We start from the raw sequence: 115,343 nt of genomic DNA on the forward strand, positions 1-115,343 counted from the left end.
GGGTGGTGCGTATCATGCTACAGACATGGGACACTTGCTGATCAATGCCAATACACAATCGGGCGAGAATTGACACAGGTTCTGAAACAAAGCGGGCTTACGTGAGTGGTGGCTCTTGCGTGGAGGACGCTCGCGCCACATGTTGGAAAGAACAGAAGTCAGCAGACGAAGGGGCCATCGGTGCAGGACGAAACAGAAACCACAGACAGTCTTGATCTGACCGGACGCTTGTTGATCGCGATGCCGGGAATGGGTGACCCGCGATTTGCCCATTCGGTGGTGTTTCTCTGTGCCCACTCAAAAGACGGCGCCATGGGGTTGATCGTGAACAAGGCGATTGATGGCATGCGCTTGTCTGCGTTGCTGGATCAGCTGTCGATCACGCTTGCGCGCCCCGAGTTGGACAGCGATCTCTACTTTGGCGGACCCGTGGAAACTGGCCGTGGTTTTGTGTTGCATACACCGGACTATGTGTCCGATCTCAACACTCTGATGGTCAGTGACGACTTTTCAATGACCGCAACGCAGGATGTGCTGGAAGCGATTTCCGTCGGCGCAGGACCAACGCGTTCGTTTATGGCGCTTGGATATGCCGGTTGGGGGGCAGGCCAGCTCGAGCGAGAAATCGCGGACAATGGCTGGCTGACGTGTGATGCGCCGGTGGATCTGGTGTTTGACATGCCAAATGGTGACAAATGGGCGGCGGCTCTCAAGACGCTGGGAGTGGATCCGGTGAGCCTTTCGGCCGCCGCAGGCCGGGCCTGAGCAACAGCGCCGCACCGGATCAGCGCCATGCCCGGAACGCTCGGCGCAAGCCGCGGCTTCTTTCTGGCCAAAAATACCCAAAATCCAACAGGTGCAGGGTTTCGCATCGGCAGACATGGGGTATTATACAGCTGCTGCAAATGCGGCTTCGCTTTTTTGCCGAAACCCTCATTGGGTTCGGGTGAATCACTTGACGCTCCCCGCAAACAGGCCTAAAGACGCGAAACGAAATTCCGGGCGCGGCCTTGGCGGCGCCCATTTGCTTTGACGGGGTCGTTATCCCCGTAGACCGTAAAACGAGGATGAGCCCATGTCGCGCCGCTGCGAATTGACCGGAAAAGGCCCGATGACGGGCAACAATGTTAGCCACGCCAAAAACCGCACCCGTCGCCGGTTTTTGCCAAACCTGAACGACGTGACCCTGCAGTCCGAGACCCTCGGCCGTGGCGTAAAACTGCGCATTTCTGCTGCAGCGCTGCGCACAGTGGATCACCGTGGCGGTCTGGACGCGTTTCTGGCAAAAGCCAAAGACAGCGAGCTGTCCGACACCGCGCTGAAAGTCAAAAAAGACATCGTCAAAGCCCAGGCCGCAAACGCCTAATCCCTTTGAACGTCTAAAGTTTTAGCGGCCTCGCCATATTTGGTGGGGCCGCTTTCTTTTGTCACGTTGCTCCCGACATCAGCGCGTGTATACCAGACGGATGACTGATCGCTTACGCATGATGCTTTCGTGGCTCACCGTGCTGGCCCTCGTGTTGACGGGCCATGCCATGGCGGTCGCACGGGGTATGCCGGGCGCTGCGGGCTATGCGGAATATTGCATAAACGACATGGCCGTTATGGTTGCCGTGGATGCCGACGGCAATCCAACAGGCGAGAGCCATATCTGTCCCGATGTCAGCCTGTCTTTGTTGAATATGGTGTGGCCGGAGGAGCCGATTGTTTTGGTGCCGGCGCAACAGATGCGCAAAGCCACTGCAGCCGACCCTGCGTTTGTTGAAGTGATTCGACATATAAAGGCCACGGCGCGTGCCCCGCCTGTCCGGACTTAAGACCCATCGTTTTTCTTAAGACCCACAAATTGGACAGGAGACACAAAGATGTCCTTGAAAGTAATCACCCGCGCGGCGCTTGCCGCAACCGTTATTGCAGCTGCTGGTCCTGCACTGGCTGAGATCAAAATCGAAGACGCTTACGCCCGCGTTTCGACCCCGATGTCGAAATCTGCTGCTGCCTTTATGATCATCGGCAATGATGGTGACACGGCGGACCGTTTGGTCGATGTCATCTCCGGCATCTCCAAGCGCACAGAACTGCACACCCATAAAGACGACGGTAACGGCAATATGTCGATGGTGCACGTCGAGGAGGGGTTTGAAGTCCCCGCGGGCGGCGAGCATGTGTTGATGCGTGGCGGAGATCACGTGATGTTCATGGGACTCGGCAATGGTCTCGCACATGGCGACGTGGTGCCGCTGACTCTGGTGTTTGAGAAGGCCGGTGAAATCTCGATCGAGGTGACCGTGGATCTTGAGCGCAAGCCAGAGCATGGCAAGATGATGAAACATGGCCACAAAGACCACTAGGGCTTCGTGACATGCCGTATGGGGGTCGTCCTTTCGGGGGCGGCCCTATTTTTGTGCGCGGGCCAATTCGTCGGCGACCCATTGCGGCACGACCTCTGTGGCGGGGCCAAAACGGGTCTCGGCAAAGCGGGATACGCCAGCAGAGGGGTCCAGATTAAGCTCAACAGTATGAGCGCCAAAGTGATCCGCTTCGGCCACGAAATTGGCGGCAGGATAGACCTCGCCGGAGGTGCCGATAGAAACAAAGACGTCGGCCTGCGACAGCGCCTCGCTGATGACATCCATGCCATAAGGAATTTCACCAAACCAGACGACATCCGGGCGTGTGGCCTGTTGCTTACAGCGCGGGCAGGGGTCGGTGACCGACATAACCGCAGGCGCCGGCCAGCGGTGTTCACACGCATTGCATAGCGCACTGTCCAAGGCGCCGTGCATGTGCAGCACATTGCGGTTCCCGGCCGCCTCATGCAGTCCGTCAACGTTCTGGGTCACAATGAGTACCTCCCCCTGCAAATCGACCTCAAGTCGGGCAAGGGCCGCGTGGGCCGCATTGGGGCTCGCCGCGGCGGCATTGGCGCGGCGGGCGTTGTAAAAGTCCATCACCAACTCGGGATTGCGGGCGAAGCCTTCGGGGGTTGCGACGTCGTTAAGGTCATATTTGGTCCAGAGGCCATCGACGTCGCGAAAGGTGCCAAGCCCGCTCTCGGCGCTGATGCCGGCTCCTGTGAGGATCACGATTTTTGGGGTCATTTACAGGCTCCGGGTTGGAAGGGTTTGAGCATTTGAAGACAGGCGCGTAGCATTCTGAAACAGCTTTTGAGCAGAATATGTGAGATTACAATGGTGCAAAAAATCCTGTTTGTCTGTCTTGGAAATATCTGCCGCTCGCCGGCCGCAGAGGGTGTGTTTCGGGCAATTGCGCCAGAGGTTGACACCGATAGCGCCGGTACGGGTGGCTGGCATGTCGGAGAGCCGCCCTATGGGCCGATGCAGACCGCTGCGCAGGCGCGGGGTGTTGATTTGTCGGACCTGCGTGCACGCCAGTTCAGTGCAGAGGATTTTACCCGGTTCGACCTGATCATCGGCATGGATGATGCCAACATCGCCGAAATTGAGCGTTTGCGCCCACGCGGCAATCAAACGCCGGTTCGATTGTTTACCGACTATGCGCCACAAAGCGGTGCCAGCGCGGTGCCGGATCCTTACTACACGCGGGATTTTGAAGGCACTCTTACGTTGATTGAAGAGTGCGCTAAGGGGTTGCGTGGGGTTCCGTAGGTCCGCGAGATTTTGGGTTTCTCGAATCTGAGCGCACAAGCGTCATTCTTCGAGGATGCGCAGACTGTCCTGTAGCCAAGGGAAGCGTTCGACGCCCGGTGTAATCAGGTGTTGCTGGATCAGACGGCGCATGGTTTGCGCGACGTCACGCGGCACAGTATCCGCCCAGTCCTCGCCAGCGAGCAATGAAATGCTGCGGGAGAAAGGCGCAAAGGGCAGGGGGTGCGCGTCGACTTTTTCATGAAACCGTGCCGCGCGCAGAAAGCCGAACGGCGTGGTTATCGCCCAGCCAATGCCGCGCGACACCATGGCAATGAGCGACGGGTTAGAGGCGATTTCAAACCGGTTGGGTGGATCAAATTGCGCCCGCTTGAGGTGGGCTTCGATCTGGCGGGAAATCAGCTGTTCGCGGCCATATCGCAGCATCGGAAGATCGCGAAGTGCGGGCATCGGATCGCTGCCCGGTGCCACCAGTCCAGCAGGTGTCACGAGGATAAACGGATCACGTGCGAGCGGATATTCGGAAACCCCGTCAATGACTTCTCCGGTTGAGGCCGTGACGCCGAGGTGCAGGTTGCGGCTTCGCAGGGCGTCGGCGATTTCATGGCTCGGTGCGGTGATCAATCGAAACTGACAGCGAGTCATCGATTCCGCCAGAGTGGTGACAAGTCGCGGGGTCAGATCGTTGTCGAAATCGTCGATGATGCCCATGGACAGTTGCGTCAGGTGGGTCAGGTCCATCACTGAAAGTTCAGATTGCGCCAGCCGAAGCTGGGCCAGAACCGTGGAGGCGCGGGCGAGATAAGCGCGCCCCGCAGGGGTGAGTTGCATCGGTCGTTTGCCGTGATCCAGCAAGTCGCTGCCAAGGGCGGTTTCAAGATTGCGTATTTGCTGGCTGACGGCGGGTTGCGACAAGCCGGTGGTGCGGGCAGCCTGCGCCACAGATCCGCTGGCGGCCAAGGCCTCAAACACCTCTAACCCGCGTAGGGTTACGCCTTTCATCAACATGTCACCTGCTCCGCTGGATTTGTCATTTGTGAATTCAGCGGGCGGGGTTGGTCAAGCTAAGAATTAGCGAAGATGCCCACAGGAGGCTGAAACCACGGACCCAAAATCTTTGTAGCGTAGCCAGAATTTCTCATGGCTGCCGTTGCTGGATTGGCGGATTTCCTGCGCTTTGTGCGGGTCACTGAAAAAGCTGGCCGCGAGTTTTTGATCAGAGCGCGACAGGCTTTGATTGGCGACTTGTTGAATGCAGCGACATACAGAGCGCGTCGCCCCACCTCGGTCGGACTTCAGGCAGGCGCGCGAGACGGTGCCCGCGTCGGACGCGGAAGGGATCGTCAGGAACAGGACTGCGCCCGCAATTGCGGCGCCTAGGAGCGATTTCATTTGTGCCTCTCATCCGGATCTATGGTGCCCGGTCTTTGCCTCAAGTCGGTCGCGGCGGTTGCCCGATTGTCGGTGTCGTTCCGGCCACGCTTGTCGTGCAGTATGCGCAAACTGGCTCACGGTTGCAATCGGGGCGGGACAGGTGTTGTCTAAAATGTCACCCATAGCCCGAGTTTGAGTTTTGTACGCTGATCCGGGGACAGAACCGCCGCGCCAACAAGGTGCATGTTCTCGCGGATCTGAAAGGCCATTGTCGGGGTCAGCATGGTGCGAACGGCCCTACCGGTTTCTTTCACGGCGGTGACTTGCACAAAGGTTTTCGTCTTTGGAGACCACGACAGGCCCAGCGTGGCTTCTGTTTTAATTACAGTGGCTTGAAGTGCCAGCACATGGGCGGCTGACGTATCGATTGTGAGCCATCCGGAGCGGCGCAACAGCGTAAGATCGCGCCCCCAACTGAGTTCTGGCCGTACCGCATACCCGACACCCTTTACCGTGCTTTGTTGCCCGAAACCCAACGAGAGTGCGACGCGAGATGACCGGCCTTTCCAAACCGGACGGCGCAGAAAAATGTAGGATTTTCTGTAGCCGAGCCCATCGGCACCTGTGTCAAAGCCCATGGTCCAGTCGCGTTTCAGGCCACGTTCATAATAGACAGAGGCAAAGGCCTGAGACAGATTTCCGGCGTCGCGCGGTGCCTCGACGCTGACGCTCATGAACTGCTCGCCCGGCGGCCTGGGCCAGGGACCAGCCTGAACCGCCGGAGCGAGCGCGAGGATTACCAATACCAATAACTTCATGAACACCTCGCGGTTCATGATTTGTTAAATAGGGTGAATATTTGGTTAATAACACCCGTTATGCGGGTATGGAATTCCTGTAGCCATCGAGGCAAGGGGTGGTCTAAGCTGGAGGAAGCAAGGGAGGAAGCCATGCCGAAAATCGCACAGGGTGCCGAGCTGCAAACCGTGATCACCACGTTTGAAATGACACCGGGCACGTGTCAGGATCTGATGGACGCGTTGACCGATGCTTATGACAGCTTTATCTCCAAACAGCCGGGATTTATTGCGGCAGGGCTGCATGTTAACGACGCGCAGACGCGTATCGCCAACTACTCGCAGTGGCGACGGCGCGAGGATTTTCAAGCGATGTTGCGGACGGAAGAGATGCGTGAGCGCAATCGCAAAATTAATCTGTTGTGCCGAAGTTTTGAGCCGGTCATGTACGAGGTGGCCGCCGCTTTTTAATGAGCCAAAGGAAGAGTTCCTATGTATCAGCATATCCTAGTGCCAGTGTCGTTTGATGAAGACCACAATACCACTGCAGCGCTTGCCGTTGCCGGACAGTTGGCAACAGAGGGTGTTCGGATGACGCTGCTGCATATCATGCAACAGGTGCCGAAATACGCTGTAAACTATATTCCGGCAGGGTTTCAGGACGAGGCGCAGCGCGCGATTGAGGCCAGTCTTGAGACGCTGGGTGCGGAATTGCCGCATGCGAATGGGGTCGTCATCGAAGGTCCGGTGGGCAAAAGTATTCTCAAATGGGCGGAAGCCAACGAAGTTGACTGCATCATCGTCGCGTCACATCGCCCAAGCGTGCAGGATTATATTTTGGGCAGCACCGCCACCCATGTGGCACGTCATGCGCGATGCGCGGTACATCTGGTGCGGTGATCCGGTGTATTTCGGTTTTCGGGGCGCCTGAGGCAAAGATTGAAATTGGAGGTAAGGGATTGCAAAGTTATACTAAATTGCTGTCCGTAGCGGTTTTGGCCGCAGGTATTTTGGGCGCGTCCAATACGGTGGCGGAAGAGGGAGACATGGGCTTCTCCAGAAGCCAGACAGACCGCGCAGTCGCTGCATTCAAGAAAGGCACGGAGGGCTGCATGCAAGCGCCGCCAGTGTTCCGGGTGGACTGTTTTCAGCACGCTTACGTCAGCACAGTGCGGGTGGTTGCCAACGCTTCGGCCTATTGGGAGGCAGAGGTGGCGCTGACGCGCGTGAACCGGACCCTCTATCAATTTGTGCGGGCCAATACTGATCGCTCTTTGGGCAAAGAGAAGTTTGGCTCGTTTAAGTCCCGTGCCATTAACGAGGCGGTTCTTGGGCAGGCGCAGGCGCTTTATGCGGATTCCGTGGACAAGGCTGTGGCGATCATGCGGGGCGGCAGTTCGAGCGAGTTAAAGTATTTTCAACCGCTTGCGGATGCCGTGGAAGCAACGCGCGACGGGCTGCGCTGACCCTGAGGGAAAGAGGGTTAATTATTGGATTCTCAGGACTTTCGGGCTGCGGTATCGCATCGGCAACACGTCGGTAATGCGTCGGTGGTGATTTTGGGTGGTCAGGGTCGTTAACGTTGTTGGAGGTGTCGACGCCACGGGCTTCATGTGCGCTTCGCAGCTGAGTCCTTTCACGTCGTCGCGCTTGCATTGACCGTGTGCGGAGCCAGGTCCAAAGCTGAGAACGCCGTGGTTGCCGTGATTGACGGGACGCGCCGGACGGTTGTTACTGTCGCCGCCGGATTGTCGATTTACTGAGCGATGCGGGAGGGCAGAAACATACTCAATCAGACAAAGCGAGTTGCAACCTCTTGATTAAAGACGCTTTTGGTTGCAAAAACTCTGGCAACGTACCGCAAATACTTTTTCGACCCATCCATTTTGGCGGTAAAACTCAGATAAGGTTTTTCATTGGAAAACTTGGTTAACCCGAACCCAAAGAAAATCTCCCAAACGAGAGCTGAGATTCAAATTAGGATTTTGGACTCGTTCAATCATTTGATCTTTGAATTTTTTCCGGAGCACTATGAGGTGCCTGTGTCAAAAGACGCCCTTGCCGGTCTTATATCGAGTGATGGAAAGTTCCCGTCACCTGCTGTTTTTGCTTTGCATGGCGCTTTGGTGAAAGCAGCGCTTGAAGACGATCTGTCAAATATCCCAGCGCTGTATCGCACCTTGACTGACATGGTTGACCGGGGGGCGTTTTCCAGACGGGACATTTGCGTCACCCCGCTGTCCGCCCCTCCCTTTCACAAGGACGATCTGAAGCTACTATCCGAGGCCTACTCCGATGACGTTGGTCTGACCACCGACCTACAGCCCCCTTCTTTGCTAGAAACGAAAACCGCAGTTCAGATGATTGAGCAGGCGGTCGAACTGCTGTCGTCCGCGGGCGCTGCGTGGGTGGAAGAAATGACTTTGCTTGCCAATGAGGTGGTGCTTGCCGTTCCGGGCCCCAAAGCGCTCTCTTCATTTGGTGGCGCCGCAGTTTTTGATGCCTTTGGGTCGGTCTTGATGAACCCGAGAATGCTGCACGACACACCATCAACCGCACTCTCGTTGGTCCACGAAACTTCGCATCAACAGATGTTTTTGTTTCACTTAGATGATCCCGTAATTCTGAATGACGAAAAAGCCGTCTATCAATCGCCTTTGAGAAAGCAGTCCAGACCAATGGAAGGCATTTTTCATGCGATGTGGGTTTCCGGCAGGATGGCGCAAGCTGCAAACGACATAATGGTTTCTGCTCCTCCAGAGGATGCGGTGCTTTCCCTGTCTCAACTCAAAGACACCGCGATCACCGGCTTTCGCGATTGCGCGGAAACGGTAGCCGAACACGGAGTGTTAAGCGAATTTGGCACCAAGCTGTTCACGGATGCCCGAGATGCCGTAGATGAGCTCTAGCGGTCTCAACATCGGTCAAAAGATACTGGATGTGGCGAGAACCCAACCGGACGCCGTAGCAGTGGAGTGGGAAGGCCAAACATATACGCGATCAGACGTTTTGGCCGCTGCTGCCAATCTGGGTGCCTTTTTCCAACAAGCAGACATTAACCCCAATCAGGCTGTGGCTGTGATCTCTGCAAATCCATTGCGCGGGATAGAGGCCATGATGGCTTTGTGGTCCCAAGGCTCGCCGACGTTGTTTCTGGACCCCCGCCAACCTCTGAAAGACATTTGTGGTTCTCTAGAGCGCGCTGAGGTAGACATCGCCTTTAGCGACATCAAGAGCCTGACAAGATCAGAGATAATTCACGCCCTACCTGACCGAAATTCGCGCTCTGCAGCGGAAAATCCGCTGGATTTCTCAAAGGTTCCGAGCGACGGCGACGCGCTGGTTCTGTCGACATCCGGAACAACTGATCTGCCTCGATTTAGACGCGTCACCCACGAAGCCTTTCTGGATGGTGTGGCCACTTCAGAACAAATTCTAAACCAACTCTCGCCGCGTCCTGCGGTGATCGTTGGCAGCCTCGCCTTTGGTGCAATTCTGATGCACTGGATAAGGATGATGATCCACGGCAAGTTCATTTTGGCTTTGCCGCTTTTTTTCCGCACCAAGGAATTGCACGAATCTCTGTCGCGCACCGATATTGCCGCTGTGGGATTGCCGCCAGTCTTGATACGGGATCTGCTGCAGTTTCATGAGGGCCGCGACGTGCAAAACAGCGGTCCGGCATATCCCCACATCGAACGTATGGCATCCGTAGGGGGGCCCATCCCATCAAGCGATTTGGTCAAAGCTTACCAGACGCTCACGCAAGGTGTTTCCAACCTTTATTCGTTGGCCGGCGTCGGGCCTGTATCTCGTTTGGCGCGGGATGAAATTCTGCATAAGCCCAATTCAGTTGGCAAACCGTTGGCCACTATGCAGGTGGACATCCGGACATCGGATGGTCAGCAGTGCGCGCCGGGACACACCGGAAACATTGTGGTCACACCTTTGTGGAAGGACAATCCGGCTCCTGTGGAAACGGGTGATATTGGTTGGCTTGACGAAGACGGCTATCTCTTTATTGCTGGCCGGTCACAGCAGGTCGCGACCCGTCAATCCGTCAACATTAACCTTCTGGAGCTCGAAAATGACGTGAAGGCTCTGGATGGCGTTCGCGATTGTATTGCCTTTGCAACCGTTGACCCCAAAAGCGCCGATGACGTTGTGTTTCTGGCTGTCGAAACCGCGCTGACCCTGCCGGAACTGTCCCAAGCGATCCGAAAGTCCGTTGCGTCTTACCGTCGCCCGGATAAAATCATGGTGAAAGAGATGCTGCCCCGAAACGCATCAAACAAAATCGCCTTGGGGAAGCTGCAAACCACCGCTTTACAGAAAGAGAGCCCCTTCGATGAGTTCCGTTGACTATCAAGCGATTGTATCGGCTGCTTACCGCCGCGCTTTTCCCGACGAAATTATTAGTGAGGACAGCGACTTTTTTGAATTGGGGGGAGACTCGCTCACGGTCGTCAGTATGTGCGCGCACATCGAAGAGCTTGTTGGCTTCACGCTGCCCCCTTCGATCTTAATGTACCAGCCCACTGTCGCAGAACTTGCAGACGCCCTGCCCACCCTTTCGCGGACCGCTCAGAACGAAAACTCTGAAACTGACTGAGTATATTCGCAAGGATTTCCTCTGAGTAGTAGCCTCCATGCTGCGCATCGAGAAGGATCCGTTCGTACTCAGAATAACAGACAGAGGCTTTTGCCGCCGCCTCTTCCATGTTTTCCCGAAAGGGATCGTGCCCAGGATCGCCGCTGCCGTAAATCAACAACGCAGGACACCCTGTCGCGATCTGCGGAAGCCGGCTGTTGATCAGGCACATACTGCCAATCTCAAAGGTTTTACGATCCGACTTGTCGGCAAGGTACATGACTAGCGACGCGCCTTGGCAGCTTGTTCCCGCATCAAATTTTTGCCCACCGAAGGATCTGGAGATTTCATCAAGTAAATAGTCGCCCAATAATTTCCGGATAAACAGCCTGTCATCTTCAGGAGACACAAGGAGATGCGCGGACCGCGAGAAAATCAGCGGTTGATCAGGGCCAAGGGCGTCCGCAAGTAATTGTGGCTCTTTTGCTGAATTAAAAATCCATAACAGAGGCGGCTTCGTTCCCTCAGTATTCAGTATCCGGACAATTCCCGCCCGATCCAGCGGTGTCCCGGGCCAGTTGGCCATCAGCTTTTCTTGGGTTTCCAGCACCCTTTTTGTCGACATCACAATGTCCCGGTCATAACCTAGGGGCGCGAAAGCAATTTAAACTATTAATGGAGGGACGAATGAAGCTAGACAAGTCCAAACTATTGCGCCTTCAGGGCTCAGCGGCTGCACAAACGGCCAAGGTCGGAGACCCACCCGAACCACCAGTTCAAAAGTAAATTCGTTTTAGACGACCAATGCTTCGGCTGAGTGGGCGAATAGCTTGGTCAGGTCGACATTGTGAGTTCAGGTATCGGTTGGCGGGCACCCAGGGTGTCCGCCAGGTTCGTTTTAATACCTAAGGCAGCCACGTGCACTTCAAGAAAGCGCAGGCCGCCAAGGACGATTTCTGAACCAAAAGCTGATGATACGCTTGTTTCCATCTTCGACCGGAGCGCCCTGATGCATACTCATCGGGTGTACTTTCAAAGACCCGATATTGGTATTTTGCCAAAACACCAATCGACCTCTCTTTGGTGTAATCGTGACATCCAAACGCGGGAACACGGTTTCACCTGCCGTGAAATCATCGTTGAGATACAACACGGCCGTAAAAACCCTTTGGCTCGGCTCAAACCGCTCGGGATCTGGATTTGGCATAACGCCTCCCAGACCGGCATCAAAGTGACGCTTAAACTCTCCGCCAGCTTGATAACTGATAAATTCGGGATGCTCACAGAGTTCGGGCTTCATCTGAAAAACCGCGGCCACCTGATTTAGAAGTTTGTCGATCTCGTCGCTTTGCGATGGCAAGATTTTGCGTGTCAGGGCGATCCTTTTGCTGTCCTGCACTGGCCCGGTGGCGCTTGCCACTTCCGCAGGGCCAAGGTCCATTTCTGAAAGATCTGCCTCAAGCCGGCTTATCGTCTCCGCGTCAACGAATGACTCTATGCATCCCAAAACCGGATTAACGCTGAGCAATTTTGCGGTTTCTAACATGGCAAGAGCATCCAGTTTGGCAAAAGAAAACAAGTCAATTTCGCCACAGCGACCAGACATGTCAATGAGCGGTAAAAAGGCGACTGTTGCGCTAATTTCTAAGACCTCAAAGTGCGACCTAAGTTGCACATTATTTTGCGCTTTTGCTTCCTGGATTTCGGCGCAGGCCCGTCGCGAAGTCCGCTTTCCACGTTGTGAACGCATTACCGACCTTTGCCGGTTCTCGTCCCAATGCCCGGTCGGGGTCGAAAGCTGCGGTCAAGTTTTTGCGTCGAAGCTCAAAACCGTTCCTTGATCCACGCCGCCGCCGCGTCACAAGCCTGCTCCAGCTGCGTTGCGTGGTCCAAACCTGTCACGCGCTTGCGTGGCTTAAGGTCATGATCACCGTCTTCGGCCCACGACAGAGCGATTTGCTCAGACAGTGTGTAGCTTGCCACATCCTCACGTGTCCCAAACGGATCGCGCGTGCCTTGGCATATCAACGTAGGCGTCTGCAGTTGCGCAAGATGCGCAGTGCGAAGCTTTTCCGGCTTGCCCTGCGGATGGAACGGATAGCCAAGGCACAAGAGCCCGCCGATACTGTCGGCCGCGAACAGATCGTCCGCGATAAGGCTGGCAACACGCCCGCCCATCGACTTGCCACCGATTACCATCGAACCGTCACACGCCAGCTTTGCGATCACGTTGTGGAATTCTTCCTGCAACATCTCGACCTTCGGCGGTGGCCGCTTTGGGCCCCCTGTCCGCCTTGCAGCCATATAGGCAAACTCAAACCGCACTACGCGGATACCGCGTCGCGACAAACCTTTGGCCACCGACGCCATAAACGGCGCGTCCATCGTGGCGCCTGCCCCATGAGCAAACAGAAAGGTCGGGGCCGCTGGCCCGCCGTCCTCAATCAGAAAATCAATCTCAGTCATGCCGCTCCTGACGCAGAAAAGGCGCCCTAGGGCGCCCATTTGATGCATTCGAATTGGGCAGGTTGGTACCTACAAGCTTAGTGGGTCCAAGGGCCGCGACGGTTGGTTGCGAAATTCTCGCCATAACCACCTGCGCGAATATTGGCTTTGCGTTTGTGCGGCTGGCTCACGTGTACTTCGATGCCGTGCTCATTGGCGTAGGCAAGAGCGGCGTCTTTGCTGTCAAACCGCAGGCGAACCTGACTTTGTGTGTCGCCAGAACCGGTCCAGCCCATCAGAGGGTCGATCTCACGCGATTCAGACGGACCGTATTCGAGAATCCAGTCCTTGGTCTGGGCGACGCCTGAAGACATTGCTGTTCGAGCGGGTTGATAGATACGCGCAATCATCGAAGACTCCTTGGTTGCCACGCTTATCTCGGATTCACTGCGATCCGGCAAGGGTCCAGATGCCGCAAGTGCCGACATTACACGTGCGTTTCATCATTTTTTGTAGTGGAAAGCTTGCAAGCAGCCCATTGCGCCGGACCAACCACGGGGAGCGAGGGGTGTAATGTGGCATACCAAAGCAAATTTGGTGGCTGCTTGCTAATATCAGTTTACGGTCCGACGCGGATATTTGGCAAGTGCAACATGTCAAATATTTCACAAAACTAGAGAATTATTTCCTGAAATTACCCATTGTCTCGTGAATTCCTACCATTCTGTCTTTGCATCATGCGCGGATGTCATTCTTTATTCCGGAAAGTCGCGACAACTGGCTTGTTGTTGCGACATGGCCTTTCTGCGGATGCAAAGGCGATCGTGCTGCGATGCAGTGCCAATCTGGAGGCAAAACCGCGCTGCAGCCGTTCAACATGTCAGTTCTCTCTTGCGAAAGAACAAAAAGAGATCAAACTGGCGCGTGAGCAAAAGGAATCTGCCAATGTCCCGATCCGTCGAGGCCCCGCTTTTGAGTGCCGCCCCAGTGGACCCCAAAACCCGACCAAAGCTGGAGGGGGGGCGCCGCATTGTGTTGCATACCGAATTTGAGCCTGCGGGGGACCAGCCGACAGCGATTGCGGAGCTGACATCTGGCGTGAACGAAGGCGAGCGCAATCAGGTGCTTTTGGGCGCAACAGGGACCGGTAAGACGTTCACGATGGCAAAAATCATCGAGGAAACGCAGCGGCCTGCGATTATTTTGGCACCCAACAAGACGCTCGCGGCGCAGCTTTACGGCGAGATGAAGGGGTTTTTTCCGGAAAACTCTGTCGAGTATTTCGTTAGTTTCTATGACTATTATCAGCCTGAGGCCTATGTGGCGCGCAGTGACACCTACATAGAAAAAGAAAGTCAGATCAACGAGCAAATAGACCGGATGCGCCACTCGGCGACACGGGCGCTTTTGGAGCGTGACGATGTGATCATCGTGGCATCGGTCAGCTGCATTTACGGTATCGGGTCGGTGGAAACCTACTCGGCGATGACGCTCGATCTGAAGGCCGGTGGCGACTATGATCAACGCGCCGTGATCGCGGATCTGGTTGCTTTGCAATACCGGCGCAACGATCAGGCGTTTCAGCGCGGATCATTCCGGGTGCGGGGCGATAGCCTGGAGATCTTTCCGGCCCACCTTGAGGACCGTGCCTGGAAGCTGTCCTTCTTTGGCGAAGAGTTGGAGGCCATCACCGAGTTTGATCCGCTGACAGGGGAAAGAACCGACACGTTTGAGCAAATTCGGGTTTACGCCAACAGCCACTACGTGACCCCAAAGCCGACGTTGCAACAAGCCATTATCGAGATCAAAAAGGAGTTGCGTCAGCGGCTTGATCAATTGGTTGACGAAGGCAAGCTGTTGGAAGCGCAGCGGTTGGAGCAGCGCACCACCTTTGACCTTGAGATGATGGAGGCGCAGGGGTTTTGCAACGGCATCGAGAACTATTCGCGCTATCTGACAGGGCGCGCACCGGGCGAGCCCCCCCCGACACTGTTTGAGTTCATCCCCGACAATGCCATTGTATTTGCCGATGAAAGCCACGTCTCGGTGCCGCAGATCGGTGGCATGTACCGGGGCGACTATCGGCGCAAGTTTACATTGGCGGAACATGGTTTCCGTTTGCCGTCTTGCATGGACAACCGGCCCCTTAAGTTTGAGGAATGGGACGCGATGCGTCCGCAATCGGTGTTTGTGTCCGCAACCCCGTCAGCATGGGAGTTGGAGCAGGCTGGAGGCGTCTTTGCCGAGCAGGTGATCCGCCCCACGGGACTTTTGGATCCGGAAGTTGAAATCCGTCCTGTCGAGATGCAAGTGGACGACCTGCTTGATGAAATTCGCAAGGTGTCAGCGGATGGGTTCAGAACGCTGGTGACCACGTTGACCAAGCGCATGGCGGAAGACCTGACGGAGTACCTGCACGAGCAGGGCATCAAGGTGCGCTATATGCACAGCGATATCGACACGTTGGAGCGCATTGAAATCCTGCGGGATTTGCGGCTTGGGGCGTTTGATGTGCTGATCGGTATCAACCTGTTGCGTGAAGGGCTTGATATTCCTGAGTGTGGATTGGTGGCCATTCTGGACGCGGACAAGGAGGGCTTTTTGCGCTCTGAGACGTCGCTGGTGCAGACCATCGGTCGGGCCGCGCGTAACGCCGAAGGCCGCGTGATTATGTATGCGGATCGAATGACCGGATCCATGGAGCGCGCTTTGGGGGAAACCAACCGGCGTCGCACCAAACAGATTGCCTATAACGAGAAGCATGGCATCACGCCCGCGACGGTGAAGAAGAACGTCGAGGACGTTTTGGCCGGATTGTACAAGGGCGATACGGATCAGTCTCGTGTCACCGCCAAGATCGAGAATCCGCTACATGGTGGCAATCTGGAAGCTGTGTTGGACGGATTGCGCGATGACATGCGCAAAGCGGCGGAGAACCTCGAGTTTGAAGAGGCGGCGCGGTTGCGCGATGAGGTCAAACGGCTGGAGGCCGTGGATCTGGCCGTGGCGGATGACCCGATGGCGCGGCAATATGCGGTGGAAGCCGCAGCCGAGAAGGCGGTCAACTCGCGCGGTCGTTCGACGGCAGGGCGTGCCGGCCAACGTGGTGGAAATGTGCAGCGGCGGGGGCGGTAGGCCCCGGCCAACGGACGACAATTTGCGCGCGGGAACCCGTTTTGACCCTGCGATCGCAAATCGCGCAGGTTTTTTGTGCAACGAGGCGGGGCGTGCCGCAAATTCAAGCGCATGGACCGAGCGCTCGCGGCGGGACAGAGGTTCGGCAGCCTTGTGGAGTGATGTGGATTTTGCATTTGGCTGCAGTGGCAAAATAGCTGCTTGAAGACAGACGGAGTTCGCCTGTACAGCAAAGTGGCACTTTTATTCCGGCAAAAACAATTTGTGTGTCCGAAAGGCGATGAAAAATGATTGATAAACATCTCATCCTTCATGTTGGCCCCCCAAAAACAGGCTCAAGCGCCATTCAGAGGGCCTTGTTCAATACCCAGCAGGCCGGAAAGGCAACATTTTGCTATCCTGAAGTCGGCCTTTCCAAGCGGTGGCATTCGCATGACGTTCTGATCCGGACCATCCGTGATAATGGCGGCGACAGCGAAGCGCGGGCCAAGATGTTTGGGGAAGTGGCGGAGATCGCATCACAAACGCCCCATGATCGTGTGATCCTGAGCGACGAGTATTTGGGGGGCAGCAATCTGTCTGCGGCCGAAATGCTCTCGACCTGCTTGCCTAAATTTCGCGAAGTCACAATTGTTTATGTGGTGCGTAGCATCTACGAAACGGGGTTTTCGGCGCTGAACCAGCGCATGCGAAGAAAGGTCACGTTATTTTTTACGCCTGACCCGTATTTGAGCCTCAAAAATCATAACAAGCGGGCGGCAACTTTGACCGCTTTGCGCGATGGTTTCGACAATGCCAATATAGCTTATTTGGTGTACAACAGGGATTTGGTGAGCACCTTTTTTGACCGGTTCGCCGGGATGGCGTATGCCGAGCAATCCAGCCGCAAGTCGGTCAACAAATCGCTGGATTTTGGGACTTTGTTGGCGCTTCAGTTGCCGCAAAAAACCAAACATGCCTTGCGCCCCTTGGAATTTGAAACGCTACTTCGGGAGCGCGATATTGAACCGCTCAATGTCGATTCCATGTTGCGAGACTACTATTTTAAGCAGATCGATTTTGTAGCGGCAAAGGTCCCGTCTATTTACGAGAACATTTTCTCGGAAGAGGCCGTCGAAGAGTTGATCCGTCGGCCCTCGGTCCCTGAGGCGAAAAACATTTCGAAGGGCGAACTCTCGGACTATCTGAAGGAGTTGGAAGCGACTGTTGCCGCCTACAGGAAGGCCGTTTGCGGGGATTAAGCTCCTGCTTTGCTTCGCTTTTTATGGGAAGATCGGCTTCGTCACATTTTCAGCGAGCGGCTGGCCCGTTCGTGAAAATGAGGCGGAGGGTATGGCGGATTGAGCAAAATAGCGTATTGAATTGTGAACGTCCGTTCCCGGGCAGAGGCAGCACAACGCGGACGGCATGACGCAGAAGACCAAAACATATCATCATGGCAATCTTTCTGCCGCTTTGGTTGCCGCCGGCATTGCGTTCTTGCAGGATCACAGTGCGGAAAAACTGTCGCTGCGCGCAGTGGCTGAGGTCGTTGGCGTCAGTCGGACAGCGCCATATGCGCATTTTCCGGACAAACGGTCTTTGTTGTTGGCGATCAGTTCGGCCGGATTTCGTCAGTTGGCGCAATCGATGGAAGTGCGGCGAAGTGCGGATCAATCCCACAACGGACAGATCCTTGCGTTTGGTGCGGCCTATGTGCAATTCGCATTGGACAATCCCAATCTGTATCGCCTGATGTTGTCGACAATGACGCCCGGTGGTGAAGATGGCGGTGGCGATGCTGCTTGGGTGGAGCTGAAATCAGAAGCCACGCGGCCCTACGCGATCCTGAAAGCAGAGTTTTCACAAATGGTGTCGGAACCCGCACGGGCCGAGGCCCTCTCGCAAGGTGCTTGGGGGATGGTTCACGGATTGGCGTCGCTGGTGGGGGAGGGGTTGATCGTTCCGGCAGAGGGCGGCGTCGAGGAGATTTTGCGTACGTTCATGCGAGCGCAGCAGCGTCGCTGACGGGTGTCGCCGCATTGCCCCGCCGCCTGTCGGTGACGGCGAGGCGATGTGCTTATAGCAAGATTTCTACATCCGATGTCGCATAAGCCACGCAGGAGTGAACCCAGCCGAAACGGCGATCTGACTGCCGCAGTTTGGCTTCGGACGGGTTGAACACGTCGCCGGACAAAACCTTGATGCGGCACAGGCTGCATTCCCCGGACCGACAGGCGTTTTCAACCTGATAGCCTGCTTTCTCCAAGGCATTGAGTAGTGGCTCTCCCGCCGTGGTTTCAAAGCTGCCTCTGCCGTTGACCGTCACCGTGATTTTTTGATCTGCGCCGATGCCCGTTGGCCACCCAGCGCGGGCAGTCGGATCGACAGGAGGGCCGTTGGCCTCAATGTGCAGGCGCTTGTCGGTGACGCCTATGTCTTTGAGCATTTTGGCGCAGACGGCGTTCATCGCAGGCGGGCCGCAGAGATAGACGGTTTTGCCCGTCATCTCGCCGCAGACCTCTGACATCAAGGCGGCGTCGATAAAACCGCTGCGACCCTGATAGGTGTCGTTGGGCTCGGAGATGACCTGCGTGAGCGTCAGGAAATCGCAGGCGGCGTCCAATTCAGAAAGCTCGCGCTGAAAAATGACGTCATCTGTTTGGCGGGAGCCGTAAATCAGGTGGAATTTCACTGGCAAGCGCCGCGCGGCGATGTCGCGGATCATGCTGATCGCAGGGGCAACGCCGGACCCGCCCGCCAGAAACACGAGATCGTCGCCATGGTGGATCGGGTTCACATAGAAGGACCCCATTGGGCCAGATGAGCTGACTTTGGCGCCGACTTGCAGACCTTCGACGAGCCAAGGGCTGACAAAGCCGCCGGGTATTTTGCGCACCGTCAGGTCATAGTGGCCGCACTCTTGAGGGGCGGAAGAAATCGCGAAGGGGCGTGCAGTTTCGACGCCGTCCACGGTGACGAACAGGTTTACATATTGTCCGGCAAGAAACGGGGGCAGGGTGCCAGCGTCACCCGTGAGGCGCAGCGTGCGGGTGGTCGCGGTTTCCTCGACCAGTTCTGACACGGTCAGCGCGAGGCGCTTGGGGTGCAGAGACGCGACGCGGGTTTGGAAACGGGCGCCTTCGTTGGCAAAGTCCTGACCGGTTTCGGCGAGGTCTTCCATCTGGGCGCGGGTTGCGTCAAAACCGTCGATGACGGAGCGGATGTCTTTGAGTGTCATGGGATTAACCCGCCTTCTTGTTTTGTTTGCGCAGGATGGATCCGCCAACAGAGGCGCCGGCCTGATAGGTGGGTTGGAAGCCGCCCATACCGGACCACGATCCGGCGAGATGCAGTCCGTGCACCGGCCGCACGCGATCGCGCACGGCGCCGTGTTCGGCGATGCCTTGGCTAAAGCCATAGATCGCGCCGCCCGGTGTGTTGAGATAGCGCATCATGGTCATCGGGGTTGCGACCTCGATTTCCTCGATGTGGGCGCGCACCGACGGAATGACGGTCTCGGCCAAATCAATCAGCTTTTCGGCGTATGCGAATTTGGTTGCAGCGTAGTCCTCGGGTTTCACATTGTCCCATGCTGAGCCGTATTGCAGGCACATCAGCGCCACCACGGATTTGCCTTTTGGCGCGAGGGTTTCGTCGCCCACGGTGTAGCATGTGAAGAGGCAGCCTTTGGGCGCACCGTCCAGAGTCAGAGCCTCGGCGTGCTGGGCTTCGTCGTCGATGGTGTTGGCAATAAAGTTGGTCGCGACCTCAATGCCAAGGTCTTCGGGCGTGCAATCCAGCCCGAGGTAGAGCACAAAGCCGGACACGCCCATGCGGCGGGACTTAAAGTCTTCGCGCACGTCGCCGGCAAGTTCCGGGCGGTCAAGAAGCTGATTGTAGGTCAGTATCGAACTGGCGTTTGAAACCACCTGATTGGTGGTGAAGATCTCTCCGTGTTCGGTGCGCACGGCGGCAACAGCACCGTTGTCGGTGGTGATCTGTTCGGCGCCACAGTTGAAACGAACGTCGCCGCCGGCCTCAAGAAAGCTGTCCAAAAGCGCGTTGGACAGCGCCTGTGATCCGCCGACAACGTGCCATGGTTTCATGGCGGCATAGGCGTAGAGCATCACACCGAGATCGGAGAACGGCAGCTCTTTGAGCGGTAGGCCCATGTAGCCCCAATAGCCGCCAAGAACGCCTTTGAGCACCGGATCATCGAAGAACTCGTCCAGCACATCTTTGGCGTTGCGCAGGCCGTATTTCACAAAATTGCGGCAGTTCTTTTTGATGACCTCGGGGTCCCCCGTTGCCTTGGCCCGGGGGTAGGCCATGTAGGCCTCAAGCGTCAGCACTTCGCAAAGGTCCAAGAAAGGCTTTAGCTTGTCGGCTTCTGCAGGAAACGCTTCGCTGAGAACCGAGATGATGCCTTTGACGCTGGCAGGCAGGGTGATGTCGATGACGCCCGGCACGGCATAACGATAGAGGTGATGTTCCTCGACGTAGTCGACCTTGTCGCTGATGCCCATGCTGTCAAATACGTGGCGCAGGATCGCGGGTTGGTCTTCGGTACCAAGCCCTGAGAGCTGGTGAAGCGCGACTTCAAACTCGTAGTCGCCGCGCACAAAAGATGTGGCGCAGCCCCCCGGAATGTTGTGCCGTTCCATCAGGAGCGTACGCATTCCGCCCCGTTGCAGCGTGGCCGCCGCCGACAGGCCCGCATTGCCCGCACCAATGACTATTGCATCGTAGTCTTTCAAAGCCCGCCCTCCATTGCGCAATCTTATCGACGCTAAGATCGGTTGGAAATCTTAGCGTTGTCAAGATAAGTTTGTTTGGGTCGCAGCGGTGCCTTGGAACCTAAATTTTATGGCTTCTAAGCGATGCTCGAGAAATGGCGTGCGGCAGGTTCCAGCCACGTCAAGCGCAAATATTTGTCGCCAAACGGTGAAAAATTGGATCAAGGTTGCGGCAAGAGCCCGAATGGGCAAGGGAGGAAAAATGACACAACCACAAACGGACGACGCGTTGTTTCGTCAGTTGCAAGATGCCTATGCCGCAAAGCAGGCGCTTGCACAGACCACGACTTGGGAAGAGACACAGCCTTATCACAGCATCCATGAGATGGTTGCCAGCATGGGCGAAAAGCATCCGGATCAGCCTGCGATCACGTTTCAGCTGACGTCGGATCCCGGCGATGCGGGGCGGACGTTGAGCTATGGCGATTTGCGGGCGCAGGTGACGCAATGCGCCAACATGCTGCGGGAGCTTGGCGTGGGTCCAACCGACGTGGTTGCGCTTGTTTTACCCAATTGCACAGAGACCGTCGTCGCTATGCTCGGGGCCATGTCGGTCGGGATTGTAAACCCGATCAACCCGTTGCTGGAAGCCGAGCAAATCAGCGGCATTTTGCGCGAAACCGACGCAAAGGTGGTGATCACGCTGCGCAGCATGCCCAAGACTAACATCGCACAGAAATGCGCTGAGGCCGTGGCACATGCTCCGGGCGTGCAGACAATTCTGGAGATCGATCTTGCCAGCTACTTGAGCCCAGTGAAGCGCGGTATTGTGGGCCTGATCCGTCCCAAGAACCCAAACCGGCACAAGGCGCGGGTTCTGCGCTTTGCCAAAGAGTTGGCACGCCAAGCGTCTGACGCCCTTGATTTTGAAGACGTCAAAGAGGACCGTTACGCCGCCTATTTTCATACCGGTGGCACCACAGGCACGCCGAAAGTGGCGCAGCATAAAGTGTCAGCAATCATCTATCAGGGCTGGATGTTCAGCGACGGAATGATCTCGACGGATGACGTTATCATGTGCCCGTTGCCTCTGTTTCATGTGATGGCGGGGCACGTGATTTTGGGTCAATCTGTGCAAGGTGGTGCGCATCTGATCCTGCCGACGCCACAGGGATTCCGCGGAGAGGGTGTATTTGACAACTACTGGAAGCTGGTCGCGCGCTATAAAGCGACAGCAGCTATCATCGTGCCGACGGCTGCAGCGGCGTTGATGCAGCGGCCTGTGGACGCGGATGTGTCCTCGTTGCGGCTAGCAACATCCGGTTCGGCACCAATGCCTATGGACCTGTTTCGCCAGTTCAACGAAGCGACGGGCCTGTCGGTGATGGAAGGCTACGGCATGACCGAGAACACCTGTATGGCGTCGATCACACCGCCTGGTGTCGCGGACAAGGTTGGCTCGGTCGGGGTTCCGGTGCCGTTTGCGGACGTGAAGGTTCTGGACGTCAAGGGTGACGGAACCGCAACCGAACGGGGTGTCGATGAGATTGGCGAAATTTGCGTGTATTCGCCGGGCGTGAATGTTGGGGCTACCTATATCGAAGCTGACAAAAACGTCGGGCTCTATGCGGCGGAGAAATACCTGCGGACCGGCGATCTGGGACGCAAGGATGCGGATGGCTATATCTGGATCACGGGACGCGCGAAGGATCTGATAATTCGTGGCGGTCACAACATCGATCCGGCCGTGATCGAAGAGGCTTTGATGGCGCATCACGACGTGTCCTTTGTGGCTGCTGTCGGCCAGCCGGACGAAAGCGCGGGCGAGCTGCCATGTGCTTATGTCGAGTTGGTTGAGGGCGCGAATTTGTCCTCGGAAGCGCTGCTGGATTTTGCCAAGCAACACATCTCGGAACGGGCGGCGACGCCGAAGCAACTTGAGATCGTGGACGAGATGCCGCTGACGCTGGTGGGCAAAGTGTTCAAGCCGGAGCTGCGCAAACGCGCAATCACGCGGGTGTTTGACGCGGCCTTGGCCAAGGTCGGAGCGGAGCAGCGCGTGTCGGCCGTGTTGGACGACAAAAAGCGTGGGCTCGTGGCGCAGATTGCACCCAAGGTTGAGGCAGATGCCGCCAAAGTCGAGGATGCCTTAAAGGGGTTTATTCCGGTTTGGGAATGGTCCGAGTAAGCCAATCTTTTGCTTTAAAAATCGGGCGTTGTGATCGAGGGATTACAGCGCCTTTTTTGTGCGATTGGGAGTACTCGCAAGGGATACGCGAAATAATGATGGGCAAGGTCCGTGGCCAAAGCTAGGCTGCGCTGAACGAAGACTTGGGAGCGATGCGTATCATGAAACTGTCGGAAAATCCGTACAAAGGACAAGGTAAAATTTGCGCGGGGTTCCCTTACCCGTCCGACGATGCAGAGCGCGTTGCCGCATTGTTGGGGCTTTGCCCCGTTGCGTCCGAAACGCCTTTGGTTGACGCAGGCGCAGCGGCCGCTGTGGGCGCGTTTTGGGTCAAAGATGAGCGCACCCGCATGGGGCTTGGATCGTTCAAGGCGCTGGGCGCAGCTTATGTGATTGCGCGGCAGGCATGGGACGCGAGTGAAGGTAATCCCGGGGCGCAAAGCCTTGTGGGGCGCACGTATGTGACGGCCAGTGCAGGCAACCACGGCATGAGCGTTGCGGCCGGAGCGCGGGTGTTTGGCGCACAATCGGTTGTGTATATTGCTGAAACAGTGCCGGAAAGTTTTGCGGTTCGGTTGGCGGATCGCGGCGCGCAGGTGGTGCGCGAAGGCGCGGATTATGCGGCGTCAATGGTTGCGGCGCAACATGCGGCGCAGGACAACGGCTGGATTCTTTTGTCAGACAGTTCGTGGGACGGCTATGCCGAGTTGCCGCACATCCTTATGGAAGGCTATTTGCAGATGGCGGCAGAGGTCGTGCGGCAATGTCCTGAGGTGCCGACGCATGTGATGCTGCAAGCTGGCGTCGGTGGATTGGCCGGAGCCGTGGCCGCTTATGTGCGCAAGGTCTGGGGCGAAGGTCCAAAGATCGTTGTGGTGGAACCTTCGGCGGCGCCCGCATTGCAAGCCAGCATCGAAGCGGGAGCGCCGGTGATTGCGGACGGGCCCGACAGCATAATGGGGCGACTGGATTGCAAGGAGCCGTCGCTGATTGCGCTGAACGGTTTGGCGCGGGATGCGGATGGGTTTCTTACGCTGGAAGATGATTTGGTGGCGGGCTATCTGCCTGATATGGCGGCGGCGGGACTTGAAACCACTGCTTCTGGCGGCGCCGGTTTGGCAGCGGTTCTGGACGCCGACGCACGGGCTTTGATCGGGCTGGATGAATCCAGCCGCGTGTTGTGTTTCCTCTCGGAGGTGCCGGATTGAGCGGGCGCGGATTTCCCGAAGCGGAGTTCGAGAGCCGCTGCTCCAAGGCGCAGGCCAAAATGGCCGAGGCCGGGCTTGCGGCGTTGTTGGTGACCAGCGAGCCTGAGGTGCGGTATTTCACCGGCTATCTCACGCGGTTTTGGGAGAGCCCGACGCGCCCTTGGTTTCTGATTGTGCCCGCGAGCGGTAAGCCGATTGCAGTGATCCCCTCGATCGGTTCGGCGTTGATGGGGCAGACGTGGATTGACGACATCCGCACGTGGTCCGCGCCGGATTTGCGCGATGATGGAGTGAGTTTGCTTGCGGAAACTTTGCGCGAAATGGTGCCGGAGGGCGGCCAAATTGGCGTGCCGGATGGACATGAAACCCATTTGCGTATGCCCTTGGCGGATCTGCATCGCGTGCAAGCCGACATTGGTGGGCGCGACGTCACTGGGGACGGTGGCATTCTGCGGGCTTTGCGGATGGTGAAATCTGATGCGGAGATCGCAAAGATTGAGACCGCTTGCGCGATTGCCGGGCGGGCATTTGGCCGCGTGCCGGAAATTGCGCGGGCAGGTGTGCCGCTAGAAGACGTTTACCGGCGGTTTCAAATGTTGTGTCTGGAGGAGGGCGCTGATTGGGTGTCGTATCTTGCGGGCGGGGCGGAGCAGGGCGGTTATGGCGATGTCATTTCACCGGCCACGGATGCGCCGTTGCAAACAGGCGATGTGTTGATGCTGGACACGGGCGTGGTCTGGGACGGGTATTTTTCAGACTTTGATCGCAACTGGTCGATTGGACCCGCATCGCCCGCTGTCAAAGACGCCCATGCCAGATTGATTGAGGCGTCGGATGCCGCGTTTGCGATGGCCAAGCCCGGCGTGACGGCGGCGGAGGTGTTTCACGCCATGAACGATGAGGTTGCGGCAGACGGCGGTACAGACGCGGGGCGATTGGGCCATGGTCTGGGTATGTCGCTGACGGAATGGCCGTCTTTGATCCCGTCAGACCACACTGTGCTGGAGGCAGGAATGGTGTTAACACTGGAGCCAGGCATTGCCGTGGGAGACAAGATCCTGGTGCATGAAGAAGACATAGTCATCACCACGACGGGTGCGCGGTTTCTGTCACCGCGGGCAGGACAGGAGTTGCCTGAATTATGAGCCATTTGCCATACACTTTGGATGTCGATGATCCCGCGGTTCCGCCAATGGGGCTGATTGTTTTGCAGACGGATGAAACCATTGAGCCGGAGTTTCGGCGCAGTTTTTCCGACCACGCCAACCCGCTCTATGTCTCTCGCATTCGCAGTGGCGTCGAGGTGACCACAGACAGCCTTTCATCGATGGCGGCGGATTTACGCCAAGCTGCTGATCTACTGCCCAAAGCGCGCCGATTTGGGGTCGTGGGCTATGGCTGTACGTCGGCGAGTTCGGTGATTGGATCAGACAAGGTCGAAGACTTGGTGCGCGCAGGGTGTGACACGGCAACGGTGACAAACCCACTTAGGGCTGCGGTGGCCTGTGCAAAGGATTTGGGCATTTCACGGCTCGCCCTTTTGTCGCCGTACATCGAAGAAGTGACTGTGCCGTTGCGTGCGGCGTTTGCCCGAGACGGGATCGAAATGGACGTTTTTGGCAGCTTTGGGGTGGCCGAAGAGGCCAAGGTGGTGCGCATTTCCAACGATTCTGTTGTTGAGGCCGCATGCGCCTTGGGGGCCGATTCGGCCGTTGAAGGCGTGTTCATAAGTTGTACAAATCTGCGAACTTTTGAGGCAGTGAAACGCGTTCAGAATCGGATCGAAAAGCCGGTTTTGTCCAGCAATCAAAGCCTTGCGTGGCATATGCGCAAATTGAGCGACGCCCAAAAATCGGGCGCTCAAACGTCGGTGCAGTAACGGAATTGTCGTTTTCGGTCTTGCTAAAGTCGCTCACAGCCCGTTGTAATGGGGGGGTCAAATGCGACGGCGGGATCAACCTGCTGCGACAACATTAGACAGGGAGATACCGTGGCCGATACGGCAATCGATAACGCGTTCGTCGAGTTCGCGCGCGTGCAAAAATCATACGACGGTGAAAACCTCGTCGTGAAAGACCTCAATCTTTCCATGCCGCAGGGCGAGTTCCTGACCATGCTTGGCCCCTCAGGGTCTGGCAAAACCACCTGCCTCATGATGTTGGCTGGATTTGAGACTGCGACCCACGGAGAAATCCTGTTGGGCGGCACATCGATCAACAACATCCCGCCGCACAAACGCGGTATTGGTATGGTTTTTCAGAACTATGCGCTGTTCCCGCACATGACTGTGGCCGAAAACCTGTCCTTCCCTTTGGAAGTGCGCAAGTTGGGCAAGTCGGAGCGGGAAGCCAAAGTGAAACGCGCCTTGGACATGGTCCAGATGGGTGAGTTTGGCGGGCGGCGTCCGGCACAGCTTTCGGGCGGTCAGCAGCAACGGATCGCGCTTGCGCGGGCCTTGGTGTTTGAACCTGAACTGGTGCTGATGGACGAGCCACTTGGCGCGCTGGACAAGCAGCTGCGCGAACACATGCAGTTCGAGATCACGCGTTTGGCGCATGAGTTGGGCATCACCACAGTTTATGTGACGCACGACCAAACCGAAGCTTTGACCATGTCTGACCGTGTGGCGGTATTTGACGATGGCCGCATTCAGCAACTCGCGCCGCCAGACCAGCTTTATGAAGAGCCGGAAAACAGCTTCGTGGCGCAGTTCATTGGCGAAAACAACACGCTTGAAGGTGTAGTGACTTCGATCAGCGGCGACGCCTGCGTGGTCACTCTGGACGATGGAGTGGAGATCGACGCAATGCCGGTCAACGTCACAAAGGTTGGTGAACGTACCAAGGTTTCGATCCGCCCTGAGCGCGTTGAATTCAACAAGGACCGCCTGAACCCCGAAGCGCATACGCTGAAGGCGAAGGTGCTGGAATTCATCTATATGGGCGACATTTTCCGCTTCCGTCTGTCGGTGGCCGGCAATGACGACTTTATCGTGAAAACGCGGAATGCGCCGGATGCGATCAAGCTTCAGGCTGGACAAGAAATCGAAATCGGCTGGTTGCCGCAGGATTGTCGAGCGCTGGACGCGTAAAGCTTTAGCAGTTGAAAGCCCGGACGCGAGATCCGGGGAAACTAACCAAATCAAAAAGTTCAATTAGGAGTGTATGAAATGAAAACCAAACTGACAGCTCTCGCCGTCACAACCGCACTGGTGGCCCCTGCCGCTATGGCTCAGGAAATGACCATCGTGTCTTGGGGCGGTGCCTATTCCAAATCGCAACTGCGGGCGTATCACGAGCCCTATACGGCAAAAACCGGCGTAAGCATCATCAACGATGACAGCTCTGCCGAAGCCGTAGCCAAGCTGCGTGCGATGGACGAAGCCGGCAACGTGACATGGGACGTTGTGGACGTTGTTGCAGCAGACGCGATCCGTCTGTGTGACGAAGGTCTGGCGATGGAAATCGATGCTGACACAATGCTGGCAGCGGCACCTGATGGCACGTCTGCATCTGAAGACTTTGGCGACCTGCTGGTATCCGACTGCTTTATCCCGCAGATCGTGTACTCGACCACATTCGGCTATCGCACCGATCTGGTGGGTGACACTGCGCCAACCGAGATCTGCGCTGTGTTTGACACCGACGCATATCCTGGCAAGCGTTCGCTGGAAAAGCGTCCGATCAACAACATGGAATGGGCTCTGCTGTGTGACGGCGTTGCCAAATCCGACGTCTATGACGTTCTGGCGACCCCAGAAGGTCAGGATCAGGCCCTTGCCAAGCTCGACACCATCAAAGACGACGTGATCTGGTGGTCTGCCGGTGCTGACACACCTCAACTGCTGGCTGACGGCGAAGTTATCATGGGTTCGACCTACAACGGTCGTCTGTTCTCGGTGATCGAAGAGCAGAAACAGCCGGTTGCCATGCTTTGGGACGCGCAGGTGTTTGACCTGGACGGTTGGATCATTCCTGCCGGTCTGTCTGATGAGCGTAAAGCGCAGGCTCTGGACTACATCATGTTCGCAACCGACACCCAGCGTCTGGCGGATCAGGCCAAGTACATCTCGTACGGTCCTGCACGTAAGTCGTCCGCTCCGCTGGTTGGCAAGCACGCCGACATGGGTATCGATATGGCACCACACATGCCAACAGATCCAGAAAACGCCAAGAACACGTTCCTCTACAACTACGAGTTCTGGGCTGACTACCGTGACGACATCGACGCCAAATTCCAGGCGTGGCTGGCGAAGTAATCGTCTGTCTATGACTTCCTGAGGGGGCGGGCTTCGCCCCCTCAGACCCTACTGACGGCGGACAAACCGCTGCGAAAACAACCGACGGGATCAGGAATATGAGCGACGCAACGCAGCCGGATACGGCGATAGCGGGTCCGGTGCTGGCCGCAGATGGCACACCGTTGAAACGCAGCCTGGCACGGTCTTTGCGGGTTCAAAAAATGCGCGCGATGGCCTTGATTGCGCCGCTTCTGATTTTCGTCCTCGTCTCCTTTATTATCCCGATTGGCTCGATGCTGTTTCGGTCTGTTGAAAACGGCATGGTTGAGCAAACGCTCCCATTGACGGTTGTCGAGCTGCAGAACTGGGACGCGTCGACCGGCGACCTGCCAGATGAGCAGCTTTACGCAGCCTTTGTGGCTGACATGGTTGTGGCTATCGATGCCAAACGACACACACGCCTTGGAACGCGCCTGAACTATGAACAAACCGGCATGTCGTCGCTGTTCCGCAAATCCGGGCGCAAGATTAAGAAACTTGATCCGGCGACGGACGGGCCTTTCAAAGAACAGCTGATCGATATTGATAAGAAATGGGGCGAGCATGAAACCTGGGCCGTGATCAAAACGCATTCGGTTGCGATCACCAACGGATACTTTCTAAACGCCATCGATATGCAGCGCACGCCGGATGGCGCGCAGGCGCAACCCGAAGACAAACGCATCCTGATCACGCTGTTTAAACGCACGTTGATCATGTCGATGATCATTACCTGTTCCTGCATTGCTCTGGCCTATCCCGTGGCGTGGTTGCTGGCCAACCTGCCAGCGCGCTCTGCCAATATGCTGATGATCCTTGTGCTTTTGCCATTCTGGACGTCTCTCTTGGTGCGGACCTCGGCGTGGAAAGTGATGTTGCAACAGCAAGGCGTGATCAACGACGTGCTTGTGTGGCTGGGTATGGTGTCTGACGCCTCTCGACTTGTGTTGATCAACAACCAGACAGGCACGATTATTGCGATGACGCACATCTTGCTGCCGTTCATGATCCTGCCGATGTATTCGGTGATGCGCACCATCCAGCCGACCTATTTGCGGGCGGCCAAGTCCATGGGTGCGACGAATTGGACGGCCTTCTGGCGGGTGTACTTCCCCTTGTCAGTTCCCGGCATTGGGGCGGGTTCGATCCTCGTCTTCATTCTCTCGATCGGCTACTACATCACGCCGGAAATCGTGGGCGGCACCAAAGGTGTCTTCATCTCGAACCGCATTGCCTATCACATTTCAAGTTCGCTGAACTGGGGTTTGGCTGCCGCGCTCGGCACGATCCTTCTGGCAGTCGTGCTGATACTCTACTGGGCCTATGACAAGATTGTCGGCATCGACAACGTGAAGTTGGGATAAGACAAATGGCATCACTCACTCCGATTTCACGCAAACCTCTGTCCTTTGTTTTGCCAACCACCGCCGCCTTTGGCGCGCTGTTGGGATTGTTTGTAGGCACGGCCAATGGCTCGGCGCTTCTTGGTGTGCTGATAGGTGCCGCCATCGTGGCGGCAATGGGCGCAGTGTTTATTCTGGTTCTCAAGAATGAGCAGATGGCCAAATGGATTTCCATTGTGGGCGTCGCAGCGCTTGGGTTCTTTTTTGCAGGCCTGCCCGGGGCGATTATCGGTGCCCTGTCGGGCTGGTTCTTTTACTGGATCACCTATTGGCTATACGAAGGACGGTACCGAGCAAAACTGCTGCCGTATCTCACGGGTCGGCAGGTGTTGTGGCACTACACGTTCCGTACCATTTGCGGCGCCATTTTTGTTTTCCTGATCACGCCGATCCTTGTGGTGATGCCGCTGTCGTTCAACGCCGAGGATTTCTTTACCTTCACGCCTGAGATGCTGCGGTTTGACCCTGAAGGCTATTCGCTCAAGCACTATCGTGACTTCTTCACCAACAACGAATGGCAACGCAGTTTCAAAAACTCGCTGATCATTGCGCCGATTGCGACGGTGATTTCGGTGAGCCTTGGGACCTTGGCCGCAATCGGTCTGAGCCAGAGCCATGTCCCCGGTCGTCGGGCGATTATGGCAATTCTGATTTCACCTATGATTGTGCCACTGATCATTTCGGCCACCGGTATGTTCTTTTTCTACAGCGACATCGGCAATTGGCTGGAAGGCACGCTTGGCTTGCCCAAAACCTTTGTCGGCTATGTCAAAGTGGTGTTGGCACACGCCGTGCTGGGCATTCCTTTTGTGATCATCACCGTGACGGCAACGCTTGTTGGGTTTGATCATTCGCTGACACGTGCGGCGGCCAATATGGGCGCCAATCCGGTAACGACATTTTTCCGCGTGCAGATGCCGCTGATCTTGCCCGGTGTGATCTCTGGGGGCTTGTTCGCCTTCATTACCTCGTTTGACGAAGTGGTTGTGGTGCTGTTTGTCGGATCAGCCAGCCAAAAGACGCTGCCGTGGCAGATGTTCACCGGTCTGCGCGAGCAAATCAGCCCGACCATTCTTGCGGTGGCAACGATCCTTGTGGGCATTTCGATCCTGCTGCTGGCGACGGTTGAAATTTTGCGGCGTCGGTCCGAGCGGTTGCGCGGTATGAGCCCGACTTGACCATCCGCGAGTGATGTTCTAGCCATTTTGACATGCAGTCCGCCCGCGATGGCGTCGCGGACCAACGGGCTGCAGGGTCCTCGCTTGCCGAGGCCGCCTTGTCCTGAACGCCGGGACTTTGTGGCCGGGTGACCTGTTCCGCCCGGACAGGAGAGACTGACATGACAGACCTTTCAAACCGACCTGAGTTTTTCAACCGTCCCAACGGGGACAAGGCGCCGCTGCCCTTTAGCCAAGGCGAATACGCTCGGCGGCTTGCTGCTTTGCGCGCCATCATGAAGGCGCGGGACATTCCCGCCGTTTTGCTGACGTCTATGCACAACATCGCTTATTACTCAGGCTTTTTGTACTGCTCGTTCGGGCGACCTTATGGTTGTGTTGTCACGATGGAGGACTGCACAACTGTGTCGGCCAACATTGATGCGGGTCAGCCGTGGCGGCGGTCGGTGGACGGCAATGTGATCTATACGGATTGGCAGCGGAACAATTACTGGCGCGCGGTCGCGTCGCTGATTGGTGGCGCGCGCCGCATTGGTGTGGAAAATGACCATCTGACTCTGGCGCAGCGGGATCTGGCACTTGATATGCTGGGCACACCTGAGTTGGTGGACATTGCGCCCGACACCATGCAGGCCCGCATGGTTAAATCCACCGAGGAAATCGCGTTGATCAAGGGTGGGGCACGGACGGCTGACGTCGGCGGTGCGGCCATCCATGATGCGATCCGCGAAGGCGCGACCGAAATCGAGATTGCGATGGCGGGGCGTGACGCGATGGAAGCGGAAATTGCGCGGGCCTATCCCGAGGCGGAGTACCGCGACACATGGGTGTGGTTTCAGTCGGGTATCAACACCGACGGTGCCCACAACCCGGTCACAAAACGCGCCGTTCAAAAGGGCGATATACTGTCGCTGAACACCTTTCCGATGATTTCGGGATATTACACAGCGCTTGAGCGGACCTTGTTCTGCGGCGAGCCGGACAAGGCGTCTCTGCGTCTGTGGGAAGCCAACGTGGCGGCGCATGAATTGGGGCTGAGCCTGATCAAACCCGGTGCAACCTGTTCGGGGATCACCGCGGAAATTAACCGCTTCTTTGAGAGCGAGGGTCTGCTGCAATACCGCTCGTTTGGCTATGGGCATTCGTTTGGTGTTCTCAGCCATTATTATGGCCGCGAAGCAGGTTTGGAACTGCGTGAAGACATCGACACTGCGCTGGAGCCGGGCATGGTCGTGTCGATTGAGCCGATGATTTGGGTGCCCGAAGGCACACCGGGGGCAGGCGGCTATCGTGAGCATGATATTCTTGTTGTGGGCGAGGCGGGTGCCGAGAATATCACCGGCTTCCCTTATGGTCCCGGCCACAACATTATCGACCGCTGAAGGAACGCTGCAAGCGCGCAGGGTAGTCTGCGCGCTTGCGATACTTGCCCTGCCCTGTGTCGCCACTTATCAAAAGAGATGCGAACAGGTTTTGTGGTGGGAAACATGAAACCGTAAAACGGGACCATTGGGTTGGTGCCGTTGGGACCAGTTGGGAGGTTTCATGGCCAAAGTCATCCACTACTACGCCCATCCTGGGCACAGATTTTCTCATGCAAACAAGGCGATGTGGCAGGCAGCGCAGGCCGTGGACGGCGTGACGCGTGTTGATCTTTATGGCGAGTATCCGCGCCACGATGTGAAGATCGACAAGGAGCAACAGCGGCTGCTTGATCATGATGTGATCGTGTTTCAGTTTCCGGTGTTCTGGTATTCCGCGCCTTCGCTTTTGAAAGAGTGGATTGATCTGACGCTGGAGCACGGGTTCGCTTACGGTAAGGATGGCGACAAGTTACGAGACAAGTGGATGATGTTGGCGGTGACTGCTGCTGGGCCTGAAGCGGCCTATTCAGAAGGCGGCTATCAGCATTTTCCCCTGCGGACGTTCCTGACGCCGTTTGAACAGACTGCGCGCCTGAGCAAGATGAGATTTGCCGCACCTTATGTGTTGCACGACGCCTTGAAGAGCGACCCGAGTGCCCATGCGGCGGGGTTTGTGGAGCTTTTGGAAGGGTTGCGGGACGACCGCATTGATCTGGAAAAAGCCGAAGCTGTGGAGTGTCTGTATCGCGACAGTATCGCGTCGGTATTGCATCGGTCCGAAGGGAGCCTCGCCCAATGACTGATTTTCTGGTTCTTGCGTTTGTCTTTCTTGCTGCCGGAGTGGTGGCTGTCCCCATCGCGTCGCGCTTGGGATTGGGATCCGTGCTTGGCTATCTGATCGCCGGCGTGGCCATCAGCCCGATCCTTTCGGCACTGAATGTGGATGTCGTCGCAATCCAGCATTTTGCCGAATTTGGCGTGGTGATGATGCTGTTTCTTGTCGGGTTGGAACTTGAGCCCAAGATGCTCTGGCACATGCGGCACCGGCTGTTGGGGCTGGGAGGCCTTCAGGTTGGGGCGACCACGGTTCTGGTGACGGGGGTGGCGATGGTCTTTGGCCTGACGTGGTCCGTCGCGCTGGCCTGTGGTCTGGTGCTGGCGCTGTCTTCGACGGCGATTGTGTTGCAGACGCTCAACGAAAAGGGCCTGATGAAATCCGACGGCGGGCAAGCGAGTTTCTCGGTGCTGCTGTTTCAGGACATCGCCGTTATTCCGATGCTGGCCTTGATCCCGCTTTTGGCATTGCCGGAATTGGCGGATGTCGCCAGCCACGCTGTCGGTCACGGCACCGAGGCAGTGGCCGAGGCCGCAACACATGATGATGCGCATCACGATGATGGTCATGGCATGAACATCAACCTAGTGGAGGGCTTGCCGGCCTGGCAGGCAGCGCTCGCGACGATTGCAGCCATCGCAGGGGTGATTGTTGGCGGGGCCTATCTGACGACGCCAGCGTTTCGGTTTGTGGCGATGGCCAACCTGCGGGAGTTGTTCGTTGCGACCGCGCTGCTGTTTGTGATCGGGATCGCCTTGTTGATGACGCTTGTAGGGTTGTCACCAGCACTGGGCACATTTTTTGCAGGCGTGGTGCTGGCCAACAGTGAATACAGGCACGAGTTGGAAAGCGACATTGACCCGTTCCGTGGGCTGCTGTTGGGCCTGTTTTTCATGACCGTCGGTGCGGCAGTGAATTTTGGCGTGTTGTTCTCCAGTTTTGGGCTGTTTATTGGCCTGACGCTTGGTTTGATGACGCTGAAGGCGGCAGTGCTGTTTGGCTTGGCGTGGATTTTCAAACTGCGTGGAGGCGACAAATATTTGTTTGGCCTCGGATTGGCGCAGGCGGGCGAATTCGGGTTTGTGTTGCTGTCCTTTACGGTGGCCAACAACGTCATACCGAAAGACATTGCCGACCAATTGCTGCTGGTCGTTGCGCTTTCGATGATGCTGACGCCGTTGCTGTTCATTCTTTATGAGAAGGTGATCCTGCCAAGGCTGGTGGAAGACAGTGACAGGGACGCCGACGAGATCGACGAAACGGGCCAGATCATCATCGCCGGACATGGGCGTTTCGGGGGGGTCATCAACCGGATGATGCGGGCCGCTGGGTATAGCACCACGGTTCTGGACTATTCTTCCAGTCAGCTGGATCGATTGCGTCGCTTTGGCGTGAAAGTGTTCTTTGGCGACGCCACGCGGGCTGATTTGTTGCATGCGGCGGGCATTCATGAGGCGCGGCTTTTGGTGGTGGCGATTGACCAGCGGGAAGCAGCGACAGAGCTTGTGCGCCATGTGCGTCATGAACATCCCAAGCTTGGCATCGTGGCACGGGCCGTTGACCGGCATCATGTCTACGAACTCTATGCCGCCGGGGCGACGCACATTGTGCGCGACACGTTTGACAGCGCGGTGCGGGCAGGGCGGTCCGCATATGAAGAGTTGGGCATGCACGCCTTTGATGCCGAGATGTTGGCGCGGGCCTTTGTGGATGACGACAAGGCGTCGCTGGTGGCGTTGGCGTCGGTGTATGATCCGAGCATCGCAGCCCATGAGAACGAAGAGTACCTGGCTAAGGTCAAGGAGTTGGTCAGCCAGCGAGACGATATCCTGTCGGGCAATGGCAAGGCGTTTCTTGTGAGGACCGATCGGGGCTGGACGCCGCCGTCGCGGGAAGATCTGGACGCCGAGCAGGAAGCGGAAAAAACGTGAGCACGAACAGCGGCAAACCGGCGGTTTTCCTTGAAGGCAGCCTGATGCGGCACGTCACGCGTATGTCGTTGACGACAAGCATCGGCTTGATGGCGATCTTTGCCGTCGATTTTGTCGACATGGCGTTCATTGCGATGTTGGGCAATGACGCTTTGGCCGCGGCGGTGGGGTATGCGGCGTCGCTATTGTTCTTTACCAACTCGATCAACGTGGGCCTGTCGATAGCCGCGGGTTCGTTGGTGGCGCGCGAAATCGGTGCGGGACGGGAAGGACAAGCGCGTCAGTATGCGACAAGCGTGGCCACTTTGGGGGTGCTTGTGGGGCTGTTGCTGCCCGGTCTGATCCTGTGGAACGTTGAGGCCATTCTGGAAGCGCTGGGCGCGCAAGGAGAAGTCCTGCGTCTGTCGGCGCGCTATGTTTGGTTCATACTGCCGACCATGTGGGTGATGGCGCTTGCGATGACCGGCATGGCGGTGTTGCGCGCCTATGGCGATGCCCGGCGCGCGATGCAGGCGACGCTGTATGGCGGTGTGGTCAATGCGGTGCTGGACCCCATCCTGATTTTCGCGGTTGGGCTGGGGCTGGACGGGGCGGCGATCGCGTCGATTGCGGCGCGTCTTTGCATGATGGCGTTCGCCGTGTGGCCCGCAGTGCGCAGCTATGGCGGGTTTGCGCGGCCGTCTGTGGTCAGCGTGCGGGAAGATTTCACCGCCGTGCGGGCAATCGCAGTTCCTGCGGTTTTGACCAATGTGGCAACGCCCGTCGGCAATGCCATTGTCGTGCGGGAGGTTGCGCAATTTGGCACCGATGCCGTGGCGGGAATGGCGATCATAGGTCGGCTGATGCCGGTGGCGTTTTCGGTGATTTTCGCCCTGTCGGGCGCGATCGGGCCGATCATCGGTCAAAACTTTGGAGCGGGAAAAACGGACCGCGTCCGCGGGGCCTATTTGGCGGGCCTGAAATTCACGGCGATCTATGTGCTGTTGATGACCGCTGTTTTGTTTGTGTTGCGTGCGCCGATTGGCGATTTGTTTTCCGCCCAAGGCGAGACCCGCGCGCTGATCTATCTGTTTTGCGGACCACTGGCGCTGGCGTCGGTATTTAACGGGCTGATCTTTGTGGGCAATGCGAGCTTCAACAACCTTGGGTATCCGATTTATTCAACTTGGGTGAACTGGGGGCGTCACACGTTGGGCACCTGGCCGTTCGCCATACTGGGCGCCCAGATGGCTGGTGCGTCGGGTGTGTTGTTGGGGCAGGCGGCAGGCGGCATGATCTTTGCCGGTGTCAGCTGGGTTTTTGTGAACCGCGTGTTCAAGAAGTTGCCTAAGCCTGCGGAAGTTGACCCGCATCACCCGAATTTGAGCGGGTCGATTGATGGCTCGTTTGGGGCGCGGGTGAAGAACCGTTAGACGGAGACGGCCTCGCGCAATGTGTCTTTGGCGATGGTTTGCGCGGTGCCACTCAGTTTGACTGCGCCGCGATCCATCACAACAAACCTGTCGCCCAGCTCGTATGCAAAATCAAAGAACTGTTCGACGAGAATGATGCACATCTCGCCTTGGCCGCGCAGGTGGCGGATCACGTCGCCGATTTGCTTGATGATATTGGGCTGGATGCCCTCGGTTGGTTCATCCAGCAGCAAGAGTTTGGGGCGGGTGATGAGCGCGCGGGCGATGGCAAGTTGCTGCTGCTGCCCGCCCGAAAGATCACCACCGCGGCGGGCGAGAAAATCCTTGAGGATCGGGAAGAGGTCAAAGATCTCGTCCGGAATCTTGTGCTCGGAGCGGGGCAGGCAGGCAAAACCGGTCTCCAAGTTTTCCTTCACGGTCAGAAACGGAAAGATTTCACGCCCCTGCGGCACGTATGCGACGCCGTTCTTGGCAAGTCCGTGGGCGGAGGCCTTGGCGATGGTTTCGCCGCCAAACTGGTAGCTACCGCCGCTATGGGCGTGAGTGCCTGAGAGCGCCTTGAGCAAGCTGGTTTTACCAACGCCATTGGTGCCCATGACGCAGACAACCTCGCCGATGTTGGCGTTAAGTGAGACACCGTTGAGGATTTGGCTGCCGCCGTAGTGCAGCGTCAAGTCGTTGATCTGAAGGAGATTATCGGCCAAGGTACACCTCGATTACGCGTTCATCGCTGGTCACGTGGTCAAGCGAGCCTTCGGCCAGCACAGAGCCTTCGTGCAGCACCGTCACCCGGCAATCCAGACGACGGACAAATTCCATATCATGTTCCACAACCACCACCGCGCGGGTCTTGGCGGCTTCGACAAGCAGCTCCGTGGTGTGTTCGCGCTCAGACGGGCTCATGCCTGCGGCGGGTTCGTCCACCAGCAGAAGTTTGGGGTCCTGCGAGAGCAGCATGCCAATTTCGAGCCACTGTTTTTGCCCGTGAGACAGCTCTCCGGATTTGCGGTAGAGCGCTGCGGAGAGGCCGATCTGATCCGCGATTTCGGCGACCTTGTCGTGATCGTGTTGTTTCGGGCGAAACCCCAGAACCGCAAACGGCGAACGGTCATTTTTCAGTGCGAGCATGAGGTTTTCAGCGACGGTCTGATCTTCAAACACAGTGGGGCGTTGAAATTTGCGCCCCACGCCTGCTTGCGCGATACGGCTTTCGGTCATGGACAGGAGGGAGACCGATTTTTCACCCCAAAGGACACGGCCTTCGTCCGGCTTTGTCTTGCCCGTGATGATGTCCATAAATGTGGTTTTGCCAGCCCCGTTGGGGCCGATCACGGCGCGCATTTCTGAAGGGCCGATCTGAAAGGCGAGGTTGTTGATGGCCTTGAACCCGTCAAAGGACACAGAAACACCGGAGACTTCGAGAAGCGTGCTCATTGGTCAGCCTCCTTTTCCTGCAGCGCGCCTGCGCCTGGCCCGAGAGCTGCGCCGTGGCGGTTGGGTGCACGACGCTCGGAGATCAGATCAAACAGTCCGCCAATGCCGCGCGGCGCAAAGATGGTGACGGCCACGAACGAGATGCCGAGAAGGATCGTCCACCAGTCGACCCACTGGATTGAATAGAACCCGAGGTTGATGTCCGGTGCTTGTCCGCCGGTGAACCATGTGGACAAGAGCGAGACAAAAGCCGCGCCAATCACGGCGCCATAAAGCTTGCCGCGTCCGCCGATGGCGACCCAAACCGCGAGGTAGATCGAGGCGATGGGGGCGATCTCGGCGGGGTTGATGATGCCCGCTTGTGGGTAATAAAGCGCGCCTGCGATGCCCGCGATGACCGCGGTGAAGGTGAAAATTAAGAGCTTGTAGGCCTCAACCGAATAGCCAAGGAAGCGAACACGCGCTTCGTCATCGCGGATGGCGCGGATCACCGAGCCGAATTTTCCGGAAATGACCCACGAGCACAGTGCGAAAGCCAACGCCAGTGCAAGGGCAGACGCCCATAAGAACACAATGGAAATCGTGGATTGCGGCACGTGATCGAGACCGGGCAGGTTTTGCAGGCCCGACAGACCGTTGTTGCCGCGCAATCCGCTGTCGTTTTGAAAAAGGAACAGCGAGAGGGCGAGCGTCATGGCTTGGGTCAGAATGGACAAGTAGACACCGGTGACACGGCTGCGGAAGGCGAGCCAGCCAAACACAAAGGCCAGAAGGCCGGGAACAATCAAGACGGCGGCGAGTTGCAGCGGGAAGGAATGGGCGAGGGCCCAGATGGGCGGAAATTCGGATGCGCCAACGACGCCAAAGATTTGGGTCGCAATACCGTCGGAAACTTCGCCCGGTGTGGGCGGCAAAGGGGCATTGGCGAGGGAAGCTGTGACAATGATTTCAGTACGCGCATACATCAGCCACATGCCGATGGCATAGCCACCGATGCCAAAGAACGCCATGTGCCCGAGAGACAGGATACCGCAGTAGCCCCAGACAAGATCCATTGCGAGTGCGACCATGCAAAGGCAGAGCGTCTTGCCCAAGGTTTTCACAAAAGACGTGGAGATGACGCCGATGCCGAAGCCTTCGGCCAGGACAGTCACACCAACCGTAAAGATCGCCAGTGTTGCGAGGAAAATCAGTACTGCCGGGTAGCGGGCCACAAAGGACTTGCGGGGCGGGGTGAGTGCAATATCAGACATTTAAGCCTCCGCCGCGCGGCCTTTGAGGGCGATGATACCTCGGGGCCGAAACTGAATGAAGAAGATGATGAAGAGGATCATGTAGGTCTGTGCCGCAAGTGTATTTGACGGGTTCAGCCACTCGATGCCCTTTTGCAGTGAGCCGACCATTGTGGCCCCCAAAAGCGTGCCCCAGATGTTGCCAACGCCACCAACAACCACTGTCATGAAGCTTTGCACAATATAGTCTGTGCCCATTTCCGAGGTGACCTTGGCATAAAGACCAATGGCGACGCCCGCGATTCCGGCAATGCCTGAGCCAAAGCCAAATGTCAGCATGTTGATGCGGTCAGGGTTGATGCCCATCGACGACGCCATGCGCGGGTTTTGGGTGACGGCGCGGACCTCTAGCCCCAAGCGGGTGCGGTTCATCACAAAGAGGAACATTCCGAGGAACAGAAGAGCCAACACAAAGATGGCGATGCGGATGTAGCTGATCGAAACGACGTCGTTGATGATCCACGATCCGTCGAGCCACCCCGGAGCGGTGAGCGGACGCGCCTGCGTGCCGAAGATGTTTTTCGCCAGTTGTTGCAGCGCGATGGAGACGCCGAAGGTCGCCAGCAAGGTTTCCAGCGGGCGATGGTAGAGCCAGCGGATCACCAGTCGCTCCATAGCGACACCGGCCGCGAAGGTCACAGCAAAGGCGGCGGGGATCGCGATGATAATGGACAGCGTGTAGTCGGGCACAAAAAGCTGCACGACGTAGCCAGTATAGGCGCCCATCATGATGAATTCGCCGTGCGCCATGTTGATCACGCCCATGACGCCAAAGGTGATGGCGAGGCCGATGGCGGCGAGAAAATAAATCGACGCCAGAGAAATCGCATCAAGCGCGAGGTCTGCGGTCTGGTTAATCGCCACGCTGGTTTCAATGCCGTCGAGCACAGCCTGTGCTGCCAGAGCCACGGCAATTGGCGCATTCGTGTAGGTCCGAAAAAACTGGAACTGGGCCAATGTGGCTGTGATGTCTGCATCGGTGACAGCAGGGGCAGCGTTGCCCTGATTTGCCAGCGTTGTGTATGCGGCGAGGCGGGCGGCGTCGGTGTCTAGCGAGGCCACCTGAACACCTGCGACCTCGGTGCCGTTGATGTTGGCGATCAGTGTGTCGTGGATTGTGTCGGTAGAGATTTGCGCAGGTGCGAGGCCTTTTTCGACGAGAAAGGCATAGGCGTCCTGTGGCGGCAGTTCGACGGGCATGGCGCCTTCGGGAAGGGTCGCGGCTGCGTCGAGATCCGTGGCAACCAACGGGTTCAGCGCGGCGCGGACGTCGACACCGAGGTCTCCGGCAAAGCCGTTGATTGCGACAATGCGGTCGACGTCGTCCTCAGAGAAGCGAATGGTCAGAAGCCGTTCGAGGCGTTGTTTCTGGCCTTTGAGATCCGCGTCGGTTTCGCCCTCGATCGAGCCGCGCAGGGCCAGCAAATGGGAGGCCTCGGCGTCGCGTTCGATCGCGGTGAGCGCGGTGGCGCGGGTGGCGATGTCGGGACTGTTAAGTTGGAACTGCACCAGAGCTGCGCCAATCAGGCCGCGGATGCCGGAATTGGGTTTAAGTTGTTTGTATTCTTTCTTGGGGGCGTCGCCGAGGGCGGCGTTGCCTGCGACGTCAAAAAGCGTGAGCGTCTTGCTGTCCGCCTTTTGTGCAAAGACGAAGAGGCCAGTCTCTTTGCTGAACCACATGTCCTTGGTTTGCCAGCGTTCCAGAACCACTTGTGCATCCTCAAGACCGCTGTCGGCAAGCGCGGTGATGGCGGGCCCGATAGTTTTGCGCGAGGACTTTTTGAGGATCTCGCCGTGCTCTTGCAAGAGCATCTGGATCGGGGCGTCGGCAGTCTGGGATGTTGCCGGGAGAGCGTGCAGGCAGAGCGCCATGCAAGCGACCAGAAGGCGGCATAGGGTCAGCATATTCTGATGTCCTGAGAGGGTCTTTGGCAGGGTCCGGGCGCACCGCAGTGATGCGCCCGGAAATGTTAGCTGGTCAGATCAGTAGTTGGATTTGATCTGAACGCAGGATTTGGTTTCGGTGTTGTACATGCCGCAACCCAGTTCTTTCCAATCCGAGACCAGAACCGCAGATTCCGGCAGGAAGTCTGTCCAAGCATCGCCTGGAACTTCGGTGGTTTGGGAGATGATGTCGAACTGACCGTCTTCCTGAATTTCACCGATCAAAACCGGCTTGGACAGGTGGTGGTTTGGCAGCATTGTCGCGGTGCCACCGGTCAGGTTCGGGTACTCTTGGCCGTACATCGCTGTGCGCACTGCATCAACGTCGGTGGAACCGGCTGCAGTCGCGGCGTTCACCCACATGTTAAAGCCGATGAAGTGGGCTTCCATTGGATCGTTGGTCACGCGCTCTTCGCCCATCTTGGCCTTCCAAGCGGCGATGAAGGCGTCGTTTGCATCAGATTCTGCAGACTGGAAGTAGTTCCATGCTGCGAGGTGACCCACGAGGTTGGAGGTGTCCAGACCGGAGAGTTCTTCTTCGCCAACCGAGAACGCAACAACTGGAATGTCGTCCGCAGAGATGCCGGCAGCAGCCAGCTCTTTGTAGAAGCCGACGTTTGCGTCGCCGTTGATGGTTGAGATCACACCGACCTTTTTGCCGTCTGCGCCAAGCGCCACAACGTCAGCAACGATCTTGGACCAGTCAGAGTGGCCAAACGGGGTGTAGTTCACGAAGATATCGTCAGCGGCGATGCCTTTTTGCTGCAGATAGCTTTCGAGAATGTTGTTTGTTGTCCGTGGGTACACATAGTCGGTGCCCAGCAGCGCAAATTTCTCAACTTCCAGCTCTTCAAGGAAGTAGTCGGTCGCCGGGATCGCCTGTTGGTTGGGAGCGGCACCGGTATAGAAGACGTTTTTGGAGCTTTCTTCGCCTTCATACTGCACAGGGTAGAACAGCAGGCCGTTGAGCTCTTCGATCACTGGCAGCACGGATTTGCGCGACACGGACGTCCAGTTGCCGAAGATCACGTCAACGTCGTGCACTGTCAGAAGCTCGCGCGCTTTTTCAGCGAACAGCGGCCAGTCTGAGGCCGGGTCGACAACAACAGCTTCGATCTCACAACCCAAAACGCCACCCTTGGCGTTCTGCTCTTCGATCAGCAGCTCCATGGTGTCTTTCAAAGTGGTTTCGGAGATGGCCATAGTGCCGGACAGAGAGTGCAAAACACCAACTTTTACTGGGCAATCAGCCAGTGCGGGCATGGCAGCGGTCATCATCAATGCAGTCGTTGCGCCAAGTAGTTTAAGTGACATCGTAGATCCCTTCTTACGACGCGCAGCGGTCTTGCGAAGCATTTCAAACTCCCCCATATTCCGCCCACGCAATTTATTGCGGCGTGCGATGGACCAATGGTTCCTAGGCCGGATCCGTCGCACGTTTTCTAAGTGGGTTTTCATCCCGTGCTCACCATAAGGGCAGAGGTGCACGCCGCGTAAACATCACCGCGAAAAGACTGGACAGAAAACGAAGAGGTCGCTCAAAATTTAGACGAGAGCGCAAAATTCGCCCAAAATTTAACAGATCGTGACTCTTGGGGTGGGTTAGCCGCCCAAAATCAAGCTGCGACAGCTGTCCAGATATCCGTCAGCCAGCAGCCGCGCGGCGCGCGCGCGGGACGTGTCTTTGCTAAAGCTCGCTACGGTGAGCAGCGATGCATGTGCGTGCTTCACATCAATTCGGTGGCCGAGGATGGCACGATGGTCGGTTTGCATCGCGGCGTCGAGTAGGGAGACAAATGTCTGGCGCTCGCCCTGAAAGGCATCGGCGCGGTCATCACTGATCAGCCAGGAATGTTCCATTTCAGCGGAGAAACGTCCCGTGCAGCCAGCAATGGTTCGGGTGATGTCCTGAGCGGCATGGGCCGGTCCCGTAAGGGGCAGGAGCATGAGCAGCGTTGTGATTATCGTTCTCAAACTGACCATAAAATGAGCGTTGCCCACAAAAAACTGTGCGTCAAGGAGGCAGTTTGAAAACTTTGGCGAGAACTGGTGAGGTTTTGGACGGGTTTGCGGCGGTTTGGCTCGGCATTCTATGGATAAGACACCGCTTGTTTTGGTGTCGGGACCGTGGGCCGGGAGCTGGCGAAGGGTCTTATGTCGTGTATTTCATATTGTGCCGATCGGGCGAGCCAGCAAACGATGGCATCGCGCGTTCACGGTATGGCAAAAGCCTCTGGGCAAAACTGACGGCTTGATTTAGGAACAGGCCAAGCGGTCCCTTAGCTCAACTGGATAGAGCAGCTGACTTCTAATCAGCAGGTTGAGGGTTCGAGTCCTTCAGGGATCGCCATTTTGTCAGATTGAATCGAATTTGACGAAGTATGCCCGGTGCAGCGCGGCTTCAGAGAGACTCTATTAAGGAGTGTTGCATTACCCCGACCCAAAAGGAGCGGGTATATTGGCAACACTTATTGGATACAGACTTTACTGGGACGACAGCGGCGACGGACTGGGGATTTCCGACGGCATTTCCGGCGGCACTGAGACCGCGACGATTTACTCGGACTCCGATCTTCCATTGGGCACGGGTTCGGTCGATTATCCGACAACGGTTGGTATCGTCACGGGCGTGTTTTATGAATACGCAGGTGATACGTACTTTGTGCCGGATGACTCTGCGGGCTTTCCGCCCATGGAAGCCGGTGTCATCACCAGTTTTACGGACGCGATTGACGGCACCACCGGCGGCGATGACCTGAATGGAGCGGCCGGAGATGACGTCCTCCATGACACGGATCAAAATCTTTACTCGGCAACGGGTAATGACCGGATAAACGCGGGGTCCGGTGACGATACCGTGGTGTTTGGCGACGGCAATGACACGATCCGAGGCGAAGATGGTAACGATCAGATTGGATCATGGTCTTTTGGCAGTGGCAACAACCTGATTGATGGCGGCTACGGTGATGACGCGATTATCGGAGGGTCCGGAGACGACCAAATCATCGGCGGCGAAGGCAACGACTGGATGGCGGGCGCCGGTGGGCGGGACACCATGGATGGCGGAGACGGTTACGACCAATTTTGGGTAACCGACGACCACGATCACGCCGACATTACCGGCGGTGAAGGTTATGTTGACTGGGACATTGTGGGGTTTGGCAATTGGGCCACGAACAGCGGTGTGAACGTCACCTTTTCTGGCGACGAAACCGGTAGTTTTGTCTTTCAGGACACGGCCACAAACGGCGTTTTTCGCGAGATCGAGCACATTATTGGCACGGACAACGGCGACAATATCGACGGCTCGGCCAACAGCCGCAGCATGACGCTCGAAGGACGTGGTGGAGACGACTTTATCTTCGGTGGATCTGGTGACAACTACATCAGCGGCGGATCGGGCGCGGACACGCTGAGTGGTGGGGCGGGTTCGGACACGCTGACTGGCGGGGACGGGAACGACCTGTTCATTGTGCATGAAACTGACGACACCACAGATGTGCATGGCGAGGGCTGGTGGGACACTATTCAGTTTCAGGATGAAGGCACCGGAGAAGGCGCGGTTGTTACCTATGAGGGTGACACATACGGCACCTATTCTATCGGCGGCGCGTCCGGCAACTTTTCAAGCATCGAGCAGACCGAAACTACAAACAACGACGATCTTGTAGATGCCAGCGCAAGTAACTGGACTGTCGTGACATCGATGCTGGACGGAAACGACACCTTTTTGGGGGGCAGCGGGGATGACCGTGTTTGGGCCGGCGATGGCGAAGACTCCATCGATGCGGGCGATGGAGATGACGAGGTTCACGGCGAAAGCGGCAATGACATCATTCACGCCGGGCACGGGCATGACACGATTTACGGCGGCGACGGGGCGGACCGCATTGATGCGGGTCAGGATAACGACTTGGTGGACGCTGGCGAAGGGAATGACATTGTTGACGGTGGCAGTGGTCAGGACCTGATTTTTGGCGGCGAAGGAGAGGATTATCTTGGTGGCGGAAGTGGCAACGACACTCTGATTGGAGACGATGGTCACGACACGTTGAGCGGCGGTACCGGCAACGACATCCTGAAAGGCGGCTCAGGGGACGATCTTTTTGTTATGGCCGACAACGGCGGGTATGACGTCATTGACGATTTCCGACTTGATGGCGTCGAGCATGACCAACTGGATGTCACCGGCTTGACCGATGCGTCGGGAAATCCTGTAACTGTGGGCGATGTGACCGTCAGTAGCGATGGCAGCGGCAACGCGGTTTTGACCTTCCCTGGTGGCGAAGGCATCCAGTTGAACGGGATTGATCCGGCGACGTTGACCATTCCCAAATTGGTGAGCATGGGCATTCCCTGCTTTGCGGCGGGCACGCGCATTCGCACGCCATCGGGGGATGTACCGATTGAGAGATTGAAAGTCGGGGATTTGGTGCAGACGCTGGACAATGGGATGCAGCCTGTACTTTGGGTCGGTCGACGGCATTTGACGCAGGCAGACTTGGCCGAAAACCCGAAGCTGCAACCGGTGCGTATTCGGGCGGGCAGTCTTGGCAACGAGCGTGATCTGATCGTGTCGCCACAGCACGGGATGGTGACGACACATTCCGGCGAAAGCCCAACTTTGGCGCGCGCAATCCATCTGGCACGAGATGGCGGGCCGGGGTTTCGGGTGGCGCGGGGCATCAAGTCGGTGACGTACTATCACCTGATGTTTGAGAGCCATGAAATCATCATTGCGGAAAATGCACCCAGCGAGAGCTTTTATCCCGGACCGATGGCTTTGAATGCGCTGGCACCGGCAGAAAGAGCAGAAGTAGCGGCCCTGTTTCCGGAGCTTTTGGCCAATCTTGGGGCGTTGGAAGTTTACGGCCCCACCGCGCGCCAGTTCTTGGTACGCAAAGAAATCACGCGCGATGTTGCGGAGAAGTTTAGTCCTGCCCGCGCGTTTGGGTAGGTGGCTGCGGGACTAGGGGCACAGGCACACTTTCGTGTCGCAAAGCGCACATTGGGTCGCGAGGGGTTCGGAGATGGCATCCGTATACAATCGGTCAAAGGCCTCGGGGCCTGCGATCCGGACCGGTGCGTGGCGCTGATATTTGGACTGATCCGCCAGCAACCAAACAGCGTTGGCGCGTGACATGGCCGCTTGGCTGACGGTGATTTCGTCAATGTCGAAGTCAAACGCCTCTGCTGTTTCGGTCAATGCGGAGCATCCGAGAATGGCGTAGTCAAACGCAAACCCGTTGACCATTTGTGCCGCGACCTGTCCGACAAGGCCGCCGTCCTCAGGGCGGGGGCGTCCACCGGTTAGCAGCACTTCGCAGCGCTCATTGGCGGACAGAATGCGGGCCACGTTGAGATTGTTCGTCACGACCAGAAGGCCATCATGGCCCAAGAGTGCCTGAGCGAGCGCCTCGGTGCTGGTGCCAATGTTCACAAAAAGCGAAGAGCCGTTTGGAATGTCTTTGGCGGCGGCGGCAGCCATAGCGTCTTTGGCTTCGGCATTGACGCGGCGGCGTTCCTCATAGGCGATGTTGCGCACGCCCGAGGGAAGCATTGCGCCGCCGTGCACCCGTTCCAGAAGCCCCGCATTGGCCAGTTGCGTCAGGTCGCGGCGGATGGTTTGCACAGTGACGTCAAAATGCAGGGCCAGGGCGTCAACGGTGACTTTGCCTTGGGTGCGGGCAATTTCGAGGATGTCGTGTTCGCGAAATGACGAGTGCATAGGCGCGGTCCTGTTGGGATGCGGAAATATTGCATGAGTGTTTGCCAGAGCATCTACGGTTTGCAAGGGAAATGCGTCAAAGCGATGGGGGCATTCCGCAACGAAAAACCTTGGCGACTTGCATATATCGCTCTGTCATCCGTTCAAAAGGCAGTCACGGGCGACGTATTGAAACCAAAAGCGGGCGGGCTCATTATTTTGGGCATGGGTCCTTTCGAAAGCGGTCGAAGCCGGTGATGAGACTGATCGCTGAATAAGGGCCTTTGGGCATTCTGCCCTTGACTGGCAGTGGAAAACGCTATTCGAGTGTGCTCGATAATGTTCGTGAGTGTTCGTATGGCTTCAGATAATCAACAAACAGTAGATATTTTTGTAATTGGTGGCGGCATCAACGGATGCGGTATCGCGCGGGATGCAGCGGGCCGTGGTTTGTCGGTGGAACTTGCGGAGATGCACGATCTGGCGTCAGCCACATCAAGTGCATCCACCAAATTGTTTCACGGTGGGCTGCGCTACCTAGAATACTTTGAGGTGCGCCTTGTGCGGGAGGCGTTGATCGAGCGCGAGACGCTGCTGCGGGCGATGCCGCATATTAGCTGGCCAATGCGGTTCGTGTTGCCGATGCACCGAGAGATGCGGTTTGACAACGAAACGCCGACCTCGCGGTTGCTGACCGTTGTGATGCCGTGGATGAAGGGGCGCAGGCCGGCATGGCTGATCCGGCTTGGGCTGTTCATGTACGACCACTTGGGCGGGCGTGAGATTTTGCCCGGTACACGGTCGGTGGATTTGTCTGACGATGAGGCCGGTGTGCCGTTGCAGGATAAGTTCAACCGCGCCTTTGAATACAGCGACTGTTGGGTCGAGGACAGCCGTCTTGTGGTCCTGAACGCACGGGACGCGGAGGCGCGCGGAGCCACCATTCGCACACGTACCAAGGTGGTTTCGGCGCGGCGGGAAGGCGATCTATGGCGGGTTGAGACAGAAAATATGGACACCGCCGAGCGGTCGACGCGACATGCGCGTGCGCTGGTGAATGCGGCTGGGCCGTGGGTGGCGGATGTGATCGAAGGCGTGATGGGCCAGAACGCCAGCGCCGGTGTTCGCCTTGTGCGCGGTAGCCACATTGTGACGAAACGCCTTTTTGATCATGACCGTTGCTATTTTTTCCAAGGCACGGATGGCCGGATTATTTTTGCCATTCCGTATCAGGAAGATTTCACGCTGATTGGCACCACCGACAAAGAGCACCTTGATGCTGATGTGCGTCCGGAATGCACAGATGAAGAGGCGCTCTATCTTTGCGAGTTTGCATCGCAATACTTCAAACGCCCTGTCACAATGGATGATGTGGTCTGGCGCTATAGCGGTGTGCGGCCACTTTATGATGACGGGGCGACGTCGGCGACGGCCGCGACGCGGGACTATGTGCTTAAGCTGGACGGCGACCACGCGCCGGTTCTGAACGTGTTTGGCGGCAAAATCACCACCTATCGAAAACTGGCTGAGGCAGCGATGGCCAAACTTACGCCGTTTTTTGCGCAGGCGTCGGGCGCTTGGACCGCCGGAGTTGCGATGCCCGGCGGCGATTTTGCGGTTGCGGACGTTGACCTGGTGATTGCGTCTTTACGAGCGGACTACGGGTTTCTGAGCGCGGCTTGGGCCAAACGGTTGGTTCGTGCCTACGGCATCGAGGCGCGCGAAATTTTGGGGGCGGCACAGAGCGAAAAAGATCTGGGCCTTGGTTTTGGCGCCACCCTGACGGAGGCCGAGGTCACTTGGCTGATAGAGCGGGAATACGCGGCCAGCGCCGAGGACATTGTCTGGCGGCGTTCCAAGCTCGGATTGCGCCTGTCGACGTCTCAAATCGAGACCTTGGAAAGCTTTGTTGCGGCGGCGCGGCAAAATGCGCTCCAAGAAGGCGACGCGAAGAATTGATCTTTGCCCTTTTGAGGCCTATAGGAACCCTGCACGTTGCTGCCGTGCAGGGTTTTCTGTTGCGGTGGCGGAGAAGGATTTGACGAGAATTCCGGCGGACATCGCCTGTGAACGACCCGATACCAGACACCCCGAACCCGAAAAAAGGTTGTGAGAAAATGGCAGAGAACAAGACCCCAGACATATTGTATACCATTGTAGACGAAGCGCCCGAGCTGGCCTCGGCGTCGTTTTTGCCGATCATTCGCAAGTTTGTGTCTGCTGCTGGTATCACTGTTGGAACCCCTGATATTTCGCTGGCCGGCCGCATCATCGCGACCTTCCCAGAAAACCTGACCGCAGAGCAGCGTCAGTCCGACGATCTGGCCGCGCTGGGTGAATTGGTAAAGACACCTGATGCCAACGTCATCAAGTTGCCCAACATCTCGGCATCGGTGCCGCAGTTGGTTGGCGCGGTCGAAGAGCTTCAGGCGCAGGGTTACGCCATTCCGTCCTATCCAGAAGAGCCCAAGACAGACGAAGAAAAGGCGATCCGCGCCCGTTTTGACGCCATCAAAGGGTCGGCCGTGAACCCGGTTTTGCGCGAAGGCAACTCTGATCGTCGTTCTGCCCGTGCCGTGAAAAACTTTGCCCAGAACAACCCGCATTCGATGGGCACATGGGACAGCGCGAGCAAAACCAAAGTGTCGTCCATGCCGGGCAATGATTTTTATGCCAACGAAGTGTCCGCCACCATTTCGGCAGATCAAGCTGGTGACGCGAAGATCGAATTTGTTGCCGCCGATGGTGCCGTGACGGTTCTGAAAGACAGCTACCCGCTGGAAGCTGGTACCATTGCTGACGCGACTTTCATGTCCGCCAAAGCGCTGGGCGCCTTTCTGGCAGACGCGATTGAAGACACCAAGGCCGACGGCACCATGTTCTCGCTGCACATGAAAGCCACGATGATGAAGGTCTCTGACCCGATCATCTTTGGTCACGCTGTCAAAGCATGGCTGGCGCCAGTGTTCGAAAAATTCGGCGCGGAAATGGCCGATCTGGGTGTGAACCCCAATTCCGGCATGGGTGACTTGTTGGACCGAGTCTCTGGCAACGCCGACATCATGGCTGCGATCGACGCCGTGACCGCGGACCGTCCGGGCATGTATATGGTCGACAGCGACAAAGGTATCACCAACCTGCACGTGCCATCCGATGTGATCATCGACGCCTCGATGCCAGCCGTGATCCGCGCAGGCGGCAAGGGCTGGGACGCGGCAGGCAACAAGGGTGACACCAACTGTGTGATCCCCGATCGCTGCTATGCCACCGTTTATGATGAATCCATCAACTTCTTCAAAGCCAACGGCGCACTTGACGTGACCACCGCAGGGTCGGTCGCCAACGTTGGCCTGATGGCGCAGAAAGCTGAGGAATACGGTTCTCACCCGACGACGTTTGAAGCGCCTGCCAACGGCACTATCCGCATCGTTCTGGCCAATGGTGAGACCCTACACAGCCACAGTGTTGAAACCGGCGACATCTGGCGGTCGTGCACCGTGAAACAGGCGCCGATCGAGAACTGGATCGAATTGGCGCTGGATCGTCAGCGTTTGACCGGTTCCGAGGCGATTTTCTGGCTGGACGCAAACCGCGCCCACGATGCGGAGCTGATCAAATACGTGACCCCTGCGCTTGAAGCGGCAGGCAAAGCGGATCTGTTCATGATCCTCGCACCACGTGAAGCGACAGCCCAGTCGCTGAAGACCATCACGGCAGGCAACGACAGCATCGCCATCACTGGCAACGTGCTGCGCGACTACCTGACCGATCTTTTCCCGATCCTTGAGCTTGGCACGTCGGCCAAAATGCTGTCGATCGTGAAGCTGATGAAAGGTGGCGGTCTGTTTGAAACCGGCGCTGGTGGGTCCGCACCAAAACACGTGCAGCAGTTGGTTGAAGAAAACCACCTGCGTTGGGACTCGATGGGTGAATTCTGCGCGTTGGGTGAAAGCCTGAACTTCCTTGCAGACGTCAAGGGCAACGCCAAAGCCGGTGTTCTGGGTGTGGCTGCCGAGGCCGCAACGCAGGGCATTCTGGACGACAACCGCAGCCCGTCGCGCAAAGTTGGCCAGCCTGACAACCGCGACAGCCACTATTGGTTCGCGCGCTACTGGGCCGAAGCCTTGGCAGCACAATCCGACGACGCTGCGCTTGCGGCAGAATTTGCCGGTGTGGCCAAAGCATTGGCCGATGGCGAAGCAACCATTCTGGCGGAGTTTGCTGCCGTGCAAGGTCCGGCTGCAGACATCGCGGGCTACTACCGTCCGTCGGTTGAGCTGAAGGCGAAAGTGATGCGCCCCTCTGCGACGCTGAACGCGATTATTGGCTAAAGCTGAGTAAGCGTTTGAGACATGGAAGCCGCCCTGAGAGGGGCGGCTTTTTTGGTTGGGAAGTTGCCAACATTGCCTAACGCAATGGTTGTGTTGCGGGCATCCGTTCGCCTATCTTTCGATTGGGCAGACTGAAAGTAACAAATGACGGAACTCCAAGACGCGGTGAGAGAAGCCGCTTTTTCAGAAGACGCAGACGCGTTTGAAGTCGCCTTGGCGGCTTGTGTTCAGGCCGATCAGTTGGATGGACTTTGTGACATTCTGACGGAGGCGTTGTCTCAGGACTGGCATTTTCGCCACGAGGATGTCGCGCGCGCGATTCAGCAATTGCGGTGTCCTTCAGCGGTAGCGGCACTTGAAGCGCGCGCTTTGAATTGCCCGAGCTATCTGGAGTGGGACGACGATTTCGCGCTTGCCCGCAAATGCAGCTGGGCGCTTGCCGACATCGGAACGCCAGAAGCGCGGGCTGCTTTGGAGCGGTTGTCGCGATGTGACATTCCGAAAGTGCGAGGCTTTGCGGCGAAACGCTTGGCGCCGACAAAGCAACAAGTTTGGCCAAAGTATGCAGAAAATAAAAGGCCCAAACGCAACAAACGCTCTGATAATCTCTTGATTTTTGGGGTGGCGGTGATCGCGTTGACCTGTTTTGAGTTCTTTCTTCAGGCCAAGCAATGGAGCGGCTGGAAGAACAGCTGCCCGCCGGACGGCCGCACGTTCAGCGACGCAGAAATTGTTGCGTCAGCGAAATCTTACATGGCGCGCGTAAACGACCAAGATGGGTTTGATTGGCAAACTGCCGAGTTGACGCGAGCTCCGATCAATCTTTTGAACGGTGACGAGGATGGCATTCAAATGGCAAAGTTTACTGTTCAACCATTTGAAAAAGTCGAGAGTGTTACAGTTACCTTGAAAGACAATTGCATCGTGGATTTTGCTTGGTGGGTACCGGAGCAATAGAGAGTGCGCTAGCAATTCGATTTGTCCAAATGCGGCGTTCATCGGGTCGCAGTATCGCGTGAAAACGGACCTTTGCATCCAGTTTGATCTCCAAGCAACCCAAAGGGAACGCCATGAGAATCCGCCGTATCCAGTTGGGCGATTTGGCAAGGAAGCTGAATGATCGCTTGTTGAGCTGTTGTGTGGTTTCGGGTTCCAGGTTTTTGCGGTCTGCAACGTCGCGGAACGCGAGATTGCTGGAGAAAGGCACGCTGTTCACATCCTCCGCTTTCCCCGCTATGAAACGCTATAACATTTCCAGAAGGACACTCGCGCAATGACCACGCTCAGCATCGACCCGCAACGTCTAAAAACCGTGCGCAAGGCGCGCAAATTGGGGCGTTCGAAGCTGGCCAAAATGGGTGGCATCACTGAGCGCCAGCTGACCAAGCTGGAAACCTCCAAAGCTGCGAGCCTGCCAGAGCCCGCTGCAAGCCGCCTTGCCGCTGCGCTGCAGATCCCGACGCAGGCGCTCACCGGCGAGTTGCCTTTGATCGAAGACGATTTGCAGCCCAAAAGCACCTGTACCAGCGGTTGCTGCGGATGAGATCGACCGCGGTCTAAACTCAAAGAAAAATTTCCGTTTTGCGACCTGCGCCATGTCGCGGGTTTGCATGACAAACCCAAAATGACACAGTCACCCTCTTTGTAATGAAAACAGGGAGTGGGTCATGAAGATCGGATTTATTGGGCTCGGCAATGTGGGCGGCAAGCTGAGTGGCAGTTTGCTGCGAAATGGGGTGGACCTGACGGTTTATGACCTGAATGCAGACCTTGTAGCGGCGAAGGTTGCGGCAGGCGCCACGGCGGGCGAGGGTCCGGCGCAGATGATGGGCGATTGCGATGCAGTGATCACTTGTTTGCCGTCCCCTGCGGCCTCCGATGCGGTCATGGCAGAGATGTTGCCAGCGGTCGGGCCGGGTAAGATCTGGATGGAGATGTCCACGACGGATGAGGCAGAGGTCAAGCGGCTGGGTGGCTTGGTCATCGCGGCGGGAGGCGCGGCGGTGGATTGCCCGGTTTCAGGCGGCTGTCATCGCGCGGACACCGGTAACATCGCGATTTTTGCCGGATGTGACCGCGATACGTTTGAACGTATCCTTCCCCTATTGACCACCATGGGGCGACGGATTTTGCACACTGGCGATCTTGGGTCGGCCTCTGTTCTTAAAGTGGTGACAAACTTCCTTGCGACGGCGCATCTTGTGGCGAGTGCAGAGGCGCTAACCACCTGTGCGGCGGCGGGCATGGACCTCAACACGGCCTATGAGGCGATCAAGATCAGCTCGGGAAATTCCTTCAGCCATATAACCGAAAGTCAGGTGATCCTGAATGGCAGCCGCGACATTTCTTTCACGATGGATCTGGTGAAAAAGGACATCGGCCTGTTTCAGGAGGTGGCCAATCGCGCTGGCGTGCCGTTGGAAATGAACCCTCTGATGATCAATATCTTCGACGACGGTATCGCGCGTTATGGGGAGCGGGAACTGAGCCCCAATATCATCAAGCGGTTGGAAGACGCAGCCGGTGTGGATGTGCTGGCGCCGGGCTTTCCTCCCGAGATGTTGGACGACGAGCCGGAAGAACCGGGTTACGAGGTGATCCCCCAGGGGCGCGGCTAGGCGTTCTTTAGGCTCTAACCCGAATGGGTTTGAGCCATGCGCAACCGCGAAAGCGGGCAGGCGTGGTTTGCTGGATCAGATGGTCTGGTCGTATTCGCCCACACTTGGTTCCGTGCGGATCACAGCATCGATTTCGGCAAAGATCGCGCGCATCTCGTCTTCGCTTTGGGCGCTTTCGATGACGACCACAAGGTTCGGCGTGTTCGAGCTTGCCCGCACCAATCCCCAGCTGCCGTTGTCCAGAATGACGCGGGCACCGTTTACGGTCACGACGTCTTTGATCGCGCGACCTGCCATTGTGTCGCCGGCCTCGTGTTTGGCGACCAGTTTTGCGACCAGACGGTCCAAAATGTCGTATTTTTCGGTGTCCGCCGCGTAGGGCGACATGGTTGGTGTCGACCATGTTTTTGGCAGTGCCTTGCGCATGTCCGACATTTTCATATCAGGGTTGCGATCCAGCATTTTGCAGACCTCAACAGCGACACGCATGCCGCAATCATAGCCACGGCCAATAGGTTCGGCGAGGAAGTAGTGGCCGGATTTTTCAAAGCCCGCCAATGCGCCCAGTGCATGCACACGACGTTTCATGTGGCTGTGGCCGGTTTTCCAATAATCGGTCTTGGCACCAGTGGCCAAGAGTTCGGGATCGGCGGCATAAAGTCCGGTGGATTTCACGTCGGCCACAAAGGTGGCGTTTGGATAGATCTTGCCCAGATCCTTGGCCATGATTACGCCAACCTTGTCGGCAAAAATCTCTTCGCCTTCGTCATCCACAACGCCGCAGCGATCGCCGTCACCGTCAAACCCCAACGCCAGATCGGCACCGGATGCTTTGACGCTGTCGGACATGTCATGCAGCATCAGCATGGCTTCGGGGTTCGGGTTGTAATGCGGGAAAGTGTAGTCGAGGTCACAATGGCTTGGCACCACTTCGACGCCGATGCGTTCCAGCACTTCGGGGCCGAATGCAGCGGCGGTGCCGTTGCCCGTGGCGCAGACAACCTTCAGTTTGCGGCTCATTTTGAAGTCACCAACAAGGTCGTCGATGTACGCCTCGCGGACACCGTCCACGATTTCGTGCTTGCCGCCATCATGGGCGTCAAAATCACCGTTCAGCACGATGTCGCGCAGTTCTGCCATTTCATCCGGGCCATGGGTCAGCGGGCGTTCAAAGCCCATTTTCACGCCGGTCCAGCCGTTGGGGTTATGGGAGGCAGTGACCATCGCCACGGCGGGCACATCTAGATGGAACTGTGCAAAATAGGCCATAGGCGATAGGGCCGGGCCGATGTCTTTGACGTGGATACCTGCCTTCATCAGGCCGACGATCAGCGCATATTTGATGGCCACGGAATAGTCGCGGTAATCGTTGCCGACCGCAATCACCGGGTCGATGCCTCGGCGGCGCATTTGTGTGCCCAACCCAAACCCAAGCGCGGTCATGCCGGGCAGATTGATCGCCTCAGGATACTGCCAGCGCGCGTCGTATTCGCGAAAGCCTGTAGGGGCAATCATCGGGTCACGGAGGAATTCCCAAGTGTTTGGGCGCACGTCAGGCAGGGGCTTTTTCATAAATCGTCTCTCGGTCACTGTTAAATGGCTTAAACGCGAATTGGATTGGCCTTGGCCAACTCATCAAAGCGCATCAATGTTTCGATCAGGCCACTCATTTGATCCAGCGGGATCATATTTGGCCCGTCTGACGGCGCAGTGTCGGGATCTTCGTGAGTTTCGATGAACACTGCAGCGATGCCCAGTGACACGGCTGCGCGCGCCATAACTGGCGCAAATTCGCGCTGCCCGCCGGAGCTTCCGCCTTTGCCACCGGGTTGTTGCACGGAATGCGTCGCGTCCATAACCACCGGATAGCCCGTTGCCGCCATCTGCGGCAGGCCACGCATGTCGGCCACAAGGGTGTTGTAGCCAAAGGACGTCCCGCGCTCGGTCAGCATGATGCGATCATTGCCGGTGCTTTCGATCTTTGTGACAATATTTCCCATTTCCCATGGCGCGAGGAATTGGCCTTTTTTGACGTTCACCACGGCGCCGGTTTTGCCGGCAGCCAGCAGCATATCGGTCTGGCGACAGAGAAAGGCAGGGATTTGCAGGATGTCCACGGCTTGCGCCGCAACCGCGCATTGCTCTTCGGTGTGAACGTCGGTCAATACCGGCACGCCGAAGTCCTTGCGGATTCCGTCCAGCACTGCCAGCCCGGCATCAATGCCCATTCCGCGAACGCCCGACAGCGAGGTGCGGTTGGCTTTGTCATAGCTGGCCTTGAACACATACTGCGCACCGACCGCTTCGCAGGCTTCTTTCATGGTGCCAGCAATCATTTGCGCGTGATCCGCGCTTTCAAGCTGGCAGGGGCCGGCAATAACGGTCAGCGGTTGATCGTTGCCGATCGAGAGGCCCGAAACCTCAACGGTTTTCATCACGAGGACACCTGTTCTCTGAGGATGGATGCTGTGAGCGATATCATCAGGTAAATGCCTGAAAAAATCAGGAAGGCCAAGACGGTGTTCTCAAAGCTGCGCGGGTAAGACGGGTCCTCAGACGCGACCGGTTCCACAGATGTTGTGAGATAGCGCACCTGACGGCTGGCTTCCAACTCGGTCTGTTTCAGGGTCTGAAGTGCTGACTGCATCATCAAGTCGGCCGTTGCAAGATCCGCCTGTGCGATCTGGATTTCCGCTGATTGCGCGGCCAGTGACGCCTCGCCTTCTGTGGCGTCGGTCATCTCTGTTTCCAGCTTATCCAGCAGGTTGTTCAAGCGCCGAACATCGCCGCGTACGCCTTCGACGCGGGCTTGGTTTGGGCGACTGTTGTCCAGAAGCGCGGCCAGCTGCAGCTCTTTTTCTTGTAGCTGAATTTGCACATTTGAAATCTGCTGGCGTAAGGCGGCGATCACGGCTTGTGGATCCACCACCGAATTTTGCTGCTTTTCGACGAGAGCCAGCTGCGCATCCCTGCGTTCGGCTTTGGCCTCTTCGAGGCTGGTGCGTGCGTCGCTCATTTGGTCTTTGCGTTTGCGTTGCGACAGCGTGTCCACGCGGGTTTCGGCGTAGGTGATCAAGGCTTTGGAATAGGCTGTGGCGACGGCAGGATCTGCGGCAATCACTTCCATGCGCACGGATCCTTCGGTCGGGTCGTATCCGATTTTCACGAACTTTTTGTAGAGCTTATAAGCTTCTTCATTGGATGGATCAGGATCAAGCCGTTGAATAGGATCGATGGACGGATCGGAGAAATGCGATTTAAAGCCAACATCGTTGTCGAGCCGGATCATCGCGTCTTTGGAAGTCAGGTAATCCTGCACCGCGATGGCATCCTGATTTGAATTCATCTGTGCGGGCAACAGGCCACCAAGCACGGAGCCTCCGGTGTTGTCGGCCTGCTGTACCAGAAACGCCGATTTTGTGGCGTACATGGGTGTTGAAACGCCATAGAAATACCACGCAGCAAAGATCGTTGGCAGAAACACAAACGCCGAAAGGCGGGCCAGCAGCAACACAAGGCGTTTGCGGCGACGGCGGGCAATGTCTTTCTGGATTTCGCCAATTTCCAATGCCCGCATCTCGGCCGGAGAGCGGGTTTCAGTGGAGGGCAAGTTGTCTTTGTCCACCGGCATGGTTTGCGGCAGCTGGATCCGCCCGATGGACATTTTGTTGGATTTTGCCTTGGGCTCAGCGTCCCCATTTTCGGCGGCTTGCTCGGTTGGCAGCAGGTCAAGCATGTTGGTGCGCTGGAACGGGTCAATGCCTGCATTGCGCAACAGGCGCACGGAATCATAATCCGACGTGGCGGCCAGTCCGTGTTTTTGTGCCATGCGCCGGGCCAGCCGCAGCTGTCGGCCGGTCAGGCCTTCGCGCTTGATGGCGTCGATTTCCGCATCAGGAGATCCGTCGGACTTCGGGGGCGGCGCTTTGGCAGGTGTCTTTGCGGGCAGGTCGACCTTTGCGGTCTTTTGCGCGGTGCTGGCGGCCTGCGGGGGTGCCTTGGCTTGAGGTTGAGGCGGAGCAACAGCCGGTGCTGGCGCAACAGCACGTGGCGTCGCGTCCTGCGCACCTGTGCCGGTCTCGGCTCCCGTTTGGGGAACGGACCGGCGGATGCGAAATTTTTTAGCCTTGGGTTTGGTAGTCATAGAGCTGCTTGGCCTCTTCCAAGGTGTCGAACATATAGAGCTTCCCGTTTAGCAGAACTGCGGCGGAACGGGCAAACTTCTCGAGCACCGAAGGTTGGTGCGACACAATAATAATGGTGGTGGTGCGCAGACGTTCGCGAAGCACTTCGCCTGCTTTTTTGTTGAAATCCACATCCGTGGAGGAGGGCATGCCTTCATCGATCAGATATACATCGAAATCCAGTGCCAACATGAGCGCAAAGGTAAACCGCGCGCGCATGCCCGAGGAATAGGTGCCGAGCGGTTGTTCGAAGTATTCGCCCAGATTGCAAAGCCAGCGGCAGAAGGCCTCCACATAGTCCGGGTCCAAGCCATAAAGCCGCGCGATATAACGGCTGTTTTCCACGGCGGTGTGTTTGTTGACCACGCCGCCCATGAAGCCCAGCGGGAAGGAGATGCGGCAGTCGCGTCGAATCACGCCTTCGTCAGGTTTTTCGAGGCCAGCCATCATGTTGATCAATGTGGTCTTGCCGGTGCCGTTTGGTGCCAATACGCCGAGCGAGTTACCCAGTTCCACGCGAAACGACACGCGGTCAAGGATCACCTTGCGCTGCGTGCCCGTCCAAAAGGACTTGCTCACGTTTTCGAACTCGAGCATCGGGTGCTCCTGTGGCTGCTCTTCCGACCTTTTTAACGGATCAAGGTTAACGCTCTGTCGGCGTTTTGCCCAATATGTCGGATTGTGACCACGTTTAGCAATGTCTTGAGGCACAAATTGGGCATCGTCACAGCTTTTTGGTCCTAAAATCCAAGAATTTGTGTCGATTTAGCGGGAAATGCACCGGTTCGCGCCCCAGTGGTTTTGTAAGTGTGGTGTTTTGACGAAGAAAGGGCGCTCGAAAGCGCCCTTTGGTTCGGCCTTACGGGCCATTTGATGTTTGGTACGTTACGCGATGGCTTGCCATGCGGTCCCGGCGAGCAACGCGCCGAGCAGGGCAAAGCCGATATAGGCGGCAAACACCCGTGGTTTTACCAGCGCCCAGACGGCGATGGCGGCTGGGATGCTGCTGACGCCGCCGGCGATGACAAAGCTCATGGCGGCCCCGTTTGCCATGCCCTGTTCCAGAAGACCGGCCACCAGCGCAGGTGCTGCGTAACCGTTGAGGTATGCGGGCATCCCGACCAGTGCGCCCAGGAAGATCGGCTGGAAACCGTCGCCGCCCAAGACGTTGGCGATCAGTTGCGCTGGCATGTAAGCGACCATCAGCGCTTCGATGACGTAGGCGAAGGACAGCCATTTGAGCAGGAAGACACCGTTTTCCATTGCGGCCTCACGGAAGGCATCGCGGCGTGCGGGTTCCTGCCAGAACTTCCAGTTTGGCTTGTCCGCAAAGGGTTTCTTGACGCCGCAGCACCCGCCAACCTGCGGTTTTTCCCGAAGAGGATTGTGAAACACGGCGGTCGACTTCATGAGCTTGGTGCCAAATCCACCCAGCAGTCCGAGGCTGACGGCGAAACCCAGTTTTGCGACAGCGAATTCAAAGCCCAATGCACCTGCGGTGATGCCGAACATCGCCGGATCCATCAAGGGTGACGCCAGCCAAAACGCCATGACTGCCGAAAGAGGTGCACCGATAGCCAACAGCGCTGCGATGAAGGGGATCACTTCGCATGAGCAGAATGGCGAAAGCCCTCCGAGCAAGGCAGCGAGAATGATCATGCGGGTTTCGCGGCCTTCAAACGCGTTAGACAACAGGTTTTCTGCGCCCGTAGCCTTGAGATAGCCAATGGCCAGCACGGCAAACAGAATGAAAGGCAACGTGCCAAGAAGCGCGTTGAGTGCGAAGTCAACGGTGGGCACAAATTCCGGTAGATCGAGAACGGCGACGGCGATCAGGATCGCCACAACGGCGGCCCAGACTTTGTCGATCCGCGCCAGACGCGCGCCCAGCGGGGACGGAGATTGTGTTGTATCAGCCATGATCGTGGTCCTTGTCTGGCGATGTGCTGTCAGCGCAGCATTCTTTGAGCAGGAAGTTCGACAGGTCGTGTACCGCATCAAACGCAACCGCGGCACAAATGATTGAGCGCCCTTGCTTTTTCTGGGTAACAAGCCCCGCCTGCGCGAGGATTTTCATGTGGTGTGTGAGGGTCGAGCCGGTCACGCCGCTACGCTGACCGAGTTCGCCGATCGAAAGCCCCTCGTTGCCTGCGCGCACAAGGCAGCGCAGAACGGACAGGCGTTGCTCGGAGCCGAGCGCTGCAAATGTCGAGGCGGCGATCTCAAGCGAGATATCTGTGGGATCTACATGTTTCATGTTTCTAGAAATATCGAAATAACGGGATTGTTCAAGTGTTATTTCGAGAATTGTCGAAATTAAATTGTCTCGCTATCACAAGGTATGGAATTATTTGAGGAAATTCAGACGTGTCGTTTGTGCCATGACCGGTTTGCTGCCACGGCGACTGCGCATGCGCCAAGGCCTGTCGTCTGGTTTCAGCCAGGAGCAAAAGTTTTGATCGTGGGACAAGCGCCGGGTGCCCGCGTTCACAAGAGCGGCCGCCCGTTCACCGACCCGTCCGGCGACCGTTTGCGGGACTGGATGGGGGTGGATGCGTCTGTTTTTTATGACAAATCAAAAGTCGCAATTGTTCCGATGGCTTTTTGCTTTCCGGGGTATGATGCCAAAGGCAGCGACCTGCCGCCTCCGCCGATTTGTGCCGCGACTTGGCGGGAACGCGTGATGAAGACCTTAGGAGAGGTCCCCCTGACATTGGTCGTTGGCGGCCATGCGCAAAAGTGGCATCTCGCCACCAAGGCGGGAGTCACCGACACTGTACAGTCGTGGCGCGACCATGCGCCCGCGGTCTTCCCCTTGCCACATCCGTCGTGGCGCAATACGGGATGGATCAAGAAACACCCGTGGTTTGAGGCGGAACTGCTGCCAACCCTGCGGGCGCGCATCAAGGAGACTTTGGCGTGACAGACGCAACACAGCCCACGACCCCGCTGGATCAGTATCATGCGGCCATGCACGCCGCGCCAGATGACGACGGCGCGCGATTGCGCTTTTTTGAGCGGTTGGCGGATGCGGAGCTTTTTCTGCTGCTGGAAAAGGAGCCGGAGGGTGATCGAATTTCGCCTGAGGTGTTTGAAACCTCGGATGCGTCGTTTGTGTTGGTGTTTGATACAGAGGAGCGGCTGAGCCAGTTTGTCGGACGGGTTGCGCCCTATGCCGCGCTGTCGGGGCGCATCATCGCGTCGATGTTGGCAGAGCAGGGCATCGGTCTGGCGCTAAACCCCGAGGTTGCACCGTCTTCGATGTTGGTGCCCGGGGATGCGCTGGGTTGGTTGGTGGACACGCTGACCCATGCGCCGGATGAGGTGGAGGCCAAGGTCGAAGCGTTTACGGCGCCCGCAGGTTTGCCGGAAGAATTAATCACGGCGCTGGACGCAAAGCTTTCGACAACAGCGGGGTTGGCCAAGACCGTCTATCTGGTTGGCGTGACCTATGACAGCGGCGCGCGGTCACATTTGTTGGGGTTCGTCGATGCGGTGGAAGCCGCGCAGAGCGCCTTGGCCAAAGCGGTGAACGAGGCGCTGACATTTTCAGGCATTGAGGCCGGCGCGTTGGACGTTGGGTTCTTTATGGCCAGTGACCCGGTTGCAGCGCAGCTTGCCCGTGTCGGGCTTCGATTTGATTTACCGGAACCCGCTCAGGTGCGTGATCATGTGCCAATGACGCCGGGCAGTGATCCGGATAAGCCACCGATCCTAAAGTAAGGCGCGAGGTGCACCCACCGGGTTTGATGCGCTAAGGCATCACACTCGGTTGGGCGTGGCTTAGTAACCGGCGGACCGGTCAACGAGGTGCAACAACGGGGCGCCGGCCTCGCATCTGTGTATGTTCTCAGCAATAACTTGAGACGCCGTGCGGGCGCGTGTTTCCGAGGCAATATGCGGCGTTACGGTCACCTGTGGGTGCGCCCAATATGGGTGGTCCGCGGGCAAAGGTTCCACGCGGAAAACATCGAGTGTGGCATGCGCGATTTGTCCGCTGTTTAGCGCGTTAAGCAGGGCGTCGTCATCAATCAGTTGGCCGCGCCCGGGGTTGACCACAAATGCACCTTTGGGCATGAGGTTGAGCCGGTCGGTGTCGAGCAGGTTTTCCGTTGCAGGCGTTTTGGGGAGCAAAAGCACCAGAATATCCGCAACCGACAGGGCCTCGCGCAGACCGTCATCGCCTGCAAGACAGGTGATGCAGTCTGCGGTTTTTTGACGACGGCTCCAGCCAGTCACTGCAAAGCCAAGTCCAGAGAGCGTTTCGGCGCAGGCCAAGCCCAGTTCACCAAGGCCGAGCACGGTGACACGCCGGTCCTGCGCCAGCGGCGGGACGTGGTCGCGCCATACCCCATCCTGTCCAGAAATATGCAGGTCCATGCCAAGATGGTGTCGCATCACATGTCCGGTCACATATTCCACCATGCCCTGCGTCATCCCCGGGTCGACCATACGGGCAAGAGGCTGGGTCAGTGTTTCGTTACCAACCACGTTTTCGACACCGGCCCACAAGTTCAGCACGGCTTTGCAGCGGGTGTAAGGCGTGAAGTCCTGAACAGGGCTGTTGGGCGCGTAGACGATATAGTCCACATCCTGCGGCGTAAATTCGGTACGCAGGTCAACAGGCAGATCGAGTTCCGCAAATGCAGTCTGCAATGTCTCTCGGTATTGTTCCCATCGTTCAGGCAGCGCAGCAAACAACACATTGATCATGATGCGAAAACCCCATCCATATTCGCAAATCCTTTGATCTCGATTGGGTTTCCGGAGGGGTCACGGAAAAACATGGTGCTTTGCTCGCCGGGCTCGCCCGCAAACCGGGTAAACGGTGCGAGGACGAAATCGACGGCGCTGTCCTGTAGGCGTTTCGCCAGTACGTCCCAGTCTTTTTTGGTGAGGATTACGCCGAGATGCGGCATGGGAACCAAGTGCTCTCCGACATGGCCGGTCGATGCGGTGGCAAACGGCGTGCCGAGGTGCAACGATATCTGATGTCCAAAGAAGTCGAAATCGATCCAGGTATCAGTGCTGCGCCCTTCGCGGCATCCAAGCAGGCCGCCATAAAAGGCGCGGGCCGCGTCCAGATCGGTGACGTTATACGCCAAGTGAAAAATGCTCATGTGCAGGTTTCCTTGTTTCGGTGTGTCGGACTTGCGCCAAGTGGTAGCGGCATCGCAAGGGGCAGGCCAGCCCGTTTCGTGATCCTAAAACCGAAGAAATCGTTGGGATTTGAGGTTTGTGGAACTGCTAATAGGGGCCGTGACGCAATTTGGCGTGCAACAGTCACTGTGTAGAGGCCGCAATTGGCGGGGGCAAAACGTCGCGAATTTAGCGTGGGCGATGGACGTGGGCGCTTTGTACGAGGCCAAACGCCAACATGAGGACCAGCATGGCGGAACCGCCGTAACTCACCAATGGCAACGGCACGCCAACAACGGGCGCCAATCCCATAACCATCGACATGTTGACCGCGAAGAACAAGAAAAATGCGCTGGCGATCCCAATGGTGAGAAGCGACGCATAGCGGTCGCGGTTGGAGATCGCGGAGGCCACGCAGAACAGGATGATCAAGGCATAAAGCGACAGCAGGGAAACAGCGCCGATATAGCCGAACTCCTCAGCCAAGGTCGTAAAGATGAAATCCGTGTGCTTTTCCGGCAAAAAGTTCAATCGGCTTTGGGTGCCTTGCATGAAGCCGCGCCCGGTCCAGCCGCCGGAACCCAGTGCGATTTTGGATTGGGTGATATGATAACCCGCACCCAGAGGATCAGATGCCGGATCAAGGAAGGTGTCGATGCGGCGGTATTGATAATTTTTGAGAAGCTGCCAAGAGGTTCCGCGAGATTGGAAAACCGCAAAAACAAGGCCCATGCCCATTCCGAATACAGCGGTGAAATATCCCCAGTGGACGCCAGCCGCAAACATCACAATGGCGCCGCCAGCCAACAATAGGATTGCGGTGCCAAGGTCCGGTTGGCGTAAAACAAGGGCGGTCGGTATGAGAATGAGTAAGACCGGGATCAGTACGTACTGAGGGCGGGACGTCTTTTTGGGTGGCAGCCAATCATAGTAAGCGGCCAAAGCCATTACGAGTGCGACTTTCATCAATTCGCTGGGTTGAAGACGCATGAATCCCAGATCGATCCAACGCTGTGCCCCCATTCCGACGCTGCCGATGACCTCTACCAGTATGAGAAGCAAGAGGGCGCCGAGGTAAACCGCCCCTGACACGGAGCGCCAGAACCATATCGGCACCATTGCCACGATGAATAAGAGTACCACGCCCATTGCGTAGCGCTTCATCTGAGGTTCGGCCCAAGGGGAAAATGAGCCACCTGCCACAGAATACAACATCAAAAACCCGACGCTCGCTACTGCTGTGACCAGCAGCAGCAAGGGCCAGTTCAGATGTAGGATCTTGCGTGGCCCAGTTGGCACATGTTTGACGGAATACTCGAGATAACTCATGACTCTATGCCCGATCCCTTCTGGTGACGCTTCGCCCGGGCTTCAAGGTGCGAATTTCTTCCTGCTGCTTTTTGATGCGCTGACGGTCTTTGGCAGGGTAGGCTTCTAGCGGCGGTGCGTCGCCGTAGAGCGCCTGCAGGGTGATATCGCGCGCGATCGGAGCCGCCGCTGTTGAGCCACCACCGCCGTGTTCAACGACCACGGCCACTGCGATTTCGGGCGCGTCATAGGGGGCAAAGTTTACAAACAGCGCGTGATCACGCCGGTTCCAAGGCAAATCTTCGTTGCGAGTCACACCGCGCGCCCGTTCCGCTGCGGTGATGTTGCGTACCTGAGACGTGCCGGTTTTGCCCGCCAGTCGGTATTTGTCCTCGATGATGCGGCTGCCATACGCCGTACCTCGCCGATGGTTGGAGACCGCGTACATGCCGCGCCGGACCTCGTCCAGATAAGCGGGGTCGATGCCCATGTCTGCGGAAGGCGCGACAGGGGTATCAATGCCATTGACGGATTTGACCAACCTGGGCATGACATTTAGCCCGGTCGCCAAACGCGCTGTCATGACAGCAAGTTGCAGCGGTGACGTAAGAACGAAGCCCTGTCCGATAGAGACGTTGACAGTGTCGCCCACAACCCAATCTGCGCCGCGGGCCTCCCGCTTCCAGTCCCGGCTTGGGTTCAATCCGCGCGCCACGCCGGACAGTGGCAAATCGAACCTTTCGCCTATGCCGAATTTGGCCGCCATGGCGGAAATATTGTCGATGCCGACTTCCAGCGCGAGTTCATAGAAGTAGACGTCGCAGCTTTCGCGCAGGGCCTGTGCAAGGTTCACATGCCCGTGTCCGGCGCGCTTCCAGCAGTGAAAACGACGGTTTGAAACTTCGAGATGTCCGGGACACCACACGGTTTGATCGGGACCGGCAATGCCGGCTTCAAGGGCAGCCAAAGCTGTGATCATTTTGAAGGTTGAACCGGGGGGATAGGTGCCCTGAACCGACTTGGCGGCAAGAGGGCGATGATCGTTTTCGGTCAGCTCGCGGTAGTCAGCCACTGAGATGCCTTGCACAAACAGGTTTGAATCAAAGGTCGGAGCAGAGGCAACGGCGAGCAAGTCGCCGCTTCGGCAATCCATAACGATCGCTGTTGCGCTTTCCTCACCAAGCCGGGCCTGTGCATAAGATTGCAGCCCCTGATCGATGGTCAATTGCACCGCGTCGCCTTGTTGACCTTCGCGGCGGTCGAGTTCTCGCATAACCCGGCCCACGGCATTGACTTCAACGCGTTTGGTACCGGCCTTGCCGCGCAGAGAGTCCTCCAGCTTGCCTTCAAGACCAACTTTGCCAATTTGAAACCGCGGGATGCGCAACAGTTGATCAGGGTTCTCGATCTTGGACAGGTCGTAGTCTGACACCGGGCCGACATAGCCCACCACGTGGGCAAAGTCGCCGCGCAACGGGTAAAAGCGGGACAGGCCGACTTCGGGTGTAATGCCGGGCAAGGCAGGCGCGTTCACAGCGACGCGGGACAGTTCTTCCCATGATATGCGGTCCGCGACGGTCACAGGTAAAAACGGTGGCGAGCGCCGCATTTCTGTCGCCGCCGCGTCAAGTTCACCGGGGTCGAGTTCGATGAGCGCGGCCAACTTTTCGATCACTGCATCAACGTCACCCGCATCTTCGGGAACAAGCGTGACGCGGTAGGCGGGCTCATTGCGCGCCAGCACCACCCCGTGACGATCAAATATCTCGCCCCGCGCAGGTGGAATTAGTCGGATGTTGATCCTGTTCTCTTCGGCCAAGAGCCGGAACTGATCAGCTTGGTTCAGTTGCAAATGGCGCATGCGCATACCGAGGCCACCCATAAACAATAACTGCGCGCCGCCCAAAAGCAGGGCGCGGCGGGATACTCGTGCATGGGTTTCTGCGTTTTCGGCGGGATTTTTGCGCATTACACCGCCCCCAGCGTGGCATCACGCGCGGCCTGACGCCGGACACCAAACAGCGTCTGAGACAGCAATACCACAAAAGGATAGATGGCGATGTTCATGATGACTTGAATCAAGGTCAAACCCAGCGATGGGCGGTCCAGGAAAAACAACATCAAGATCAGACGCGCAACGATCGGCATAAGGATCATCAACGCGGCAACAGTTGCCCATTCGGTGACAAATGTGGCGTCGCGCAGGGCTGGCGCACGACGGCGCAACAATTCCACACCGATCACCATCATAAAGGCGCCGAGCCCGGGAGGGCGCAGGAATAAAAAGTCCGCCAACAAAAACACCAGAGCCACGAGCAAAGGCGGCGTATAGTCCGGTTGACGTACTGCCCATGCTAAGCACAACACAACCATCAGATCGGGTCCCGACCACAATTGGGGCGCAGTGCTGAAGGGGGTAAGCTTTAGAAGAATAAAGATTACGCATAGCAGCGAAAAGACCAGCCGCATGCCCCATTTGCGCGAGAACACCCCCTCAGCCATCGTGATCACCATTGGTTAGCGGAGTGCCACTTGGCCGCACAATGGCGCCATGGGTGTCAATTCTGTCCTGCCCGTGGTGGCGCAGTACTCGAAGGAACTCGAGGCGTTCATAGTCTGCAGCAAGCCGCACGCGCAAACGGCCTGCCGGGTCTACGGCCACCTGACCGATCAGCAAACCGCCAGGGAATACGCCCCCGTCGCCGGACGTCACGACGCGATCGCCGGGACGTACCAGATCGGGTGTTTCGATAAAATCAATCAAAGGCGCAACCGAATTGTCGCCCGCGATCAGCACGGATTGGCCGGACTGCTGGATCACTGCGGGAATTCGGCTTGAGGTGTCCGTCAACAAAAGCACGCGTGCGGAATTGTTGCCGACCCCCGAAATCCGTCCCACAAGCCCCACGCCGTCCATCGCCGCCCAGCCATCCACAATGCCGTCACGCTGGCCAATATTGAGCAGCACGGATTGTCGGAACGGCGACCCGCTGTCGGTTAAGACCACGCCGGTGACAAATGTGAGGCGCGGGTCAAGTCGCACATTGTTGAGGTCCAACAGGCGGGCGTTTTCCTGCTCCAGCTGCAGCGCGGCCTCTTTCCAAACTTTCATTTGCTGCAATTCGCGGCGCAGTTCGCGGTTTTGCTCGACAATACGCTGATAGCTTTGAAAATCACGCAAGAGATTCACGGCACCCGTGACAGGCGACATGGCCCAATCGAAACTTGGGACAACCGCATCGGTGATCTGCGCGCGGAAGCGTTCCACACGCGGGCTGTCGATACGCCAGATGATGAAAATTCCGAACAGCGCGAGCAGAAGCACACCCAGAAGCAACCGCTTGAGCGGGCCGCCAAAATCTTCGCCCTGATTGCGTTCGCGTGCCAACGTGACCCCGTGTGTGAAACCTGCGTGTGCAGAAGCCGTCCCAAGGTTTAGCACGGCGACCCGCGCGTACCAAACTCACATATTGGTCAGGCCTTTAGCTGTCGTAATCGATCGCGTGACGCAGCTGTTTTTCGTATTCCAAGGCTTTGCCGGTGCCCATGGCCACACAGTTCAAGCTCTCGTCCGCGATGGACACGGCCAAACCGGTCTGCTCACGCAGCGCCAGATCCAACTCGCCCAACAGCGCGCCGCCACCCGTCAACATAACACCGCGGTCCACAATATCCGCGGCCAGATCCGGAGGTGTGGCCTCCAGCGCGGTCATAACAGCCTCGCAAATCTGCTGCACAGGTTCAGCAAGCGCTTCGGCAACTTGTGCCTGAGAAATCTCGGTCTCCTTTGGAACCCCATTCAGCAAATCGCGTCCGCGAATTTGCATAGATGCCCCACGCCCGTCGTCAGGCATGCGGGCTGTCCCGATGGAGGTTTTGATCCGCTCGGCAGTGCTTTCGCCAACGAGCAGGTTTTGCTGACGGCGCAGGTAGTTGATGATGCCTTCGTCCATGCGGTCGCCGCCAACGCGCACGGAACGCGCATAAACGATGTCGCCCAGCGAGAGAACTGCCACTTCGGTGGTGCCGCCGCCGATATCGACAACCATATTGCCTGTGGGGTCGGTGATCGGCATTCCAGCGCCAATCGCGGCGGCAATTGGTTCTGCGATCAGGCCGGCGCGACGGGCGCCTGCCGAGAGAACCGATTGACGGATCGCGCGTTTTTCAACGGGCGTTGCGCCATGCGGCACACAGACAATGATCTTGGGCTTTGAGAAAGTAGAGCGTTTGTGCACTTTGCGGATGAAGTGTTTGATCATCTCTTCGGCGGTGTCGAAGTCTGCAATCACGCCGTCACGCATCGGGCGGATGGCCTCAATGGAGCCGGGCGTGCGCCCCAGCATAAGCTTGGCGTCTTCGCCTACCGCGAGCACCTTTTTCACGCCGTCCTTGACATGATAAGCCACAACTGACGGTTCGCTGAGAATGACGCCTTTTCCTTTGACATAGACCAGTGTGTTTGCGGTCCCCAAATCAATGGCCATGTCAGAGGTGAACAGCCCGCCTAGATTTCCCAGCATGTGATTACTTTCCCTCAAATTCAGTCGGCCCGCGACTCTCCCAAGTCCGAGCGCTGCACTTATATGAAGCCTTTGGCAGATGTGAAAGACCCAGAAGGCCCGTTGGCGGGTTTTCGCCGCGTCGATATGTCAGAGTGGACCAGTCAAAACTAACAAACCGTGAACGGGGAACAAGCGTGGCCGCGGCTTTCCGCCCAAAGTCGTTGTGGCGCCCCGATGCTTCTGATTAATTGCCCGCCATGCTGTCGTACCAACATATCTATCACGCCGGAAATCTGGCGGACGTTCACAAACATGCTCTGCTAGCGTGTGCGCTGGACTATATGACCCGAAAGCCAAAGCCGCTGAGCTATCTGGAAACGCATTCCGGGCGGGGTCTGTATCACCTTGACGCCGCCGAGGCCGTGAAAACAGGCGAAGCCGAAGCGGGTATCGGTGCTGTCGTGGATTGGTTTGGGGCAGACCATCCTTATGCAAAAGCGCTGAGCAAGGTGCGAGACCAGCACGGGGCGGCGGCTTATCCCGGATCACCGGTTCTCGCGGCGTCGCTGTTGCGGCGGGAGGATCGTCTGCACCTTGCCGAGCTGCATCCGCGGGAATGTGAGGCACTACACGAGGCGATGTTTATGTCGGGTGCCAAAGTGTACCAGCAGGATGGGTTTGAGATGGCGCAGGCGGTATGCCCGCCCACGCCTAGACGAGGCCTGATGTTAATTGATCCAAGCTATGAGATCAAAACCGACTATGCGACCATTCCGGCCTGCATCGCCAAGTTGAACCGCAAATGGAATGTGGGTGTGATTGCGCTTTGGTATCCGATCCTGACAGAGGGCAGCCACGTGCCGATGATTGACGCCCTGTTGGCGCGCAACCTGCCTGACACATTGCGCCACGAGGTTCGGTTCCCGCCTGCAAGGGACGGTCACCGCATGGTCGGTTCCGGAATGTTCTTTGTGAATGCTCCCTTTGGCCTTGAGGACGAGTGCAAGCGCTTGGACCAGCTTTTTGCGGCACTTTAGAGCGGTGTCGATCACAAAGGCACATTCATTGGAGCTTAAGGTTTGCAAGTAGTGACTGCCGCGTCCGCAAGCACCAGAGCGCAATTGGGTGCCTTAATGCAAAGGACGCATTGTGCCTTGCAAATCGGCTCTGTATCTACCCAAATGTTACAAAATATATCGCAGACCCAAAAGGGGCTCCCGGGAGGCACTAAATGACGGACGGCACGAGTCTGCTGGCGATCATTGCACTATTACCATTTCTAGGGGCGCTGGTTCCCGGCGTGATGATCCGCGCAGGGCGCAACGCTTGCGCCAGCTTTACTGCGGTTCCTACGATCCTTGCTTTGATCCTGCTGGGCACACAAACGCCAGCGGTTCTGAGGGGCGAGGTCATTCAGACGTCGTTTGAATGGTTGCCGACGCTTGGCCTGTCCGTGAGTTTCTTTCTGGATGGTCTTGGGATGCTGTTTGCCTTCATGATCCTCGGAGTAGGTTTGTTGATCACGCTCTATGCGCGGTTTTATTTGTCTTCGGCCGATCCAATGGGGCAGTTCTATACCTATCTTTTGTTGTTTCAGGGGGCGATGCTAGGCATTGTTCTGTCTGATAACATCTTGTTGTTGCTAATTTTTTGGGAGCTAACCAGCCTGTCTTCGTTCTTGTTGATTGGTTTCTGGAAACACCTGCCGGAAGGTCGGCAAGGGGCCCGCATGGCGTTGACCGTTACCGGCGCAGGCGGGCTGGCGATGATTGCCGGGATGCTGATCCTTGGGAATATCGTGGGCAGTTACAACCTGACTGATATTCTCGCCGGTGGTGACGCGATCAAGGCCAGCGAATGGTACATGCCTGCATTGATCCTGATCCTGATCGGGGCCTTCACCAAATCGGCGCAGTTCCCCTTCCACTTCTGGCTGCCGCACGCCATGGCCGCGCCAACACCGGTGTCGGCCTATCTGCATTCTGCCACGATGGTGAAGGCAGGTGTGTTCCTGATGGCCCGTATGTGGCCTGCACTGGCGGGGACTGAGGCGTGGTTTTATATCGTGGCAACAACCGGCCTTGTGACGATGGTAATTGGCGCGTTAATTGCGCTTTTCAAGGACGACTTGAAGGCGCTTTTGGCTTTTTCCACGGTCAGCCATCTTGGCCTTTTGACGATGTTGCTTGGCTTTGGCACCAAGGCCGCTGCAATTGCCGCAGTGTTTCACATCATCAACCATCTGACGTTCAAAGCCGCGCTCTTTATGACCGCCGGCATTGTGGATCACGAAGCCCACACCCGCGACATCAAACGTTTGGGCGGCTTGGCAAAGCTCATGCCGATCACGGCGGTCATTGGCACCATCACCGCGCTCTCGATGGCGGGTACTATTCCGTTGAACGGGTTTATTTCCAAGGAAATGATGCTTGAAGAGGCAGCGCATACGACTTGGATGAACAATCCATGGCTTGTGCCGGTCCTGGCCACGTTCGGCGCGTGTTTGTCGGTCGCATATTCCTTCCGTTTCATTTTCCATGTCTTTGGCGGCAAGGTCCGCGATGACTACCCTTCAACACCGCATGATCCGCCGTTCGGCCTTTATGCAGCTCCTGCATTGCTGACCGTTTTTGTCGTGCTGCTCGGTGTTATGCCGCATCTGGCAGAGCCCATGGTCATGGCCGCCGCCAATGCGGTGACCGGACAAGAAACCCACCCGCATCTCGTGCTTTGGCACGGTGTTACCCCTGCGCTATGGATGTCGGTGATCGCATTTACTGTGGGGGGCGTGCTTTATGCGTTGCACGGCCAAGCCAACCGGATCTGGCTCGCTGTGCCGCGTCCCGAGGCGAAGGTGATTTTTGATTGGGTCATCGCGCAATGCGTCGGCTTTGCAAAATGGGCATCCGAAATCACCCACAATGGCGCCATCAGCCGCTATCTGGCCATTTTCGTGAGCGCCACGCTGGTATTGGGTTACATGGCATTTCGCAGTGGCCCTATCGCGCCACCTACACGAGAGATGTTGCCTGTGCCGTTCCCGGTCCTGATCGGCTGGGCAATTCTGGTGGTGGCGACGTTGCTTGTGGTCATGAACCACCATCGCCGTTTTCTTGCGCTGGTGTTTATCAGCATGATCGGTTTGGCAATCTCGGGTGGCTTTGTCTATCTCTCGGCACCGGACCTCGCGTTGACGCAGATTTCGGTCGAGACCGTCACCATTATGCTGTTGCTGCTGGCACTGCACTTCATGCCCAAGACCAGCCCGCGTGAAAGTTCCATGGCGCTGAGATCCCGCGATGCAGGCATAGCCATTGCCGCAGGCGTGGGGGTGGCTGCGCTGACAATGGCCTTCCTGATGCGGGATTTTGACTCGATCTCGGCGTTCCATTTGGCCAACTCCTACACGGGGGGGGGCGGCACAAATGTGGTCAACGTGATCCTCGTCGATTTCCGTGGCTATGACACCTATGGCGAGATCATCGTCCTGGGGATTGCGGGGCTTACAATCTATGCGCTGATGGATGCGCTTTTGAGAGGACCAGCAGCCAAAAGGCTGCGCGCGCGCGACTACTCGCAAGACCGCTCGAGGGACCGTCACCCGCTGATGATGGTGGTCGCGACGCGGGCGATGTTGCCGATTGCGATGCTGGTCGGGGTTTACATTTTTCTGCGCGGACACAACCAGCCGGGAGGCGGCTTTATCGCGGGGTTGGTGATTTCGATTGCCTTCCTGATGCAATACATGGCGTCCGGGTTCGCTTGGGCGCAATTGCGCCAGAAGGTCGAATACCACAAGCTGCTGGGCTGGGGGGTGGTCATTGCCGGTTTCACCGGTGTCGGAGCATGGTTTGCCGGCAAACCCTTCCTGACAAGCGCGTATGGCTACATTCATTGGCACCCGATTGAGGAATTTGAGTGGGCCACTGCCATTGCCTTTGATCTGGGCGTGTTCCTTGCAGTATTGGGCGCAGTGATGCTGATGCTTTACAGCCTCAGCCGGATTGCGCGGTTTGCGGGTGAAACCATCAACATCGATCCCATGGATCACGACCCTTCGGCGGACGCCGAGATGACCGAAGCGGAGGAAACGTGACATGGAAGTTCTTGTTGCAAGCGCAATTGGCGTTTTGACCGCTGGCGGAGTCTACATGATTTTGCGGATGCGGGCCTTTCCGGTGATTATTGGCGTTTCACTGCTTTCTTACGCGGTGAACGTGTTCCTGTTCTCCACGGGTCGCCTCGCGGTGGACGCGCCGCCGATTTGGCAGAAATACGCGGATGTTCCCTATTCCGATCCGTTGCCGCAGGCATTGGTGCTGACGGCTATTGTGATCTCATTTGGCATGACAGCCGTGTTGGTGATGATCGCGCTCGGCGCCTATCTGGAAGCTGACCATGACCGGATCAACATCCGTGACGGTGAAGACGACGGCGATGAGCCTTCGGAAGAGAAGGGGCAGGACGCATGAACCACTGGATCATTGCACCGGTAGTCCTGCCAGCGCTGCTGGCGCCGCTGCTGGCGTTTGTGATGCGTCACGACATAGTCCTGGCGCGTGTGGCGTCCATGACGGGTGCTGTGCTTTTGGCGGGCATTGCCATTGGTCTGGCCATGTTGGAAGCCGGTGGTGGCACACAGGTCTATTTTCTTGGGGATTGGCCCGCGCCCTTTGGCATTGTTCTGGTGTTGGATCGCCTGTCTGCGGTGATGCTTCTTTTGACGGCTCTGCTGTCGCTGGTGGTGCTTTGGCACGCGATTGCGACGGGATGGGACAACCGCGGCCGCCATTTCCATGCCTTGTTTCAATTCCAGTTGATGGGCATCAACGGCGCCTTTCTGACGGGTGATGCGTTTAACCTGTTTGTCTTCTTCGAAGTGCTCTTGATCGCCTCTTATGGCCTGATGATCCACAGCGGTGGCCGTGCACGGATGCGGGCCGGTTTGCAGTACGTGGTGATGAACCTTGCCGGATCCACGTTGTTCTTGTTTGCGCTGGGCACGCTTTATGCCACGACAGGCACGCTGAATATCGCGGATCTTGCCGTCGCGGTGCGCGAAATGTCACCGGATGATGTGGCGCTGGTGCGGGTTGCGGCGGTGTTGTTGCTGGTTGTCTTTGCCATCAAGGCGGCCTTGTTTCCTGTGCAGTTCTGGCTACCTGGCACTTACGCGAATGCGCCGGCACCCGTTGCGGCCTTGTTTGCCATCATGACCAAGGTTGGTGCCTATTCGATTATCCGGATTTATACGATTGTGTTTGGCCCGGACGTGGCCGCGACCCAAGGTGTTGTGACCGATTGGGTGATGCCTGCCGCTGTCATCACAGTGATCGCGGGCGCGTTTGGCGTGTTGGGGGCCAAAAAGCTGATGCCGATGCTGGCATTTTCGGTCGTGGGCTCAATGGGCACGCTGATGTTGGCGGTGGCGGCTTTCACACCTTACGCAATGTCCACTGCGCTTTATTATTTGCTGCATTCCACGTTTTCGGCGGCAGCACTGTTTTTGCTTGCGGACCTCGTGGTGACCCAGCGCGGCAACGATGCTTTGACGGCCCAGCGTCCGGTCGCGCAGAACGGACTGCTTGCCGCTCTGTTTTTTGCGGCGGCGATTGGTATGACCGGCATGCCGCCGTTGTCAGGGTTTCTTGGCAAGCTGATGGTTATGGACGGCGTGCGGGATCAGTCGTGGATGGCGTTGGCATGGGCCGTGATTTTGCTGGGTTCCCTTGTGACCATCGTTGGGTTTGCACGCGCCGGAAGCGTCATTTTCTGGAAATCGACGGCGCAGGCCGGTGGCGAAGGTGCAATGCCAAGTAAGGCCACGCCTTTGCAGATTGTTCCCACAATGCTGGCGCTTGGCTTGCTGGCGGCATTGTCGGTGTTTGCCGGGCCCGTCGCGGGATACCTTGAGGAGACCGCTGCACAGCTGTTTGATAGCAGTGAATACATCAACGCAGTCCTCGCGCCGACCAAGGAGGGTTTGAAATGATCAAACGACTTCTACCACACCCGCTTTTCAGCCTTACGTTGGTTGTTGTTTGGCTGATGCTGGTCAACAAAGTGACGCTGGGCAATGTTCTCCTTGGCTCGATCCTTGGCATCATTGTCCCTGCTCTGACGGCACCTTACTGGCCGGGACAACCGCGGGTGCGATCGCCATTGCGTGTGATCGAGTACATGCTTGTCGTTCTGTGGGACATCGTCGTGGCCAACTTTCATGTTGCCGCGATCATTCTGTTCAAACGCAACAAGGACATTCATTCGCGGTGGGTGACCGTGCCGCTCGATATCACGTCGCCTGAGGCGATTACGGTGTTGGCTGGCACAATAACGATGACACCGGGCACTGTGTCGTCGATGTTGTCCGCCGACGGACGCAGTATTTTGGTGCATTGCCTTGATTGTGACGATCCAAACGCCGTGCGGGACGAGATCAAAAACCGCTACGAGCGCCGGCTTGAGGAGATTTTCTGATGATCGGATTGGCTTTGAACTTTGCGGTGTTTTGTTTTTCGGTGGCGCTGTTACTGAACCTGTGGCGGATCACGCGGGGGCCAACGCAGGCTGACAGAATTCTGGCGCTTGATACAATGGTGATCAACATCATCGCGCTTTTGGTTCTTTACGGTATCTACGAAGGCACCGCCGTCTACTATGAGGCGTCCATGCTGGTCGCGATGGTGGGGTTTGTTTCGACCGTTGCTTATTGCCGCTTTGTGTTGCGCGGCGACATTATCGAATGAGGGGGGCGGCATGAACTTGGTAATCGAAATCCTCATTTCACTGTGCTTGGTGACGGCGGGTGTTTTTGGCCTTGTTGGGTCTTATGGCCTGATAAAGCTCAAGGACACGATGCAACGTCTTCACGCCCCGACAAAGGCGACGACTGTTGGCGTTGGCGGCGTTCTGGTGGCGTCGATGCTGTATTTCTTTTTGATCAAAGGCTCGTTGTCATTTCATGAGCTGATGATAACGCTCTTCCTGTTTCTAACGGCCCCCGTCAGCGCGCATTTCATCGCCAAGACATTCATTCAGGCTGAGGTTACTGAAAAAGACCTGCCGGATCCCGAGCACGAGTTTGGGTGGGCGGTTTTTGATGATGCGCCGTCTTATCCGGATGAGGACGACCACGAACCCAAACCCTGATCGACAGCTCAAGTACGCTGGAAATTCGGTTATGACGCAAGCCCACGCTTGTTTGGTGCGCACACACATGGTTTGATGGTCCCGATAGCGAGGTCAAGTCGCCAGTTTTGCAATTTGACCGTCGCCCAAGTGATTGTCAGGACAGCCCATATGCGCAGATTTTCCACGACCCGTATTCCGACCTTGGCTTTAATCGCGGCGTTGTCGGCCAGCGCCACTTTCGCTCAGGAGGCTGCGGCCCCTAAAGTTGCGGTGGCAGCCGCTTACAATGATGAATTGATTGACGAAGTCACGTTCATCGCCAAGGGCGCGGCGATCGACAAGGTCGACATCCGAGCGCGGGTGTCGGGCTTCGTGGATGAGATTTTTGTAAGAGATGGTGACACTGTAGAGGCGGGTGACTCGCTTTTTAAGATCGAACCTGAGGTTTATGAGGCCAATCTTGCCGCCCGTCAGGCGGACCTGTCGCAAGCTGAAGCCAATCTGCAGCTGACCGAAGTGGAACTTGTCCGCAAAACCGAATTGTTTGAACGCGATGTGGGGACTGAGGCTGACAAAGATGTGGCCCTTGCCAACAATCAGGTGGCAATTGCGCAAGTGGCTATTGCCAAAGCGGCGATCCAGCAGACGCAACTTGATCTTAATTACACTGAGGTGCATGCCCCGTTTGACGGGCGGGTCGGCAAGTCAGCTGTCAGCGTCGGAGAGTTGGTTGGCCCAACCTCGGAACCCCTTATCACGCTTGTCCGCAACCAACCCATGCATGTTGAGTTCGCTCTGACTGAAAAGCAGCTGGTCGATATCATCGAGCAAAAAGAAAACATGGTGGGGGCACATGAAGCAACGGACCAATTGCCCAACGTTATCGCGATTCTTCCCAACGGTGATCAGATGGATGAAATCGGTCGTGTGGTCTTTGCCGACAACGTGATCGACCCGACAACCGGCACCATCACGCTCCGCGCTGAATTTGGCAATGAGCGCGGGTTGATCGTGGACGGATCGTTCCTAAATGTCCGCCTCCAAAGTCAACAACCTTCCAAAGTGCTGATGATCCCGCAAGCTTCCGTGCAGCGCGATCAGCGCGGCGATTTTGTGTTGGTGGTGGGACAGCAACGCACGGTGGAACAACGATATGTCACACTGGGCCGACAGGTTGAGGCCGCTGTGGTGGTCGAGGACGGGTTGCGCGAAGGTGAAGTCGTTATCGTCGAGGGGTTGCAGCGGGTTCGCCCGGGCGTCGAGGTCGACGCTGTGTTGTCCGGTTCTCCGACAGAGGAGAACTGATCCGTGTTCTCAGCAATCTTTATCAGACGTCCCAAGACGTCCTTTGTGATTTCATTGGTGCTCACGCTTATGGGCATCATTGGGTATACGGCCCTACCGGTCGAGCAATTTCCCGACATCACGCCACCGGTGGTGAATGTCAGCGCGAACTACACCGGCGCCAACTCTGAAACCGTGGAAAACACCGTAGCTGCGCCAATTGAGGCTCAGGTCAACGGCGTCGACGATATGATCTATATGTCGTCTGACAGCACCGACACCGGGTCCTATAGCCTTCAGATTACCTTTGAAGTCGGCACCGACCCGGACATCGCGTCAGTTAACGTGCAAAACCGGGTGGCACAGGCCACTTCCAGCTTGCCGACCGAGGTCACCAACTCAGGCGTTGTGACGCAAAAATCATCATCAAACATGCTGATGATCGTCACTCTGGCATCTCCAAACGGCACCTATGACGAAGTGTTCCTATCCAACTATGCGTCGATCAATCTAGCGGATGCGCTGGCACGTGTCGGTGGCGTAGGCAAAGCAGAGGTGATGACCAACTTCGAATATTCGATGCGGATGTGGATGGATCCTGACCGGATGGCCGGACTTGGCTTGACGCCCGGCGACATCATCGCGGCCGTACGTGAGCAGAACCTCGAAGTCTCGGCGGGTCAGATCGGTACGCCTCCAATCGCCAGCGGTCAGCAGTTTCAATATACCATCAAATCCAAGGGACGTCTGACGTCTGTCAAAGAGTTCGAAAACATCATTCTTCGCACCGGCAACGCCGGCAGCGTGGTGCGTGTAAGCGATGTCGCTCGCGTGGAATTAGGGGCGAATTATTATAACGCCTCTGGTCGTGCCAGCGGGCAGCCAGCGACTGTCTTGGCGATATATCAAGCGCCAGGCGAAAACGCGTTGGCCGTGGCTGATGGTGTTAAGGTAGAACTTGAACGGCTCTCGCGGGCGTTTCCCGATGATGTGGTCTATCAGGTGCCTTATGACTCCACACTTTTTGTGGAACAATCCCTGAGCGATGTCATCTCAACCCTGATTTTGACCTTCATTCTGGTGATCTCGGTTGTGTTCGTATTCCTAGGAAGTTGGCGGGCGACGATTATTCCGGCGGTGGCCATTCCGGTTTCCCTGATCGGCGCGTTTGCGTTCCTTTTGATATTTGGCATGTCGCTCAACACGGTGTCGCTCTTTGCGCTGGTTCTTGCGATTGGCATCGTGGTGGATGACGCGATTGTTGTTGTGGAAAACGTAGAGCGCATCATCGCCGAAGAAGGCCTTAATGCTGTTGAGGCTACCCACAAAGCGATGGGGCAGATCACCGGGCCGGTCATTGCCACGACGCTTGTTTTGCTGGCGGTTTTTGTGCCGGTGACCTTTATGCCCGGCATCTCGGGCCGGCTGTTCACGCAGTTTGCCGTGACCATTTCCATCGCTGTGGTGATTTCGTCAATCAACGCTTTAACGCTGTCTCCGGCGCTGTGCTCGCTGATCCTTAAGCCGCGCAAAGAGGGTGGCCCCAAAGGGGTGCTGGCCGTATTTGAACGGGGCGTGGACAGCTCGCGGAGCGTCTATGTTGGGATCGTTAAACGCTTGGTGCGGCTACCCGTACTTGCGTTGGTGATCCTTGCGGCGATGGGGGTGAGTTCAGGTACATTGTTGAACAAAATTCCGGCGGGATTCATTCCGCTCGAAGACAACGGCGCCTTGTTTGTCGACGTGCAACTTCCTGACGCTGCATCTTTGGAGCGTACGGAAGCCGTAACAGAGCGATTGAACGCACAGCTGCTGGATATCCCGGGTGTCGCGGGGTCGGTCAATGTGAACGGCTTCAGCCTGATGAATGGTGCGGGCTCCAACGGGGCGATGATCATTCTCAACCTGGACCCGTGGGACGACCGCCAGACTGATGAACTGAGTGCAGATGGTATTTTGAGGCAGGTCTATGGCCTCGCCAATCAGGAAATTTCGGCAAGTGTCATCGCCTTTAACCCGCCCCCGATCTCAGGCCTTGGCCTGAGCGCGGGTGTGGAGATGAAGGTACAGCAAACCGGCGGCGGGTCCGCACAGGAGCTCGCCAGTGCGATTGGCTCGCTGGTTTATGCGGCAAACCAACGTGAGGAGTTGTCACAGTCCTATTCGACCTTCCGTGCCAATGTGCCCAAGGTGTTTGTCGACCTGGATCGCGAAAAAACCAAGTCTCTGAACGTGTCGATCTCGGATGTGTTCATCACATTGCAGGCCTATATGGGGTCGTTTTATGTGAATGATTTCAACCTGTTTGGCCGTGTTTATCGTGTGATGATTCAGGCGGACGGGGACTATCGCAACAATGTCGAAGACCTCAATGCGCTTTATGTGCGCTCGCAAAGCGGTGACATGGTTCCATTGGGTACCATCATTGATGTGCGCAATGAACTTGGACCGGTTGCGTTGAACCGGTTCAACATGTTCCGCGCGGCCACGGTGACCGCTGTGCCTGCCGAGGGATTGTCCACTGGTGACGCTATCCGTGTCCTTGAGGAAGAAGTCGCGACAGCTTTGCCGCCGGGCTATGCCTATGAGTGGACCGGCACAGCATTGCAGCAGCAATCTGCGGGTGGGATGGTTATCGTGATCCTGCTTCTGGCGGTGACCTTTGGCTATTTGTTCCTAGTGGCGCAATACGAAAGCTGGACGATGCCGATTGGCATTTTGTTGTCGGTCACGGTCGCGCTGTTTGGGGCTTTGGCGGCGGTGCTTCTGTCTGGAGGTGATGTGAACCTCTATACACAGATCGGGATGATAATGCTGATTGGACTGGCGTCCAAAAACGCAATTCTGATTGTGGAATTTGCCATGGAAAGGCGGGCTGCTGGCTTGTCGATCCGCGAGGCGGCGTTGGAGGCTGCGGGGCAGCGATTCCGAGCGGTGATGATGACGGCCTTGTCGTTCCTGCTGGGGGTTGTGCCTCTGTTGGCGGCGAGCGGCGCGGGGGCCGCCAGTCAGAAGGCGATTGGCGTGGCTGTGTTTGGCGGCATGTTGGCCGCGACCGTGGTCGGCGTGGTGCTGGTACCTGTGCTTTATGTGCTGCTGCAGTCTTTGCGCGAATGGGTCAAAGGCATCGGCAAAGGCGACGCAGCCACAGAGGCCTAAGGCGGGTTTTCTGACAAAAGGTGGCGGGTTGACTGTTGCAAGACATCACCGGAATGGGGGCCAAAACCCCCTTCCGGGGATGCTGATCTGCGGCAGCGAAAGGCGATGATTTGGGGGTCAGTATTGCGTCGGTATCACGTCGGTTTTGCGGAGGTGCCGAAATTCACGCCAATCCTAGGTCGGTAGCGGTTTGGGTAAACCCTGTCCGACTTTCAAAACGACTTTGGACAACGCATCCAGTTGAGACGCCAGTGGGCTCGATTTTCGCCAGATCATGCCAATGGTGCGGGCAGGCTGCGCACCGGAAAACCGTGAGACGCTGACAGCGGCGGTTGGGGTGTCCACAGGCACAGCCATTTCGGGGATCACGGTCACACCGAGGCCCGCGCCAACCATCTGGACCAAGGTCGAGAGCGACGAGCCATCCAACCCCTCATGCGGCCGTGCGGTGGGCAGCGCGCAGAAGGACAGCGCCTGATCGCGGAAACAGTGACCTTCTTCCAAAAGCAGCAGGCGTTCCCTCTCAAGAGCTTCTGGCGCTGGCACGGGGGCCGCGGCCTCCGATTGCGGGCGAACCAACACAAATTCCTCGGACCACAACGGCACCTCGATGAATGCAGGCTCAGACACGGGTAGTGCGACAATCGCTGTGTCGATCCTGCCCGCGTGCAACTCGGATATCAGATTGGCGGTCATGGTCTCGCGCACCATAAGGGCCATCTGCGGAAAAGCCGCTTTTACGTCGCGCAACAGTGTGGGCAGAAGGTAAGGCGCAATGGTGGGGATCACACCGAGACGCAAACGGCCGGACAGGCCCGATTGGGCGGCGCGGGCCATGTCACCCAATTCATTCACACTTCGCAGAATGTCACGCGCGCGGATCAGCACATCTTCGCCGAAAGCCGTGAGGCGCAGTCGTCGTGTGGTGCGTTCTATCAAAGGCGCGCCTAAGCTTTCCTCGAGGTCTTTGATCTGAACCGAGAGCGCAGGTTGGGAAACCGAACATGCGTCCGCAGCGCGGCCAAAATGGCCGTGTTCGGCAAGGGCATCGAAATAGCGGAGTTGGCGAAGGGTTAGATTATTCATAGGAAGTTCCTATCAATATAATCAGAAAATGCAACTTCTGATAATGAAAATCCCTTGTTAGAATAATTCCAGAGAATCGCGTTACACCACTTTTCCTCAGGAGGATCCTATGGACGGAGATATGAAATCAGGCGGCTGCCCCGTAATGCACGGTGCTGTAAGCCAAGGCGCAAAGAGCAACCGTGACTGGTGGCCAAATCAGCTGAACCTTCGCATCCTGCATCAGAATTCAGCCAAGTCTGATCCGATGGGCGGCGCGTTTGACTATGCCGAAGAGTTTGCCAAGTTGGACCTTAAGGCGCTCAAGGATGATCTCTATGCTTTGATGACCGACAGCCAGGACTGGTGGCCTGCGGATTACGGCCACTATGGCGGCCTGTTCATCCGCATGGCGTGGCACAGCGCTGGCACATATCGCACAGCGGATGGCCGCGGTGGTGGTGGCACGGGTCAGCAACGGTTTGCGCCTCTCAACAGCTGGCCTGACAACGGCAATCTCGACAAAGCCCGTCGTCTGCTGTGGCCGGTCAAACAGAAATACGGCAACCAGATCAGCTGGGCCGATCTGATGATCCTTGCGGGCAACTGTGCCATCGAAAGCATGGGCGGCAAAACCTTTGGCTTTGCCGGTGGACGTCCGGACACATGGGAACCCGAAGAAGACGTGTATTGGGGTGCGGAAAGCGAATGGCTCGCGACCTCGGACGCCGAAGGCACGCGGTATTCCGGTGATCGCGAAATGGAAAATCCATTGGCCGCTGTGCAGATGGGTTTGATCTATGTGAACCCTGAAGGCCCTGATGGGGAGCCGGATGTTCTGGCCTCCGGTCGTGACATTCGCGACACGTTTGCGCGCATGGCGATGAACGACGAGGAAACTGTCGCGCTTGTTGCTGGTGGCCATACGTTTGGTAAGGCACACGGCGCAGGCGATCCAACGCTGGTCGGTCCCGAGCCGGAAGCTGCGGGCATTGAAGAGATGGGCCTTGGCTGGATCAACGCGCATGGCACAGGCAAGGGTGGCGACACCACAACGTCCGGCATCGAAGGTGCATGGACGGCGAACCCGACGCAGTGGGACAACGGCTATTTCGATCTGCTGTTCGGTTATGAATGGAACCTGACCAAGAGCCCTGCGGGCGCGTGGATCTGGGAACCCGTTGAGCCGACTGAGGATGACATGGCGCCTGCTGCACATGACGCCAGCCAGAAAGTGAAGACCATGATGACCACCGCCGACATGGCGATGCGTCTTGACCCGGTTTATGGCGCGATCTCCAAGCGGTTCCATGAGAACCCTGCGGAGTTCCAGGATGCGTTTGCCCGCGCGTGGTTCAAGCTGACCCACCGCGATATGGGACCGCGTGCGCGCTATCTTGGCGACGAAGTGCCGGGTGAAGAACTGTTGTGGCAGGATGTTATCCCTGCATCTGAGACAGATTTGTCCGAGGATGACGTGGCCGCACTTAAGGCGGCTGTGATGGCATCGGGTCTGTCGGTGAGCGATCTGGTCAAAACAGCCTGGGCGTCAGCATCATCTTTCCGTGGCAGCGACATGCGCGGTGGGGCCAATGGTGCGCGCGTGCGCCTTGCGCCGATGAAGGACTGGGCTGCAAACGAACCTGCGGAACTGGCACGAGTTCTGGGTAAGCTGGACGACGTAAAAGCCGCCTTTGGCAAGCCGGTGAGCACGGCGGATCTGATCGTGATTGCGGGCGCTGCCGGTGTTGAAAAAGCTGCGTTGGATGCGGGCCATGATGTTTCGGTCCCGGTGTCGCTTGGCCGTGGTGATGCCACGCAAGAGATGACGGATGTCGAAAGCGTTGGTGTGCTTGAACCAGCCGCAGACGGGTTCCGCAATTTCCAGAAAGCGCAGTATTCGGTGTCGCCTGAAGAGCTGCTTTTGGACAAGGCGCAACTTTTGACGCTGACCGCGCCTGAGCTGACCGCATTGATTGGCGGTTTGCGCGTGATCGGGGCCAACCACGGCGGCACGGCGCATGGTGTGTTCACCGATCGTGTGGGCCAGTTGACCAACGACTTCTTTGTGAATGTGCTTGATATGGGCACCACTTGGACGGATGCGGGCGAGGGCGTTTATGAAGGCAAAGACCGCGCAAGTGGTGCTGCCAAATGGACCGCAACACGGGTTGATCTGGTGTTTGGCTCCAACGCGCATTTGCGGGCGTTGTCGGAGGTCTATGGTCAAGCGGATGGCGAGGCCAAACTGGTCGCGGATTTTGTCGCCGCTTGGTGCAAAGTTATGGATGCGGACCGCTTTGATCTGAGCTGATCAGACGCGCGTGAGGACAGGAAAGGCGCGGCTTCGGTCGCGCCTTTTTTCTGTCTGAAACATGTTTTCTACGTCGGTGTATTGGTTAGGTTTCTGGCTCAATCAGGACGGCCAAAATGCTTGAGCCATATGTCGGTGCGTGCTTTGTCGCGTGCCTCGTAGGCCGTTATTGCCGGATCCAGATCGCCGAAATCCGGTGCAAGTGTATCGGTGCCGATCGTGGTCAGGCGCATCGTGTACCATGCAGTGATGCCACCCTCCGGCGCTTCCGAAAATCTTGGAAAGACAGGCGTTAGAGCTTTGTTCGCGCGCCACAAGTCGGGCAGCGACGGCTCAAGAGCCAGCGCTCGCGCTAGTCCAACGATATCCACGATGCCTTCGGCCAAGGCTGCCTGTGCTTGGGCAAAGGTTTTGAAACCTCCTGTCAGCATAAGCGGTACAGTTGTTGCGGCGCGAGCCCGCTTTGCAAATTCGAGAAAGTAGGGGCCGCCGCCGGCAGCATCAGAGGCGGATTTGGCGCCGGGAAAATAGGTGCCACCGCTGATGTCGATCAGATCGACAGACGTCGTGTCCAGCGCGGCGACCACTTTGTGGGCGTCGTCTTCGGCAAAGCCGCCTTCGAGTTGGTCCGAGGAATTGAGCTTTACCGCGATGGGGAATTCGGGGCCGACGGCGGCGCGAACAGCGTCTATCGTTTCGATCAACAACCGCATTCGGTTTTCGATAGGACCGCCGTATTCGTCGCGTCGCTTGTTAAACAGTGGTGACAAAAACTGGCTGAGCAAAAAGCCGTGGGCGGCGTGGATTTGAACGCCTCCAAAGCCTGCGTCTTGGGCCAATTGGGCGGTGCGGGCGAAATTCGCCGGAACATTGCGCACAACATCCAATGGCATTTCCGAACACGTTAGGCCTGGCAGATCAAGCGCGCTCGGGCCTTGTGGGGCGCTGGTTGGCGCGTAGGCCAAGGCCCCGCCATGGCCGAGTTGCAGCCAAAGATGGCTGCCGTTTTCGCCGCCCTTGATGGCCAGTTCGCGGAACAGGGTGAGGTCTGCCTTGCCGTTCAAAACCAGATTTCCGGGTTTTTCCGCAAAGTCGGGTGATCCCTGTACTTCGCCGATGATCGACAGGCCCAACCCGCCTTGGGCCCAGCGTTGATAGAGATTGATCTGGGTTTGGGTCGGGTGGCCGGAGCCGTCGCCCAGTGAATCCGACATAGCTGATTTCGCGATCCGGTTCTTAAGGACCACGCCGCAGGGCAGTCTCAGGGGGGCAAACAATTTGTCTTGCGTGTCCATGTCTCGCTCCGATCCGCTTTACGCGGACCATCCCGCAAAACGGGCGGTGTATCAACTGGGGCAGGGCATGTTGCGTAGGTGAGGCTCGGCTAACCCGTTTGAACCAAATACTGGCGGCAGCCTTCGAGGGCGGCGGCGTCGTCGGTGATCATGCCGAGTGGGAAACTCTTGGTGTCGACAATACCAGGGCCGTCGGCTGTCAGGCTGGTGATGAAATCGCCAAAGGCATCGGAGCTGAGGACACCTCGGGACGCGCTGCCGGCGAAGGCGATGCCGTCGCGGGGCATGTATTGGTGCATCATCGCGCGGGTGAGGCTGCCCAAAGTGCGGGCAAATAGGCGCACAGTGCGTTGCGCGTCACCGTCGCCGGTCGCAAAGTTTGTCATAATCTCGGCGCCGCCAAGCGATTTGCCGCTGATGACGGTGTGCAACCGCTCAAGACCGGGGCCGCAGAAGATGTCTTCGTAAGTCTGAAATTCGGTAGCATCATCGCCCAAATCATCACGCAACATCATCGCCACTGAAAAGGGCAATTCGGCGTGGCCAAGTTCGGCCTCCATCGCGACGGTCACACCAGCGAGGCTGCGTTTGGTGGGGCTGACGTTGAAGCCTGTGCCCATACCAACCACCAGAGCCTGGCCGTTTCTGGGACCATCGAGCGCGCCGTAAAGGTATTCCGGCGTGTTTCGGGACAGCGCAAATCCCAGCGCGGTCAAATCGTTGATCAAAGCGGCCCTTGCGGCGCCGCACTGGGCGCCAAAACTGCCGGCTTTGAGGGTCCAGTTGCGGTTGGTAAGTTGGCCGGTTGTGCCTTGAACCGGGCCAGCAATGGCAACACAGACACCATCGACATCGCCGGTGTCGTGCTTGGACAGGTAATCTTCTAGCACCTCGTCAAAGCTGGCGTAATCGTTGTTGCGGGCGCGCATAAGGGTGCCGGCTTTGACGCCGTCACTGTCGGCCAAAGCCAGACGTGTGTTTGTGCCCCCGATGTCGCTGACCAAATATGTCATGCGCCCGCAACCTTTGTCATGCGTCTACTCTTATCCTTGAACGGTCACGCCTTCGGGGCGCTTGCCAAGAATGATCATGCCCAAAAGGTCATCATCGGTCACGTCGTTTACATCAACCGTGCCCACCAATTCGCCGTTTTTCATAACGCTGGCGCGGTCACAAAGCTCCATGACGTCATGGATGTCGTGGCTGATCAGGAAAATGCCGATGCCCTGCGTCTTGAGCTGTTGGATCAGCTCAGACACCATCTGTGTTTCATGAGGGCCAAGAGCCGCTGTCGGTTCGTCCATGATCAGGATCTTGGCATCGAAATAGACCGCCCGAGCAATCGCCACGGACTGTCGTTGTCCGCCAGACAAAGCCGAGACCGGTTCAGCGAACTTTTGGAAGTTCGGGTTGAGTTTGGCCATGATCTTGCGGGTTTCGGCTTCCATCGCGTCGTCATCCACCGTGCCGATGGGGGTGACCAGTTCACGTCCCAAAAACAGGTTGGACGCAGCATCGAGGTTATCGGCCAGCGCAAGCGTCTGATAGATGGTCTCGATGTTGTATTTGCGCGCGTCGCGCGGGTTGTGGATCTCGGCCTTTTCACCGTTGATATAGATCTCACCGCCGTCTGCCTGATAGGCGCCGGAGAGGATCTTGATCAGCGTGGATTTGCCCGCGCCGTTGTGACCCAGCAGGCCAACAACTTCGCCCGGATACAAATCAACTGAGACGTGATCCACCGCGTGAATACCACCAAAGGAGATGTGGATGTCGCGCATGTCTACGAGAGGTGTTTGCTTGTCCATAATGGTTCTCCTTATGCGCCAGCGCGGCGGCGATAAACGATGTCGACCCAAACGGCGAACACCAGAACGACCCCGACAACGATGTTTTGCAAAGGCGCGTCAACGCCGACAGAGGCCATGCCTGATTGCAGAGATTGCATGATCAGCGCACCGATCACAGCACCGTAGATGGTGCCTGCGCCGCCCGCGAGTGCGGTGCCACCAATCACAGCCGCCGCGATAACGCGCAGCTCATCCAACGTGCCGAGGCCAACGTCCACGGCATTCAGGCGGGCCGATGCGATGACGGCAGCGATGCCGGTCAGCGCGCCCATGAGGGCAAAGATTTTGACGGTCAGCCAGCGGGTGTTGATGCCGGAGAGTTCCGCGGCTTCGGGGTTGCCACCGGTGGCGTAGACATAGCGGCCAAAGCGGGTGCGTGTCGCGATGACGGTCATCACAATGGCCACACCCAACAGGATCACCACTGGAATGGCGACGCCGTGGTTCCAGACCATGCCATCGGTGTATTCGATGCCTTGCGCCTTGGTCATTCGTTTCATCGCGCCCTTGGAGATCGGGTAGCTGTTCATGATCCAGACAAAGCCCATGATGCCCCCTGCGGCGATCGCCAGCAGGATGCCTTCGGCCCAGGCGGGTTTCACCGCGAAACCGTGGTTGGCTTTGTTGCGGCGGCTCAGCAGCATGAGGGCCACGGCGGCCAGTGCAGCGACGATCCCGAAGATCCAGCTTAGGGATTCACCCAAAGTGCCTTCGGCACCACCACCCAGAAGGCGGAACGTGGTGTCCAGTGGCGCTTGGGTTTGGCCTTCGGTGACCCACCACATCGCCCCGCGGTAGACCAGCAAGCCGCCCAGGGTAACAATGAAAGCAGGTACGGCCAGGTAGCCGATGATCCAACCCTGAAACGCGCCGAGCACAGCGCCCATCAGGATCGCGGCGATGACTGCAATGATCCAGACGGACCAGTGACCCAAGCCGACGAGGTCTGGTAGCACCTGCACTTGCAATGCGGCGACGGCCATGCCGATAAAGCCGAGCATCGAGCCCACGGACAGGTCGATATGGCGGGTGACGATCACAAACACCATACCGGTGGCCATGACGGCAACCGAGGCAGTTTGAACCGACAAGTTGAAGAAGTTACGGGGCGACAGGAAGCGGCCATCGGTGAAGATGCCGAAAACGACCCAGATCGCCACAAGCGCGCCGATCATTCCAAGCAGGCGGGGGTCAAGCCCCAGCTTGTTGATCAGGTTCTTGGCTTGATTTTGCATTGTGCGTTCCCTCTTTGGCTCGCGATGCGTGAGATACCATACCTATTCTGTGCGGAGGAGACCGCGACAGTAAAGGTTTTTGAAATCTCAGGGGGTGGGGAAATAAATGCCCCTCCGCGCAAATCGGCGGAGGGGCGGGAGTGCTTAGTTACACGCTGCGTTGGAAGAACCGGCGCAAAGTGCATCTTTTTCGATCCAGCCAGCGTCCAGAACAACGTTCAGGTTGTCGGCAGTCACAGGAACCGGAGACAGGAACATGGAGTTCATGGTTGTGCCCGATGGGGACGTCCACTCGGCGGCGCCTTCAACGGCATTGCCACCGGCCAGAGCCACGGCGATTTCACCCGCTGCGGCGCCCAGTGCACGGGCGTCTTTCCAAACCGATACGGTCTGTGTTCCAGTTGCAACACGGTTCAGAGCAGCGTGGTCGCCGTCCTGACCGGACACTGGAATACCTTCCATGCCCTGTGCGGTCAGCGCTGCAACAACACCGCCGGCGGTGCCGTCGTTGGAGGCCACAACCGCGTCAACTTTGTTGTCAGTTGCGGTCAGGATCTGTTCCATGTTGCGCTGTGCGTTCGCAGGAACCCAGCCATCGGTGTAGGCTTCGCCAACGATGGTGATGTCACCGGCGTCGATTGCCGCCTGCAGGATTTCCTGCTGACCACCGCGCAGGAAGTCTGCGTTCGGATCGGTTGGGGAGCCCTTGATCATGACGTAGTTGCCTTTGGGCTGCGCTGCCAGAACGGCGCGTGCCTGCATGCGGCCAACTTCGACGTTGTCAAAAGTCAGATAGAAGGCGCGGGCGTCTTCGATCAGACGGTCGTAGGCAACAACCGGAATTTCTTCGTCTGAGGCGGCTTGAACAGCCGGACCAACCGAAGAGGCGTCCTGTGCAAGGATGATCAGCGCGTCGGCGCCCTGTGCGATCAGGCTTTCGATGTCGGAAAGCTGCTTGGCGGAAGAGCTTTGCGCGTCAGCAGAGATGTATTTGGCACCGGCTGCGTCCAGCGCGCCTTTGATGGCGGCTTCGTCTGTTTTCCAGCGTTCTTCCTGGAAATTGGACCAGCTTACGCCGATGACGAGATCGTCGGCCAGTGCGGCCGTGCTCATGAATGCGCCGGCGATGATCGCCGTCGCGGATGCGAATAGTTTCATTTTATCCTCCCAATATTCAGTCCAGATCCCGAAAGGCGCCACATGGCGTGAATCAGTCTTCGAGCTGGTGTCATCATGTTAGCGTATTAAATTTGTAAATCAAATTAAATCGGCTAGACTTGAAAAAATACGTAATCTGACGACACCTCGTCGAACCGATGTTGCTTTGACGACAAGCATCCGCGACAACATTGGCAGCGAAGAAAGTGATCTATATGTCCGTGAATCAAAGAGAAATTGGGCGCAGAACCTTGTTTGCGGAAATCCGTCGCCAAGGGCGCATCCCCCGCATCCGGCTGTCGGAAGTCACGGGAATCAGCCGCGCCACAGTGACAACGATCACCGCAGAGTTGTTGCGCGATGGGCTGATCGAGGAGATCAGCAGCGAATCTCCGGACAAGGATGCGCGTCGCGGCCGCCCCAAGGTGGACCTTAAAATTTGCGGAGAGGCGCGTCTTATTGCCGGGGCAAAGATTTCCAACCGGTCGGTGTCGTTGGTGTTGCTGGATTTCGAAGGCAATCAGTTGGCGGATCATGAGGTGGAACTTGAGCAGACCGCGCATCAGGCTGTTGATCTGGCGCAGCTTCTGGCAGGGCATGTGGGCGATCTGGCCAACAAAGTGGGGCGCAGTCTGGCGGATGTATCGGGCTTTGGTCTTGGCATCGCGGGCATCGTTGATGCGCCGCGCGGTTTTGTGCATTGGTCGCCGTCGCTGACATCGCGCAATGTGGAATTTGGCAAGGTGTTGTCTGACACCTTGTCGATCCCGGTCTTTCTGGACAATGACGCCAACCTTGTGGCGATGGCGGAAAAGACCTTTGGGTTGGGGCAGGGGCATTCCGATTTCATCGTGGTGACAATCGAAAGCGGCGTTGGCATGGGCATTGTCATCGGCGACGAAATTTATCGCGGCACGCGAGGATGCGGGGCGGAATTTGGTCACACCAAGGTGCAACTCGAAGGCGCGTTGTGCCGGTGCGGGCAGCGCGGCTGTTTGGAGGCCTATGTTGCGGACTATGCGTTGTTGCGCGAAGCGATGAGCGCCAGCGGCGGGCAGGACGAGCGGCAGGTTGAGGATTTGTTGGCAGCGGCCAAGGACGGCGACGCGGTGGCCGGCTCTATTGTTGAACGGGCTGGACGCATGTTCGCGATGGGGCTGGCCAATCTGGTGAATATCTTTGATCCGGAACTGATCATTCTTGCGGGTGAACAGATGCAGGCAAGCCACCTGTATGCCGAAGAAGTCATTGAAGTTATGCGCAAATTGATCGTTCAGGTGGACAAGGCGCCGCCGGAGGTTGTTGTACACAAATGGGGCAACCAGATGTGGGCGCGTGGCGCGGCGGCTTACGCTTTGGAAAACGTGTCGGAACTGGCTTTGCAGGAAATGAAAGATCATGTGGTCTAAAGGTTTGGCGGCACTGGGTATCGGGGCGATTGCAACCGCTACGGCGGCCGAAGTGCGGTTCGCACCGATAGATCTGGCCCAGCATGTTTATGACGGCGGGTGGGAGCATTATGTCGGCGGCGGTGTGGCAGTGTTTGACTGCGACGGTGACGGCCTGTCCGATCTGGTGGTCGCAGGTGGGGAAAACCCTGCTGTTTTGATGCGCAACCGCTCGCACATGGGTGGTGATATCCGGTTTGAAGCTGCAACCCCAGCAGACGTGGAGCTTACCGGTGTGGCCGGTGTCTATGCGCTGGACATCGATGGTGACGGTTGGCGTGATCTGGTGATCCTGCGGGTTGGCGAAAACAAATTGCTGAAGGGCGGGCCGGAATGTTCGTTCCGTCCTATGGAGATTGACGGTTTTGACGGTGGCGATGGCTGGACCACGGCGTTTTCGGCCACTTGGGAAGCAGGTAATGCGCTGCCGACGCTGGCCTTTGGCAATTATGTCGACCGCACCAATCCAGACGGGCCATTCGAGGCCTGCGACGCCAACGTGCTGTTTCGGCCTGACGGCGACGGATATGCCAAGACCCTGCTTGAGCCGGGGTTTTGCCCGCTGTCGATGTTGTTTTCCGATTGGGGGCGTCAGGGGCGGGCTGATCTGCGGGTGAGCAACGACCGACATTACTATGTCAAAGGCGGTGCCGAACAGATGTGGGCGATGGAAGATGTGCCGCGCTTGCTTGAGGAGGCTGATGGTTGGGCGACCCACATGCTTTGGGGGATGGGGATCGCGAGCCGTGATCTTGACTTTGATGGCATGAGTGAAGTTTTCCTCAGTTCGATGGGCGATCAACGTTTGATGCGGTTGACCGGCGCGACAGGGCCGACATTTGAAGACGTGCCATATGAAATGGGCACCTCGGCGCATCGCCCCTATCAGGGCGGCGACGGGCGGCCGTCGACCGGTTGGCATATCGCGTTTGGGGATGTGGACAACGACGGTTTGGATGATGTCTTCATTGCCAAGGGTAATGTCGAACAAATGCCGGATGCGGCGATGGAAGATCCCAACAATCTCTTGATCCAAATGCCGGATGGCAGCTTTGAGGAGCAGGGCGGCGTCGCAGGCATAGGCACAATGGCGCGGTCTCGCGGCGCGGCTTTGGCGGATTTGAACAACAACGGCTTGCTGGATTTGGTGGTGGTCAACCGCCGCGCGCCGATGGAAGTTTATCAGAACGTGACCGAGAACGCGGGGCATTGGGTGGCGATGACCCTGTTGGGCGATGGCGGCAATGGCGATGCGGTTGGTGCGTTCATCGAAGTGCAGGCCGGTGCACGCACCTATGTGCGTGAATTGGTTGTCGGCGGCGGTCATGCCGGTGGTGTCGCCGTGCCTGAACATTTTGGTCTGGGCGATGTGACGGATGTGAAAGTGCGCGTGATCTGGCCCGGTGGCATTGTGTCAGATTGGGTTGATCTGAAGACGGGTGCGGTCTGGATGCTGTGGGCCGATGACGACGGACTTGCGGTGGCTAAGTACTGACCTTAGGCGGTTTACTTGTCCAGCGGCAGGCCCGAGGGCACGGATTTCGGCACACCTAAGCGTCCTTTGAGGCTGTCGTAGTCAGTGAGTGCGCCGAGGAAGGCAATCAGCTGGGCGACTTCTGTGTCGGTCAGATGTGTTGTGGGCAAGGTATTGGCCGCGGCAATTGCAGCAACGTCTTTTGCGTTTTCTATCAGGGCCGTGTCGTTGGTGAAGGCTCCTTCGCTCAGCACGGCCTGATTGATGGAGTAAGCCGCGAGCGCAGTGGTTGGATCAAGGTGGTGGCGCACGACGTCTTCTAGCGACGCATAAGCGCCCGAGTGGCCGTAAGGTGCGGTTTCAGTGATGTTGCGCAGCGACGGCGTGCGGAAGGCGTAGAAATCGGTTTCATCACCGGTCACGCGTCCGCGACCCACATCGCGGTTGTGGCGTTCAAATCGGGCGGCTTTGCCGGGGCCAATCTGGGGCATGGCTATGGCGTGAAAATCGTGATCGGTTTGAAACAGGCCGCTGTGACAGGCGCTGCATTCGGCTTTGCCATAAAAGAGGTTCATGCCAGCTGTTTGATCCGGATCCAGCGGCGTGCCATCGCGCAAGTGGGCGTCAAACGGGCTTTGGTCCGCGCGCCATTCAAAGGTGATAAATGCAGCGATTGCGTTGGCGATGTGGGTGAAGTGGATCGGAGTGCCTTCGCCAATGACGGCATCAAAATCGGTGCGATAAGCGGGGATCGCTTCCACGCGTTTTGCCAGAATGTCCCACGCACCACCGTCACCTGTCAGCTGTCCCAAGCGCACCGCCTGCGCGACGTCGTTTTCCGAATAGTGCCCAGCCATTTCATCGCCAGATAACACGGGAAACATGGCTTGGGCGGCGAGGGCGTTGGTGAACCCCATCTCCATCTCTGCTCCCAAGGGCGTGCGGATGCCGGACGGGCGGGTGGGGTCATCCTCAAGTCGACCATCGTGGAAAAAGACAGTGAATTCAGTCGCACCAAGGTTCCAGAGAGCGGGTGCGTTGCGGGGAATACGTTGTTCGGGTGGGTTCGCTGCATCAATGACGCGGTTGGTGCCAAGCCCTGTGGCGCCATCGCCAAGTCCCAGAGACAGGCCGTCTGATGTGCCGAGATCGGGGTGGTGACAGGTCGCGCAGCTTACCGAGCGGTTGCCTGACAGGATCGGGTCATAGAACAGTTGCCAGCCAAGGCGCACTTCGTCCTCGTCTTGCGCAGGGAACACTGCGTCTGGCTTGGGCAGGTCGGCGGCGATTGCCGTGACTGGCAAGATCAAAATGGCGGTGGCGAGCAAACTGCGCATGGCTGTCCTTGGATAGTCAAACCCCCTCGCACCAGTTCTGGCGCGAGGGGGGAGTGTGTTAGTCAAATCCACTTCTGTCAGGATCAAACGAAGCGGTTTACGTAGTTTTCCAAGATTTCCTGACGGCCGGACTTCGGAGCCGGATTCATCTTGCCTGCGTTCACGTCGGCAAAGATGCTGCCGAGATCGCTGGTCAGCATCGCTTGCGCCTCCGGTGTGTCCCAACCGGAGTACCGCTCAGACAGGGCCGCATCCAAACCACCGTCTTCGATCATGGCTGCGGCGGCTTTGAGACCACGGGCGCAGATGTCCATGCCGCCAACGTGTGCGGCGATCAGATCGTCCGCATCCAGCGACTGACGGCGCAGTTTGGCGTCGAAGTTGGTGCCGCCTTGGGTAAAGCCGCCGTCCTTGAGGATGTGGTAATAGGCCAGTGCGACTTCGGGCACGTTGTTGGGGAACTGGTCGGTGTCCCAGCCGGATTGGTAGTCGTTGCGGTTCATGTCGATGCTGCCCAGCACACCCAGCGCCGTGGCCGTCGCAATTTCATGTTCAAAGCTGTGACCGGCAAGAATGGCGTGGCCCTGTTCGAGGTTGAGTTTGACCTCATTCTCGAGGCCGTATTTCTGCAAGAAGCCATAGCAGGTCGCGGCATCGTAATCGTATTGATGCTTGGAGGGTTCCTGTGGCTTGGGTTCGACCAAAATCTGACCCTCAAAGCCGATCTTGTGTTTGTAGTCGACCACCATGTTCAGGAAACGGCCCATGTGGTCGAGTTCTCGGCCCATGTCGGTGTTTAAAAGGGTTTCGTAGCCTTCGCGGCCGCCCCAAAGCACATAGTTCTGCCCGTCCAGTTTCTTGGTGGCGTCCATGCAGGTTTTCACGGTCGCCGCCGAGTAGGCAAACACATCGGGATCAGGGTTGGTGGACGCGCCGGACATCCAGCGGCGGTGGCTGAACATGTTGGCCGTGCCCCAAAGAAGTTTGACTTTACGGCTGCTCATCTTTTCACCGAAGTAGTCGATGATGGCCTCGAAATTTTTCAGGCTTTCGGCAAAGGTGTCGCCTTCGGGGCGGATGTCGGCGTCGTGCCAGCAGAAATAGGGCTGGCCGAGAATGTCGAACATTTCAAAGGCCGCGTCGGCTTTGACCTTGGCGGTCGCCATTTGATCCTGAGGATGCCAAGGGCGAACAAAGGTCTGGCCGCCAAACGGATCGCCGCCTTCCCATGCAAAGCTGTGCCAATAAGCGATGGCAAAACGCAGGTGGTCTTCCATGCGTTTGCCCATGACAACTTCGTCCGGGTTGTAGTGATGAAAGGCCATCGGATTGGTGCTGTCGGGGCCTTCGTATTGAACGGGCGCGATGCCAGAGAAAAAGTCGGTCATGATTGCAGGGCCTTTATGCCGGAGTAGGAATTTCGGAAGGCGGCATACGCCGCTTCATAGTCATCGCGCAGATCGCTGCGCGGGTGGATTGTCTGTGCGATTTCTGGTCGGGTCATCGTTGCGACCGGATCGGCGTCGGTTGCGGCGCAGATGGCCAGTCGCGCGGCCCCGAGCGCGGCGCCGAATTCGCCGTCTTTGGGCAGGGCGATCGGCAGGTTCAAAACCGTGGCGATCAACTCGACCCAGAACGGCGACTGGGAACCGCCGCCAATGGCGATGACCTGATCGAGCTTTGCGCCGGTGGATTTCAGCGCCTCAAGGTTGTCGCGTAAGGCAAAGGTGACGCCTTCAAGCACCGCTTGGGTCAGGCCTTGGTGACCGGACGCGATGTCCAGACCGATAAAGGCGCCGCGAATGTCGGCGTCGTTGTGCGGGGTGCGCTCGCCCGAAAGATAAGGCAGGAAGCGCATTTTTCCGGGGCCAGAAACAGTGTCGCCGAGCGCTCGGGTCAGATCCGCAGGGCTTTCCTGCAGATTACGTGACAACCAGTTGAGGCAGTCGGTGGCGGCGAGAATAACGCCCATCTGATACCAGCGGTCTGGAACCGCATGGCAAAACGTGTGCACGGCGCTGGCAGGTTTCGGGGCATATGCGTCGCGGCCCGTGAGCAGCACACCGGAGGTGCCAAGCGAGACAAAGCCGTCACCTTCGCCCAAAGCGCCGATGCCGCAAGCCGCGGCAGCGTTGTCGCCAGCCCCCGCAGCCACCACAACACCGTCAGGCAGGCCGAGCAAAGACGCGATATCAGAGCGCACGTTGCCGATGGCTTCGGACCCTTCAAACAAGTCAGGCATCTGGTCACGGCGCATACCTGAGGCGGCGAGCAGGTCTTCGGACCAATCCCGCGCGGCGACGTCGAGCCAGCTGGTGCCGGCGGAGTCGGACATGTCTGATGCATAGACACCGGTCAGCCAGAAATTCAGGTAGTCTTTTGGCAGAAGCACCTTGGCGGTTTTGGCAAACACGTCTGGTTCATTGTCTGCCACCCAAGCGACCTTGGGCGCGGTGAAGCCGGGAAACACGATGTTGCCAGACAGGTCACGCACATTGGCCGTTGCGTCAAGCTTGGCAGCTTGGTCGACCGACCGCGTGTCGTTCCACATCATGCACGGGCGCAGGGGGGTGCCCGCTGCGTCCAGCAGGTTAGCGCCGTGCATGTGCCCGGAAACGCCGATGCCACGAATGGCTGCGACGGCGGCGGGCACTTCGGCGCGCAGCTCTGCAAACACAGTGATGCAGGCGTCTGTCCAGTCAGATTGGGCCTGTTCGGACCAGCCTGCATGGGGACGTGTTGTGTCGTATGATGCTTCTTTGGCAGCGACCACCTGTTGCGCTTCGTCTATCAAAAGCGCGCGCAGGCCGGACGTGCCAAGATCGATTCCCACAAACATGGGGCTCTCCTCAGTGTCTCCTCCAATTAGTTTTTGCCTCAAATTAATTCGGAATTCAAACCAGAAATTCAAAAATCGCGAATTCTTGCTGCCCGCTTACCAGCCGGATCGCAGGCGATGTGCCGCTTTCGCTTTGTTTTCATGGCCTTGCGCCGAAGAGTGCCGTCGTTCTCGGCATAGCCGCAATGCAAGCGCATTGCTTGACCTTCCACCAACTGGAACCCTTATGTAGCGTGTCAGGACAAGAGAAAGACGACTCATGACGGCACAGGTGCTGGATTTTCAGATCGACGGATTGAACTGTGCAGGCTGTGTTGGCCGCGCGGAAAAAGCATTGGCTGCAGTGGATGGTGTGCGCGAGGCGTCCGTGAACCTTGCGTCCGAGACAGGACATGTGGTGTTTGATACGCCGGCCGAGACAAAGGCGCTGTTGGCAGCTTTAGACACGGCAGGGTATCCGGCGCGGATCGCCGCAACGACGCTTGAGATTTCGGATTTGAGCTGTGCGAGCTGTGTCGGGCGGGCGGAGGCGGCCTTGCAGGCCGGGCACGGCGTTATTGAAGCCTCGGTCAATTTGGCCACGGAAACAGCGCGTGTGCGCTATGCCGAAGGCGTAGTCACCGCGTCGCAAGTGGCCGCTTTGGCGACACGTGCAGGCTATCCTGCACGACTGCAGCAGGCCGAGGCGCCAGCGGTGGACCGCAAAGCTGACGAGGCGGCGGCACTAAAGCGCAAGGTTGTTTTGGCGGCGGCGCTGGCCTTGCCGGTATTTTTGGTAGAAATGGGCGGCCATCTTTATCCGCCATTGCACCATTGGATCATGGCCAACGTCGGGATGAGCAACAGCTACTATGCCCAGTTCATTTTAACAGCGGTCTTGCTCTTGGGGCCGGGGCGCCAGTTTTACACCAAGGGCTTTCCGGCCCTTATAAAAGGCGCGCCGGATATGAATTCTCTGGTGGCGATGGGCACCAGCGCGGCATTCTTGTTTTCGGTTGTTTCGACATTTGTGCCGGGATGGCTGCCTGATGGTACGGCAAACGTCTACTACGAGGCTGCGGCTGTCATTGTGGTGCTGATCCTTGCGGGGCGCTGGATGGAGGCGCGCGCCAAGGGGCGGACTGGTGAGGCCATTCGCAAGCTGGTGGGCTTGCAGCCAAGGACGGCGCGGGTCGAGCGCAAAGGCGAGATCACGGACATCGCAATTGACGAGATTGCAGTTGGGGATGTGGTCGTGGTTCGCCCTGGCGAGAAGATCGCGGTGGATGGGCGTGTGTTGGACGGTCTGTCTTATGTCGATGAGGCGATGATCACAGGCGAACCTGTGCCGGTTGAGAAAACCGCCGGCGCAGTCGTGGTGGGTGGCACGGTTAACGGGCAAGGCGTTCTGCGCTTTGAAGCCGAAGCGGTTGGGGCCGACACCACGCTGGCACAAATCATTACGATGGTGCGCGACGCGCAGGGTGCGAAGCTGCCTATTCAGGGCATGGTCGACAAGATCACGACCGTTTTTGTGCCTGTGGTGATTGGCATTGCAGTGGCGACGGTTGCGCTTTGGCTGGCCTTTGGTCCGTCCCCCGCATTGGGTCATGCAATGGTGGCCGGTGTGGCGGTTTTGATCATTGCCTGCCCCTGTGCGATGGGGTTGGCGACGCCAACGTCGATCATGGTGGGTACCGGCCGCGCCGCGCAGTTGGGCGTGTTGTTTCGGCGCGGAGACGCGCTCCAGCGGTTGCGTGACTGCGATGTGGTGGCGTTTGACAAGACCGGCACATTGACCGAGGGGCGGCCAAGCCTGAGCGATTTTGTGGTATCGCAAGGCTATGAGCAGACCGAGGTTTTGCGGCTGGTGGCCGCGGCAGAGACTGGGTCGGAGCATCCGCTGGCGCGGGCGGTGATCGAGGCGGCGGATGGTTTGGACTTGCCGGACGCGGATAGCTTTGAGGCTGTGGCAGGCATGGGCCTGCGGGCAAGCGTCGAGGGCCATGTCATCGTTGTCGGAGCGGACCGGTTCATGGTGGCGCAAGGCATTGCTTTGGAGGGACATACAGATGCGGCCCACCGTCTTGCCAAAGAAGGCAAAACGCCAGTCTTTGCGGCGGTGGACGGCCAAGTGGCGGCGCTTCTTGCGGTGTCGGACAAGGTGAAGCCAGCAAGCCGTGCGGCGATCGATGCGCTGCACGCAATGGGCGTGAGAACGGCGATGATTTCGGGCGACAACCGCGCCACGGCAGAGGCCTTGGCCGACCACCTTGGTATTGATCATGTGGTGGCCGAGGTTTTGCCGGATGGCAAAGTGGCGGCCTTGCGGGATCTTGCATCCGAAGCCGGTGCGGTGGCCTTTGTCGGCGATGGCATCAACGACGCGCCGGCGTTGGCGGCGGCGGATGTGGGCATTGCAATCGGTACCGGCACAGATGTGGCGATCGAGGCGGCGGACGTGGTTCTGATGTCTGGTGATTTGCGGGGCGTGGTGAATGCGGTGACGGTGTCGCAAGCTGTGATCCGCAACATACGGCAGAACCTGTTTTGGGCTTTTGCCTATAATGTGGCGCTTATTCCCGTGGCAGCAGGCGCGTTCTATCTCTTTGGCGGGCCGCTTTTGTCGCCTATGCTTGGGGCCGGTGCGATGGCGCTTTCCAGTGTCTTCGTGTTGAGCAACGCCTTGCGGCTGCGCTCGGTCAAAGCAGCAATGTCTGAGCAGGAGGTTTTGGTATGAATATCGGAGATGTGGCAGAGCGGTCGGGTCTGCCAGCCAAGACCATACGCTATTATGAGGACATCGGGTTCATTTGCCCCGCGCGCAGCGCCAATGGATATCGCCAGTTTGCGCAAAAAGATCTGCACAAATTGACCTTTGTCGGGCGTGCACGCTCGCTTGGGTTCACTATCGAGGACTGCCGTACATTGCTGGCCCTTTATGAAGATCGTGGACGGGCGTCGGCAGATGTAAAAAGAGTGGCACAACAGAACCTTGCGGACATTGATGCAAAAATTGCAGATCTGCAGGACATGCGGGCCACTCTCTCCCATCTGGTGACGTCGTGCGCCGGCGATGGTCGGCCCGATTGTCCGATCCTTGATACCCTTGGCGGCGCACCAAAGGCGTGATTTTTTGTAACTGTTGACAGGGACCCTTGCATGACCGCATTTGACGGGACGCATGGGAGGGGACTGCAGGTGTATCGACAAATTGACAAGGCCGTTGGCTGGCTTTCGCGGGCCGTGGCGATCGCGGGGGGCGTCATTCTGATTGCTTTGGTGATCATGGTGTGCGCGTCCATCACGGGGCGGGCTTTGATCCCGCTGGGCCTGAAGCCGGTTTCAGGCGATGTGGAATTGCTGGAGATGGGCATGGCTTTCGCCATATTCGCCTTTCTGCCCTATTGCCAGTATGTGCGCGGCCACGCTCGAGTTGATTTGTTTCAAGCGACATTTGGCAAGGTTGGGAACCGGTTTCTGGACCTGATCGCGGATCTTGGTATGGCGGTCGCCGCAGTTGTCATCGCGTGGCGGCTTTGGCTGGGTATGCTGGACAAGAAGTCCTACTTCGAGACGACCTTTATCCTGCAAATCGAAATCTGGCAGGCCTATGCCGCGGCAATGCTCGGCGCGGGTACTTTTGTGATTGTCTCTCTGTTTTGCGTGTGGCGCAGCCTTAAGGCGATGCCGGGAGGTGGCGCATGAGCAATCTAGAGATTGGCATTTGGTCCTTTCCTGTCCTTCTTGTTCTGATCTTTCTGCGGGTGCCGATTGGCCTTGCGATGATGGGCGTCGGCGTTGGCGGCACTTATTTGGTGATGGGCAGCACCCTGATGACGATGGGGCAGCTTAAGCACCTGACATTCAGCACATTTTCGAGCTACTCGCTGTCGATTGTGCCACTGTTTTTGCTGATGGGGCAATTTGCGACCCATTCCGGCATGTCCAAGGGTTTGTTCAAAGCGGCAGAGGCCTGGCTGGGGCATCTCAAGGGCGGCGTTGCCATGTCGGCCATCGGTGCTTGTGCGGGCTTTGGCGCGATCTGTGGCAGCTCGCTGGCGACTGCGGCCACGATGGGGCAGGTGGCTTTGCCCGAACTGCGTCGCTATGGCTATTCCGGCCCGCTCGCGACCGGTACACTGGCCGCAGGCGGCACGCTGGGTATCCTGATCCCGCCGTCGGTGATCCTCGTGATATACGCCATTTTGACCGAACAAAATATCGCGAAGCTGTTTGTGGCTGCCTTTGCGCCCGGCATTCTGGCGGCTGTTGGGTATATGCTGGTGGTGGCAATTTATGTGCGCGTCGTGCCCGGATCGGGGGACGCGCTGGAGCGGGTGCCGATGGCAGAACGGTTCCGTGCATTGATTGCCGTCTGGCCGGTAATTGTGATTTTTGGCGCCGTTGTTGGCGGCATTTACACCGGCATCTTTACACCAACCGAAGCCGCAGCAGTTGGCGCGATGGGCACCGGGATTGTTGCGTTGGCATCAGGCGGGCTGAACATGCCCAAGCTCGTGCAATCGGTTCTGTCGACGGCCAATTCCACCGCGATGATCTTTTTCATCGTGTTGGGGGCGGGCATGTTTAACAGCTTCCTCGCGCTGACCCAACTGCCGCAAACCTCGGCCCAATGGGTGGCGGATCAGGGCTTCTCGCCGATGTTTGTGCTGTTCTGCGTGTTGGTGCTGTATCTGGTCTTTGGTTGTGTGATGGACAGCTTGTCGATGGTGCTGCTGACCGTGCCAATCTTTTTCCCGATCATGATCGCGCTTGATTTCGGCATGAGCGTCGAAGATTTCGCACTGTGGTTCGGGATCATTGTTCTGATTGTGGTTGAGGTTGGGTTGATCACGCCGCCGGTGGGGATGAACCTGTTCGTGATAAACGCGATGGCGCGCGACATTCCGATCAGCGAAACCTTCCGTGGCACCGCACCTTTTGTGCTGGCTGACATCATACGGGTTGTGATCCTTGTGGCCTTCCCGCCGATCACGCTGGCGCTGGTGTGGTGGATCTATTGAGGTGAGGCATGAGCCATGATGTACCGGAAATCAGGGACGGTGAAAGCCAGCTTGGGTTTGATCCGCTAGAGCGTGTGGATGCGCAGATCCGGTTTATTGGCCGTATCCGCACGCCTTGGTCCCGCGGCAATTGTCCCAAGAACGTCACTCGCGCCCGGGAGACCGGTGAAGGGGCGCGTGTTGAGTTGGAGCCAGGCTTTGCTGAAGGATTGAGCGGGCTGGAGGTCGGACAGGGCATTTTGCTGTTTTACTGGATGGATCAGGCGCGGCGCGATTTGATTACACAGCGTCCCCGGCATCACGATATGGCGCGGGGCACTTTTGCGCTGCGCTCTCCCAATCGGGTCAATCCGGTGTCGTTGGCTGCGGTGCGCCTAACGGCGCTGGATTTGGTCACCGGAGTGATTGAGATCGACGCGATCGATTGCTTTGACGGCACACCTTTGGTGGACATCAAACCCAGCGCACCTGCGGTGGATGTGCCACCGAACGGTTGATGCGTTCAGTCGCGGTTCAGGCAAGGGCGCGGCGACGGCATACTATTCAAATTGAATGCGGTGGTTTCCCGCATCAAATCTGATCGCAATCCGGCCTGGGTCGTGGCCCAAAAGAAGCACCCTTTAGACGGACCGACGCGCTGTTCCGCGCGCCGAGGCGCCGAAACATGCGGCAAGGTCCACATCAGAAACAGGTACTTGGGCATGGGCGGCCTTTCGGGTCGTTTGTCGTCAGACGGGCGGGTTGTTTTTGGCCCGTCAAAAGCTCGGGGATTGTGCGCCTTCTGGGGGTATGTAGGCTTTGGGCGGCAGGGAGTCTAAGAGGTGCGCAGTCACACCGGCGGCATTTTTCTCAAGTGGAGCGAAGCTCGGCGGAGGCTTGCTGATTTCGTGGGTCAACGGCGGCAGAACCGTGAGAATTCGAGGCTGGACGGGTGGGCTTGTCTGGCTGGCTGTATGTGATCTCAGGAATGAAGCAGTGGCAGCCCGTAGGGGAATCGAACCCCTCTTTCCAGGTTGAAAACCTGGCGTCCTAACCGATAGACGAACGGGCCACGCATGTGCTTGGTTCGGGTGGAGCTGATGTCCGGAGAACCGGCTTCGACTGGCAGCCCGTAGGGGAATCGAACCCCTCTTTCCAGGTTGAAAACCTGGCGTCCTAACCGATAGACGAACGGGCCGTGCCGAAGCGTGAGGCGTATCTAGTGAATGGTTGAGACCTGCGCAAGTGCAAATATTACCCGCAGTGTGATTTTTCGGTCGCCCCGGTCGGGGGGCTTTGCCCCCATCGCGGCAGCGCCGCGATTCCCCCAGGGTATTTGGGGCCATTAAGAAGAATTTGCCCCCAAATCAGGCGCGGGCGGCGTCCTCGAGCCGGAGTTGCACGCTCTGGCGGCCGCCCCAAGTGTTGATCTCCAGCCGCCCAGCGAGGTGAAAGCGCGCGCCGCCGTGTGATTCGAGGGTCGTGCCCAGTTCCGTATCAAAGGCGCCAAAAGAGATTGCGTCGAGGCGCGTGCCAAACCCGTCGCCAAATGAGATTTTGAGATGGCTGTCGCCCACGCGCTTGGCAAAGCGGATTTCAACATCCGGAAAGGCAAACCGCGGCGCCGGAGCGCCTACACCAAAGGGGCCGGCCTTCTCGATGTCCTGAATAAGATCCACCGTCGCCGCGCCGGGCATAAGAAGCCCGTCGAGTTTCAGATCAGCCGGACCCGCGTCAGCTGCGCCTTGTTTGGCCAACAGCTCGGAAAGCCGTGCCATCGCGGGTTCCAGTTGATCCCGCGCTACTGTGAGACCGGCCGCCATCTTGTGACCACCGCCTTTGAGCAGCAAACCTTCGGCGGCGAGTTTCTGGATGGAGGCTCCGAGGTCCACGCCGGAAATGGACCGACCGGAGCCTTTGCCTTCGTCGCCATCCAGGCCGATGACAATGGCAGGGCGGTTGGTGTTTTCTTTGAGGCGGGATGCCACGATGCCCACCACGCCGGGATGCCAGCCTTCGCCTGCGGCCCAGACCAGCGGCGCGTCCAGCCCGCGTTCTTCGGCCTGCGCCAATGCGGCGGCGCGCACGGCAGCCTCGATGTCGCGGCGTTCGGTGTTGAGGTGATCAAGTTGGTCGGCAATGGCGCGGGCCTCTTGTTCATCGTCGGTGGAGAGCAGTCGCGCACCAAGGTCAGCCTTGCCAATGCGGCCACCGGCATTCACACGCGGGCCGAGCAGAAAGCCGAGGTGGTAAGTGTTGGGCGCGCTGTCCATGCGGCTGACGTCAGAAAGTGCCACAACCCCGGGGCGGTTGCGTAAGGCCATCACCTTGAGGCCTTGCCGCACCAGAGCGCGGTTCACGCCAATCAGCGGCGCCACATCGGCCACCGTGCCAAGTGCGACGAGATCGAGCATCGACATCAAGTCAGGGCCTTGCGCGCCGTCGCTGCGCATTTGGCGGTTGGCCTCTACCAACATCAAAAACACCACCGAGGCGGCGCAAAGATGCGCAAGGTCGCCGCTTTCGTCCTGACGGTTGGGGTTCACCACTGCGACGCAGTCCGGCAAGGTTTCACCACCCAAGTGGTGGTCAAGCACCACAACGTCGGCGCCTTTGGCCGCGGCAATCGGTCCGTGTGACAGCGTTCCGCAATCCACGCAGATGATCAGGTCGTGATCCTTGGCCAGCGCAGCCATGGCGGCCTCGTTGGGACCGTAGCCTTCGTCGATGCGGTCCGGCACATAGAGCGTCGCTGTCAGGTTCATGGCGCGCAGCCATGTGATCAGGAGCGCAGCAGATGTACCGCCGTCCACGTCATAATCGGCGAACACGGCAATGCGCTGTTTGGACTTCACGGCTTGCAAGAACCGTGCGGCGGCGGTGTCCATATCCTTGATCGAATGCGGATCGGGCAGCAGGTCCACCAGCTTGGGGTCCAGGAAACTCGGCGCCTCTTGCGGGGTGATACCCCGGCGCGCCAGCACCGCACACAATGCAGGCGGCAAGTTTGTGTCTTGCGCGATCTGCTCGGCCGCGCGGGTGGTTTCAACCGCCGGGCCCACCCACCGCCGCCCTGTCAGGCTTTCGGAGACATCCAGAAAATCGCTCATTGTGTGGCCTTCTTGGTATGCAAAGGCCCGCCAAAAGAGGCGGGCCGATGTCGGGGCGTCGCAGCCCTGTGTATCAGAGCCGTTTCCGGCGCTGTAATCAAGTCGCGATCAGGACGTTTGATCGACTGGCGCGCGATAGGTCATGCGCCGCACGGAGCCGGATTTGGACCGCATCAGCAGCGTTTCGGTTTCGATCCAGCCGGGTGTGCGTTTGATCGCAGGCAACAGCGAGCCGCCGGTCACGCCGGTTGCGGCAAAGATAACGTCCTGTGTCACCATCTCGTCGCGCGCGTAGATGCGGTCGAGATCAGTGATGCCCGCCTTGGCGGCGCGGCCGCGTTCGTCATCGTTGCGGAACAACAGGCGGCCCCACATTTGGCCGCCCATGCATTTCAAAGCCGCTGCGGCAAGAACACCTTCTGGTGCGCCGCCCTGGCCCATGTACATGTCGATGCCGGTTTCTTCGGCCTCGGCACAGTGCATGACGCCAGCGACGTCGCCGTCGGTGATCAGACGGATAGAAGCGCCGGTGGCACGCACTTCGGCAATCATCGCCTCGTGGCGGGGGCGTTCGAGAATACACAGCGTGATGTCGGAGGTCGCGCAGCCTTTGGCGGCTGCCAGCGCTTCGACGCGTTCACGCGGCGACATTTCCAGCGACACGACGTCTTTGGGGTAGCCCGGACCGATGGCCAGCTTGTCCATATAGGTGTCAGGCGCGTGCAGCATCGAGCCGCGTGGACCCATGGCAATCACTGTCAGTGCGTTGGGCATGTCTTTGGCGGTCAGCGTGGTGCCTTCCAGCGGGTCGAGTGCAATGTCCACGCCGGGGCCGTTGCCGGTGCCTACTTCTTCGCCGATGAACAGCATAGGGGCTTCGTCGCGCTCGCCTTCACCGATCACCACAACGCCTGCGATGTCGAGCAGGTTGAGCTGTTCGCGCATGGCGTTCACAGCAGCTTGGTCGGCGGCTTTTTCGTCGCCGTTGCCGATCAGAGCGGCGGAGGCGATTGCGGCTTGTTCGGCGACCCGCGCGAGGCCGAGCGACAGCATACGATCGTGAAATTCCGGCTTTTGAGACATGGAAAAATCCTTATGTGCTGATCCTGCGGCTCGAATAGCGCAGGGGGGGCTGGCTCACAAGCCCGAAGGGGCTTGCAGGCCTTGTAAATCAAACGGTTTCAATACGCAGGGCAACGGGATCAGACGCCACGACACCCGAAACACGCATTGCCTCGATGGCTTGATCCAGAGCGCTGCGTTGCGTCTTGTGGGTGACGATCAGAACTGGCGCATGAGCATCATCGTGACGTGTCTGACGCATGCGGTCGATGCTGATGCCGTTGTCGCCGAGGGCGGTGGCGATTTTGGCCATCGCGCCGGGTTTGTCTTCAAGCGCAAGGCGCAGATAATAGGGTGCGGGCGAGTTGGATTGTGCGCTTTTGGCGACGACGAGATCGGTCGCGGGCACGCCAAAGGTCGACAGGCGGAAGCCGCGCGCGATGTCGCAGACGTCGCCCATAACGGCACTGGCCGTGGGACCCTCGCCGGCACCGGGGCCGCGCAGCACAACTTGTTCAACCGCGTCGCCTTCGATCACGACCATGTTGGTGCCGCCTTGCAATTGGCCGAGTGGGCTGTCGGCTGGCACGAGGCAGGGCGACATGCGTTGCTCAAGGCCGCGCCCGGTCATTTGGGTGACACCCAGAAGTTTGATTTTGTAACCCAGTTCCGCAGCCTGGTTGATGTCTTCAATCGAAATACGCTGAATGCCCTCAAGCGCGACACCGTCAAAGTCCACACGGCTGCCAAAGGCGATGGCAGACAGCAGGGAGAGTTTGTGGCCCGCGTCGATACCGCCAACGTCCAGATTTGGATCGGCTTCCAGATAGCCAAGCGCGTCGGCTTCTGCAAAAACTTCGTCATAGGGCAGGCCTGCGTCCTGCATCCGGGTCAGGATGTAGTTGCAGGTGCCGTTCATGACCCCCATCACGCGGCTGATTTCGTTGCCGGCCAGCCCTTCGGTCAGGGACTTGATCACAGGAATACCACCGGCGACGGCCGCTTCGAACCGGATCACGGCGTTTTTCGCCTCGGCAGCTTCCGCGAGGGCCTGACCATGGTGTGCCAAAAGCGCCTTGTTGGCGGTGACCACGTCTTTGCCAAGCGCGATAGCGGCCTCAATGGCGTCCTTAGCGGGGCCATCATCGCCCCCCATCAGTTCAACAAAGACATCGACGTCGTCGCGTTTGGCCAGTGCTACGGGATCGTTTTCCCAAGCGTAGCCGGTCAGCGCGACGCCACGATCCTTGTCGCGCGAGCGAGCAGAGACTGCGGAGATCACAATCGGACGACCGGTGCGGCGGGCGAGCAGGTCAGCCTTTTGGCGGACGATTTTAACAACGCCGACACCAACGGTGCCAAGCCCGGCGATCCCAAGACGCAATGGCGGGCGCGGGGAAGTGGTCATCGGCGGAGTCTCCTTGCAAAACTGGTCTGGTTTATGTGCCGTTTAGCTGGTTCAGCGAGGCGGTGCAACGCGCTCAGCGGATCTATTCCAGTAAGTTCTGGGCGCGTCTGCGCAGGCGGCGTTCGCGGGCATCGAGCGCTTCGTCACTTCCGGAATGCAATCGCGGTGTTTCCGCCACCAGCGCTTCGGTGTTTGGCAGGATCTGCGGATAAGGCGACTTGAGGATGTCGTCATCCACCTCGCCGACCACATCCGGAAACTGACCGCAGCCAAACAAAGTTGCGCATGTCAGAGACAAGATTAAGGGGCGGGTGGGAAAACGGGGCATTTGGGCCTGCTGCGACTTGGATTTTTCACACTATGGCGCATGCCTTGGGGCGCGACAATAGAGGGAAGCCTGCGGGAGGTGCGGCGGAAGGGGTTTTAAAAGAACATCTGTTCAGTTAACTAAGGAGAATGGCACGTACAACAGGTTCCCATTCCGACATTACAGGCCCGCGCGTGCGGGCGGCGGCGTTGGCGCTTTTTGCGCAACACGGATTTGCTGCGGTTTCGATGCGTCAGATCGCGCGGGAAGTGGGTGTGCAGGCCGGGGCCCTTTATAACTATACGCCAGACAAGCAGAGCCTTCTGTTTGATTTGATGAACGCGCATATGAGTGAGTTGCTGGCGTCGCGGGCCGATTTGCCCGCCGAGCAGTCTCCACTGCAAGCGCTTGAGACGTTCACGCGATTTCACATCCGGTTTCACTCGGAGCGACCCGAGGAAGTTTTCATCGCGTACATGGAGCTTCGCAATCTGAGCGACGAGAACTTCCAGAAGATCGAAGAGTTGCGTCGCGCTTATGAAGATCAACTGGAAGAGATCCTGCGCGAAGGTGTCGCTGAGGGTGTGTTTCAAGTGGCGGATTCCAAGCTGGCGACGATGGCGGTGATTGCCATGTTGACCGGGGTCAACACGTGGTTTCGCGAGGGCGGCCGGTTGTCGCTTGCACAAGTCGAGCAGATTTACTGGGACATGGTGCGCAAATCCGTGGGCGCCTGACCTGACATGTCTCTCAGTCGCGTGCGCGTAGGATGCGCGCGGGGCGTGCGGCGAGGCTGGGCAGGGAAAACACCAGACCTGCGATCAGGTTGGCGAGAAGTCCGGTGCCGACCACGACAAGCGCGTTGGGCCAAATCACTTCAAACTCACTTTCCATGACAAATGTCATCACAGCCCAGCCACCAGTGACACCAACCGCCAGCGCAACAACCCCTGCCGCAACGCCCAACAGCGCGGCGCGAAGCGCAAAACTGCGCAGAATTTGATAGCGTGTGGCACCCAGAGTTTTGAGTATCGCGGCCTCATAAGTGCGCCCTTGCTGGCCCGCTGCGGCCGCGCCAATGATGACCAAAAGACCGGTCAGCAAAATCGCCGCCGCTCCGTAGGTTGTGGCGTTGGCAAGCTGGGCCACCAGATCGGAGACGCGGCCCACGGCCTCGCGGATATGGATGGCGGTGATATTCGGGAAAGTGCTGGACAGCTCGCGCAGGATTGCGGCCTCAGATTGGGCTGAAGAATAGACTGTGGCGATGAAGCTGTGTGGCGCCCCAGCAAGCGCGGATGGGTTCATCGCAATGATGAAGCCCATACCGGCGGTTGAGAAGTCCACTTCGCGGAAGCTGGTGACAGTGGCGGTGATGTCGCGGCCCAGAACGTTGACGGTCATGGTGTCGCCAAGCGCGACGCCCATTTCCTCAGCCTCTTCGGCGGCGAAACTGATTTGTGGGTCGCCGGTGTAGTCATCAGGCCACCATGTGCCAGCTGTGATCTTGGTGTGTTCCGGCACGCCAGAAGAATAGGTCACGCCGCGATCGCCCTCGATCACCCAATGATCGCCAGCCACCTCGCGCGCCGGTTGGCCGTTGATGCGGGTGATCACCCCGCGCAACATCGGGGCGCTTTCGACTTTTGTGACTTCGGAATTGGCAGCGAGGCGCGCGGAGAAATCCGGCATTTGATCGCGTTGGATATCGACAAAGAAAAACGATGGCGCCACATCAGGAAGGTCGCGTGCGATGGCGTTGCGCAGGTTGCCGTCCACCTGTCCGACAGTGGCCAAGACCGACAGGCCGAGGCCGAGAGACAGAACCACGGGTGTTGCAGCTTCGCTGGCGCGGCCGATTGCAGCAAGCGCCCATGCCAGCGCAGGTTGGGTGCGCAGGCGCGGCGCGAGCGCACGCACAAGGGCGCGCAAACCGAGGGCTGCGAGGCTGAGAAAGACCATCGCCGCAACAACACCAGCGGCAAACCACAGAGTGAGCCGCGTTGATCCCGACAGCAGCGAGGCCGCGAGAAGCAAGGCCGTAAAGAGCACGCCCACAGCGATCAGATATCGAGGCGCGGGAAGAGACGCGCGCGCTGCCATAGCGTCGCGGAAAAGTTGGGTAGGCCGCACGTCTTCGAGGCGGGCAAGCGGCCACAGGGTGAAGATTGCAGCGGTGAGCGCCCCATAAAGCGCAGCCTCCGCTAGGGGCAGGGGATAGAGGGTGAATTCGGCCGGAAACGGCAGGACCGACAGGATCAGAGGCGCGAGCAGAATTGGGGCTAGCGCCCCGATCAGAAGCCCGAGGGCGATGCCGACGGCAGCGACCATGCCGATTTGCAAAAAGTATGTCGCGAAGATCACTTGGCGCGTGGCCCCGAGGCTGCGCAGTGTGGCGATGGTTTCGGTTTTGCGGGCGAGAAATGCGCGGATGGCCGTGGACACACCGACGCCACCTACAGCCAGCCCAGCCAACCCGACAAGGATCAAAAACGCGCCGAAGCGGTCGACAAATTGGCTGAGCCCCGGCGCGCCGTTGCGGCTGTCACGCCAGCGCAGGCCCGTGCTCTCGAACTTTTCGGTGGCATCCGTGCTGAGGGTTGCGAGGTCGGTTGATGATGGCAAAACAAGGCGATAGCGGCTTTCAAAGAGCGTGCCGGGCGCGAGAAGGCCAGAGTCGCTGAGCCCGTCAATGGTCACAATCGTCCTAGGCGCGAGGCCGAAGCCACCGGAGCTGTCTGGTTCGCGCATCAGGCGGGCGGTCAGGACAAATTCTTGTGCGCCTAGTTTGAAGGTGTCGCCAAGCGACAGGCCAAGCCGATCCACCAGCAGGCCCTGCATAACCGCCCCCGGCAGACCGTTGTTGCCTGCGAGCGCGCCCGCGAGAGGGATGTCCGGTTGCAAAGCGACGGAGCCAATCAGAGGGTAGGCGCTGTCGACGGCTTTGACCTGGGTGAGGGCGCGCTCGGCGTCGTCGCCACGCGGCACCACAACCATCGATCGAAAATCGATGATCTCTGAGCTGTCTTGCGCATTGTCGCCCATCCACGCCAGTTCGACGTCGGTGGCGCGTCGGTAGGTGAAGCTCATCTCTGCATCGCCGCCAAGAAGCGCAGCACCCTCGTTGGCAAGACCGGTTTCGATGGCCGCGCGCACCGACCCGATGGCGGCAATGGTGGCCACGCCCAGTGCGAGACATGCCAAAAACACAGTGAAGCCCCGCAGGCCGCCCCGGATTTCGCGACGGGCAAGTCGGGCGGCGGTGGCGAGGCTCATTGAGCGGCCTCAGCCTGAGGCGCGATCACGCCGTCACGCAAGCGCACTGTGCGGGCGCAGCGGTTGGCGAGGTCGTTTGAGTGGGTCACAAGAACCAATGTAGTCCCGCGTTTTGCGTGCAGATCAAACAGCAGGTCCATGATAACCTCGCCGGTGGTTTGATCGAGGTTGCCCGTGGGCTCGTCTGCCAACAGGATCTGAGGTGACGGCGCACAGGCGCGGGCCAAAGCAACTCGCTGTTGCTCGCCGCCGGAAAGCTGGCTTGGGTAGTGATCGGCACGATGCGAAAGGCCAACGGCGTCCAGTTCAACCCGGGCGCGCTCCATCGCGTCTTTGCGCCCGGCGAGTTCCAGTGGGGTTGCGACGTTTTCCAGTGCGGTCATTGTCGGGATCAGGTGAAAGTTCTGAAAGACGACACCCATGTGTTCGCGTCGGAATTTTGCCAAAGCATCTTCGGACATTTGCGACAGGTTTTGATCAAGTGCGGTGATGGCACCAGAGGTTGCGCGTTCCAGCCCGCCCATCAACATCAAGAGCGAGGATTTCCCGGAACCCGAAGGGCCAACCAGTGCCAAAGTCTCGCCTTTGTGAACGTCCAGCGTGATCCCGTTGAGGATTTCCACCCGTCCGGCATTGCTATCGAGCGCCAAAGTGGCATCTTTGAGAGAAAGAACGGATGTCATTATGGGGGCTGCCTGTTGAAAAATCTTTCATCTCTATATGGGCTTGTCGGGGGCCGGAACAAGGCATTGGCGGTAGGCATTTTAATGAGCTTGGGCAGCGCGCCCGTTTTGGCGGAGCCGGTGGTGATCGCCGCATTGGGCGACAGTCTGACCCATGGATACGGTTTGCCCCAAGGCGACGGGTTTGTGCCGCAGTTGTCGGCGTGGCTGCAAGACGCGGGTGTTGAGGTTGTGGTGCAGAACGCCGGCGTGTCCGGTGACACAACGCAAGGCGGCTTGGCCCGTGTTGGCTGGACCTTGGGGCCGGATGTGGATGCGATGATCGTGGCGCTTGGCGGCAACGATGTGCTGCGCGGGATTGATCCGGGGCTTAGCAAGGCCAATCTTGCGGGAATTCTTCGGGCAGCTGCGACCGCAGATGTTGATGTTCTGCTGGTTGGCATGACCGCCCCGAACAATTTTGGCGCCGAATATAAGACCGCGTTTGACAGCATGTACGGCACGCTTGCCGCAGAATTTGACGTGACGCTCGCGCCGGATTTCTTTGAGGGCCTGCGGGATGTGCCCACAAACCAGTTGGTCACCGTTATGCAGCCGGATGGCATTCATCCCAACAAAGACGGCGTGGCGCGGATTGTAGAGGTCTTGGGGCCATACGTGCAGACATTGGCGGGAAACGTCGAATAGGGGCGACATTGCGCGACAATTGGGCCTCCTAAGGCACGTCTTTGCAAGATGCCTCCTGCACGGTAGGTTTTGCTCATGCCCGGTCGTTTCTATCTCACCACACCTATGACTGACATTGCTGACTGGATCGGCACGGACGCGGCATCTGTGGCGCAAGAGCCGCCCCGGCGCAATATCGCACCCGGTCAAGAGATCATCTGCCTGACAGTTGCGGGCTTTGCGCACATGCGTTGGGGCATCATTCCGGTGGGGCGAAAAAATGCCCGAGGGCGACCGGTGATGGAGACCATCGTAAACGCCCGCTCGGAAACCGTGTTTGACAAGTCGGCGTTTGACGGTGTGGGCCGGGCGGTGGTTGTAGTGGATGGTTGGTATGAATGGACCGGAGAGAAGCGGCGCAAGACGGCGTGGCGGATTTTTGGGGCGGACCCGCTGATCTTCGCGGCCATCACGGATGTGTGGGTAGCACCAGGCGGGCGTGACGTGGCGCAGGTCGCCACGGTGACATGTGCACCAAACAAAGACGTGACCCCTATTCATCACCGCATGGGTGTTTTGCTGCAACGTGAGGATGTCGGGCTGTGGTTGTCAGGAAGCGCCGAAGACGTGGCACCGCTAATGGCGCCCTGGCCGGATGGACTTTTGACAATAGAAGAGGCCACGGATGTGGATTGGACCGCGCTTTAGGGTGCCACACACAGAAAAGGCGACCCACAGGCCGCCTTTCGAAATCAGGTACAATAAATTTGTTTACATCAGCGACAGATCGGTCGCGTTCTGACGGCCATCGCGGCCTTCCTGCAACTCGAAGCTGACTTTCTGGTTGTCCGCAAGGCCGGTGAGGCCGGAGCGTTCCACAGCGGAGATGTGCACAAACACATCTTTGCCGCCATCATCAGGTGCAATAAAGCCGTAGCCTTTGGTGGTGTTGAACCATTTGACGGTGCCAGTTGCCATCGTCGTTCTCCTTACTTTTGGCAGTCCGCGACATGCGACGCCTCGGCGCGTATCTTGATCGAGAGACTGAGCCGTTTAGGAGCAGATGGTCGATAATAGAAACTTCGCAGGCCCCATCAGACCAAAGGATTTGAATAAAGCAAGAGTCTTTGTGACGTCGGGGCAGATAACAGGCCAAAAAACTGCAGATTTCATGGTTTTGTCATGCGATTTCAGTGCCCAACCCGCCTTGATGGATTTTTGAAGCTGTCAAAAATAGCAGGTTTTTTAGAGGTTATCAACTTCGTTTTCGAGATGCACAATGTACTGGCAGGTGCTCTGGAAGGCGCTGATTTTTTCGTCACACGAAATCTTTTGACCGTGCGGTAAAAATTTTTATTGATTGGTCAAAAGACCTGTGTCAGCCTGAGGTCAATAGCCAAACAAGGTGTATGGGGAGGTATCATGTCCAACACACCGTTCAGCGAAGGTATCCAGTCGGGACGTTTGAAGCCTGCGGAACTTGCCGAGAACTTTGGGGACTTGCATCCCCGTCTTGACGATCATGAGGCGTTGGTCGCCGCGGATCGTTGTTATTTCTGCCACGACGCGCCCTGTATGACGGCTTGTCCGACGGACATCGATATTCCGTTGTTCATCCGCCAGATTTCGACAGGCACGCCGGAAGCGGCGGCCAAGACAATCTTCAGCCAGAACATTCTGGGTGGTATGTGCGCGCGGGTTTGTCCGACGGAAACGCTTTGCGAAGAAGTCTGTGTGCGTGAGGTCGCAGAAGGCAAACCGGTTGAGATTGGCCGGTTGCAGCGTTTCGCCACTGACGTGTTGGTTGAAACTGGGGAGCACCCGTTTGAACGCGCTGAGGCGACAGGCAAAAAGATTGCCGTGGTCGGCGCGGGTCCTGCTGGCTTGTCAGCGGCGCACCGGTTGGCGGGATACGGTCATGACGTGACCGTATATGACGCACGAGCCAAAGCAGGCGGACTGAACGAATTTGGCATCGCGGCCTATAAATCGGTCGACCGCTTTGCGGAGCGGGAAGTCGAATGGCTGCTCAAGATCGGCGGCATCACGGTTGAAACGGGCAAGGCGCTTGGCGACGGGCTGTCGCTTGAAGCTTTGCAGGGCGAATTTGACGCGGTGTTCCTTGGCATTGGCCTTGGCGGGGTAAACGCGCTGGGAGTGGATGGCGAAGACAAGGGCGGCGTTGATGACGCGGTCGATTTCATCGCGGACCTGCGTCAGGCCAAAGAGCTTGGTACGTTGCCGATTGGTCGCGACGTGGTTGTGATCGGCGGCGGAATGACCGCGGTGGATGCGGCTGTGCAAGCCAAACTGCTGGGCGCGCTGAATGTGTCACTGGTCTATCGCCGTGGCAAAGACCGCATGAACGCGTCGGAGTTTGAGCAAGACCTGGCAGCCTCCAAAGGGGTGCGGATCATCACCAATGCCTCGCCCAAAGCGGTGATCGGCAATGGGTCGGTGCGCGAGATCGAGTTTGGATACACTGACGACAATTTGAACCCGACGGGCCAAACCGTGCGGTTGCCAGCAGATCAAGTGTTCAAGGCGATTGGTCAAACGCTGGAAGGCGCGGGTTTGCCGGATCTGGAGCGTGGAAAGATCGCTGTGGATGGCACCGGACGCACGTCAGTTGAAGGCATCTGGGCCGGGGGCGATTGCGCCACGGGCGGCGATGACCTGACTGTGACAGCCGTGGCCGAGGGCCGTGATGCGGCTGAAGACATCAACGCCCAATTGTCGGCGTAGGAGGAGATAAGCGAATGGCCAATCTTCAAAGTGATTTCGTAGGGATCAAATCCCCCAACCCGTTCTGGCTGGCATCCGCGCCGCCGACGGACAAGGAATATAACGTACGCCGCGCCTTTGAAGCAGGCTGGGGCGGTGTTGTGTGGAAAACGCTGGGGGCCGAAGGCCCGCCAGTGGTGAATGTGAATGGTCCAAGGTATGGCGCGATCCATGGCGCAGACCGGCGGCTTTTGGGGCTCAACAACATTGAGCTGATCACTGACCGTCCGCTTGAGGTGAACCTTGAGGAAATGGCGCGGGTGAAAAGGGATTACCCGGATCACGCGGTCATCGCCTCGGTCATGGTGCCCTGTGAAGAAGACGAGTGGAAGCGAATCTTGCCGATGATCGCCGAAACCGGCTGTGACGGGTTTGAACTGAACTTTGGCTGTCCACATGGCATGGCCGAGCGAGGCATGGGATCGGCCGTTGGTCAGGTGCCTGAGTACATCGAAATGGTTGCACGCTGGTGTAAAGAAGCCACTGACCTTCCGGTGATTGTGAAGCTCACGCCGAACATCACC

At 57.9% G+C, this 115,343-nt stretch carries 103 protein-coding genes and 3 tRNA genes (2 of these 106 only partly in view); 57 read left to right on the forward strand and 49 right to left on the reverse strand.

Annotation, left to right across the window (positions count from 1 at the left end):
• Positions 1-16, reverse strand: partial view of a protein-disulfide reductase DsbD domain-containing protein gene (locus tag PG871_RS05770; RefSeq protein WP_270727070.1) — the start only. 785 nt of this gene lie to the left of the window's left edge; the window shows 16 of its 801 coding nt (coding positions 1-16); the start codon lies at positions 14-16; its stop codon lies off the left edge, out of view.
• A gap of 164 nt (positions 17-180) precedes the next feature.
• Here PG871_RS05770 and PG871_RS05775 point away from each other — a divergent pair, with 164 nt between their 5' ends.
• From PG871_RS05775 to PG871_RS05790, 4 genes are all read left to right on the forward strand, one after another.
• Entirely contained in the window at positions 181-765 is a 585-nt protein-coding gene (locus PG871_RS05775) for a YqgE/AlgH family protein (protein WP_270727072.1), read from the forward strand.
• A gap of 310 nt (positions 766-1,075) precedes the next feature.
• Positions 1,076-1,366 (forward strand): 50S ribosomal protein L28, encoded by a 291-nt coding sequence (gene rpmB / locus PG871_RS05780; protein WP_054003035.1) that lies wholly within the window; start codon positions 1,076-1,078, stop codon positions 1,364-1,366.
• 100 nt (positions 1,367-1,466) lie between these two features.
• On the forward strand, positions 1,467-1,817 hold the full coding sequence (locus tag PG871_RS05785) for a hypothetical protein (protein ID WP_270727075.1): 351 nt from the start codon (positions 1,467-1,469) through the stop codon (positions 1,815-1,817).
• Positions 1,818-1,865: 48 nt separating this feature from the next.
• Positions 1,866-2,351 carry a copper chaperone PCu(A)C gene (locus tag PG871_RS05790; protein WP_270727078.1) on the forward strand — a complete coding sequence of 162 codons (486 nt, stop codon included), beginning with the start codon at positions 1,866-1,868 and terminating at the stop codon, positions 2,349-2,351.
• 45 nt (positions 2,352-2,396) lie between these two features.
• Here PG871_RS05790 and PG871_RS05795 read toward each other — a convergent pair whose 3' ends face one another.
• A complete protein-coding gene (locus PG871_RS05795; RefSeq protein WP_270727080.1) occupies positions 2,397-3,101 on the reverse strand; it encodes an NAD-dependent deacylase in 705 nt (234 codons plus the stop codon).
• A 90-nt stretch (positions 3,102-3,191) separates the two neighbouring features.
• Here PG871_RS05795 and PG871_RS05800 point away from each other — a divergent pair, with 90 nt between their 5' ends.
• On the forward strand, positions 3,192-3,629 hold the full coding sequence (locus PG871_RS05800) for a low molecular weight protein-tyrosine-phosphatase (RefSeq protein ID WP_270727083.1): 438 nt from the start codon (positions 3,192-3,194) through the stop codon (positions 3,627-3,629).
• Positions 3,630-3,671: 42 nt separating this feature from the next.
• Here the strand turns inward: PG871_RS05800 and PG871_RS05805 are convergent, their stop codons facing one another.
• From PG871_RS05805 to PG871_RS05815, 3 genes are all read right to left on the reverse strand, one after another.
• A complete protein-coding gene (locus tag PG871_RS05805) occupies positions 3,672-4,637 on the reverse strand; it encodes a LysR family transcriptional regulator (protein WP_270727086.1) in 966 nt (321 codons plus the stop codon).
• 63 nt (positions 4,638-4,700) lie between these two features.
• Entirely contained in the window at positions 4,701-5,021 is a 321-nt protein-coding gene (locus PG871_RS05810; protein WP_270727088.1) for a hypothetical protein, read from the reverse strand.
• A gap of 149 nt (positions 5,022-5,170) precedes the next feature.
• Entirely contained in the window at positions 5,171-5,821 is a 651-nt protein-coding gene (locus tag PG871_RS05815; RefSeq protein ID WP_270727090.1) for a hypothetical protein, read from the reverse strand.
• Positions 5,822-5,953: 132 nt separating this feature from the next.
• Here PG871_RS05815 and PG871_RS05820 point away from each other — a divergent pair, with 132 nt between their 5' ends.
• The 6 genes from PG871_RS05820 (at position 5,954) to PG871_RS20325 (ending at position 10,412) form a co-directional block, all read left to right on the forward strand.
• Positions 5,954-6,271, forward strand: a complete 318-nt coding sequence (locus PG871_RS05820) for an antibiotic biosynthesis monooxygenase family protein (RefSeq protein WP_270727092.1) — start codon at positions 5,954-5,956, stop codon at positions 6,269-6,271.
• 21 nt (positions 6,272-6,292) lie between these two features.
• Entirely contained in the window at positions 6,293-6,700 is a 408-nt protein-coding gene (locus PG871_RS05825; RefSeq protein WP_270727095.1) for a universal stress protein, read from the forward strand.
• Positions 6,676-7,266 (forward strand): hypothetical protein, encoded by a 591-nt coding sequence (locus PG871_RS05830; RefSeq protein WP_270727097.1) that lies wholly within the window; start codon positions 6,676-6,678, stop codon positions 7,264-7,266. Before PG871_RS05825 ends, PG871_RS05830 begins: the two co-directional genes overlap by 25 nt.
• 450 nt (positions 7,267-7,716) lie before the next feature.
• Positions 7,717-8,709 carry an aKG-HExxH-type peptide beta-hydroxylase gene (locus PG871_RS05835; protein ID WP_270727100.1) on the forward strand — a complete coding sequence of 331 codons (993 nt, stop codon included), beginning with the start codon at positions 7,717-7,719 and terminating at the stop codon, positions 8,707-8,709.
• Positions 8,699-10,162, forward strand: a complete 1,464-nt coding sequence (locus PG871_RS05840) for a class I adenylate-forming enzyme family protein (RefSeq protein ID WP_270727102.1) — start codon at positions 8,699-8,701, stop codon at positions 10,160-10,162. The genes PG871_RS05835 and PG871_RS05840 overlap by 11 nt, the downstream gene beginning before the upstream one ends.
• Positions 10,149-10,412, forward strand: a complete 264-nt coding sequence (locus PG871_RS20325) for an acyl carrier protein (protein WP_443020468.1) — start codon at positions 10,149-10,151, stop codon at positions 10,410-10,412. Before PG871_RS05840 ends, PG871_RS20325 begins: the two co-directional genes overlap by 14 nt.
• Here the strand turns inward: PG871_RS20325 and PG871_RS05845 are convergent.
• From PG871_RS05845 to PG871_RS05860, 4 genes are all read right to left on the reverse strand, one after another.
• On the reverse strand, positions 10,303-11,016 hold the full coding sequence (locus PG871_RS05845) for a hypothetical protein (RefSeq protein WP_270727105.1): 714 nt from the start codon (positions 11,014-11,016) through the stop codon (positions 10,303-10,305). The genes PG871_RS20325 and PG871_RS05845 overlap by 110 nt on opposite strands.
• A 300-nt stretch (positions 11,017-11,316) precedes the next feature.
• Positions 11,317-12,141 carry a prolyl hydroxylase family protein gene (locus PG871_RS05850; RefSeq protein ID WP_270727107.1) on the reverse strand — a complete coding sequence of 275 codons (825 nt, stop codon included), beginning with the start codon at positions 12,139-12,141 and terminating at the stop codon, positions 11,317-11,319.
• Positions 12,142-12,215: 74 nt separating this feature from the next.
• Positions 12,216-12,857, reverse strand: a complete 642-nt coding sequence (locus PG871_RS05855) for an alpha/beta family hydrolase (protein WP_270727110.1) — start codon at positions 12,855-12,857, stop codon at positions 12,216-12,218.
• A 77-nt stretch (positions 12,858-12,934) separates the two neighbouring features.
• A complete protein-coding gene (locus PG871_RS05860; protein WP_270727112.1) occupies positions 12,935-13,246 on the reverse strand; it encodes an ETC complex I subunit in 312 nt (103 codons plus the stop codon).
• Between the two features lie 535 nt (positions 13,247-13,781).
• Between PG871_RS05860 and uvrB the strand changes: the two genes are divergently transcribed.
• The 3 genes from uvrB (at position 13,782) to PG871_RS05875 (ending at position 17,978) form a co-directional block, all read left to right on the forward strand.
• Positions 13,782-15,971, forward strand: coding sequence for an excinuclease ABC subunit UvrB (gene uvrB, locus PG871_RS05865; protein WP_270727115.1), 2,190 nt, complete (start codon positions 13,782-13,784; stop codon positions 15,969-15,971).
• 539 nt (positions 15,972-16,510) lie between these two features.
• Positions 16,511-17,212: a hypothetical protein gene (locus tag PG871_RS05870; RefSeq protein ID WP_270727116.1), complete on the forward strand. Its 702-nt coding sequence runs from the start codon at positions 16,511-16,513 to the stop codon at positions 17,210-17,212.
• A gap of 166 nt (positions 17,213-17,378) precedes the next feature.
• Positions 17,379-17,978: a TetR/AcrR family transcriptional regulator gene (locus tag PG871_RS05875; RefSeq protein ID WP_270727118.1), complete on the forward strand. Its 600-nt coding sequence runs from the start codon at positions 17,379-17,381 to the stop codon at positions 17,976-17,978.
• Positions 17,979-18,030: 52 nt separating this feature from the next.
• Here PG871_RS05875 and PG871_RS05880 read toward each other — a convergent pair whose 3' ends face one another.
• Both PG871_RS05880 and PG871_RS05885 read right to left on the reverse strand, forming a co-directional pair.
• Positions 18,031-19,191, reverse strand: coding sequence for an FAD-binding oxidoreductase (locus PG871_RS05880; protein ID WP_270727120.1), 1,161 nt, complete (start codon positions 19,189-19,191; stop codon positions 18,031-18,033).
• Between the two features lie 4 nt (positions 19,192-19,195).
• Entirely contained in the window at positions 19,196-20,710 is a 1,515-nt protein-coding gene (locus PG871_RS05885; protein ID WP_270727122.1) for a phytoene desaturase family protein, read from the reverse strand.
• A 241-nt stretch (positions 20,711-20,951) separates the two neighbouring features.
• On the opposite strand from PG871_RS05885, the gene PG871_RS05890 reads away from it, so the two are divergent.
• The 12 genes from PG871_RS05890 to PG871_RS05945 all read left to right on the forward strand — a co-directional run bounded on the left by PG871_RS05890 (position 20,952) and on the right by PG871_RS05945 (position 36,487).
• A complete protein-coding gene (locus PG871_RS05890) occupies positions 20,952-22,877 on the forward strand; it encodes an acyl-CoA synthetase (RefSeq protein WP_270727125.1) in 1,926 nt (641 codons plus the stop codon).
• Between the two features lie 161 nt (positions 22,878-23,038).
• Positions 23,039-24,085 carry a pyridoxal-phosphate dependent enzyme gene (locus PG871_RS05895; RefSeq protein WP_270728728.1) on the forward strand — a complete coding sequence of 349 codons (1,047 nt, stop codon included), beginning with the start codon at positions 23,039-23,041 and terminating at the stop codon, positions 24,083-24,085.
• Positions 24,082-25,230 (forward strand): M24 family metallopeptidase, encoded by a 1,149-nt coding sequence (locus PG871_RS05900; RefSeq protein WP_270727128.1) that lies wholly within the window; start codon positions 24,082-24,084, stop codon positions 25,228-25,230. The genes PG871_RS05895 and PG871_RS05900 overlap by 4 nt, the downstream gene beginning before the upstream one ends.
• Positions 25,227-25,964 (forward strand): maleate cis-trans isomerase family protein, encoded by a 738-nt coding sequence (locus PG871_RS05905; protein ID WP_270727130.1) that lies wholly within the window; start codon positions 25,227-25,229, stop codon positions 25,962-25,964. Before PG871_RS05900 ends, PG871_RS05905 begins: the two co-directional genes overlap by 4 nt.
• 111 nt (positions 25,965-26,075) lie before the next feature.
• Positions 26,076-27,176, forward strand: coding sequence for an ABC transporter ATP-binding protein (locus PG871_RS05910; RefSeq protein ID WP_270727133.1), 1,101 nt, complete (start codon positions 26,076-26,078; stop codon positions 27,174-27,176).
• A gap of 78 nt (positions 27,177-27,254) precedes the next feature.
• Entirely contained in the window at positions 27,255-28,343 is a 1,089-nt protein-coding gene (locus PG871_RS05915; protein WP_270727135.1) for an extracellular solute-binding protein, read from the forward strand.
• Positions 28,344-28,441: 98 nt separating this feature from the next.
• Entirely contained in the window at positions 28,442-29,728 is a 1,287-nt protein-coding gene (locus tag PG871_RS05920) for an ABC transporter permease (RefSeq protein WP_270727137.1), read from the forward strand.
• A gap of 5 nt (positions 29,729-29,733) precedes the next feature.
• Entirely contained in the window at positions 29,734-30,945 is a 1,212-nt protein-coding gene (locus PG871_RS05925; RefSeq protein ID WP_270727140.1) for an ABC transporter permease subunit, read from the forward strand.
• Positions 30,946-31,106: 161 nt separating this feature from the next.
• Positions 31,107-32,327, forward strand: coding sequence for an aminopeptidase P family protein (locus PG871_RS05930; protein WP_270727143.1), 1,221 nt, complete (start codon positions 31,107-31,109; stop codon positions 32,325-32,327).
• Positions 32,328-32,490: 163 nt separating this feature from the next.
• Positions 32,491-33,108: an NAD(P)H-dependent oxidoreductase gene (locus PG871_RS05935; RefSeq protein WP_270727146.1), complete on the forward strand. Its 618-nt coding sequence runs from the start codon at positions 32,491-32,493 to the stop codon at positions 33,106-33,108.
• Positions 33,105-35,075, forward strand: a complete 1,971-nt coding sequence (locus PG871_RS05940; RefSeq protein ID WP_270727148.1) for a cation:proton antiporter domain-containing protein — start codon at positions 33,105-33,107, stop codon at positions 35,073-35,075. The genes PG871_RS05935 and PG871_RS05940 overlap by 4 nt, the downstream gene beginning before the upstream one ends.
• Positions 35,072-36,487 carry an MATE family efflux transporter gene (locus PG871_RS05945; protein WP_270727149.1) on the forward strand — a complete coding sequence of 472 codons (1,416 nt, stop codon included), beginning with the start codon at positions 35,072-35,074 and terminating at the stop codon, positions 36,485-36,487. The genes PG871_RS05940 and PG871_RS05945 overlap by 4 nt, the downstream gene beginning before the upstream one ends.
• Here PG871_RS05945 and urtE read toward each other — a convergent pair.
• The 6 genes from urtE to PG871_RS05975 all read right to left on the reverse strand — a co-directional run bounded on the left by urtE (position 36,484) and on the right by PG871_RS05975 (position 43,104).
• Complete coding sequence (gene urtE, locus PG871_RS05950; RefSeq protein WP_270727152.1) at positions 36,484-37,191, reverse strand: urea ABC transporter ATP-binding subunit UrtE; 708 nt, start codon at positions 37,189-37,191, stop codon at positions 36,484-36,486. The two genes, PG871_RS05945 and urtE, sit on opposite strands and share 4 nt — an antisense overlap.
• Complete coding sequence (urtD, locus tag PG871_RS05955; RefSeq protein WP_054002605.1) at positions 37,181-37,921, reverse strand: urea ABC transporter ATP-binding protein UrtD; 741 nt, start codon at positions 37,919-37,921, stop codon at positions 37,181-37,183. Before urtD ends, urtE begins: the two co-directional genes overlap by 11 nt.
• Positions 37,918-39,174, reverse strand: a complete 1,257-nt coding sequence (gene urtC, locus PG871_RS05960) for an urea ABC transporter permease subunit UrtC (protein ID WP_270727162.1) — start codon at positions 39,172-39,174, stop codon at positions 37,918-37,920. Before urtC ends, urtD begins: the two co-directional genes overlap by 4 nt.
• Positions 39,175-41,118: an urea ABC transporter permease subunit UrtB gene (urtB, locus tag PG871_RS05965; RefSeq protein ID WP_270727164.1), complete on the reverse strand. Its 1,944-nt coding sequence runs from the start codon at positions 41,116-41,118 to the stop codon at positions 39,175-39,177.
• A 78-nt stretch (positions 41,119-41,196) separates the two neighbouring features.
• Complete coding sequence (gene urtA, locus PG871_RS05970; RefSeq protein ID WP_270728730.1) at positions 41,197-42,471, reverse strand: urea ABC transporter substrate-binding protein; 1,275 nt, start codon at positions 42,469-42,471, stop codon at positions 41,197-41,199.
• 288 nt (positions 42,472-42,759) lie between these two features.
• On the reverse strand, positions 42,760-43,104 hold the full coding sequence (locus PG871_RS05975) for a hypothetical protein (protein WP_270727166.1): 345 nt from the start codon (positions 43,102-43,104) through the stop codon (positions 42,760-42,762).
• Between the two features lie 326 nt (positions 43,105-43,430).
• Between PG871_RS05975 and PG871_RS05980 the strand changes: the two genes are divergently transcribed.
• Both PG871_RS05980 and PG871_RS05985 read left to right on the forward strand, forming a co-directional pair.
• Positions 43,431-43,507, forward strand: a tRNA-Arg gene (locus PG871_RS05980).
• 108 nt (positions 43,508-43,615) lie between these two features.
• The gene (locus tag PG871_RS05985) at positions 43,616-46,114 is read left to right on the forward strand and encodes a Hint domain-containing protein (protein ID WP_270727168.1); all 2,499 of its coding nucleotides are present in this window, start codon (positions 43,616-43,618) and stop codon (positions 46,112-46,114) included.
• A 12-nt stretch (positions 46,115-46,126) separates the two neighbouring features.
• Here PG871_RS05985 and PG871_RS05990 read toward each other — a convergent pair whose 3' ends face one another.
• Entirely contained in the window at positions 46,127-46,885 is a 759-nt protein-coding gene (locus PG871_RS05990) for a DeoR/GlpR family DNA-binding transcription regulator (protein ID WP_270727170.1), read from the reverse strand.
• 336 nt (positions 46,886-47,221) lie between these two features.
• Between PG871_RS05990 and glpD the strand changes: the two genes are divergently transcribed.
• The 5 genes from glpD to PG871_RS06015 all read left to right on the forward strand — a co-directional run bounded on the left by glpD (position 47,222) and on the right by PG871_RS06015 (position 53,813).
• Entirely contained in the window at positions 47,222-48,823 is a 1,602-nt protein-coding gene (glpD, locus tag PG871_RS05995) for a glycerol-3-phosphate dehydrogenase (RefSeq protein WP_270728732.1), read from the forward strand.
• Between the two features lie 158 nt (positions 48,824-48,981).
• Positions 48,982-51,195, forward strand: a complete 2,214-nt coding sequence (locus PG871_RS06000; protein WP_270727172.1) for an NADP-dependent isocitrate dehydrogenase — start codon at positions 48,982-48,984, stop codon at positions 51,193-51,195.
• A gap of 144 nt (positions 51,196-51,339) precedes the next feature.
• On the forward strand, positions 51,340-52,152 hold the full coding sequence (locus tag PG871_RS06005) for a HEAT repeat domain-containing protein (RefSeq protein WP_270727174.1): 813 nt from the start codon (positions 51,340-51,342) through the stop codon (positions 52,150-52,152).
• A 316-nt stretch (positions 52,153-52,468) separates the two neighbouring features.
• A complete protein-coding gene (locus PG871_RS06010; RefSeq protein ID WP_270727177.1) occupies positions 52,469-52,738 on the forward strand; it encodes a helix-turn-helix domain-containing protein in 270 nt (89 codons plus the stop codon).
• A gap of 124 nt (positions 52,739-52,862) precedes the next feature.
• Positions 52,863-53,813 (forward strand): NAD(P)-dependent oxidoreductase, encoded by a 951-nt coding sequence (locus PG871_RS06015; protein WP_270727180.1) that lies wholly within the window; start codon positions 52,863-52,865, stop codon positions 53,811-53,813.
• A 75-nt stretch (positions 53,814-53,888) separates the two neighbouring features.
• Here the strand turns inward: PG871_RS06015 and PG871_RS06020 are convergent, their stop codons facing one another.
• The 6 genes from PG871_RS06020 to PG871_RS06045 all read right to left on the reverse strand — a co-directional run bounded on the left by PG871_RS06020 (position 53,889) and on the right by PG871_RS06045 (position 60,254).
• Positions 53,889-55,385 (reverse strand): phosphomannomutase/phosphoglucomutase, encoded by a 1,497-nt coding sequence (locus PG871_RS06020; RefSeq protein ID WP_270727183.1) that lies wholly within the window; start codon positions 55,383-55,385, stop codon positions 53,889-53,891.
• A 29-nt stretch (positions 55,386-55,414) separates the two neighbouring features.
• Entirely contained in the window at positions 55,415-56,248 is an 834-nt protein-coding gene (gene kdsA, locus PG871_RS06025) for a 3-deoxy-8-phosphooctulonate synthase (RefSeq protein ID WP_270727185.1), read from the reverse strand.
• On the reverse strand, positions 56,248-57,957 hold the full coding sequence (locus tag PG871_RS06030; protein WP_270727188.1) for a capsule biosynthesis protein: 1,710 nt from the start codon (positions 57,955-57,957) through the stop codon (positions 56,248-56,250). Before PG871_RS06030 ends, kdsA begins: the two co-directional genes overlap by 1 nt.
• On the reverse strand, positions 57,935-58,594 hold the full coding sequence (locus PG871_RS06035) for an ABC transporter ATP-binding protein (RefSeq protein ID WP_270727190.1): 660 nt from the start codon (positions 58,592-58,594) through the stop codon (positions 57,935-57,937). The genes PG871_RS06030 and PG871_RS06035 overlap by 23 nt, the downstream gene beginning before the upstream one ends.
• Positions 58,595-58,882: 288 nt before the next feature.
• Positions 58,883-59,917 carry a permease gene (locus PG871_RS06040; protein WP_270727193.1) on the reverse strand — a complete coding sequence of 345 codons (1,035 nt, stop codon included), beginning with the start codon at positions 59,915-59,917 and terminating at the stop codon, positions 58,883-58,885.
• Positions 59,910-60,254, reverse strand: coding sequence for an ArsR/SmtB family transcription factor (locus PG871_RS06045; RefSeq protein ID WP_270727196.1), 345 nt, complete (start codon positions 60,252-60,254; stop codon positions 59,910-59,912). Before PG871_RS06045 ends, PG871_RS06040 begins: the two co-directional genes overlap by 8 nt.
• An 84-nt stretch (positions 60,255-60,338) precedes the next feature.
• On the opposite strand from PG871_RS06045, the gene PG871_RS06050 reads away from it, so the two are divergent.
• Positions 60,339-60,920, forward strand: coding sequence for a uracil-DNA glycosylase family protein (locus PG871_RS06050; protein WP_270727199.1), 582 nt, complete (start codon positions 60,339-60,341; stop codon positions 60,918-60,920).
• 47 nt (positions 60,921-60,967) lie between these two features.
• Positions 60,968-61,720: an SseB family protein gene (locus PG871_RS06055; protein WP_270728734.1), complete on the forward strand. Its 753-nt coding sequence runs from the start codon at positions 60,968-60,970 to the stop codon at positions 61,718-61,720.
• A 60-nt stretch (positions 61,721-61,780) separates the two neighbouring features.
• On the opposite strand, the gene PG871_RS06060 is transcribed toward PG871_RS06055, so the two are convergent.
• The 7 genes from PG871_RS06060 to PG871_RS06090 form a co-directional block, all read right to left on the reverse strand.
• Positions 61,781-62,710 (reverse strand): 2-hydroxyacid dehydrogenase, encoded by a 930-nt coding sequence (locus PG871_RS06060; RefSeq protein WP_270727201.1) that lies wholly within the window; start codon positions 62,708-62,710, stop codon positions 61,781-61,783.
• A complete protein-coding gene (locus PG871_RS06065; protein WP_270727204.1) occupies positions 62,707-63,117 on the reverse strand; it encodes a VOC family protein in 411 nt (136 codons plus the stop codon). The genes PG871_RS06060 and PG871_RS06065 overlap by 4 nt, the downstream gene beginning before the upstream one ends.
• 208 nt (positions 63,118-63,325) lie before the next feature.
• A complete protein-coding gene (gene rodA, locus PG871_RS06070; protein ID WP_270727208.1) occupies positions 63,326-64,465 on the reverse strand; it encodes a rod shape-determining protein RodA in 1,140 nt (379 codons plus the stop codon).
• A 4-nt stretch (positions 64,466-64,469) separates the two neighbouring features.
• Entirely contained in the window at positions 64,470-66,413 is a 1,944-nt protein-coding gene (mrdA, locus tag PG871_RS06075) for a penicillin-binding protein 2 (protein WP_270727210.1), read from the reverse strand.
• Positions 66,413-66,958: a rod shape-determining protein MreD gene (locus PG871_RS06080; protein WP_270727212.1), complete on the reverse strand. Its 546-nt coding sequence runs from the start codon at positions 66,956-66,958 to the stop codon at positions 66,413-66,415. Before PG871_RS06080 ends, mrdA begins: the two co-directional genes overlap by 1 nt.
• On the reverse strand, positions 66,939-67,832 hold the full coding sequence (mreC, locus tag PG871_RS06085; RefSeq protein ID WP_270727215.1) for a rod shape-determining protein MreC: 894 nt from the start codon (positions 67,830-67,832) through the stop codon (positions 66,939-66,941). The genes PG871_RS06080 and mreC overlap by 20 nt, the downstream gene beginning before the upstream one ends.
• 94 nt (positions 67,833-67,926) lie before the next feature.
• Positions 67,927-68,967 carry a rod shape-determining protein gene (locus PG871_RS06090; protein WP_270727217.1) on the reverse strand — a complete coding sequence of 347 codons (1,041 nt, stop codon included), beginning with the start codon at positions 68,965-68,967 and terminating at the stop codon, positions 67,927-67,929.
• Positions 68,968-69,206: 239 nt separating this feature from the next.
• Here PG871_RS06090 and PG871_RS06095 point away from each other — a divergent pair, with 239 nt between their 5' ends.
• The 9 genes from PG871_RS06095 to PG871_RS06135 all read left to right on the forward strand — a co-directional run bounded on the left by PG871_RS06095 (position 69,207) and on the right by PG871_RS06135 (position 80,523).
• Positions 69,207-69,986 carry a 23S rRNA (adenine(2030)-N(6))-methyltransferase RlmJ gene (locus PG871_RS06095; protein ID WP_270727220.1) on the forward strand — a complete coding sequence of 260 codons (780 nt, stop codon included), beginning with the start codon at positions 69,207-69,209 and terminating at the stop codon, positions 69,984-69,986.
• 194 nt (positions 69,987-70,180) lie between these two features.
• The gene (locus tag PG871_RS06100; RefSeq protein WP_270727224.1) at positions 70,181-73,045 is read left to right on the forward strand and encodes a monovalent cation/H+ antiporter subunit A; all 2,865 of its coding nucleotides are present in this window, start codon (positions 70,181-70,183) and stop codon (positions 73,043-73,045) included.
• Position 73,046: 1 nt separating this feature from the next.
• On the forward strand, positions 73,047-73,421 hold the full coding sequence (locus tag PG871_RS06105; RefSeq protein WP_270727227.1) for a Na+/H+ antiporter subunit C: 375 nt from the start codon (positions 73,047-73,049) through the stop codon (positions 73,419-73,421).
• Positions 73,418-74,941, forward strand: a complete 1,524-nt coding sequence (locus tag PG871_RS06110; protein ID WP_270727231.1) for a monovalent cation/H+ antiporter subunit D — start codon at positions 73,418-73,420, stop codon at positions 74,939-74,941. The genes PG871_RS06105 and PG871_RS06110 overlap by 4 nt, the downstream gene beginning before the upstream one ends.
• Positions 74,938-75,426 carry a Na+/H+ antiporter subunit E gene (locus PG871_RS06115; protein ID WP_270727232.1) on the forward strand — a complete coding sequence of 163 codons (489 nt, stop codon included), beginning with the start codon at positions 74,938-74,940 and terminating at the stop codon, positions 75,424-75,426. Before PG871_RS06110 ends, PG871_RS06115 begins: the two co-directional genes overlap by 4 nt.
• A complete protein-coding gene (locus PG871_RS06120; protein WP_270727236.1) occupies positions 75,426-75,695 on the forward strand; it encodes a K+/H+ antiporter subunit F in 270 nt (89 codons plus the stop codon). Before PG871_RS06115 ends, PG871_RS06120 begins: the two co-directional genes overlap by 1 nt.
• A gap of 10 nt (positions 75,696-75,705) precedes the next feature.
• Positions 75,706-76,098 carry a Na+/H+ antiporter subunit G gene (locus PG871_RS06125; RefSeq protein WP_270727239.1) on the forward strand — a complete coding sequence of 131 codons (393 nt, stop codon included), beginning with the start codon at positions 75,706-75,708 and terminating at the stop codon, positions 76,096-76,098.
• A 150-nt stretch (positions 76,099-76,248) separates the two neighbouring features.
• Entirely contained in the window at positions 76,249-77,385 is a 1,137-nt protein-coding gene (locus PG871_RS06130; RefSeq protein ID WP_270727244.1) for an efflux RND transporter periplasmic adaptor subunit, read from the forward strand.
• Between the two features lie 3 nt (positions 77,386-77,388).
• A complete protein-coding gene (locus tag PG871_RS06135) occupies positions 77,389-80,523 on the forward strand; it encodes an efflux RND transporter permease subunit (protein WP_270727248.1) in 3,135 nt (1,044 codons plus the stop codon).
• A 174-nt stretch (positions 80,524-80,697) separates the two neighbouring features.
• Here the strand turns inward: PG871_RS06135 and PG871_RS06140 are convergent, their stop codons facing one another.
• Entirely contained in the window at positions 80,698-81,609 is a 912-nt protein-coding gene (locus PG871_RS06140; protein WP_270727250.1) for a LysR substrate-binding domain-containing protein, read from the reverse strand.
• A 109-nt stretch (positions 81,610-81,718) separates the two neighbouring features.
• Here PG871_RS06140 and katG point away from each other — a divergent pair, with 109 nt between their 5' ends.
• Positions 81,719-83,902 (forward strand): catalase/peroxidase HPI, encoded by a 2,184-nt coding sequence (katG, locus tag PG871_RS06145; RefSeq protein WP_270727253.1) that lies wholly within the window; start codon positions 81,719-81,721, stop codon positions 83,900-83,902.
• A 98-nt stretch (positions 83,903-84,000) separates the two neighbouring features.
• Here katG and PG871_RS06150 read toward each other — a convergent pair whose 3' ends face one another.
• The 5 genes from PG871_RS06150 to xylF form a co-directional block, all read right to left on the reverse strand.
• On the reverse strand, positions 84,001-85,197 hold the full coding sequence (locus PG871_RS06150; protein WP_270727255.1) for an NADH:flavin oxidoreductase/NADH oxidase family protein: 1,197 nt from the start codon (positions 85,195-85,197) through the stop codon (positions 84,001-84,003).
• 89 nt (positions 85,198-85,286) lie between these two features.
• Entirely contained in the window at positions 85,287-86,210 is a 924-nt protein-coding gene (locus PG871_RS06155) for a glucokinase (RefSeq protein ID WP_270727257.1), read from the reverse strand.
• A 30-nt stretch (positions 86,211-86,240) separates the two neighbouring features.
• Positions 86,241-87,005 carry an ATP-binding cassette domain-containing protein gene (locus tag PG871_RS06160; RefSeq protein ID WP_270727260.1) on the reverse strand — a complete coding sequence of 255 codons (765 nt, stop codon included), beginning with the start codon at positions 87,003-87,005 and terminating at the stop codon, positions 86,241-86,243.
• Positions 87,006-87,016: 11 nt separating this feature from the next.
• Positions 87,017-88,282, reverse strand: a complete 1,266-nt coding sequence (locus PG871_RS06165; protein ID WP_270727263.1) for a sugar ABC transporter permease — start codon at positions 88,280-88,282, stop codon at positions 87,017-87,019.
• 144 nt (positions 88,283-88,426) lie between these two features.
• Positions 88,427-89,440 (reverse strand): D-xylose ABC transporter substrate-binding protein, encoded by a 1,014-nt coding sequence (gene xylF, locus PG871_RS06170; protein ID WP_270727265.1) that lies wholly within the window; start codon positions 89,438-89,440, stop codon positions 88,427-88,429.
• Between the two features lie 215 nt (positions 89,441-89,655).
• On the opposite strand from xylF, the gene PG871_RS06175 reads away from it, so the two are divergent.
• Both PG871_RS06175 and PG871_RS06180 read left to right on the forward strand, forming a co-directional pair.
• Entirely contained in the window at positions 89,656-90,849 is a 1,194-nt protein-coding gene (locus tag PG871_RS06175; RefSeq protein WP_270727268.1) for an ROK family transcriptional regulator, read from the forward strand.
• The gene (locus PG871_RS06180) at positions 90,839-92,383 is read left to right on the forward strand and encodes a CRTAC1 family protein (protein WP_270727271.1); all 1,545 of its coding nucleotides are present in this window, start codon (positions 90,839-90,841) and stop codon (positions 92,381-92,383) included. Before PG871_RS06175 ends, PG871_RS06180 begins: the two co-directional genes overlap by 11 nt.
• Positions 92,384-92,394: 11 nt before the next feature.
• On the opposite strand, the gene PG871_RS06185 is transcribed toward PG871_RS06180, so the two are convergent.
• From PG871_RS06185 to xylB, 3 genes are all read right to left on the reverse strand, one after another.
• Positions 92,395-93,699 (reverse strand): cytochrome-c peroxidase, encoded by a 1,305-nt coding sequence (locus PG871_RS06185; RefSeq protein WP_270727273.1) that lies wholly within the window; start codon positions 93,697-93,699, stop codon positions 92,395-92,397.
• Positions 93,700-93,782: 83 nt separating this feature from the next.
• Positions 93,783-95,087 (reverse strand): xylose isomerase, encoded by a 1,305-nt coding sequence (xylA, locus tag PG871_RS06190; RefSeq protein WP_270727275.1) that lies wholly within the window; start codon positions 95,085-95,087, stop codon positions 93,783-93,785.
• Complete coding sequence (gene xylB / locus PG871_RS06195; protein ID WP_270727278.1) at positions 95,084-96,538, reverse strand: xylulokinase; 1,455 nt, start codon at positions 96,536-96,538, stop codon at positions 95,084-95,086. The genes xylA and xylB overlap by 4 nt, the downstream gene beginning before the upstream one ends.
• Positions 96,539-96,797: 259 nt before the next feature.
• Here xylB and PG871_RS06200 point away from each other — a divergent pair, with 259 nt between their 5' ends.
• Genes PG871_RS06200 through PG871_RS06220 form a run of 5 tightly spaced genes read left to right on the forward strand, consistent with a single transcriptional unit; the run spans position 96,798 to position 102,041 of the window.
• Positions 96,798-99,257, forward strand: a complete 2,460-nt coding sequence (locus PG871_RS06200) for a heavy metal translocating P-type ATPase (RefSeq protein ID WP_270727280.1) — start codon at positions 96,798-96,800, stop codon at positions 99,255-99,257.
• A complete protein-coding gene (gene cueR, locus PG871_RS06205; protein WP_270727282.1) occupies positions 99,254-99,649 on the forward strand; it encodes a Cu(I)-responsive transcriptional regulator in 396 nt (131 codons plus the stop codon). Before PG871_RS06200 ends, cueR begins: the two co-directional genes overlap by 4 nt.
• Positions 99,650-99,679: 30 nt before the next feature.
• Positions 99,680-100,225 (forward strand): TRAP transporter small permease, encoded by a 546-nt coding sequence (locus PG871_RS06210; protein ID WP_270727285.1) that lies wholly within the window; start codon positions 99,680-99,682, stop codon positions 100,223-100,225.
• Positions 100,222-101,544, forward strand: coding sequence for a TRAP transporter large permease (locus PG871_RS06215; protein WP_270727287.1), 1,323 nt, complete (start codon positions 100,222-100,224; stop codon positions 101,542-101,544). Before PG871_RS06210 ends, PG871_RS06215 begins: the two co-directional genes overlap by 4 nt.
• Positions 101,545-101,552: 8 nt before the next feature.
• Positions 101,553-102,041, forward strand: a complete 489-nt coding sequence (locus PG871_RS06220) for an SAM-dependent methyltransferase (protein ID WP_270727290.1) — start codon at positions 101,553-101,555, stop codon at positions 102,039-102,041.
• 479 nt (positions 102,042-102,520) lie between these two features.
• Here the strand turns inward: PG871_RS06220 and PG871_RS06225 are convergent.
• The 6 genes from PG871_RS06225 to PG871_RS06250 form a co-directional block, all read right to left on the reverse strand.
• Positions 102,521-102,595: transfer RNA gene (locus PG871_RS06225), tRNA-Glu, on the reverse strand.
• A gap of 51 nt (positions 102,596-102,646) precedes the next feature.
• Positions 102,647-102,721 (reverse strand) — tRNA-Glu (locus tag PG871_RS06230).
• Between the two features lie 169 nt (positions 102,722-102,890).
• A complete protein-coding gene (gene recJ, locus PG871_RS06235) occupies positions 102,891-104,633 on the reverse strand; it encodes a single-stranded-DNA-specific exonuclease RecJ (RefSeq protein WP_270727292.1) in 1,743 nt (580 codons plus the stop codon).
• A gap of 108 nt (positions 104,634-104,741) precedes the next feature.
• A complete protein-coding gene (gene glpX, locus PG871_RS06240) occupies positions 104,742-105,716 on the reverse strand; it encodes a class II fructose-bisphosphatase (RefSeq protein WP_270727294.1) in 975 nt (324 codons plus the stop codon).
• An 88-nt stretch (positions 105,717-105,804) separates the two neighbouring features.
• Positions 105,805-107,103, reverse strand: coding sequence for a homoserine dehydrogenase (locus PG871_RS06245; RefSeq protein WP_270727297.1), 1,299 nt, complete (start codon positions 107,101-107,103; stop codon positions 105,805-105,807).
• Between the two features lie 82 nt (positions 107,104-107,185).
• Positions 107,186-107,431: a hypothetical protein gene (locus PG871_RS06250; protein WP_270727298.1), complete on the reverse strand. Its 246-nt coding sequence runs from the start codon at positions 107,429-107,431 to the stop codon at positions 107,186-107,188.
• Between the two features lie 128 nt (positions 107,432-107,559).
• On the opposite strand from PG871_RS06250, the gene PG871_RS06255 reads away from it, so the two are divergent.
• Positions 107,560-108,147, forward strand: coding sequence for a TetR/AcrR family transcriptional regulator (locus PG871_RS06255; protein ID WP_270727301.1), 588 nt, complete (start codon positions 107,560-107,562; stop codon positions 108,145-108,147).
• 13 nt (positions 108,148-108,160) lie between these two features.
• Here PG871_RS06255 and PG871_RS06260 read toward each other — a convergent pair whose 3' ends face one another.
• Positions 108,161-110,686 carry an ABC transporter permease gene (locus tag PG871_RS06260; protein WP_270727303.1) on the reverse strand — a complete coding sequence of 842 codons (2,526 nt, stop codon included), beginning with the start codon at positions 110,684-110,686 and terminating at the stop codon, positions 108,161-108,163.
• On the reverse strand, positions 110,683-111,369 hold the full coding sequence (locus tag PG871_RS06265) for an ABC transporter ATP-binding protein (RefSeq protein ID WP_270727305.1): 687 nt from the start codon (positions 111,367-111,369) through the stop codon (positions 110,683-110,685). Before PG871_RS06265 ends, PG871_RS06260 begins: the two co-directional genes overlap by 4 nt.
• An 84-nt stretch (positions 111,370-111,453) precedes the next feature.
• Between PG871_RS06265 and PG871_RS06270 the strand changes: the two genes are divergently transcribed.
• A complete protein-coding gene (locus PG871_RS06270) occupies positions 111,454-112,056 on the forward strand; it encodes an arylesterase (protein ID WP_270727308.1) in 603 nt (200 codons plus the stop codon).
• A gap of 75 nt (positions 112,057-112,131) precedes the next feature.
• On the forward strand, positions 112,132-112,743 hold the full coding sequence (locus PG871_RS06275; RefSeq protein WP_270727311.1) for an SOS response-associated peptidase: 612 nt from the start codon (positions 112,132-112,134) through the stop codon (positions 112,741-112,743).
• Between the two features lie 63 nt (positions 112,744-112,806).
• Here the strand turns inward: PG871_RS06275 and PG871_RS06280 are convergent, their stop codons facing one another.
• Positions 112,807-113,013: a cold-shock protein gene (locus PG871_RS06280; protein WP_270727313.1), complete on the reverse strand. Its 207-nt coding sequence runs from the start codon at positions 113,011-113,013 to the stop codon at positions 112,807-112,809.
• Between the two features lie 444 nt (positions 113,014-113,457).
• Between PG871_RS06280 and PG871_RS06285 the strand changes: the two genes are divergently transcribed.
• Positions 113,458-114,780, forward strand: coding sequence for an NAD(P)-dependent oxidoreductase (locus PG871_RS06285; RefSeq protein WP_270727316.1), 1,323 nt, complete (start codon positions 113,458-113,460; stop codon positions 114,778-114,780).
• Between the two features lie 14 nt (positions 114,781-114,794).
• Positions 114,795-115,343, forward strand: the start of a protein-coding gene (gene preA, locus PG871_RS06290) for an NAD-dependent dihydropyrimidine dehydrogenase subunit PreA (protein WP_270727318.1). Its footprint extends 756 nt past the window's final position; only the first 549 of its 1,305 coding nucleotides appear in the window; it begins with the start codon at positions 114,795-114,797; its stop codon lies beyond the right edge, outside the window.

Origin of the sequence: Shimia sp. Alg240-R146 (assembly GCF_947331465.1) — a bacterium.
Taxonomy (GTDB): domain Bacteria; phylum Pseudomonadota; class Alphaproteobacteria; order Rhodobacterales; family Rhodobacteraceae; genus Shimia.

Coding starts and splice junctions, on each gene's coding strand:
- rpmB (WP_054003035.1), top strand. CDS start 1,076: ATGTCGCGCCGCTGCGAATTGACCGGAAAAGGCCCGATGACGGGCAAC.
- PG871_RS05785 (WP_270727075.1), top strand. CDS start 1,467: ATGACTGATCGCTTACGCATGATGCTTTCGTGGCTCACCGTGCTGGCC.
- PG871_RS05790 (WP_270727078.1), top strand. CDS start 1,866: ATGTCCTTGAAAGTAATCACCCGCGCGGCGCTTGCCGCAACCGTTATT.
- PG871_RS05795 (WP_270727080.1), bottom strand. CDS start 3,101: ATGACCCCAAAAATCGTGATCCTCACAGGAGCCGGCATCAGCGCCGAG.
- PG871_RS05800 (WP_270727083.1), top strand. CDS start 3,192: ATGGTGCAAAAAATCCTGTTTGTCTGTCTTGGAAATATCTGCCGCTCG.
- PG871_RS05805 (WP_270727086.1), bottom strand. CDS start 4,637: ATGTTGATGAAAGGCGTAACCCTACGCGGGTTAGAGGTGTTTGAGGCC.
- PG871_RS05810 (WP_270727088.1), bottom strand. CDS start 5,021: ATGAAATCGCTCCTAGGCGCCGCAATTGCGGGCGCAGTCCTGTTCCTG.
- PG871_RS05815 (WP_270727090.1), bottom strand. CDS start 5,821: ATGAAGTTATTGGTATTGGTAATCCTCGCGCTCGCTCCGGCGGTTCAG.
- PG871_RS05820 (WP_270727092.1), top strand. CDS start 5,954: ATGCCGAAAATCGCACAGGGTGCCGAGCTGCAAACCGTGATCACCACG.
- PG871_RS05825 (WP_270727095.1), top strand. CDS start 6,293: ATGTATCAGCATATCCTAGTGCCAGTGTCGTTTGATGAAGACCACAAT.
- PG871_RS05830 (WP_270727097.1), top strand. CDS start 6,676: ATGCGCGGTACATCTGGTGCGGTGATCCGGTGTATTTCGGTTTTCGGG.
- PG871_RS05840 (WP_270727102.1), top strand. CDS start 8,699: ATGAGCTCTAGCGGTCTCAACATCGGTCAAAAGATACTGGATGTGGCG.
- PG871_RS20325 (WP_443020468.1), top strand. CDS start 10,149: ATGAGTTCCGTTGACTATCAAGCGATTGTATCGGCTGCTTACCGCCGC.
- PG871_RS05845 (WP_270727105.1), bottom strand. CDS start 11,016: ATGTCGACAAAAAGGGTGCTGGAAACCCAAGAAAAGCTGATGGCCAAC.
- PG871_RS05850 (WP_270727107.1), bottom strand. CDS start 12,141: ATGCGTTCACAACGTGGAAAGCGGACTTCGCGACGGGCCTGCGCCGAA.
- PG871_RS05855 (WP_270727110.1), bottom strand. CDS start 12,857: ATGACTGAGATTGATTTTCTGATTGAGGACGGCGGGCCAGCGGCCCCG.
- PG871_RS05860 (WP_270727112.1), bottom strand. CDS start 13,246: ATGATTGCGCGTATCTATCAACCCGCTCGAACAGCAATGTCTTCAGGC.
- uvrB (WP_270727115.1), top strand. CDS start 13,782: ATGTCCCGATCCGTCGAGGCCCCGCTTTTGAGTGCCGCCCCAGTGGAC.
- PG871_RS05875 (WP_270727118.1), top strand. CDS start 17,379: ATGACGCAGAAGACCAAAACATATCATCATGGCAATCTTTCTGCCGCT.
- PG871_RS05880 (WP_270727120.1), bottom strand. CDS start 19,191: ATGACACTCAAAGACATCCGCTCCGTCATCGACGGTTTTGACGCAACC.
- PG871_RS05890 (WP_270727125.1), top strand. CDS start 20,952: ATGACACAACCACAAACGGACGACGCGTTGTTTCGTCAGTTGCAAGAT.
- PG871_RS05895 (WP_270728728.1), top strand. CDS start 23,039: ATGAAACTGTCGGAAAATCCGTACAAAGGACAAGGTAAAATTTGCGCG.
- PG871_RS05905 (WP_270727130.1), top strand. CDS start 25,227: ATGAGCCATTTGCCATACACTTTGGATGTCGATGATCCCGCGGTTCCG.
- PG871_RS05915 (WP_270727135.1), top strand. CDS start 27,255: ATGAAAACCAAACTGACAGCTCTCGCCGTCACAACCGCACTGGTGGCC.
- PG871_RS05920 (WP_270727137.1), top strand. CDS start 28,442: ATGAGCGACGCAACGCAGCCGGATACGGCGATAGCGGGTCCGGTGCTG.
- PG871_RS05925 (WP_270727140.1), top strand. CDS start 29,734: ATGGCATCACTCACTCCGATTTCACGCAAACCTCTGTCCTTTGTTTTG.
- PG871_RS05930 (WP_270727143.1), top strand. CDS start 31,107: ATGACAGACCTTTCAAACCGACCTGAGTTTTTCAACCGTCCCAACGGG.
- PG871_RS05935 (WP_270727146.1), top strand. CDS start 32,491: ATGGCCAAAGTCATCCACTACTACGCCCATCCTGGGCACAGATTTTCT.
- PG871_RS05940 (WP_270727148.1), top strand. CDS start 33,105: ATGACTGATTTTCTGGTTCTTGCGTTTGTCTTTCTTGCTGCCGGAGTG.
- urtD (WP_054002605.1), bottom strand. CDS start 37,921: ATGAGCACGCTTCTCGAAGTCTCCGGTGTTTCTGTGTCCTTTGACGGG.
- urtC (WP_270727162.1), bottom strand. CDS start 39,174: ATGTCTGATATTGCACTCACCCCGCCCCGCAAGTCCTTTGTGGCCCGC.
- urtB (WP_270727164.1), bottom strand. CDS start 41,118: ATGCTGACCCTATGCCGCCTTCTGGTCGCTTGCATGGCGCTCTGCCTG.
- urtA (WP_270728730.1), bottom strand. CDS start 42,471: ATGTCACTTAAACTACTTGGCGCAACGACTGCATTGATGATGACCGCT.
- PG871_RS05975 (WP_270727166.1), bottom strand. CDS start 43,104: ATGCTCCTGCCCCTTACGGGACCGGCCCATGCCGCTCAGGACATCACC.
- PG871_RS05990 (WP_270727170.1), bottom strand. CDS start 46,885: ATGCACTCGTCATTTCGCGAACACGACATCCTCGAAATTGCCCGCACC.
- glpD (WP_270728732.1), top strand. CDS start 47,222: ATGGCTTCAGATAATCAACAAACAGTAGATATTTTTGTAATTGGTGGC.
- PG871_RS06000 (WP_270727172.1), top strand. CDS start 48,982: ATGGCAGAGAACAAGACCCCAGACATATTGTATACCATTGTAGACGAA.
- PG871_RS06005 (WP_270727174.1), top strand. CDS start 51,340: ATGACGGAACTCCAAGACGCGGTGAGAGAAGCCGCTTTTTCAGAAGAC.
- PG871_RS06010 (WP_270727177.1), top strand. CDS start 52,469: ATGACCACGCTCAGCATCGACCCGCAACGTCTAAAAACCGTGCGCAAG.
- PG871_RS06015 (WP_270727180.1), top strand. CDS start 52,863: ATGAAGATCGGATTTATTGGGCTCGGCAATGTGGGCGGCAAGCTGAGT.
- PG871_RS06020 (WP_270727183.1), bottom strand. CDS start 55,385: ATGAAAAAGCCCCTGCCTGACGTGCGCCCAAACACTTGGGAATTCCTC.
- kdsA (WP_270727185.1), bottom strand. CDS start 56,248: ATGAAAACCGTTGAGGTTTCGGGCCTCTCGATCGGCAACGATCAACCG.
- PG871_RS06030 (WP_270727188.1), bottom strand. CDS start 57,957: ATGACTACCAAACCCAAGGCTAAAAAATTTCGCATCCGCCGGTCCGTT.
- PG871_RS06035 (WP_270727190.1), bottom strand. CDS start 58,594: ATGCTCGAGTTCGAAAACGTGAGCAAGTCCTTTTGGACGGGCACGCAG.
- PG871_RS06040 (WP_270727193.1), bottom strand. CDS start 59,917: ATGGCTGATACAACACAATCTCCGTCCCCGCTGGGCGCGCGTCTGGCG.
- PG871_RS06045 (WP_270727196.1), bottom strand. CDS start 60,254: ATGAAACATGTAGATCCCACAGATATCTCGCTTGAGATCGCCGCCTCG.
- PG871_RS06050 (WP_270727199.1), top strand. CDS start 60,339: ATGGAATTATTTGAGGAAATTCAGACGTGTCGTTTGTGCCATGACCGG.
- PG871_RS06055 (WP_270728734.1), top strand. CDS start 60,968: ATGCACGCCGCGCCAGATGACGACGGCGCGCGATTGCGCTTTTTTGAG.
- PG871_RS06060 (WP_270727201.1), bottom strand. CDS start 62,710: ATGATCAATGTGTTGTTTGCTGCGCTGCCTGAACGATGGGAACAATAC.
- PG871_RS06065 (WP_270727204.1), bottom strand. CDS start 63,117: ATGAGCATTTTTCACTTGGCGTATAACGTCACCGATCTGGACGCGGCC.
- rodA (WP_270727208.1), bottom strand. CDS start 64,465: ATGAGTTATCTCGAGTATTCCGTCAAACATGTGCCAACTGGGCCACGC.
- mrdA (WP_270727210.1), bottom strand. CDS start 66,413: ATGCGCAAAAATCCCGCCGAAAACGCAGAAACCCATGCACGAGTATCC.
- PG871_RS06080 (WP_270727212.1), bottom strand. CDS start 66,958: ATGGTGATCACGATGGCTGAGGGGGTGTTCTCGCGCAAATGGGGCATG.
- PG871_RS06090 (WP_270727217.1), bottom strand. CDS start 68,967: ATGCTGGGAAATCTAGGCGGGCTGTTCACCTCTGACATGGCCATTGAT.
- PG871_RS06095 (WP_270727220.1), top strand. CDS start 69,207: ATGCTGTCGTACCAACATATCTATCACGCCGGAAATCTGGCGGACGTT.
- PG871_RS06100 (WP_270727224.1), top strand. CDS start 70,181: ATGACGGACGGCACGAGTCTGCTGGCGATCATTGCACTATTACCATTT.
- PG871_RS06105 (WP_270727227.1), top strand. CDS start 73,047: ATGGAAGTTCTTGTTGCAAGCGCAATTGGCGTTTTGACCGCTGGCGGA.
- PG871_RS06110 (WP_270727231.1), top strand. CDS start 73,418: ATGAACCACTGGATCATTGCACCGGTAGTCCTGCCAGCGCTGCTGGCG.
- PG871_RS06115 (WP_270727232.1), top strand. CDS start 74,938: ATGATCAAACGACTTCTACCACACCCGCTTTTCAGCCTTACGTTGGTT.
- PG871_RS06120 (WP_270727236.1), top strand. CDS start 75,426: ATGATCGGATTGGCTTTGAACTTTGCGGTGTTTTGTTTTTCGGTGGCG.
- PG871_RS06125 (WP_270727239.1), top strand. CDS start 75,706: ATGAACTTGGTAATCGAAATCCTCATTTCACTGTGCTTGGTGACGGCG.
- PG871_RS06130 (WP_270727244.1), top strand. CDS start 76,249: ATGCGCAGATTTTCCACGACCCGTATTCCGACCTTGGCTTTAATCGCG.
- PG871_RS06140 (WP_270727250.1), bottom strand. CDS start 81,609: ATGAATAATCTAACCCTTCGCCAACTCCGCTATTTCGATGCCCTTGCC.
- katG (WP_270727253.1), top strand. CDS start 81,719: ATGGACGGAGATATGAAATCAGGCGGCTGCCCCGTAATGCACGGTGCT.
- PG871_RS06150 (WP_270727255.1), bottom strand. CDS start 85,197: ATGGACACGCAAGACAAATTGTTTGCCCCCCTGAGACTGCCCTGCGGC.
- PG871_RS06155 (WP_270727257.1), bottom strand. CDS start 86,210: ATGACATATTTGGTCAGCGACATCGGGGGCACAAACACACGTCTGGCT.
- PG871_RS06160 (WP_270727260.1), bottom strand. CDS start 87,005: ATGGACAAGCAAACACCTCTCGTAGACATGCGCGACATCCACATCTCC.
- PG871_RS06165 (WP_270727263.1), bottom strand. CDS start 88,282: ATGCAAAATCAAGCCAAGAACCTGATCAACAAGCTGGGGCTTGACCCC.
- xylF (WP_270727265.1), bottom strand. CDS start 89,440: ATGAAACTATTCGCATCCGCGACGGCGATCATCGCCGGCGCATTCATG.
- PG871_RS06175 (WP_270727268.1), top strand. CDS start 89,656: ATGTCCGTGAATCAAAGAGAAATTGGGCGCAGAACCTTGTTTGCGGAA.
- PG871_RS06180 (WP_270727271.1), top strand. CDS start 90,839: ATGTGGTCTAAAGGTTTGGCGGCACTGGGTATCGGGGCGATTGCAACC.
- PG871_RS06185 (WP_270727273.1), bottom strand. CDS start 93,699: ATGCGCAGTTTGCTCGCCACCGCCATTTTGATCTTGCCAGTCACGGCA.
- xylA (WP_270727275.1), bottom strand. CDS start 95,087: ATGACCGACTTTTTCTCTGGCATCGCGCCCGTTCAATACGAAGGCCCC.
- xylB (WP_270727278.1), bottom strand. CDS start 96,538: ATGTTTGTGGGAATCGATCTTGGCACGTCCGGCCTGCGCGCGCTTTTG.
- PG871_RS06200 (WP_270727280.1), top strand. CDS start 96,798: ATGACGGCACAGGTGCTGGATTTTCAGATCGACGGATTGAACTGTGCA.
- cueR (WP_270727282.1), top strand. CDS start 99,254: ATGAATATCGGAGATGTGGCAGAGCGGTCGGGTCTGCCAGCCAAGACC.
- PG871_RS06210 (WP_270727285.1), top strand. CDS start 99,680: ATGACCGCATTTGACGGGACGCATGGGAGGGGACTGCAGGTGTATCGA.
- PG871_RS06215 (WP_270727287.1), top strand. CDS start 100,222: ATGAGCAATCTAGAGATTGGCATTTGGTCCTTTCCTGTCCTTCTTGTT.
- PG871_RS06220 (WP_270727290.1), top strand. CDS start 101,553: ATGAGCCATGATGTACCGGAAATCAGGGACGGTGAAAGCCAGCTTGGG.
- recJ (WP_270727292.1), bottom strand. CDS start 104,633: ATGAGCGATTTTCTGGATGTCTCCGAAAGCCTGACAGGGCGGCGGTGG.
- glpX (WP_270727294.1), bottom strand. CDS start 105,716: ATGTCTCAAAAGCCGGAATTTCACGATCGTATGCTGTCGCTCGGCCTC.
- PG871_RS06245 (WP_270727297.1), bottom strand. CDS start 107,103: ATGACCACTTCCCCGCGCCCGCCATTGCGTCTTGGGATCGCCGGGCTT.
- PG871_RS06250 (WP_270727298.1), bottom strand. CDS start 107,431: ATGCCCCGTTTTCCCACCCGCCCCTTAATCTTGTCTCTGACATGCGCA.
- PG871_RS06255 (WP_270727301.1), top strand. CDS start 107,560: ATGGCACGTACAACAGGTTCCCATTCCGACATTACAGGCCCGCGCGTG.
- PG871_RS06260 (WP_270727303.1), bottom strand. CDS start 110,686: ATGAGCCTCGCCACCGCCGCCCGACTTGCCCGTCGCGAAATCCGGGGC.
- PG871_RS06265 (WP_270727305.1), bottom strand. CDS start 111,369: ATGACATCCGTTCTTTCTCTCAAAGATGCCACTTTGGCGCTCGATAGC.
- PG871_RS06270 (WP_270727308.1), top strand. CDS start 111,454: ATGAGCTTGGGCAGCGCGCCCGTTTTGGCGGAGCCGGTGGTGATCGCC.
- PG871_RS06275 (WP_270727311.1), top strand. CDS start 112,132: ATGCCCGGTCGTTTCTATCTCACCACACCTATGACTGACATTGCTGAC.
- PG871_RS06280 (WP_270727313.1), bottom strand. CDS start 113,013: ATGGCAACTGGCACCGTCAAATGGTTCAACACCACCAAAGGCTACGGC.
- PG871_RS06285 (WP_270727316.1), top strand. CDS start 113,458: ATGTCCAACACACCGTTCAGCGAAGGTATCCAGTCGGGACGTTTGAAG.